Origin of the sequence: Marinobacter sp. SS21, assembly GCF_028369065.1 — a bacterium.
Taxonomy (GTDB): Bacteria; Pseudomonadota; Gammaproteobacteria; order Pseudomonadales; family Oleiphilaceae; genus Marinobacter.
This window is the reverse complement of the sequence record NZ_JAQNDA010000010.1, coordinates 1-114402: the sequence shown is the minus strand read 5'-3', so window position 1 is coordinate 114402 and position 114402 is coordinate 1. Positions and strand designations below refer to the sequence as shown.

Annotated in this window: 102 protein-coding genes (1 of these 102 only partly in view); 48 read left to right on the top strand and 54 right to left on the bottom strand. The window is 59.7% G+C overall.

What is annotated here, in order from left to right; genetic code table 11:
• Window positions 1-248: the 5' end (the start) of a LysR substrate-binding domain-containing protein gene (locus N6L25_RS14045; protein WP_271981465.1), read on the bottom strand. The gene continues 658 nt to the left of window position 1, outside the view; 248 of the gene's 906 nt are visible here — the first part of the coding sequence; it begins with the start codon at window positions 246-248; the stop codon falls past the left edge of the window.
• A gap of 192 nt (window positions 249-440) precedes the next feature.
• Between N6L25_RS14045 and N6L25_RS14040 the strand changes: the two genes are divergently transcribed.
• From N6L25_RS14040 to N6L25_RS14015, 6 genes are all read left to right on the top strand, one after another.
• Complete coding sequence (locus N6L25_RS14040) at window positions 441-1199, top strand: SDR family NAD(P)-dependent oxidoreductase (protein ID WP_271981462.1); 759 nt, start codon at window positions 441-443, stop codon at window positions 1197-1199.
• Window positions 1199-2038 carry an SDR family NAD(P)-dependent oxidoreductase gene (locus N6L25_RS14035; RefSeq protein WP_271981460.1) on the top strand — a complete coding sequence of 280 codons (840 nt, stop codon included), beginning with the start codon at window positions 1199-1201 and terminating at the stop codon, window positions 2036-2038. Before N6L25_RS14040 ends, N6L25_RS14035 begins: the two co-directional genes overlap by 1 nt.
• 38 nt (window positions 2039-2076) lie before the next feature.
• Entirely contained in the window at window positions 2077-2493 is a 417-nt protein-coding gene (locus N6L25_RS14030; protein ID WP_271981458.1) for an MAPEG family protein, read from the top strand.
• A gap of 37 nt (window positions 2494-2530) precedes the next feature.
• The gene (locus N6L25_RS14025; protein ID WP_271981456.1) at window positions 2531-2983 is read left to right on the top strand and encodes a hypothetical protein; all 453 of its coding nucleotides are present in this window, start codon (window positions 2531-2533) and stop codon (window positions 2981-2983) included.
• 19 nt (window positions 2984-3002) lie between these two features.
• Window positions 3003-3386, top strand: coding sequence for a tautomerase family protein (locus N6L25_RS14020; RefSeq protein ID WP_271981454.1), 384 nt, complete (start codon window positions 3003-3005; stop codon window positions 3384-3386).
• Between the two features lie 175 nt (window positions 3387-3561).
• Window positions 3562-3711 (top strand): hypothetical protein, encoded by a 150-nt coding sequence (locus N6L25_RS14015; protein WP_271981452.1) that lies wholly within the window; start codon window positions 3562-3564, stop codon window positions 3709-3711.
• Between the two features lie 138 nt (window positions 3712-3849).
• On the opposite strand, the gene N6L25_RS14010 is transcribed toward N6L25_RS14015, so the two are convergent.
• The 5 genes from N6L25_RS14010 to N6L25_RS13995 all read right to left on the bottom strand — a co-directional run bounded on the left by N6L25_RS14010 (window position 3850) and on the right by N6L25_RS13995 (window position 5872).
• A complete protein-coding gene (locus tag N6L25_RS14010) occupies window positions 3850-4506 on the bottom strand; it encodes a substrate binding domain-containing protein (protein ID WP_271981449.1) in 657 nt (218 codons plus the stop codon).
• A gap of 53 nt (window positions 4507-4559) precedes the next feature.
• A complete protein-coding gene (locus N6L25_RS17730; RefSeq protein WP_442915251.1) occupies window positions 4560-4826 on the bottom strand; it encodes a CcdB family protein in 267 nt (88 codons plus the stop codon).
• Window positions 4827-4877: 51 nt separating this feature from the next.
• Window positions 4878-5123 carry a type II toxin-antitoxin system CcdA family antitoxin gene (locus tag N6L25_RS14005; RefSeq protein WP_271981447.1) on the bottom strand — a complete coding sequence of 82 codons (246 nt, stop codon included), beginning with the start codon at window positions 5121-5123 and terminating at the stop codon, window positions 4878-4880.
• Window positions 5124-5220: 97 nt separating this feature from the next.
• Window positions 5221-5604 carry a transposase gene (locus tag N6L25_RS14000; protein WP_442915250.1) on the bottom strand — a complete coding sequence of 128 codons (384 nt, stop codon included), beginning with the start codon at window positions 5602-5604 and terminating at the stop codon, window positions 5221-5223.
• 112 nt (window positions 5605-5716) lie between these two features.
• A complete protein-coding gene (locus tag N6L25_RS13995; RefSeq protein WP_271981445.1) occupies window positions 5717-5872 on the bottom strand; it encodes a hypothetical protein in 156 nt (51 codons plus the stop codon).
• 166 nt (window positions 5873-6038) lie between these two features.
• Here N6L25_RS13995 and N6L25_RS13990 point away from each other — a divergent pair, with 166 nt between their 5' ends.
• Both N6L25_RS13990 and brnA read left to right on the top strand, forming a co-directional pair.
• A complete protein-coding gene (locus N6L25_RS13990; RefSeq protein WP_271981443.1) occupies window positions 6039-6302 on the top strand; it encodes a BrnT family toxin in 264 nt (87 codons plus the stop codon).
• Complete coding sequence (gene brnA / locus N6L25_RS13985) at window positions 6292-6528, top strand: type II toxin-antitoxin system BrnA family antitoxin (RefSeq protein WP_271981441.1); 237 nt, start codon at window positions 6292-6294, stop codon at window positions 6526-6528. Before N6L25_RS13990 ends, brnA begins: the two co-directional genes overlap by 11 nt.
• Window positions 6529-6626: 98 nt before the next feature.
• Here the strand turns inward: brnA and N6L25_RS13980 are convergent, their stop codons facing one another.
• The 7 genes from N6L25_RS13980 to N6L25_RS13950 form a co-directional block, all read right to left on the bottom strand.
• A complete protein-coding gene (locus tag N6L25_RS13980; protein ID WP_271981439.1) occupies window positions 6627-7520 on the bottom strand; it encodes a hydroxymethylglutaryl-CoA lyase in 894 nt (297 codons plus the stop codon).
• Complete coding sequence (locus N6L25_RS13975; RefSeq protein ID WP_271981437.1) at window positions 7517-9523, bottom strand: acetyl/propionyl/methylcrotonyl-CoA carboxylase subunit alpha; 2007 nt, start codon at window positions 9521-9523, stop codon at window positions 7517-7519. Before N6L25_RS13975 ends, N6L25_RS13980 begins: the two co-directional genes overlap by 4 nt.
• Window positions 9524-9527: 4 nt before the next feature.
• The gene (locus N6L25_RS13970; protein WP_271981435.1) at window positions 9528-10319 is read right to left on the bottom strand and encodes an enoyl-CoA hydratase/isomerase family protein; all 792 of its coding nucleotides are present in this window, start codon (window positions 10317-10319) and stop codon (window positions 9528-9530) included.
• Between the two features lie 14 nt (window positions 10320-10333).
• Complete coding sequence (locus N6L25_RS13965) at window positions 10334-11941, bottom strand: carboxyl transferase domain-containing protein (protein ID WP_271981433.1); 1608 nt, start codon at window positions 11939-11941, stop codon at window positions 10334-10336.
• 161 nt (window positions 11942-12102) lie between these two features.
• Complete coding sequence (locus N6L25_RS13960; RefSeq protein WP_271981432.1) at window positions 12103-13272, bottom strand: isovaleryl-CoA dehydrogenase; 1170 nt, start codon at window positions 13270-13272, stop codon at window positions 12103-12105.
• 53 nt (window positions 13273-13325) lie between these two features.
• Window positions 13326-15005 carry an AMP-binding protein gene (locus N6L25_RS13955; RefSeq protein WP_271981429.1) on the bottom strand — a complete coding sequence of 560 codons (1680 nt, stop codon included), beginning with the start codon at window positions 15003-15005 and terminating at the stop codon, window positions 13326-13328.
• 90 nt (window positions 15006-15095) lie between these two features.
• Window positions 15096-15491 (bottom strand): MerR family transcriptional regulator, encoded by a 396-nt coding sequence (locus tag N6L25_RS13950; protein WP_271981427.1) that lies wholly within the window; start codon window positions 15489-15491, stop codon window positions 15096-15098.
• Window positions 15492-15699: 208 nt separating this feature from the next.
• On the opposite strand from N6L25_RS13950, the gene N6L25_RS13945 reads away from it, so the two are divergent.
• Entirely contained in the window at window positions 15700-16617 is a 918-nt protein-coding gene (locus tag N6L25_RS13945; protein WP_271981425.1) for an AEC family transporter, read from the top strand.
• A gap of 24 nt (window positions 16618-16641) precedes the next feature.
• Here N6L25_RS13945 and N6L25_RS13940 read toward each other — a convergent pair whose 3' ends face one another.
• The 3 genes from N6L25_RS13940 to rrtA form a co-directional block, all read right to left on the bottom strand.
• Window positions 16642-17274, bottom strand: coding sequence for a cation transporter (locus N6L25_RS13940; protein WP_271981423.1), 633 nt, complete (start codon window positions 17272-17274; stop codon window positions 16642-16644).
• Between the two features lie 119 nt (window positions 17275-17393).
• Window positions 17394-17837: a Cd(II)/Pb(II)-responsive transcriptional regulator gene (gene cadR, locus N6L25_RS13935; protein ID WP_271981421.1), complete on the bottom strand. Its 444-nt coding sequence runs from the start codon at window positions 17835-17837 to the stop codon at window positions 17394-17396.
• 72 nt (window positions 17838-17909) lie between these two features.
• Window positions 17910-18500: a rhombosortase gene (rrtA, locus tag N6L25_RS13930; protein WP_271981419.1), complete on the bottom strand. Its 591-nt coding sequence runs from the start codon at window positions 18498-18500 to the stop codon at window positions 17910-17912.
• 93 nt (window positions 18501-18593) lie between these two features.
• On the opposite strand from rrtA, the gene N6L25_RS13925 reads away from it, so the two are divergent.
• From N6L25_RS13925 to trhA, 5 genes are all read left to right on the top strand, one after another.
• Complete coding sequence (locus N6L25_RS13925; RefSeq protein ID WP_271981417.1) at window positions 18594-20771, top strand: M12 family metallo-peptidase; 2178 nt, start codon at window positions 18594-18596, stop codon at window positions 20769-20771.
• Window positions 20768-21247: a DUF6174 domain-containing protein gene (locus N6L25_RS13920; protein ID WP_271981415.1), complete on the top strand. Its 480-nt coding sequence runs from the start codon at window positions 20768-20770 to the stop codon at window positions 21245-21247. Before N6L25_RS13925 ends, N6L25_RS13920 begins: the two co-directional genes overlap by 4 nt.
• A 480-nt stretch (window positions 21248-21727) precedes the next feature.
• Window positions 21728-22708, top strand: a complete 981-nt coding sequence (locus N6L25_RS13915; RefSeq protein ID WP_271981413.1) for a hypothetical protein — start codon at window positions 21728-21730, stop codon at window positions 22706-22708.
• A gap of 391 nt (window positions 22709-23099) precedes the next feature.
• Window positions 23100-25055, top strand: a complete 1956-nt coding sequence (locus N6L25_RS13910; protein ID WP_271981411.1) for a TonB-dependent receptor — start codon at window positions 23100-23102, stop codon at window positions 25053-25055.
• Between the two features lie 294 nt (window positions 25056-25349).
• Window positions 25350-25994 carry a PAQR family membrane homeostasis protein TrhA gene (gene trhA / locus N6L25_RS13905; protein ID WP_271981409.1) on the top strand — a complete coding sequence of 215 codons (645 nt, stop codon included), beginning with the start codon at window positions 25350-25352 and terminating at the stop codon, window positions 25992-25994.
• A gap of 6 nt (window positions 25995-26000) precedes the next feature.
• On the opposite strand, the gene N6L25_RS13900 is transcribed toward trhA, so the two are convergent.
• Both N6L25_RS13900 and N6L25_RS13895 read right to left on the bottom strand, forming a co-directional pair.
• A complete protein-coding gene (locus N6L25_RS13900; protein WP_271981407.1) occupies window positions 26001-26603 on the bottom strand; it encodes a TetR/AcrR family transcriptional regulator in 603 nt (200 codons plus the stop codon).
• Window positions 26604-26679: 76 nt separating this feature from the next.
• Window positions 26680-27870 (bottom strand): RtcB family protein, encoded by a 1191-nt coding sequence (locus tag N6L25_RS13895; RefSeq protein WP_271981405.1) that lies wholly within the window; start codon window positions 27868-27870, stop codon window positions 26680-26682.
• A gap of 275 nt (window positions 27871-28145) precedes the next feature.
• On the opposite strand from N6L25_RS13895, the gene N6L25_RS13890 reads away from it, so the two are divergent.
• Window positions 28146-28766, top strand: a complete 621-nt coding sequence (locus tag N6L25_RS13890; protein ID WP_271981403.1) for a DUF1326 domain-containing protein — start codon at window positions 28146-28148, stop codon at window positions 28764-28766.
• Here the strand turns inward: N6L25_RS13890 and N6L25_RS13885 are convergent.
• The gene (locus N6L25_RS13885) at window positions 28763-30238 is read right to left on the bottom strand and encodes a sensor histidine kinase (RefSeq protein ID WP_271981401.1); all 1476 of its coding nucleotides are present in this window, start codon (window positions 30236-30238) and stop codon (window positions 28763-28765) included. The two genes, N6L25_RS13890 and N6L25_RS13885, sit on opposite strands and share 4 nt — an antisense overlap.
• A gap of 236 nt (window positions 30239-30474) precedes the next feature.
• Between N6L25_RS13885 and N6L25_RS13880 the strand changes: the two genes are divergently transcribed.
• The 5 genes from N6L25_RS13880 to N6L25_RS13860 all read left to right on the top strand — a co-directional run bounded on the left by N6L25_RS13880 (window position 30475) and on the right by N6L25_RS13860 (window position 35512).
• On the top strand, window positions 30475-31308 hold the full coding sequence (locus tag N6L25_RS13880; protein ID WP_271981399.1) for a CPBP family intramembrane glutamic endopeptidase: 834 nt from the start codon (window positions 30475-30477) through the stop codon (window positions 31306-31308).
• Between the two features lie 52 nt (window positions 31309-31360).
• Complete coding sequence (locus N6L25_RS13875; RefSeq protein ID WP_271981396.1) at window positions 31361-31678, top strand: antibiotic biosynthesis monooxygenase family protein; 318 nt, start codon at window positions 31361-31363, stop codon at window positions 31676-31678.
• A gap of 222 nt (window positions 31679-31900) precedes the next feature.
• Window positions 31901-32926 (top strand): hypothetical protein, encoded by a 1026-nt coding sequence (locus N6L25_RS13870; protein WP_271981394.1) that lies wholly within the window; start codon window positions 31901-31903, stop codon window positions 32924-32926.
• Between the two features lie 162 nt (window positions 32927-33088).
• Window positions 33089-34780, top strand: a complete 1692-nt coding sequence (locus N6L25_RS13865; protein ID WP_271981392.1) for an HAD family hydrolase — start codon at window positions 33089-33091, stop codon at window positions 34778-34780.
• Between the two features lie 147 nt (window positions 34781-34927).
• Window positions 34928-35512, top strand: a complete 585-nt coding sequence (locus tag N6L25_RS13860; protein WP_271981390.1) for a DUF2845 domain-containing protein — start codon at window positions 34928-34930, stop codon at window positions 35510-35512.
• 104 nt (window positions 35513-35616) lie between these two features.
• Here N6L25_RS13860 and N6L25_RS13855 read toward each other — a convergent pair whose 3' ends face one another.
• The 4 genes from N6L25_RS13855 to N6L25_RS13840 form a co-directional block, all read right to left on the bottom strand.
• Complete coding sequence (locus tag N6L25_RS13855) at window positions 35617-36882, bottom strand: DUF2235 domain-containing protein (protein ID WP_271981388.1); 1266 nt, start codon at window positions 36880-36882, stop codon at window positions 35617-35619.
• 200 nt (window positions 36883-37082) lie between these two features.
• Complete coding sequence (locus N6L25_RS13850) at window positions 37083-39170, bottom strand: TonB-dependent receptor plug domain-containing protein (protein WP_271981386.1); 2088 nt, start codon at window positions 39168-39170, stop codon at window positions 37083-37085.
• Between the two features lie 164 nt (window positions 39171-39334).
• Window positions 39335-41422: a TonB-dependent receptor plug domain-containing protein gene (locus N6L25_RS13845; RefSeq protein ID WP_271981384.1), complete on the bottom strand. Its 2088-nt coding sequence runs from the start codon at window positions 41420-41422 to the stop codon at window positions 39335-39337.
• A gap of 157 nt (window positions 41423-41579) precedes the next feature.
• Window positions 41580-43691 (bottom strand): TonB-dependent receptor plug domain-containing protein, encoded by a 2112-nt coding sequence (locus tag N6L25_RS13840; RefSeq protein ID WP_271981382.1) that lies wholly within the window; start codon window positions 43689-43691, stop codon window positions 41580-41582.
• A 272-nt stretch (window positions 43692-43963) separates the two neighbouring features.
• On the opposite strand from N6L25_RS13840, the gene N6L25_RS13835 reads away from it, so the two are divergent.
• Window positions 43964-44326: a YbaN family protein gene (locus tag N6L25_RS13835; protein ID WP_271981380.1), complete on the top strand. Its 363-nt coding sequence runs from the start codon at window positions 43964-43966 to the stop codon at window positions 44324-44326.
• 43 nt (window positions 44327-44369) lie between these two features.
• Here N6L25_RS13835 and N6L25_RS13830 read toward each other — a convergent pair whose 3' ends face one another.
• The 4 genes from N6L25_RS13830 to N6L25_RS13815 form a co-directional block, all read right to left on the bottom strand.
• On the bottom strand, window positions 44370-45122 hold the full coding sequence (locus tag N6L25_RS13830) for a TenA family transcriptional regulator (RefSeq protein WP_271981378.1): 753 nt from the start codon (window positions 45120-45122) through the stop codon (window positions 44370-44372).
• 57 nt (window positions 45123-45179) lie between these two features.
• Window positions 45180-47708, bottom strand: a complete 2529-nt coding sequence (locus N6L25_RS13825) for a putative bifunctional diguanylate cyclase/phosphodiesterase (RefSeq protein ID WP_271981376.1) — start codon at window positions 47706-47708, stop codon at window positions 45180-45182.
• A 400-nt stretch (window positions 47709-48108) separates the two neighbouring features.
• Window positions 48109-49188, bottom strand: coding sequence for a fatty acid desaturase family protein (locus N6L25_RS13820; protein ID WP_271981375.1), 1080 nt, complete (start codon window positions 49186-49188; stop codon window positions 48109-48111).
• A gap of 71 nt (window positions 49189-49259) precedes the next feature.
• A complete protein-coding gene (locus N6L25_RS13815; RefSeq protein ID WP_271981373.1) occupies window positions 49260-50363 on the bottom strand; it encodes a ferredoxin reductase in 1104 nt (367 codons plus the stop codon).
• A gap of 330 nt (window positions 50364-50693) precedes the next feature.
• Here N6L25_RS13815 and N6L25_RS13810 point away from each other — a divergent pair, with 330 nt between their 5' ends.
• Complete coding sequence (locus N6L25_RS13810) at window positions 50694-51329, top strand: TetR family transcriptional regulator (protein ID WP_271981371.1); 636 nt, start codon at window positions 50694-50696, stop codon at window positions 51327-51329.
• A gap of 17 nt (window positions 51330-51346) precedes the next feature.
• On the opposite strand, the gene N6L25_RS13805 is transcribed toward N6L25_RS13810, so the two are convergent.
• The 3 genes from N6L25_RS13805 to N6L25_RS13795 form a co-directional block, all read right to left on the bottom strand.
• Entirely contained in the window at window positions 51347-52789 is a 1443-nt protein-coding gene (locus N6L25_RS13805) for a WS/DGAT/MGAT family O-acyltransferase (RefSeq protein WP_271981369.1), read from the bottom strand.
• A gap of 301 nt (window positions 52790-53090) precedes the next feature.
• A complete protein-coding gene (locus N6L25_RS13800; RefSeq protein WP_271981366.1) occupies window positions 53091-53687 on the bottom strand; it encodes an HD domain-containing protein in 597 nt (198 codons plus the stop codon).
• 13 nt (window positions 53688-53700) lie between these two features.
• Complete coding sequence (locus tag N6L25_RS13795; RefSeq protein ID WP_271981363.1) at window positions 53701-54471, bottom strand: class II aldolase/adducin family protein; 771 nt, start codon at window positions 54469-54471, stop codon at window positions 53701-53703.
• 120 nt (window positions 54472-54591) lie between these two features.
• Between N6L25_RS13795 and N6L25_RS13790 the strand changes: the two genes are divergently transcribed.
• The 4 genes from N6L25_RS13790 to N6L25_RS13775 all read left to right on the top strand — a co-directional run bounded on the left by N6L25_RS13790 (window position 54592) and on the right by N6L25_RS13775 (window position 59750).
• Window positions 54592-55284, top strand: coding sequence for a Crp/Fnr family transcriptional regulator (locus N6L25_RS13790; protein ID WP_271981362.1), 693 nt, complete (start codon window positions 54592-54594; stop codon window positions 55282-55284).
• A gap of 161 nt (window positions 55285-55445) precedes the next feature.
• Window positions 55446-56348, top strand: a complete 903-nt coding sequence (locus N6L25_RS13785) for a bile acid:sodium symporter family protein (RefSeq protein WP_271981360.1) — start codon at window positions 55446-55448, stop codon at window positions 56346-56348.
• A gap of 126 nt (window positions 56349-56474) precedes the next feature.
• The gene (locus N6L25_RS13780) at window positions 56475-57596 is read left to right on the top strand and encodes a putative solute-binding protein (RefSeq protein WP_271981358.1); all 1122 of its coding nucleotides are present in this window, start codon (window positions 56475-56477) and stop codon (window positions 57594-57596) included.
• Between the two features lie 3 nt (window positions 57597-57599).
• Complete coding sequence (locus N6L25_RS13775) at window positions 57600-59750, top strand: TRAP transporter large permease subunit (protein ID WP_271981355.1); 2151 nt, start codon at window positions 57600-57602, stop codon at window positions 59748-59750.
• An 8-nt stretch (window positions 59751-59758) separates the two neighbouring features.
• On the opposite strand, the gene N6L25_RS13770 is transcribed toward N6L25_RS13775, so the two are convergent.
• The 5 genes from N6L25_RS13770 to N6L25_RS13750 form a co-directional block, all read right to left on the bottom strand.
• Window positions 59759-60469, bottom strand: a complete 711-nt coding sequence (locus N6L25_RS13770) for a substrate-binding periplasmic protein (RefSeq protein ID WP_271981353.1) — start codon at window positions 60467-60469, stop codon at window positions 59759-59761.
• On the bottom strand, window positions 60469-62163 hold the full coding sequence (locus tag N6L25_RS13765) for an ABC transporter substrate-binding protein (protein ID WP_271981351.1): 1695 nt from the start codon (window positions 62161-62163) through the stop codon (window positions 60469-60471). Before N6L25_RS13765 ends, N6L25_RS13770 begins: the two co-directional genes overlap by 1 nt.
• 141 nt (window positions 62164-62304) lie before the next feature.
• Window positions 62305-63852 (bottom strand): SpoVR family protein, encoded by a 1548-nt coding sequence (locus tag N6L25_RS13760; protein WP_271981349.1) that lies wholly within the window; start codon window positions 63850-63852, stop codon window positions 62305-62307.
• Entirely contained in the window at window positions 63849-65135 is a 1287-nt protein-coding gene (locus N6L25_RS13755; protein ID WP_271981552.1) for a YeaH/YhbH family protein, read from the bottom strand. The genes N6L25_RS13760 and N6L25_RS13755 overlap by 4 nt, the downstream gene beginning before the upstream one ends.
• Window positions 65136-65262: 127 nt before the next feature.
• Window positions 65263-67185: a PrkA family serine protein kinase gene (locus tag N6L25_RS13750; RefSeq protein ID WP_271981347.1), complete on the bottom strand. Its 1923-nt coding sequence runs from the start codon at window positions 67183-67185 to the stop codon at window positions 65263-65265.
• Between the two features lie 451 nt (window positions 67186-67636).
• Here N6L25_RS13750 and N6L25_RS13745 point away from each other — a divergent pair, with 451 nt between their 5' ends.
• Window positions 67637-67972 (top strand): CPCC family cysteine-rich protein, encoded by a 336-nt coding sequence (locus tag N6L25_RS13745; RefSeq protein WP_271981345.1) that lies wholly within the window; start codon window positions 67637-67639, stop codon window positions 67970-67972.
• 12 nt (window positions 67973-67984) lie between these two features.
• Here N6L25_RS13745 and tmpT read toward each other — a convergent pair whose 3' ends face one another.
• Window positions 67985-68644 carry a thiopurine S-methyltransferase gene (tmpT, locus tag N6L25_RS13740; protein WP_271981343.1) on the bottom strand — a complete coding sequence of 220 codons (660 nt, stop codon included), beginning with the start codon at window positions 68642-68644 and terminating at the stop codon, window positions 67985-67987.
• A gap of 270 nt (window positions 68645-68914) precedes the next feature.
• Here tmpT and N6L25_RS13735 point away from each other — a divergent pair, with 270 nt between their 5' ends.
• Window positions 68915-69877 (top strand): D-2-hydroxyacid dehydrogenase, encoded by a 963-nt coding sequence (locus N6L25_RS13735; protein ID WP_271981340.1) that lies wholly within the window; start codon window positions 68915-68917, stop codon window positions 69875-69877.
• A gap of 143 nt (window positions 69878-70020) precedes the next feature.
• Entirely contained in the window at window positions 70021-71340 is a 1320-nt protein-coding gene (locus N6L25_RS13730) for a YihY/virulence factor BrkB family protein (protein ID WP_271981338.1), read from the top strand.
• 3 nt (window positions 71341-71343) lie between these two features.
• Here the strand turns inward: N6L25_RS13730 and N6L25_RS13725 are convergent, their stop codons facing one another.
• From N6L25_RS13725 to N6L25_RS13710, 4 genes are all read right to left on the bottom strand, one after another.
• Window positions 71344-72369: an HDOD domain-containing protein gene (locus tag N6L25_RS13725; RefSeq protein ID WP_271981336.1), complete on the bottom strand. Its 1026-nt coding sequence runs from the start codon at window positions 72367-72369 to the stop codon at window positions 71344-71346.
• 89 nt (window positions 72370-72458) lie between these two features.
• Complete coding sequence (locus N6L25_RS13720; protein WP_271981334.1) at window positions 72459-73694, bottom strand: DUF445 domain-containing protein; 1236 nt, start codon at window positions 73692-73694, stop codon at window positions 72459-72461.
• A 183-nt stretch (window positions 73695-73877) separates the two neighbouring features.
• Window positions 73878-74627: a 16S rRNA (uracil(1498)-N(3))-methyltransferase gene (locus N6L25_RS13715; RefSeq protein ID WP_271981331.1), complete on the bottom strand. Its 750-nt coding sequence runs from the start codon at window positions 74625-74627 to the stop codon at window positions 73878-73880.
• Between the two features lie 3 nt (window positions 74628-74630).
• Window positions 74631-75980: an adenosylmethionine--8-amino-7-oxononanoate transaminase gene (locus tag N6L25_RS13710; protein WP_271981329.1), complete on the bottom strand. Its 1350-nt coding sequence runs from the start codon at window positions 75978-75980 to the stop codon at window positions 74631-74633.
• A gap of 290 nt (window positions 75981-76270) precedes the next feature.
• On the opposite strand from N6L25_RS13710, the gene N6L25_RS13705 reads away from it, so the two are divergent.
• Complete coding sequence (locus tag N6L25_RS13705) at window positions 76271-76774, top strand: DUF2505 domain-containing protein (RefSeq protein ID WP_271981327.1); 504 nt, start codon at window positions 76271-76273, stop codon at window positions 76772-76774.
• A gap of 43 nt (window positions 76775-76817) precedes the next feature.
• Here the strand turns inward: N6L25_RS13705 and N6L25_RS13700 are convergent, their stop codons facing one another.
• From N6L25_RS13700 to N6L25_RS13670, 7 genes are all read right to left on the bottom strand, one after another.
• Window positions 76818-77564, bottom strand: coding sequence for an amino acid ABC transporter ATP-binding protein (locus N6L25_RS13700; protein WP_271981325.1), 747 nt, complete (start codon window positions 77562-77564; stop codon window positions 76818-76820).
• Between the two features lie 13 nt (window positions 77565-77577).
• Window positions 77578-78249, bottom strand: a complete 672-nt coding sequence (locus N6L25_RS13695) for an amino acid ABC transporter permease (RefSeq protein WP_271981323.1) — start codon at window positions 78247-78249, stop codon at window positions 77578-77580.
• A 101-nt stretch (window positions 78250-78350) separates the two neighbouring features.
• Window positions 78351-79100: a transporter substrate-binding domain-containing protein gene (locus tag N6L25_RS13690; protein ID WP_271981321.1), complete on the bottom strand. Its 750-nt coding sequence runs from the start codon at window positions 79098-79100 to the stop codon at window positions 78351-78353.
• Between the two features lie 180 nt (window positions 79101-79280).
• On the bottom strand, window positions 79281-80150 hold the full coding sequence (metF, locus tag N6L25_RS13685) for a methylenetetrahydrofolate reductase [NAD(P)H] (RefSeq protein WP_271981319.1): 870 nt from the start codon (window positions 80148-80150) through the stop codon (window positions 79281-79283).
• A 22-nt stretch (window positions 80151-80172) separates the two neighbouring features.
• The gene (gene ahcY, locus N6L25_RS13680) at window positions 80173-81567 is read right to left on the bottom strand and encodes an adenosylhomocysteinase (protein ID WP_271981317.1); all 1395 of its coding nucleotides are present in this window, start codon (window positions 81565-81567) and stop codon (window positions 80173-80175) included.
• A 477-nt stretch (window positions 81568-82044) separates the two neighbouring features.
• The gene (metK, locus tag N6L25_RS13675) at window positions 82045-83235 is read right to left on the bottom strand and encodes a methionine adenosyltransferase (RefSeq protein ID WP_271981315.1); all 1191 of its coding nucleotides are present in this window, start codon (window positions 83233-83235) and stop codon (window positions 82045-82047) included.
• 125 nt (window positions 83236-83360) lie between these two features.
• Window positions 83361-84341: an ArsR/SmtB family transcription factor gene (locus tag N6L25_RS13670; protein WP_442915248.1), complete on the bottom strand. Its 981-nt coding sequence runs from the start codon at window positions 84339-84341 to the stop codon at window positions 83361-83363.
• Between the two features lie 254 nt (window positions 84342-84595).
• Between N6L25_RS13670 and tkt the strand changes: the two genes are divergently transcribed.
• From tkt to trhO, 9 genes are all read left to right on the top strand, one after another.
• Window positions 84596-86596: a transketolase gene (gene tkt / locus N6L25_RS13665; RefSeq protein WP_271981311.1), complete on the top strand. Its 2001-nt coding sequence runs from the start codon at window positions 84596-84598 to the stop codon at window positions 86594-86596.
• Window positions 86596-87624 carry a type I glyceraldehyde-3-phosphate dehydrogenase gene (gap, locus tag N6L25_RS13660; RefSeq protein ID WP_271981309.1) on the top strand — a complete coding sequence of 343 codons (1029 nt, stop codon included), beginning with the start codon at window positions 86596-86598 and terminating at the stop codon, window positions 87622-87624. Before tkt ends, gap begins: the two co-directional genes overlap by 1 nt.
• Window positions 87625-87831: 207 nt before the next feature.
• The gene (locus N6L25_RS13655; RefSeq protein WP_271981307.1) at window positions 87832-88992 is read left to right on the top strand and encodes a phosphoglycerate kinase; all 1161 of its coding nucleotides are present in this window, start codon (window positions 87832-87834) and stop codon (window positions 88990-88992) included.
• A 92-nt stretch (window positions 88993-89084) separates the two neighbouring features.
• On the top strand, window positions 89085-90149 hold the full coding sequence (gene fba / locus N6L25_RS13650) for a class II fructose-bisphosphate aldolase (protein ID WP_271981304.1): 1065 nt from the start codon (window positions 89085-89087) through the stop codon (window positions 90147-90149).
• A gap of 367 nt (window positions 90150-90516) precedes the next feature.
• Window positions 90517-91470: a DnaJ C-terminal domain-containing protein gene (locus tag N6L25_RS13645; RefSeq protein ID WP_271981302.1), complete on the top strand. Its 954-nt coding sequence runs from the start codon at window positions 90517-90519 to the stop codon at window positions 91468-91470.
• A 10-nt stretch (window positions 91471-91480) separates the two neighbouring features.
• The gene (locus tag N6L25_RS13640) at window positions 91481-91819 is read left to right on the top strand and encodes a chaperone modulator CbpM (protein ID WP_271981300.1); all 339 of its coding nucleotides are present in this window, start codon (window positions 91481-91483) and stop codon (window positions 91817-91819) included.
• 203 nt (window positions 91820-92022) lie between these two features.
• Window positions 92023-92751, top strand: a complete 729-nt coding sequence (locus tag N6L25_RS13635) for a DsbA family protein (protein WP_271981298.1) — start codon at window positions 92023-92025, stop codon at window positions 92749-92751.
• Between the two features lie 161 nt (window positions 92752-92912).
• Window positions 92913-93476, top strand: coding sequence for a porin family protein (locus N6L25_RS13630; protein ID WP_271981296.1), 564 nt, complete (start codon window positions 92913-92915; stop codon window positions 93474-93476).
• A gap of 183 nt (window positions 93477-93659) precedes the next feature.
• Window positions 93660-94667 (top strand): oxygen-dependent tRNA uridine(34) hydroxylase TrhO, encoded by a 1008-nt coding sequence (gene trhO, locus N6L25_RS13625; protein WP_271981294.1) that lies wholly within the window; start codon window positions 93660-93662, stop codon window positions 94665-94667.
• 7 nt (window positions 94668-94674) lie between these two features.
• On the opposite strand, the gene N6L25_RS13620 is transcribed toward trhO, so the two are convergent.
• Both N6L25_RS13620 and N6L25_RS13615 read right to left on the bottom strand, forming a co-directional pair.
• Window positions 94675-95619 (bottom strand): YbgA family protein, encoded by a 945-nt coding sequence (locus N6L25_RS13620; protein ID WP_271981292.1) that lies wholly within the window; start codon window positions 95617-95619, stop codon window positions 94675-94677.
• 174 nt (window positions 95620-95793) lie between these two features.
• Window positions 95794-96468: a GntR family transcriptional regulator gene (locus N6L25_RS13615; protein WP_271981289.1), complete on the bottom strand. Its 675-nt coding sequence runs from the start codon at window positions 96466-96468 to the stop codon at window positions 95794-95796.
• A gap of 388 nt (window positions 96469-96856) precedes the next feature.
• Between N6L25_RS13615 and N6L25_RS13610 the strand changes: the two genes are divergently transcribed.
• The 6 genes from N6L25_RS13610 to N6L25_RS13585 all read left to right on the top strand — a co-directional run bounded on the left by N6L25_RS13610 (window position 96857) and on the right by N6L25_RS13585 (window position 105478).
• Window positions 96857-97906, top strand: a complete 1050-nt coding sequence (locus N6L25_RS13610) for an alkane 1-monooxygenase (protein WP_271981550.1) — start codon at window positions 96857-96859, stop codon at window positions 97904-97906.
• 230 nt (window positions 97907-98136) lie between these two features.
• Complete coding sequence (locus tag N6L25_RS13605; protein WP_271981287.1) at window positions 98137-100326, top strand: type VI secretion system Vgr family protein; 2190 nt, start codon at window positions 98137-98139, stop codon at window positions 100324-100326.
• Window positions 100323-100949, top strand: a complete 627-nt coding sequence (locus N6L25_RS13600; RefSeq protein WP_271981286.1) for a DUF4123 domain-containing protein — start codon at window positions 100323-100325, stop codon at window positions 100947-100949. The genes N6L25_RS13605 and N6L25_RS13600 overlap by 4 nt, the downstream gene beginning before the upstream one ends.
• The gene (locus N6L25_RS13595; RefSeq protein ID WP_271981284.1) at window positions 100946-103600 is read left to right on the top strand and encodes a toxin VasX; all 2655 of its coding nucleotides are present in this window, start codon (window positions 100946-100948) and stop codon (window positions 103598-103600) included. Before N6L25_RS13600 ends, N6L25_RS13595 begins: the two co-directional genes overlap by 4 nt.
• The gene (locus tag N6L25_RS13590) at window positions 103597-104589 is read left to right on the top strand and encodes a DUF6708 domain-containing protein (RefSeq protein ID WP_271981282.1); all 993 of its coding nucleotides are present in this window, start codon (window positions 103597-103599) and stop codon (window positions 104587-104589) included. The genes N6L25_RS13595 and N6L25_RS13590 overlap by 4 nt, the downstream gene beginning before the upstream one ends.
• A 190-nt stretch (window positions 104590-104779) precedes the next feature.
• Window positions 104780-105478 carry a DUF3592 domain-containing protein gene (locus N6L25_RS13585; protein ID WP_271981280.1) on the top strand — a complete coding sequence of 233 codons (699 nt, stop codon included), beginning with the start codon at window positions 104780-104782 and terminating at the stop codon, window positions 105476-105478.
• 20 nt (window positions 105479-105498) lie between these two features.
• Here the strand turns inward: N6L25_RS13585 and N6L25_RS13580 are convergent, their stop codons facing one another.
• The 5 genes from N6L25_RS13580 to N6L25_RS13560 form a co-directional block, all read right to left on the bottom strand.
• Window positions 105499-106155, bottom strand: coding sequence for a LutC/YkgG family protein (locus N6L25_RS13580; RefSeq protein WP_271981278.1), 657 nt, complete (start codon window positions 106153-106155; stop codon window positions 105499-105501).
• Window positions 106152-107594 carry a LutB/LldF family L-lactate oxidation iron-sulfur protein gene (locus N6L25_RS13575; RefSeq protein WP_271981276.1) on the bottom strand — a complete coding sequence of 481 codons (1443 nt, stop codon included), beginning with the start codon at window positions 107592-107594 and terminating at the stop codon, window positions 106152-106154. Before N6L25_RS13575 ends, N6L25_RS13580 begins: the two co-directional genes overlap by 4 nt.
• Entirely contained in the window at window positions 107591-108385 is a 795-nt protein-coding gene (locus N6L25_RS13570) for a (Fe-S)-binding protein (protein WP_271981274.1), read from the bottom strand. The genes N6L25_RS13575 and N6L25_RS13570 overlap by 4 nt, the downstream gene beginning before the upstream one ends.
• A gap of 100 nt (window positions 108386-108485) precedes the next feature.
• The gene (locus N6L25_RS13565) at window positions 108486-108767 is read right to left on the bottom strand and encodes a ComEA family DNA-binding protein (RefSeq protein WP_271981272.1); all 282 of its coding nucleotides are present in this window, start codon (window positions 108765-108767) and stop codon (window positions 108486-108488) included.
• A 419-nt stretch (window positions 108768-109186) separates the two neighbouring features.
• Window positions 109187-110206 (bottom strand): 2-dehydropantoate 2-reductase, encoded by a 1020-nt coding sequence (locus tag N6L25_RS13560; RefSeq protein ID WP_271981270.1) that lies wholly within the window; start codon window positions 110204-110206, stop codon window positions 109187-109189.
• Between the two features lie 240 nt (window positions 110207-110446).
• Here N6L25_RS13560 and N6L25_RS13555 point away from each other — a divergent pair, with 240 nt between their 5' ends.
• The 3 genes from N6L25_RS13555 (at window position 110447) to N6L25_RS13545 (ending at window position 114192) form a co-directional block, all read left to right on the top strand.
• On the top strand, window positions 110447-111229 hold the full coding sequence (locus N6L25_RS13555) for a nuclease-related domain-containing protein (protein ID WP_271981268.1): 783 nt from the start codon (window positions 110447-110449) through the stop codon (window positions 111227-111229).
• A 215-nt stretch (window positions 111230-111444) separates the two neighbouring features.
• Complete coding sequence (locus tag N6L25_RS13550) at window positions 111445-113859, top strand: AAA family ATPase (RefSeq protein ID WP_271981266.1); 2415 nt, start codon at window positions 111445-111447, stop codon at window positions 113857-113859.
• 90 nt (window positions 113860-113949) lie between these two features.
• Entirely contained in the window at window positions 113950-114192 is a 243-nt protein-coding gene (locus tag N6L25_RS13545; protein WP_271981264.1) for a hypothetical protein, read from the top strand.
• Window positions 114193-114402 lie beyond the last annotated feature (210 nt).

Genomic DNA, 114402 nt, shown 5'->3' with positions numbered 1-114402 from the left:
CCATCCCGGTAGCGCCGTATGATCTCGCTGGCCAGCTCAAAATAACGCAGACCCACGCGGGTGAGTTCCACCGCGCGGGGGTGGCGAACGAACAGCGGGTGGCCAAGCAGCTGCTCCAGCCCCTTGATTTGCTGGCTGATGGCCGAGGGGGTTACATTCAGTTCCTCCGCGGCCAGTTTGAAGCTGGATAGCCGGGCGGCAGCCTCAAAGGCCGGCAGAAACTGCATTGGAGGGGGCTGACTGCGCATGGCTTTCAGTTAGTTTTTCTATGCCAAAATTCTGATGTTTGTTGACTATAAATTACATGGATAAGCTTTGCTAATCCATGGCTAAGGATAATTCGATTGTGCGGGCCTGCAAGCTAGCCTACCGTAATCCTGACGACCACCGCATAGATTGGCGGTGGGTGGTAGGGCAACAGGAGCTCGGAAGGCAGCGTTATGGCAAAGGCAGCAGCAGTGATTGTTGGGGTGGGTGACCGCCAGGGCATTGGGGCGTCGGTGGCCTGTCTGGCGGCGCGTCATGACTTGCACGTGTTTATCGCCGGGCGGACGCCGGCAAAGCTGGACACCATCGTGGCAGAGATCGAAGACGAGGGCGGTGCGGCCACTGCGGTTGCCCTGGACAGCACCTCTGCCGATGACATCGAACGCCTGTTTGCGGCGGTGGATGAGGCCGGACAGTCGCCGTCGTTGGTGGTCTACAACACCGGTCGCAACATTCCCACACCGTTTCTGGAGAGCCAGCCAGATGATGAAGACGGTCACTGGCGCCGCTGCGTCTACGGAGCCTTTCTGGTCAGCCAGCAGGCGCTGCGCCGACAGCTGGCGCGGCCGGGGTCAGAGGGCCATCGCGGCACCATTCTGTTTACAGGCGCTAGTGCGTCCCTGCGCGGCAAGCCAATGTTTGCCGGCTTCTCCGCCGCCAAGGCGGGGCTGCGCGCGATGGCACAGTCCATGGCCCGTGAGTTCAGCCCGCAGGGTATTCATGTGGGCCATGTGGTGATCGACGGCATGGTCAATGGCGCCATTGTCAAGGGGCTCGGTGGCGGGCTCGGCAAGTTTGCCCTCGGCCGCAAGGGCCCCGATGGCGCCCTGATACCCGATGAAGTAGCGAAGCAATTTTTGATGCTTCATGAACAACCGCGCAGCGCCTGGACCCATGAGCTGGATCTGCGCCCGTACAAGGAAGTGTTCTGATGGGCAAGCAGACGGATCACGACAGCGGTCTCGCACGGCAGTTTTTTGGCCGCCTCATTCGCCAGCGGTTGAACGGCCGTCGGCGAGCTCGTCGGCAACGCGAACTGCAAGCACTGAATCGCCCACGCGCGGCGTTGATTGTCGGCGCCGGCAGCCCCAATGGCATTGGCGGCGCCGTTGCCCAGCGGGCCGCCGAAGGTGGCCTGCACGTGTTTGTGGCGGGCAGAAATGTGGAAAAGATTGCCGCTACCGCGGCGCACATTGGAAACAGTGCCACCGCTGTTGTTGTGGATGCGCGCAGTACCGAGAGCATTCAGAAGGTCTTCGAACAGATTGCCTCCGACGGTTACGCCCTTGATCTGGTGGTACATAACGTGGGTACTAACCGACCGAAGCCGTTTCTGGACATCACGCCAGAGAAGTTGGAAAGCGCCTGGCTGCAGGATACCGCTTCCGGGTTTGAGGTGGCGCGCCAGGCGTTGGCCGCCATGGTGGAACAGGGTCACGGCACCTTGCTGTTTACCGGGGCGTCGGCTTCCTTGCGCGGCAAGGCGGGTTTTGCGCTCTTCGCCCAGGCCAAGGCCGGCCTGCGCATGCTGGCGCAGTCGCTGGCCCGGGAATTCGGCCCGCAAGGTATTCATGTAGCCCATGTGGTCATCGATGGGGCCGTGGATGGGGACCGGTTGCGTGATTCCGTACCCGGCTATCTGGATGCCCAGGGTGAAGATGGCGCGTTGAGTCCCACGGCAATTGCCGAAACCTACTGGCAGCTGCATCAGCAGCATCGCAGTGTGTGGACCCACGAGCTGGACCTGCGTCCATTCAAGGAAAACTGGTGAGCGCCGCTACCGATAAACAACGGGGAGAATGAATGGTGATGGCAAGCGAGATACTAATGCCGGCCATGGCGCTGGTGCTGTGGACACTGGTCATGTGGCTGTGGATGGTGGCAGGCCGCGTACGGGCGGTATCGCGCGCGGGTCAGAAACTGGATTCCACCCTAACCAACGACGAACATGCCAAGGCGTTGCCTTTGCCTGTGCGCTGGAAGCTGGATAATTACCATAACCTGCTGGAGCAGCCGATCCTGTTCTATGCCACGCTGCTGGTGCTCGCAGTGGCCGGCATTAGCGTAATGGATCTGTGGCTGGCCTGGGCCTATGTGGGCCTGCGTGTGGCGCACAGTTTCCATCAGTCGTTGCGTAATGTGATCGAAGAGCGCTTTACGATCTTCACCACTGCCTCGCTGATTCTTATCGTTCTGGCGGTGCGAGCGTTGATGGCAGTGAGCTAATGTTGGTGACTGGAAGGGGAACGCGGAGGGCAGGCTAATGAGGAAAGGGTTAATCAGTGCTGTACGTGGGCAGTTTTCCACGGCGCAGCAGCGCGAACTGGAAGCCATGGTGCGCGCGCACTATCGCACCCATGTGGGCGATGAGCGTCTGGTGGTGTTCTGGATGGAGTTCGAGCCCGACCAGATGTTCACAAATTATGCGCCCAGCCAGAGCGCCATTGTCACTCTGGAGTGCGCCAACGACTTTCCGCAGGCCAAGCGTGTTGCCATGCTCACCGCCTGCGCCAACGACTGGTGCGCGCAAACCGGCCAACATCCGGATCACCTGATGTTGGCATTGCTGGAGCAGGATCTGTTTGGCACCTTTCTGGCCAGTAATCGCGAGCGGCTGTCGGCCGCTGGTGCCATCCAGTTCTATGGAAGCGCCGCCATGCGCGCGCTGCGGGTCCGTGTCACCCGCGGAGTTTTTGCTTTTTCGGCCAACCGCTAAACGGAGAGGAAAGCCCGCTATGCCTGTTTATACCTTGGCCTGCACCCAACCCTTGCCTGTATCTGCGCGTAAGGCTGTAGCTGACATAATCACGGATGTGCATTGCGATGTAACCGGGGCGCCGCCGGAGTTTGTAAATGTGTTGTTCCTGCACGGACAGCGCACCCGTAATGGTGAGCGTCTGGCCGTGATTGGTAATGTACGCAGTGGTGGCAATCGCAACCGGGAACTGACCGACAGCCTGCAAGCCGCCATTCATGACGGGGTGGCGCAGGCGGCCGAATTGCCGGCTTCACAGGTGTCGGTACGTTTGATCGGTTTTCCCGCCAGCTGGAGCATGGAGGGTGGGGAGATCCTGCCGGAGCCGGGTGAGGAGGATGCCTGGTTGAATCGCACATCCTGATAGGCTTCACTGCTGCTGCCTGGGGTTGCATGCTGCGTGCTCACCCCCGCCAGTGTGGATCTGGGTTGACGCGGCGTTGCGCGGGCGTCCATGACCTCTGGTTACATCGACGCTCTGGAATGCCGCAAAGTCTGAAGTCAGGAGCCAAGGCGTTAAGTTTCAATCGAGATAAGTGATGAATATTGATGTTGTCGAAAAAGCAGATCACCTCAAGCTGTTAGAAATTTGGGAGGCTTCGGTCAGAGCAACCCATGATTTTTTGGCAGAGGAAGATTTGCAAGCATTAAAGCCATTGATCCTCGAACAGTATTTTTGGCGCGGTTGATCTAAGGTTCGCCAGCAGTGAAACCAGCCATTTTTGACCTGAATTCAGGGACTCAGAACTTGTGCTCTCGATAGCATACATTCACCGTTTGTCCTGAATCGCCGAAATGCTCACTCCTTTTCCGGCCTTACGACTCCTTCAGACATCCCAGTACGGTTCGTCCCCTCCAAGATATTCCAAGGCAAACTCCAGGAACACCCGCACCTTCGCCGGTAGATACTGTCGCTCGGGGAACACCGCATAAAGGGTGTGGTCGGGGATGCGGTAGTGCGGGAACAGGTCAATCAGCTGTCCCGATTTGAGTAAGGGGCCGGCGACAAAGGTTGGCAGTCGGCCGACGCCGATGCCTTCGAGGATGGCCGCCAGGATGGCTTCGCTGTTGTTGATGCGATAGGTGCCGGTCACTTCTACGGTTTCCGATGCTCCGTCGCGCTCAAACGTCCACACGTTGCTGTCCCGGGAATAGCTGAACAGAATGCAGTTGTGTTCAGTCAGTTCTGCTGGCGTTTGAGGGAGCGGCTGCTCCTTGCCGTAATCCGGTGACGCGAAGACGGCCTGTCGCAATGGCGCCAGCTTACGGGCCACAAGCGCCGAATCCGGCAGCCCTGCGAAGCCACTTCTGATCGCAATGTCGATGCCTTCGGCAACGAGGTCCACGGGACGGTCGTCCATCAGCAGCTCGATGTCGAGTTTGGGGTAGCGCTTCAGCATTTTCGGGATCAGCGGGGCAATGTGTAGCCGGCCGAAGGACATCGGGCTGCTGATCTTCAGTTTGCCCTGTGGCTCGCCCTGCAACTCCGCGACAGGCGGTGGGAAGGGGCTCTCGGGAGCGTTTTTCTACGGCCTCGTTAAATGCCTGTAATCAAAAAGTCTATCGCATTGATAATTTCATCGCGAAAAGCTTCCAGGTTTTCGATGGGACGTCTCAAAATCGATGCGGGAGCACTGGTCAGCTGATGTGTAAGTAGCGCGTATTCATTGCTGTCAATTTGAAAAATTGGACATAGACGTTCGGGTGCTTCGCTCTCAAGATTCTGCGCAGGAATTACTGGAATCACAATTCTGGAATTCAATACAGATATGAGGTCAGTTTGAACATCCAAAAAAAAATGGATATGCCTTTTTGGTGGTTTTATCTGTGTTTTCGTAGAAGGTAAATTGGCTCACTAGAAATCCCTAAATGCGTCAGAGAAAAGGCCGTTCTTTTCCACAAAGTCATTGCATGCTTCAAGGCCCTTTTTATTGGCTCTTAGCCATTCTTCAGCCTGTCGTTTACTGACTTCGGCAGCTAAAGCCTTCTCAAGTGTAGCGGATAGGTTAATATTTAGCTGCTTTGCCTTGGTAAGTAAGTCTTTGTTTAGGCTAAGGTTTGTTGGTTTCTTGGCCGCTGAATGGTCATAAATTGACTTCATGGTCAGGGTCCTCACGTGGATCATGCGTATAGTTTATGCGCATGGAATCTGCGTGGCAAATGCATTTAACAAGTGACTGTGGTGTCAATCGATATATTTAAGCCAATTTTTCCCGCCACGGTTCCTGGTTTTTTACCATGGTATTGAGCACCACAATCAGCTTTCTCATGCAGGCGATGAGGGCCACTTTCGCCAGTTTTCCCTGGGCCTTCAGGCGTTCGTGAAAGCGTTTGAATACCGGGTTGCACTGGATCGAGGAGAGCATGGCCATGAACATGACCGTGCGTATCCGGTGACGTCCGCTGCGAATGCGGCGCTTGCCTTTTAATGCTCCACTATCGCAGTTCATGGGGGCGACACCGACCAGGGGGGGGCGATCTCCTTGCGGTTCAGTTTCCCCAGATCTGGCAAGTCGCTGAGTAACGAGTAGGCGGGTACCTTGCCGACCTGTCAACAACACCCTAGTTTGACCGCATTTCATCAACCTCGATTGTCCGGCTTTCATCAGTTTTCAGTGTCCGCTTTTCGAGTGTCGGTGTCGTCAGGGACCGGCCTTCTAGACGAATTGAAGCTGGCAGTAGGGAAGGCGGGACTCAAACTGCCGGACGCATCTTGCGGATGGCGTAATGCTGGGTGCGGATGGCACCGAGGTAAGTCACCGGTTCTGTTCGGGAATCTGTGGCGTAGGCCACAGCGATGGAGTCTTTGTGCGTATCCAGGCCAATAAACACCGTGCTATGTTTTTTCATGGTGCTGCCCCCCCAATTTTACGCATGTGAACACGTAAATTATGGCTCTGGCTGAGGCTAACCCACGAGGTGGGGGTAGCCCCCTAGTGGGGAGTCATAATGTCTAGCAGTTGCACTACAGCTTACACATTTTGCAGATTGAGTAAAAAAGGAATAATTTATACTCATGGATGAGTTTGAATTCGACGAAGCCAAAAGTCAGGCCAATCTGGAAAAACACGGTATTGATTTCGTGGCCGCTCAAGAGCTATGGAAAGATCCGTATCTGCTGGAAATCCGCGCAAAATCCGATGACGAACCAAGGTTCGCGCTTATAGGCAAGATTGGTGAAAAGCATTGGTCGGCTGTCGTCACGTATAGGGAAGGTCGTATTCGTCTGATTTCAGTCAGGCGTTCCCGCAAGAAGGAGGTTGAACTCTATGAAAGCTAAAGACTTCGATAAAAAATTCGACGAAGGCAAGGAAGATATTATTGAAGGCCTTGATCTGTCCACGGCCCGTCGCGCCAACCTGGAGCAAAAGCGAATCAACGTGGACTTTCCTGCTTGGGTCGTAGAGTCGTTGGATCGTGAGGCCGCGCGTATTGGCGTTACCCGCCAATCGATCATCAAGGTGTGGCTGGTTGAGCGCCTACAAGCAGAATCTGCTAACAAGTGACTGTGGTGCCCTGCTCCGGAAGCTAAGAGCAACAACAGCCTCAAAAGACTTGCAAACATCCCTGTTTTAGTTGCACCGCTCGGCGTTTTCAGTCGCGCCTAGACCCTAAACGTCTTCCCAACCCGCGACGGATTATCCCTTTCCAGGAAATCACAGATTTCATTGCCCACCGCCGCCAGGGCTTGCAGGTTGATGCCGGTGTCGAAGCCTTCGCCGTCCAGCAGGTACAGCACATCTTCGGTGGCGACGTTGCCGGTGGCGCCGTTGGCGTAGGGGCAGCCGCCGAGGCCGGCGACGGCGCTGTCGAAGATGCGGATGCCGCGTTCCAGGGCGGCGTAGATGTTGGCCACCGCCTGGCCACGAGTGTCGTGGCAGTGCAGGGCCAGCTTTTCTACCGGTAGCAATGGCAGTACCGCATCCAGCAGGGCGTGAATCTCTTTCGGGCGGGCAACGCCGATGGTGTCGCCGAGGGAGATCTCGTCGGCGCCCAGTGCCAGCAACTGTTCCACCACCGGGGCGACCTGGGAGGGCTTGATGGCGCCCTCGTAGGGGCAGCCCACCACGCAGGAGACGTAGGCCCGCAGGCGTTTGCCCGCGGCCTTGGCGCCTTCGGCCACCGGGCGGAAGCGTTCGATGCTCTCGGCGATGGTGCAGTTGATGTTGCGCTGGGTGAAGCTTTCCGAGGCGGCGGTGAACACCGCGCAGACATCCGCGTTGGCCGCCAGGGCACCCTCCAGCCCTTTCTGGTTGGGGGTGAGCACTTCGATGGACAGGTCAGGGCGGCGCTGGATGGCGGCAATCACCTCATCGGTGTTGGCCATCTGCGGCACCCACTTGGGGGAGACGAAGCTGCCCGCCTCGATGCGGTTCAGCCCGGTTTGGGCGAGGGCGTTGAACCAGCGGGCGCGAACGTCCGCCGGAACCGGGGTGGCCTCGTTTTGCAGGCCATCCCGCAGGCCCATCTCCACCAGGGTGACGAATTCCCGGCTCATTCTGCCCCCTCCACTTCGAACTCCACCAGCACCTGGCCGGAGCCCACGCTGTCGTCCTGGTTGCAGTGCACGGCGGCGATGGTGCCTTTGACCGGGGCCCGCAGGGTGTGTTCCATCTTCATGGCTTCCAGTGCCACCAGCGCGGTGCCGGCGTCCACGGTGTCGCCCACCTGGCAGGTAACGGCAGTGATGCGGCCATGCATGGGCGCCTTGATCTGGCCATCGCCGGCGGCATCGGCGGCCTGTTCTTCAGGGTGGTTGACCAGGGCCTCCCAGTGCACCGCGTTGGCAAACACGCCGAGCCGTTCGCCGTGGACGGCCCAGCCCAGTTTGACGGTCTTGCCGTTGAGGCGGACGATCACGCCGTCGCTGTCCGAATCACGGTGCCATTTTAGGGCGATGGACTGATCCTCGCTGTCGAGCTGGACCCGGCCGTGACCGGCGGATTCCAGCCAGTAGTGCAGGGTGTCGTCTTCGCTGCCGATGCGCAGTTCGCAGCGCTGGCCTTTGGGGCCGCCGATGCGGAAGCTGTCGCCCGTTTGCCATGGCGAACCACCCGCCGACGGTAACTCGGCGGCGGTGGCGTGGTGCCAGGCCAGCCAGCTCAGGGCCATCTGTTCCCGGTGGCTGAAGGCGGGCCGGGACAGGGTGTCGACCTGCTGCTCGATGAAGTGGGTGGTCAGCTTCGCCTCGGCGAAATCCGGGTGTTCCAGAATCCGGCAGACGTAGTCGATGTTGAGGGTGACCCCCAGCGCGCGGTAGTGGGCGAGGGCGTTGACCAGTCGCTGGCGGGCTTCGTCACGGGTGTGGCCGTGGACGATGACCTTGGCCAGCATGGGGTCGTACCAGGGAGTGATTTCCTGACCCTGGCTGACGCCGGAATCCACCCGCACACCGGGCAGTCCGTCAGGCTCGCTGAGGCTGAACAGGGTGCCGGTCACCGGCAGGAAGTCGTTGTCCGGGTCTTCTGCATAGACCCGCGCCTCCATGGCATGGCCGCTGTAGTGCAGGGTTTCCTGGGTCCAGGGCAGGGTTTCGCCCTGGGCGACTTTGAGCTGCCATTCCACCAGGTCGAGGCCGGTGATCAGCTCGGTCACCGGGTGCTCCACCTGCAGGCGGGTGTTCATTTCCATGAAGTAGAAGCCGGCGCCAGGCTCGTACAGGAACTCGACGGTGCCCGCGCCGACATAACCGATCGCCTCGCCACAACGGACCGCCGCTTCGCCCATCTCCGTGCGGACCTCGTCCGGGATGTTGGGCGCCGGGGCTTCCTCGATGATCTTCTGGTGACGGCGCTGCACCGAGCAGTCCCGGTCAAACAGGTAGCGACCGTTGCCGTGCTTGTCGAACATCACCTGGACCTCGACGTGGCGGGGATTTTCCAGGTAACGCTCGATCAGCAGGTGGGGGTCGCCAAAGCTGGAGCTGGCCTCACGCTGGGCGGCGGCGACGGCGTCGTTGACCTCGGCCAGGCTGCGGACCACCCGCATGCCCTTGCCGCCACCCCCGGCGCTGGCTTTGATCAGCAGCGGGAAGCCGGTTTTCTCGGCCTCCTGATGAAAGCGCTCGGAGTTTTGGTCGTCACCGTGGTAACCGGGCACTAACGGTACGCCGGCCTGCTCCATCAGCGCCTTGGCGGCACTCTTGGAGCCCATGGCGGCGATGGCGTTGGCGGGTGGCCCGACAAAGTGGATACCTTCGGCTTCGCAACGCTCTGCCAATTCGGTGTTCTCGGACAGGAAGCCGTAGCCGGGGTGGATGGCGTTGGCGCCGGTTTCCTTCGCGGCATCGAGAATGTGGTCCACCTTGAGGTAGCTTTCCGATGCGGCGGCGGGGCCGATGCAGATGGCTTCGTCGGCGAAATCCACGAACGGCGCCCGGGCGTCGGCCTCGGAATACACCGCCACGCAGCGGATGCCCATGGCCTGGGCGGTCTTCATGATCCGCAGCGCAATCTCGCCGCGGTTGGCCACCAGCAGGGTATGAATCGGGTTATTGCTCATGGGGTTACTCCTGAATCCAGCTGGGGGCGCGCTTTTCCAGGAAGGCCGTCAGCCCCTCCTGGCCTTCATCGCTGGTGCGCAATCGGGCGATCAGATCGGCGGTGTAGCGAATCAGTTCTTCATCCGGCTGGTCATGGCCGGTACGGGCAATCAGTTCTTTGCAGGCGCCGAGGGCCTGGGGGCTGTTCTTTAACAGCCGATCGACGAGGCCATTGAGGCTCTCGTCCAGCTGCTGCGCCGGCACGGTCTCGTGCACCAGGCCCAGGGTCTCGGCCTTGTGGGCGCTGATCTCCTCGGCGGAAAGGAAATAACGGCGGGCCTGGCGGGCGCCGATGACCCGGATCACGTAGGGGCCGATGGCGGCGGGGGCCAGTCCCAGTCTCGCCTCGCTGAGACAGAAACGGGCGTCGTCGCTGGCAATGGCCATGTCACAGGCGCTCACCAATCCCACCGCGCCACCAAAGGCCGCGCCCTGGACCCGGGCAAGGGTGGGTTTCGGCGACAGATCGATGGCCTTGAGCATGCCGGCGAGGGCGCGGGCGTCCTCGCGGTTTTCCTCAGCGCTGAGGGTGGCGGTGTGCTTCATCCAGTTGAGGTCGGCCCCGGCGGAAAAATGCTTGCCGTCGCCGGCCAGCACGATCACCCGGCAGGCCGGATCGTCCGAGGCCTGTTTCACCGCCTCGGTGAGGGCGTGGATGATGTCGGCATCAAAGGCGTTGCGTTTGTCCGGACGGTTCAGGGTAATCCGTGTGACGCCCCGGGCATCGGTTTCATAACGTACGGCGTTTGTGGTCATATCGTCAGCCTCCATCACATTCTGAAAATGCCGAAGCGGGTTTCTTCGGGCGGTGCGTTGAGGGCGGCAGACAGGCTCAGGCCCAGCACCCGGCGGGTATCGGCCGGATCGATGATGCCGTCGTCCCACAGTCGCGCGCTGGCATAGTAGGGGCTGGACTGGTGTTCGAACTGGTCGATCACCGGCTGCTTGAAGGCCTGTTCCTCGTCCTGGGACCAGCTGCCGCCCTGGCGCTCGATGCCGGCGCGCTTGACGTCGGCCAGTACCCCAGCGGCCTGCTCGCCGCCCATCACCGCGATGCGGGCGTTGGGCCACATGAACATGAAGCGGGGCTTGTAGGCGCGGCCACACATGCCGTAGTTGCCGGCACCGAAGCTGCCACCGATCACCACGGTGAGCTTGGGTACCCGGGCGCAGGCCACGGCGGTCACCATCTTGGCGCCGTGTTTGGCGATGCCCTCGTGCTCGGCGTCCTTACCCACCATGAACCCGGTGATGTTCTGCAGGAAAATCAGCGGAATGCCACGCTGGCTGCACAGCTCGATAAAGTGGGCGCCCTTCTGGGCCGACTCGGAGAACAGGATGCCGTTGTTGGCGACGATGCCCACCGGCATGCCGTAGAGGTGGCCGAAGCCGCAGATCAGTGACTTGCCGTAGTTGGCCTTGAACTCGTCGAACTCGGAGCCGTCCACCAGCCGGGCGATCACTTCCTTGACGTCATAGGGCGTACGCAGGTCGCTGGGGAGCAGCCCGTACAGGTCGTCCGCCGGGTACAGTGGCTCCACAGGCTCCCGCAGGGCCATGTGGTCCGGGCGTTTGTAGTTGAGATTGGCGATGCAGCGACGGGCCCGCTCCAGGGCCTCTGCCTCGGTGCTGGCGTAGTGGTCGGCCACCCCGGAAATGCCGGTGTGGACGTCGGCGCCCCCCAGCTCCTCGGCACTGACGGTCTCGCCGGTGGCGGCCTTCACCAGCGGCGGGCCGGCCAGGAAGATGGAGCTCTGGCCCTTCACCATGATGCTCTCGTCCGCCATCGCCGGCACGTAGGCGCCACCGGCGGTGCACAGGCCCAGCACCACCGCGATCTGGGCGATGCCCTTGGCGGACATGTTGGCCTGGCGGTAGAAGATATGGCCGAAATGCTCGGCGTCCGGGAATACCTCGTCCTGCTGGGGCAGGTTGGCACCGCCGGAATCCACCAGGTAGATGCAGGGCAGGTGGTTTTCCTCGGCGATGGTCTGGGCGCGGATGTGCTTCTTCACCGTCAGCGGGTAGTAGGTTCCGCCCTTCACGGTGGAGTCGTTGGCGACGATCATGCACTCAATGCCGTGGACCCGGCCGATACCGGCCACCACACCGGCGGCGGGAACGTGGTCGTCGTAGACGCCTTCCGCCGCAAAGGTGCCGATCTCCAGGAACGGCGAGCCGGGGTCCAGCACCCGTTGGATGCGGTCCCGGGGCAACAGCTTGCCGCGGTCGGTGTGACGCTTCTGGGCCTTCTCACCACCGCCCTGGGCGATGGCGTCGAAGCGTGTACGAAGCTCGTCCACCAGCCCCAGCATGTGCTCGCGGCGCTGGCGGAATTCTTCGGAGTTGGGTTGTACTTGGGTATGGAGAATAGCCATAACAAAAAGCCTCTGCCGTTAGCAGGGTGAAAATCAGCCGCGTAGGATGCCGGTGAGTGAAACGAACCGCATCGGTGCCAGTGTCGGCGGCCACCTTGAGTGATGCGGTTCGGCTGCGCCTCACCGCATCCTACGAACGAATCTATCCGGTTTTTAAACCCTTAGCGGGATTCCTTGAACAGTTCGCGACCGATCAGCATGCGGCGGATCTCCTGGGTGCCGGCGCCGATCTCGTAGAGCTTGGCGTCCCGCAGCAGGCGGCCAGTGGCGAATTCGTTGATGTAGCCGTTACCGCCGAGAATCTGGATCGCTTCCAGGGCCATCTTGGTGGCGCGCTCGGAGGTGTAGAGGATGGCGCCGGCAGCGTCCTTGCGGGTGGTCTCGCCACGGTCGCAGGCCTGGGCCACGCCATAGAGATAGGCGCGGCAGGCGGCCAGTTCGGTGTACATGTCCGCCAGTTTGCCCTGGATCAGCTGGAACTCGCCGATGGGCTGGTCGAACTGCTTACGCTCGTGGACGTAGGGCACCACGATGTCCATGCAGGCCTGCATGATGCCGACAGGTCCGCCGGACAGCACCACCCGCTCGTAGTCGAGGCCGGACATCAGTACCTTCACGCCCTGGTTCTCGCCGCCCAGCACGTTCTCCTCCGGAATCTCCACGTCCTGGAAGATCAGCTCGCAGGTGTTGGAACCGCGCATGCCCAGCTTGTCCAGCTTGGGTCCGCGGGAGAAGCCCTTCCAGTCGCGCTCGACGATGAAGGCGGTGATGCCGTGGGGGCCCTTGCTCACGTCGGTCTTGGCGTAGATGACGTAGGTGTTGGCGTCAGGGCCGTTGGTGATCCACATCTTGCTGCCGTTGAGGATGTAACGGTCGCCCTTCTTGTCGGCGCGCAGTTTCATGCTCACCACGTCGGAGCCGGCGTTGGGCTCACTCATGGCGAGGGCGCCGATGTGCTCACCGGTCACCAGCTTGGGCAGGTACTTGGCCTTCTGCTCGGCGGTGCCGTTGCGGTGGATCTGGTTGACGCAGAGGTTGGAGTGGGCACCGTAGCTCAAGCCGATGCTGGCGGAGGCGCGGCTGATTTCTTCCATCGCCACCACGTGGGCCAGGTAGCCCATGGCGCTGCCACCGTACTCCTCGCTCACGGTCATGCCCAGCAGGCCCATCTCGCCCAGGCGTGGCCACAGTTCGTTGGGGAACTGGTTGTCCTTGTCGGTCTTCTCGGCCAGCGGCGCGATCTGGTCGGCGGCGAACTGGTTGATCTGGTCCCGCAGCATGTCGGTGGTTTCGCCGAGATTGAAGTTCAGGGAGGTGTATTGGCTTTTCATCTTTGTGCTCCGTTTTCCACCCCAATGGGCGGGAATCTTGTTGTGATTTGGGGTTACAGGCTCAGCTCTTCGATGCTGATTTCGCGCATCTTGAATTTCTGGATCTTGCCGGTGACGGTCATCGGGAACTCGTCCACCAGCCGGAAGTACTTCGGCACCTTGAAATGGGCGATGTTGGCCTTGCAGAACGCCCGCAACTCGTCTTCGCTGATGTCCTGGCCGTCCACCAGCTTGACCCAGGCCATCACTTCCTCACCGAACTTGTCATCGGGTACGCCGATCACCTGGGCGTCGGACACCGCCGGGTGGGTGTAGAGGAATTCCTCGATCTCCCGCGGGTAGATGTTCTCGCCACCGCGAATGATCATGTCCTTGATGCGGCCAACGATGGCGACGTAGCCCTCGTCGTCCATGGTGGCGAGGTCACCGGTGTGCATCCAGCGGTTGCTGTCGATGGCCTTGGCGGTGGCCTCGTCGTTGTTCCAGTAGCCCAGCATCACGCTGTAGCCACGGGTGCAGAGTTCGCCTTTTTCGCCCTCGGGCACGACGGCGCCAGCGGCCGGGTCGACGATCTTCACTTCCAGGTGGGGGTGAATGGTGCCGACGGTGGTGACGCGCTTCTCCAGCGGTGCGGTGGGCTCGGTCTGCAGGCTCACCGGGCTGGTTTCGGTCATGCCGTAGCAGATGGTGACGTCACGCATGTGCATCTTGTCGATGACCTGCTTCATCACTTCCACCGGGCAGTTGGAGCCGGCCATGATGCCGGTACGCAGGGTGGCGAGGTCGAAGCTGGCGAACTGCGGGTGCTCCAGCTCGGCGATGAACATGGTCGGCACGCCATACAGGGCGGTGGCCTTTTCCTGTTCCACCGCCTTCAGGGTGGCTTCCGGCTCGAAGCCGGCGGACGGGTAGATCATCGCCGCGCCATGGGTGATACAACCGAGGTTACCCATCACCATGCCGAAGCAGTGATACAGCGGCACGGGAATCACCAGCCGGTCCCGTTCGGAGAAGTTCATCCGTCGTGCCACGAACAGCCCGTTGTTGAGGATGTTGTGGTGGGACAGGGTGGCGCCCTTGGGCGCACCGGTGGTGCCGGAGGTGTACTGGATGTTGATCGGGTCGTCGAACTGCAGCCCCTGCTGGCGGGCCTGGAAGTTGGCGTCGCTGGTGGAACTCGCCTGCGCCAGCAGCTCGTCCCAGTGCAGCATGCCCGGCACCTTGTGGGCGGCATCCAGGCACACGACGTTCTTCAGCTCCGGCAGCTTGTCGCTGGCCAGGGGGCCATCCAGCTCGCGGCTCAGTGCCGGGACCAGTTCCGTGGTCATGGCGACGTAGTCGGAGGTCTTGAACTGGCCCTGCAGGATCAGTGTCGAGGTGCCGGAATGCTTGAGGGCGTACTCTACCTCGTGCAGGCGATAGCTGGGGTTGATGTTGACCAGGATGGCGCCAATCTTGGCGGTGGCGAACTGGGTGATACACCACTCGGCGCAGTTGGGGGACCAGATGCCGACCCGGTCGCCTTTCTCGACGCCCAGGGCCATCAGGGCCTTGGCAGCCTGATCGACCGCGGCCTGCAACTCGCGGTAGCTGTAACGCAGATCCTGATGGTGGACGATCAGCGCATCGCTGTCCGGAACCCGGCTGACGGTCCGGTCAAAGGCCTCGCCGATGGTCATGCCCAGTAGGGGTGTTTCGCTGATGCCGCTTACGTAGCTGTTCTTCGTTGCCATAACCCACCTTGCTTGTGTTTGTTTTGGTTGGTTCGAGCACTGCGCAAATTGTTTTCGTGATCGTTATCGATATAGGTGTTTCTCGTGTCGTCAGGACTCCAGCTCCCGCAGCGCCTCCTGACACCGTTCTTCCGCTGCGTCCAGTTCGTTCTGCATGACCTGGATATCCGCCAGCTGTTGCTCCAGCGCCACCCGGCTTTGCTGAATCTTGGCCCGCAGGGCGTGCAGCTGCTTGGCGTTGTCCGAGGTTGGATCGTACATCTCGATCAATTCCCTGGACTCTGCGAGGCTGAAGCCTAGCCGCTTGCCTCGAAGGATCAGCTTGAGCTTGACCCGGTCTTCGTCGCTGTAGATTCGGGTCTGACCGTTACGCTCCGGCTCCAGCATGCCCGCTTCCTCATAGAACCGGATGGTGCGGGTGGTGATGTCAAACTCCCTGGCGAGGTCGCTGATGGAGTAGGTGCGGGCTTTGGTCATCTCATTCATGGGGATTGCTCAAGTTGACGTTAACGTAAAGGTAACTCTGGTGGCCGACCTCGTCAATGGGTTTGTGATCAGGTTTTAGCCAAAGGTCGAAGGGGAGTGGGTGGGCGTTGGTCTAGGCAATAACCCTTACCTGCGAAGCTGTGAGTTCAGCCTGTTTCCAGCCGCTGCTAGACTTGCGGGCCTTCCCGTTGCCCATTCTGGAGTTCCGATGGCCGCCGCACTGGCATTGCTGTACAAGATGCTTCCCCTCTATGTCACCGTGGCCCTGGGCTGGATTGCCGGGCGTTACCTGGACGCGAGCGGGCGCCATATCGCCGGCATTATGCTGTACATCGTCACGCCTTCGGTGGTGTTTTCGGGGGTGATGAGTGCGCCGCTGTCGGCGGAAGTGATCCTGCTGCCGTTCCTCACCTTTGGCCTCAGTACCTTGATCGCACTGGTCCATCGTGCCCTTGGCCGACGCTGGATTCATGATGACAGCATCAACATCGTGCCGCTGTCCACCGGTACCGGCAACACCGGCTATTTCGGTATTCCGGTGGCGCTGTTGCTGTTCGGTCAGGAGGGGCTGGGGCTGTACATCGTCGCGATGCTGGGCACCACCCTGTTCGAGACCTCGGTGGGCTTCTACCTGGCGGCGCGGGGGCGGGAAGGGGTGAAAGAGTGCCTTCTGCGGGTGGCCAGGCTGCCTTCGGTCTATGCCTTTGCGCTGGCGGTGGTGCTGAATCTGTCCGGGCTGAGCATTCCTCTGGTCTTTGAACCGCTGTTCGACAATCTGCGCGGCGCCTACAGCATTTTCGGCATGATGATCATCGGCATGGGCATCGTCAGCTTCCGGGGACTGGCGGGGAACTGGCGCTTCACATGGCTGTCGTTCTTCGGCAAATTCGTCAGTTGGCCGCTGGTGGCGCTGTTGTTCTGGTGGCTGGACAGTCAATGGCTGGGGCTCTATAGCTTGGACGTTCATCAGGCGCTGTTCCTGGTGTCCATCACCCCCATTGCCGCCAACACCGTGGTGATCGCCACCCTGTTGGACACCGCACCCAGGCAGGCCGCGGGGACAGCGCTGCTGAGTACGTTGTTTGCCTTGATCTACATCCCGATCATGGTGTCGATCTTTCTCTAACCTATCACTGATGTTAGATCGCGTTCAGGAGGTACAGGCCTTGGCCTCGGCGATGTCACTGCGGGCGTGGCCGACGATGCTGAGCCCCGAGTGGATGGCCAAGCTGCCCATGATGGCGGCGACCGCCAGATCCGGCCAGGCGGTGCCGGTCCCGAATACCCCCACAGCCGCCAGCATCACAGCAATATTGCCGAGGGCGTCGTTGCGGCTACACAGCCACACCGACCGCATGTTGGCATCGCCAGTGCGATGGGCGAACAGCAACAGCGCTACCGCCACGTTGGCGACCAGCGCCAGGGCGCCCACGGTGCCCATGGTCAGCGGTTCCGGCGTGATGCCGCTGTGCAGGTTCCAGCCCGCCTTGGCGAGCACGACCACACCGAATACCAGCATGGTGGTGCCTTTGATCAGCGCTGCCCGGCCCCGCCACAGCAGTCCCATCGAGAGCACGTAGAGTGACAGCGCGTAGTTGGCGGAGTCGGCGAAAAAGTCCACCGCATCGGCAAGCAGGGCCACCGAGCCAGACGCGATGCTGGCGGCGAACTCCAGCAGGAACATCCCCAGGTTGACCCAGAGCGCAATCCACAGTGCCCGCCGGAAACGGGGATCCACCGACTGCTGGCCATGGGATGCGGACGCACAGCAATGACCTGACATAAACCACTCCTTTTTTGCATGCCCCGTTTTGGGTTGGGGCTGGTATTGGTCGATGGGGTCATTTAAAAGCCTGTAGTAGCTACAGGGTCAAGCGTTGAGCTTTGCTGTTCGTTATCGCCTCAATGGGAGCCTGGAATATGGTTGTCCGGGTTCAGTGTGCGTTGGGGTTTGCCGTTCTGCTTGAGGGTATTGAGAATGCCGCACTCGCTGACCTGGCCCTCGCTGGCGCAGGCGGCGCGCAGGGCCTGCATTTCCTGCTGCAGATCCTGCAGTTCGGCAATGCGCTGCCGGACATGGTCGAGATGATGTTCCAGCAGTTGGTCGACTCCCTGGCAACCGGCTTCCGGCTGGTTCATCAGTCCGATCAGCTGGCGAATCTCGTCCTGGGCCATGTCCAGGTTGCGGCAGCGCTTGATGAACAGTAGCCGGCGGAGGTGGTCCTGGCTGTAATGGCGGTAACCGCTGGCCTCTCGCTCGGGCGCCGGCAACAGGTCAATTTTTTCGTAGTAGCGGATGGTTTCAACCGCCACCCCGGTCTGTTTCGATACCTGGCCGATTTTCATGGCTTCCGTCCTGATAATAAGAGCAGGGTTGTGATCGATTAGCTACAGGTTAACCGTTTGAGCGGGCCGAGGTCATCCCGTTGTCCGCCAGGACGGAATCGCCAGGACAGTAGCGCCGGCCAGCAGGCCGCCAACCGCGCCCAGCTGATGGGCGGTAATAATCACCGGGCCGCCGATGGCCCCGGCCACTCCGGGCATGGCATCGTCCAGTTGTTCGACGAGCAGCTTGGCCGCCACCAGCACCAGGATGACCAGGCTCCACAAAGGCGCTTGGAGGATTCGCCGAAGGGCGCCATACACCAACAGCCCGTGAAGGCAGCCGGAAAAGCCTCGGTACCAGGTCAGCTCCGGTGACAGCAAGTACAGGCCGGTGGACACCAGCAGGGCGATGGTCAGTAGCGCCAGGGAATCAATCATCCGTTGATGAAGCTGCGGATACAGCAGCGCGACCACCATCAAGCCGGCCAGGTTCAGGGCCAGGTGGGTGAGGCTCAAATGAACCCAGTGCCCGGTGACCAGGCGCCAGAGTTCACCGTCCGCCAGCGCCGGGCGGGACCACTCCAGTGCGGTTGCCGGAACGAATGCCGACAGGACCAGTGAGAGTGCCAACCCCCAGTACCAGTTGTCGACTCGTGCACAGGGTCGGTTTGAAGTGCCGCTCATAAATACACTCTTTAACACAATGCTCGTAGAGACAGGCCGTTGAATACGTTATTGGTGGTCAGTTTAAAGCAATCGGTGCTGGAGCGTTTGTTCATGAGAGGATTTGTCCTGCAGGTGTTACTGGCATGCCTGCTAACGGGTGTTGTCGCGGCGGGCTCCGCCTCCGCTGAGCCGATCTTGAACCAGGCTCTCTGGATTGATGGTCACCAATATACCGCCGAGTTGACCCTCAACACCCGACTGGATGACGTGCTGGGCGATCACGCCAAGCTGCTGCGGGCCGAACACTACCACGGGAAGCTAAGCGGGGCCCCCGACAGCTGGGTTCGGCTCACTCGATCAGCGTCCGGCTGGTCCGGCCTGGCTTACCTGTCTGGCCAGCTCCACGTGCTGGGGGGAGCTGCCGCCTCAGCCCAGCCAGCCGCCATGAGCCTAAGCCAGGACACGATGCCCACCTGTGCTTCGGAACACAGCCATGACGAGTTTGCGATCACCCCGGGAAGCCTGGCCAGCCCGATGATGGTGCAGCAGGTCAGTGCCAACTACGACACCCTGTGTGCCGATACCGTCAATGGCGATTGCCTGATGCTGGAGCTGGAGCTGGCGTTCGACCTGGAGTTTCAGACCGACTACCCCGACGATTTCCAGGACCGGGCGGTCAGTATCCTGAACATGGTGGAGGGCTTCTACCAGGCCCAGCTGGGCATCGTATTCGACGCCCTGTCGGTTGAATTCCTGGGCAGCCAGCTGTTCACCACCTCCACCAATGCCAACGAACTGTTGGGCGATGTGCAGGCCAAACTCGCCAATGATCAGGTGCCGTTCATCCAGAACGACAGCGCCATTTTTCATCTCATCAGCGGTCGCGATTTCGACGGCTCCGTGGCCGGCCTGGCCTATGTGGGTACGGTGTGTAACGCCAATGGCTATGCCTCGGGTATCACCAATGCCTTCGGCAACGACTCCATCACCGCCCTGGTAGTGGCCCACGAAATCGGTCACAACCTCGGTGCTCGACACGACGATCCTCTCGCCAACGGCTGTGGCAGCGGGTACATCATGGCGCCCTCCATTTCCGCTTCCGCCACCAGTTTCTCCTCTTGCTCGGAAGGTGACATCGAGGGCACCATCAGTGATCTGTCCGCGGTGGAACAATGCTTCAACTTCCCGGCCGACATCGGCCTGGTCGCTTCCCTGGCCAACGCCAGTGAGGTGAACCGTAACCAGGCGTTTGTGGCGCATTTCGACGTCCGCTATGAGCAGGCCTATGCCGCAGCAGACCGATTCACCCTGACGGGCTCGGTGCCTGCGGAGGAGGGCACACTCCAGGTTGTCACCGTAGATGGTCAGCCCTGCACTCTCGCACTGGATGGCGCCAGCTACGATTGCGGCGAAATGGACTCACCCAGCGATGGCCTGCAGGTCAGCGTTCAGGCGCTGGGTATCGGTGCCCAGTTCAACCTCACCCAGAATGTGGCCCTGATCAGCGATTCCGGCGATGTCATTGACATTGCCTTGGCCAACGATCAGCTGGCGACCGAATTCGCGGTGATCTCCAAGCTGCCAACGGATTTGGCGGTTACCACCGAAGGCGTCAATCTCCGCCTCACTTGGCAGGACCACGCCGACGATGAAAGCGGCTACCGGGTCGAGCGCCGGGTTGAAGGCCAGGGCAGCTATACCATCCTGACCAATGCCCTGGCGGCGAGCAGTGAAACCTACCTGGACGCTTCGGCGGAGGCGAACGTGGTCTACCAATACCGGGTGTCAGCGGTGGGCGGTGACTGGGATGCGCTGCCCAGCAACGTGGCTAGCGGAGTTTATTACACCGAGCCGGCCACACCGGCGGGGCTCAGCGTGAGGGTGGACGATGGTGCGGTACTGTTAAGCTGGGACGATCGGGCCGACAACGAAACCCATTACCTGGTGGAGCGATTGCGCAGTGGCACCGACACCTGGCTGACAATTGCCTCGCTGGCAGCGAACAGTGAAGCGTTTGTGGACACCACGGCAGTACCGGAGCTGGAATACCGCTACCGGGTGTTTGCTGCCAACAGCCAGGTTTCTGCCAGCAGCAACCTGGCCACCGCAGTGGTGCCTCAGGTGGAAGAGGAGCCGGCGGACCACGGCGGGAGCGGAGCCCAGACCCAAAGCCGCGCTTCCGATGGCGACGATTCGGGGTCATCCGGGGGCGGGGGTGCCACTGGGTGGGGCTGGTGGCTGTTTGCCCTGCTGGCACTTTGCCGTCGCTGCACCCGGAGGGCATCATGAAGACTCGATCGTTTACGATTGCGGCCCTCACCCTGCTGGCGGGTGTGTCCGGCTGTAGCGGCGCCCTGTCCTCGGCGCCGGGCATTAGTGCACAGGGCGCACCCGAGACCTTGGCAGACGCCAGGGAACGCTGGCGCGCCAGCCAGATAGGGGATTACCAGATCACCGTTCAGCAGAGCTGCTTCTGTCTGCAGGAATTTACCCAGCCCTTGCGGATCACCGTGCGTGATGCCCGCGTGGTGTCGGTCGCCGGGCTGACGCAACCCCTGACCCAGCCAGACCAGCTGGACCGGTCACGACTGACGGTGGAGGGCCTGTTCGACTTTATTGCCGACGCTCAACGCCGGCAGGTCGAACGGCTCGACGTCAGTTACCACCCGCAGTATGGGTATCCCTCCGAGATCGCCTATGACGGCCACGCCATGATTGCGGACGATGAGATCTCTTACCGATTGTCGGATTTGGTGCCAGAGTAGGCCGTGCTTGGGGTATGGATCTGTCAACTCAGTTCAGCACGCGGTTTGCCTTTGACGTTGTCAATCAGGCAGGCTCCCTTGTAACTAGGTAGTTACCCAAAGTGCATGAAGCTGGCAGCACGCTTCCGGTTCGTCATTTGGCTCGACTCGGTCCGCCACATCCCCTGTCGCTGCTGTCATCTCAAGCTCTTTTCGCCCGGCAATTTCCGAGTTGGCGGCATTCCTGAAGTTCCATCCTGAGCAAGTTTGTTTCAAATGTTTAGCCGTTTGACCATCCTGGCATCGCCTCACCGGTCCACTGGGCGGGCTTTGTCAGTGCAGGAAAGGCATATGGAAAACGGCGTTGAAGCGCCAAGGCCCAGCGCCACGCTAACGGCGATTCCACGCCGGTCAACCGGGCGAATTGGCCCTGTCGAATCTGGCATACGCCGAAAGAGCTTATACACTGTATCCAGAGTCTGGCCAAAACAGGAGATAGCGGTGAGCGACAGCGCCCCCGAAAGCACGCCGACCCGCACGCTGCAGCAGCTGGAGCAAAGCCGGAAAATACTGCAGCGGCTGATCCGGGTTGCCGGTCTGATCGAAGGGCTGAAGCACAGTCTTGAGAATATGCTGGCCCAGGATTCAGCGGCGGCAGGAGAGGCTCCAGGACTGGCCCGGCTGATTGACGGGCTGGAGAAAACCATGCGGGAATACTCGGATGACGAGGTGACGCAGCGGCTAGACCGGCTCGACGAACGTCTCCGAGTACTGTTCGGCAGATTGGCCCCTTTTATAGCACAAGTACAGGTTGACGACACACCAGAGCTGGATTTGCCCCCCAGTGATGCGCTTCAAGACGTGGGTGAGCTCAAACGCTCGGCCCGCACGGCTCTGACCATGCGGGGGCTGTTGGCCCGGCGTGGTGCGGCCGTGCCGGAGTTCCGTTTGCCGCTGAATCGCAACCTGCTTCAGTCGCAACTCCAAACCATTACCCATGAGGCGCGGTCCGCTCGTCAACAGGTGATTCAGCAAGTGCAGGAAGTGGATGGCGAGATCCGCCAAATGCTCGAACATGGACATCTGCCTGAGGCGATGCAAGAGCTATTGCAGCAAATGCTGGAGGGGTTGCAGAACAACCTGGCTCATTTGGACGCCGGGCAGAGTGTGAGCGAGCTTCCGCTGCCTATCGAGGAGGTATCGTTCGCTGAACCTCAGCAGATAGTGACCCCCTCGCCGTCGTCCCTATCGGCGTCGCCTCAATCACCGTCCGTTCAATCGTCGTCCGCTTCCCCGTCGTCACCGAGTGTCGATCCGGAACTGCCCGTCCCACAGCGTGCCGAATCGGAGCTTCAGGAGCCAGCGGAGGAGGAACCCCTTGCTCGGCCCGGCCTGTTCCGCTCGATTTGCTTGTGGGTCAAGTCGCCGTGGCATGTGAGCTGGCGGGAGATACGATCGGGGCAGTATCGCGCCTTGCGTTGACGGTGATCGGGAGGCCCGTTGGTCGACTGACCATAGTGCAGCCGGTAGTTCCCGAACGAGGAACTGGCGGTCGATGATGCTCAACGTGCGCTGAAGTAAGTGTGGGGCCGTCAGACGGTGTTCGATCTGTCCGGCGGCCGATTTGATGCGGGCGCGGATAGAACTCATGCGAATCCTCGCCCCGCTACCGCAGCCCCGCAACGGTGCCAGTCATTGTGCGGCCGTGGGCCGCCCTGGTTCGTGACCCTTGCAGCCTGCTTGGAACGGATGCCGTCAAGGAAGGCAGCCCAACGCCGCCACCTATTTTTAATTAATAGCGTTGGCACCTATACTCAAGAGCGAGTTTTTTGCGTTTTTGAGATGGCTTCATCGTCAACCGATGGAGAGCGCTGTGTCAAAAAGTATCGCGTCAGCCGTTTGCTGTTCATTATTGTCCAGTGGTTTGTTGGCTGAGACATGGTCAGAGCGAGCGAACTCTGACGACTGGCTTCAAATGCCAATTGAAGAACTGCTCAGCGTTCGAGTCGACGTTGCTTCCAGTCGGACACAAGAAATTGCCGAAGCGCCGCTCATAGTATCGCGTTTTGATAAAGACGATTTGGTAGCTATGGGCATCACTTCGCTGGAAGACATGCTCAACTTTTTCCCTGGTATATTGACGCAGGGTACCCAGTCGGGAAATTCGGCAATAATGAGCCGGGGACTTGTCGACAGTTTTAATCAAAAAGTTCTTTTCCTGCTGAATAACGTGCCATATTGGGCGCCAAGTCATTCTGCAGTGCCGCTAAACGGCGTGCCCTTTGAGTCCATCAGTCATGTCGAAATCGTTCGCGGACCAGCGGCAGTCTATTACGGTACCAATGCTTCTGCTGCCGTAATAAATGTGGTTACCCACCAAAGTTCTGACAACGTTGTTGCCGTTAACTACTTTGAAGACGCCTACAAGATCGGCATGATGGCGAATTATAGAGACGGCAATTTTTGGAGCAATCTGTCCCTCGAAAAAACAAATGACGACGGTCGAAGCGCCCAAATAATTGATATCACGCCATCTTTGGGTCTGCCTTCGTCCGGTGAATTCCTGCACTCCCTTGACAACGAAGCCTTGCTGTTTCGCTTGGGTTATAAAGACTTCAGTGCGATGTACCAGCAGTTTGAGGTCACCCATAACGGCCATAATTCGCAGGTTCCTTTCATACTCACTAATGGCTTGAAGTATCAGGGCAGGCTTTTGCATTTGGAAAATGGGATTAACCTGGGCAACCATACGGTGAATGTTTTCACCGATTACAACCAGTTCGAGCTGCGGTTTCCCATTACTAATGCCCTGGTAGCGGTTGGCGCGAGTGGGAACGGTGGCTTTAAGTTCGAAAATGGCGATGCTAACTATCGCTGGCGCTCCGGTACAAATGTTGATAGTAAGCTTAGTGAATACTGGTCATTGTTTTATGGCTTGGAATATGAACATCGTCAGTCTTCAGAATACCAACTGTTCAGTGAGGCGACAGGGCAAGCCATTGCTCCGATTATGCAGGCCGCCAGCAGTTACGAAAGGTCGCTGTTTATGCGTTCGGACTATCGGTATGAGAACTGGCGGTTCATTTTGGGCGGGCGCTATGTTGATAATAAGGACAGTGGGACCCACCTGGCGCCGGAAATATCGACGGTTTATCAGTTGGACCAACAGCAGTCGCTGAAGCTGCTCTACGCAGAAGGCTTTAACTCTCCGAATTTTGTTCAGAAGGGCATCGATCTGGGTGCCGCTTTACGGGGTAATCCAAACCTGGAAGCGGAAATCATTAATACGCTGGATCTCGCTTACACCTATTCCTCAGAAAATACCTTGTTTGTGATAAATGGCTACTTTATCGAAGCCGACAATTTGATCCAGCGTGATGTCTCGACGGGCATTATCATGTTTGAAAATACCGGGGACATTAGCCGGTACGGTATGGAGCTTGATTATCAAGTCGCATTTGATAGGTGGAAGCTGTTTTCGAATGTGGGGTATGTGAAGCAGGGAAATGACTCGAGTGAAGATGCTTCTGCCGCTGTAGCCCCCAAGCTTCTGATGGCAGCTGGTGCCAGTTATCACATCACCGCCGCTGGAACACTCGGCGGACATCTGAATCATGTCTCCAGAAGGGCTGAATCTGGCTCGTATACCGATATTACGCTGTCGTATCAGCATCGTATTCGGCAGCTTACGTTGAGTGCCGGTGTCCACAATTTACTCGATCAGGATATTACGGCTTCGGATGTGCAAAACTTCTCCCCGACTCAGCGTATAGTCTACACCGATGGCATATACGTTAACCTGGGCGCCAAATACACATTCAGTCAGTAAAGACCAGCCGACGTTTCCATCGACACGCCTCTGGATCTTTTCACGGCTACAATAGTAAACACAGAGGGACTGCTTGGGCGCCGCAGGGGGGAATCCGCCGATGCAGAGGCGGGCTGCGATCCTGAAACTGACCAATTGCACCTACCGCCATCATGAAACTGACATGGCAGCAGGGTATAACGGACGTATTTTCGGTCCCAAGCCATCGCCAGATGGGCGTCTCAGGCTTCACCGAGCCATCGACAACGGCATTCAGGGAATGTCGAAGGAGCAGCGTTCGTGTCGGAATCAGCGATGATGCAATCCGCAGCGAGGGAGCAGACGTTCGCGGAGGAACTGATCAACTCGATTACCCACGGTATCGGTGCCTTGATGGCGTTATCGGCGGCAACGCTGCTGGTGACATTGGCAAGCCTGGATGGCGACCCCTGGAAGATTGTGGGCGTGTCGATTTATGGCGGCTGCCTGTTCCTTCTTTATACCGCCTCGACGCTCTACCATGGCATCCAGCACGAAAAAGCCAAACCGGTACTGAACGTCATTGATCACTGCTCCATCTACCTGCTGATCGCCGGTACCTACACGCCGTTCCTGCTGGTCAACCTACGTGGTCCCTGGGGCTGGAGCCTGTTTGCGGTAATCTGGCTGCTGGCCATTGGCGGCATCTTGCTCAAGATCTTCAGATCCCGGCATTACGCAACCGCCCATCTGTTCAACTACCTGGTGATGGGCTGGCTCATCGTGGTAGCTGCCAGCGAGCTGGCGGCAAGCTTCTCCGAGTTTGGCCTGATCATGATCGTGGCCGGAGGGTTGTCCTACTCGGTCGGGGTGCTGTTCTTCATCCTGGATCGGTATCCGTACATGCATGCGGTCTGGCACCTGTTTGTGCTCGGAGGCAGTACCTGCCATTACATTGCGGTGTTTGTCGATGTGCTATAGGCGCGGTCACTGTTGCAGACCACGGGTCAGTAGGCTGATTCCTTCCTCCAGCCTTCGCTTGCCGGTCCGCTCGTCGTAGCCGCTGCAGATCTCGATCAGTACCGCGCCATGGATGCCGGCCCATAGGGTCCGAACGGTGGCGTCGGGATCGGCGGTAATGCGGAATTTGCGCTGGGCCATGCCGGCTTTGATGAAGTTGGCAAACATCTCGAAGGCCGTGGAGTTGGAGAGCATCCCGAACAGGTCCGCTTCGATCGCCACCGGCGTACTGGCGGCCAGGAATAGCGCTCGATCAGAGCAGGCCAGCTCGCGGTATATGTAGGCAGCTTGGCGCAGCATGGCTTCCGGCGGGGTTTCGGGAAGCGCGGCCATCAGTCTTCGCTGCCACTCTTCCACCCAACTTTCGTAGAGTGCCCGGATCAGGCCGGGGGTGTCGCCGAACAGGGGCTCGAGGGTCGCCAAGGGCAGGTGAGCCTGCTCAGCCAGGGCTTGCAGGTTCAGCGCGGCCATGCCGTGGTTGCGAACAATATCACGGGCCTGGACCACCAGTTGTCTGCGTTGTTCTTGGTGGGCTGAATCGGTTTGTACATCGGCTGACTTGTGGGTCATGCAACCAATCCTTTGCTGTTATTCATCGATAGTATCAGGGGCTTGGGGCCTGTTGCCAGACTCTGTGCCGCTTTGTTCAACCTTTAACACAAACGACCTGCTTGAGGGTGTGAACCACGTCCACCAGATCACTCTGGTTGGCCATGACCTGATCGATGTCCTTGTAGGCGGCGGGAATTTCGTCCAGTACGCCCTTGTCTTTGCGGCATTCCACGCCCCGGGTTTGCGACTCCATATCCGCCTGGGTGAACTGACGTTTGGCCTGGGTTCGGCTCATGGTGCGGCCCGCGCCGTGGGCGCAGGAACAGAACGACTCCGAATTGCCCTTGCCGCGCACGATGAAGGACTTGGCACCCATGCTGCCGGGGATGATGCCGAGCTGGTCCCTGGCGGCGGCGATCGCTCCTTTTCGGGTCAGGAACACCTGAGCGCCGAAGTGGGTCTCCCGGGCGACATAGTTATGGTGGCAGTTAATGGCTTCCTTGCTGACGGTGAAATCCGGAAGCTGGGGGCGTATGGCGTCCACCACCAGTCGCATCATTTCGCGACGATTCACCAGGGCATATTCCTGCGCCCATTCCACCGCCTGCACATAGTCGTCGAAGTGCTCCGCACCTTCGGAAAAGTAGGCCAGATCCCGGTCTGGCAGGTGCAGCTGATGGCGTTGCGCATCCTTCTTGGCCAGGCTGATAAAGTATCGGCCGATGGCGTTGCCAATGCCCCGGCTGCCGGAGTGCAGCATCAGCCACACGTCCTGGTTTTCATCGACACACAGCTCGATGAAATGGTTGCCGCCACCCAGGGTGCCCAACTGCCGGGGCCAGGTGTTGGGCTTTTGCATTTTCGCCAGCCCAGGGTGCTTGCCGAGAATCTGCGCCAGCACTGCATCCAACTGGTTCACCGACTTGCGCTGGATGCTGGCCTGAGCGTGCATATCGAAACCCACGGGCACCCGGCTCTCGATGGCCTGGCGAATTCGACGCAGGCTGTCCGGTAGTTGGTGCGCTTTGAGCGTCAGCCGCACGGCGTTCATGCCGCAGCCGATATCCACCCCCACGGCTGCCGGGATGATGGCGCCAAGGGTGGGGATGACCGAGCCCACGGTGGCGCCGATGCCAAGATGCACATCGGGCATGGCGGCAATGTGGCTGTGCACAATCGGCAGCTGGGCAATGTTGGCCAACTGGTTCAGGGCGGCGGGTTCGACGTGGTCGGTGAATATTTTTACCGGCACTCGGCCTTTATTAATCGTTGTCCGGATGGGCATGGCAGTCACCTCTGTCGTCGGAATTTGTGCCAGGGAGCCCGTCAATAAATTCGAATGGTCTCTGCGCATCTTGAAGGCTTGAGCGGTCTTCTGGTCGTTCAGAGCCAGAGATGAAGCGGAGTTGATCGGAAGCTCTTAACGTAACAGTACTCCATCCTGGCACCGATTTGGGCACCAATTTGGGCACCTATGTGGGCACTTCACCGTGTTACGGCCAGGGCGTAAGATGGAAACGTGCGCAGTAGGATCGGGACACCCTCACAGGAGGTGCCGTTATGACAGCGTGGAACTTCGAGGCGGACTATTTCACCGCCTGTAATTGCGACTGGGGTTGCCCCTGTAACTTCAATGCCCGACCCAACGAGGGGCGATGCATGGGGTGGGGGGTATGGAACATCCTCACGGGACAGTATGGGACCACCTCACTTGACGGTACCCGGCTTGCTCTCTACTACAAGTTCCCCGGCCCGATTGAGAATGGCGAAGGCACGGCCTGTGCGTATGTGGATGCGGCCGCCAGCGAGCAACAACGCCAAGCGTTAACTGCGATTGGGACCGGGCAGGCGGGCGGAGGTATATTTGGTCTGTTCGGTGCAGAACTGGTCACCACCTGGTTGCCCAGCAAGTTTGTGCCCATCCGGTTTGATGTCCATGACGGTGTTGGAACGGTCAGCATCGAAGGCATTGGTGAGGCACAGAGCGAGTTGCTCAGCTACCCGGACGGTAGTGTTATCCGGCCCGAACTCCATTTGCCCCACGGTATTGAGTACAAGCAGGGGTTGATGACCAATACCCGGCGCTGGTGGTGGCGGGACGATGATTTGCTGGCGAGCTACGCCGACCGCTACGGAGCTGTGGCCCGGGTCAGATTCACGGAACAGGGCTGTGTTGGTTAGTGGGCTTCGCCAATGGGCAGGCTGAATTCGAACAGGCTCCCATGTCCGGTGTTGCGGTGATTGATGGTGCCGTGATGTCGGTCCATGATGAGTTTGCAAATGTGCAGGCCCAAACCTGAACCTGAGATGGTATCGGTGGGCTGAAGATCGTCTTGGGAAAAACGCTCAAACAGCTTCGGCCGAAACCGTTCCGAGACGCCTGGGCCGTTGTCTTCCACGCCGACCCGGAAGTGATCGCCGTCACGGGCCAGGGTTATGGTGATCTGCCCATTCTGAGGCGAATGCTTGATGGCATTGGACAACAGGTTGGTGATGACCTGGCCGAGCCGAAAGCCGTCAGCATAGACCTGCGCGGGATGGCTGTGTTGGTGGAAGGCGAGGGTGACGGCGCGGCTGTCGGCGAAGCCCTGAATCTCGGCGACGGTGTCTTGGATGATTTGCCCCAGGTCCGTTTCGGATTTCGTGAGCGGAACGTTGGTGCTGGCCAGCTTGTCGACACTGAGGATGTCATCGACCAGTTTACGGAGTTTGTCACAGTTGCGGTTGGCCATTTGCAGTAACTTGCTGACATCTTCGGGCAGCGCGCCGTAACGCTCGCTGCTGACCAGCCCAATCGCCCCCACGATGGCGGTCAAGGGGGTGCGCAGTTCGTGATTGATCAGTGAGATCAGGTTGTCCTTGGAGGCCTCTACTTGCTTGCGCATGGTCAAATCGACGAGGGACATCAACAGCATCCACTGGCTTTCGAATTTGATGGGTTTCATGTTCACCTGCATGTCCAACCGTGCTCCCCCCAGCGTGGTCATCGTTAGGTCGGACTGGGTCTCCAGTGTCGCAGGGTCGTCCACTTCGTGAGTTTGTCTCAGCGTGTCCAATGCGCACTGGGCGCTGGCGTTGCCCATCAACTGGCGGATATCGAGGGCGGACACATCCGCGGGTAGTTGCAGGTGAACCCGTGCCTTGCCATTTACTTTGACCAGGTTTCCACGCTGGTTAATAACCAGCAAGCTGTTTGGGCTGTTCTCGAACAGTGACTCGTACTGTTCCGACAATTGCATGATCTGAGTGACGTTGCTGTGAGCGCCCAACATTCTGACGGGCTGGCCCTGGTTGTCGCGAATGGCCAGGCCCCGGCAACGCACCCATACCGTGGAGCCGTCCTTGTGCCGGTATCGGACAATCTGGTCATAGGGGTGATTGGGGTCTTCGCAGTGCTTGCTGAAATTGTCCAGCGCGAGAGCCAGGTCTTCCTGGTTGATGAGATCCTGCCATTCGCTGGCTAGGTGCAGCTTTTCTTGGGGATCGAATCCAAGGGTGGTCCAGAAGCGCTCACTCATCCACTCCTGCTCGGGATTTTCCAGATCCCAGTACCACAGGCCGTCCAGGGAACCGTGCTGAATGAACTCGAAAATTCGGTTGTCGGATTTCAGCAGGGCGTTCAGTTCCTGCTTGAGGTAGTGCTCATCGCTCATTGAGGGCCTCTGAGTGGCTCGCAGAATCAGGTCGGTTTTTTGGCATCAGTGAGTTCCCCTTTAGTTTGCTAGATTAGGACAAGATTCGCCAAAAAAGACAGCGATTAGCCAGGTTGGCACAAAAAACTGCGGCGGGATTCATAATGGCGCTAAGGTTAAAAAACGGCGCTGAGGTTGAAAACTGATATTGGATTCGCGATGTTGTGCCCAGTCACATTTTGGAACACCGGAATAATATGCTGTTCATCGGCCTGTTCTATTCAGTTTCACTGATTGCCTGTGGGCTCAGTCGCGACCCTCGCCTGCATTACGGTGGGCCGCTGGCGCTGCTGCTGGTCGCTCCGCTGGTGGGCTACACCTCCTGGGAGTTTTCCAGCTTTGGCTTTGGCTACTTGCTGCTGACCGCCTGGATGGTTTGGCAACCACTCCCTCCCTGGCTGAGAAACCTGCGCTACCTTTGCTGGTTTTTCGCCAGTGCGGTCTTGCTGCTTCACGCTGTGCCTGGTGACTCCGGTTTGCTGCTGCTCGAGCAGGAGACCCTGAAGTCGGGCAGCGTCGCCACCAACCTGTACCTGAATCACGACAAGGTCTGGGTGGCGTGGTCGTTGTTGAGCTGGTTGCCGCTGGTTCGCCTGAGCATGGCGCTGCGGCGGCCGTTTCCGCGCTGGTTGGCGCCGGTCTTGCTGGCGGCGGGCGTGGCCGCCGTCATGGCGCTGGCGGCCGCCATGGGCCTCGTGCATTGGCAACCGGCGCTGACGCCCTGGTTCTGGACGTTCGCGGTGATCAATCTCGTCAATACCTGCGTGGCCGAAGAGCTGCTGTTCCGGGGCCTGCTGCAACGCCAGCTGGCAATTCGTTTTGGCTGGATCACCGCCCTGGTCGTTGCCAGCGGTGCCTTCGGATTGGCGCACCTGGCCGGTGGTTGGAAGTACGTGGCGGTGGCCTGTCTGGCTGGGCTGGTTTACGGCCTGGCCTACTTATGGACGGGGCGTCTGGTCTGGGCGGTGCTGGTGCATTGGGGGCTGAACCTGTCGCACCTGTTGCTGTTCACCTACCCTTTAAGCAAATAGCTTGGCCGGCGGTTTCCAGAGACGTCAGCCTGGTCGGGCCAGGAGGGGGAGCATGAAATACATCTTCGAGATTCGAATTAAGGACGGCCACCGTGCCGAAGAGTATGCTGACGCCTGGGTACGTGCGTCTGAACTCATTCAGCAGGCCCCCGGCGCCCGTGGCACCGAGCTGCACCGCAAGATTGGCGACCCCAACGCGTTGATCGCCATTGCCCACTGGGACAGCAAGCATGACCGCGATGCCATGGAGTCGCGGCACGATCCACGGGTCGCCGACATCATTCGCAGCGCGGCCCCGTTCGTCGAGATTCGGCGGCTGGGGGAGTACGAAGAACCGGAGTGGGTGGTGTTGCCTCCGCAGCGGAACTGACTTTGCCACCGGGACTTGAGTGGCCATCGGCGTTGGCCCTGGGAGCCTGTGACGGTCACGAAAATTAAGGATTTTTTCGCCGGTTTTGCATTATTTTAGACTCCCAGGCGCTGATTTGGCGCTAAGATGATTTGCGTGTTACACAGACTGCTCTGTGTTCAAGGAATGGACGCGGCTTTGCGTCCTGTGATTGATCAACCTAAGGATGTTAAAGGTTACCTCATGACAAAGAATACGTTACCCCTGATCGTAGGCTCGGTGGCCACCGTTTTTCTGGCCGGCTGTCAAATGATGCCGTCAACCATGGGCGCCGGCTCCGGCGGCCAAAGTGTGACCGAGATTGCGCTGGGCGATCGCGCCCGTGGTGAACTGACCACGCAGAGCGGACTGAACCGCAAGGACGGTAGCCGCTATCAGACCTTCGCCATGGCACTGGACGCGGACACGCTGCTGGAGATTGAGCTGGATGGCAGTCTCGATGGCCTGTTGACGCTCTATAACGAGCAGGACGAGATGCTCGCGGTGGCTTCGCCGTTGCGCTACAAAATCACCGAGAGCGGTGACTACAGGGTGGTGGTCAGCGGTGTCGATGCCAGCAGCTATGGGCCGTTCAGTATTGCGTCCAGCACCATCGACCTGGAACTCTCCAGCAGCCTTACGGCGCCTGGTACCGCCACCGGTTGGTTGCAGGACGAAGCCGTTGTTTTCAACGTCACCATTCCCGAGTCCGGCGCGTATCAGATTGACCTGCGTTCCGACGACTTCGATACCCTGATGGTCATGACCGGTCCCAACGGCTACGAGGTCGAAAATGACGATGGCGGCGACGAATACAACGCCCGCATTGGCGACATTCTCGAGGCCGGCGAATACCAGATCCAGGCCGGTTCCTATGAAGAGAACAGCGGTCTGTTCACCCTTGAAATTGCCGCTCTGAACGTCGACATCGACGAGGGACGGGAGATCTCCGCTCCCGCCGACGTGGCTGGTTGGATGCGCAGTGGCCCTGACGTCTATACCCTGACCATCGAAGAGGCGGGGATGTATCAGATCGACATGCGTGCCGATGGCCTGGATCCGATGCTGACACTGGAAGGCCCGGCAGGGTACGTGGCCGAAGACGACGATGGCGGCGATAACTACAACGCCCGTCTCACCGAGCGGCTGGAGGCTGGCGTCTACACCCTGACCGCCCGTTGCTACGAAGAGAACCGTGGTCTCTATAACCTGACGGTAACACCGCTGTAAGTCACCTCGGACATACTGAGGTCTAAAAGGCAGACTGACGATCCGTTGGTCTGCTTTTTTTATGCACGGCGCTTTGGTGCCCTCATTTTGTGCAATCGCCCATCATGGGTTTAACTAGGGGATAGAAGCTGTTGCTGCAACCGGCACCTTGAGGGGGATGCTATGGCCCGATTTTCCGATGACTTGCAGCCGCCCAAGGTGTTGATGTTCGATTGGCACGGCACCCTGGTGGATACCAGTGATGCCATGTTCAGCGCCATGGAGGACATGCTGCCGCAACTGGAAGGACTGGGGCTGGTGGAGCGGCTATTGCCCGAGGAAAAGTGCCGGACCGCCGATGATGCCCGCCTGGTGCGCTTTATCCGCGTCTATCGCCGGCTGCACCCCCGCATCCTGGCGGAACGCCGGGTATCGCGCACCGACATATTCAACGCCATCTTCGGCGATGACAAAGCCGCCCGGCTGATCGCCCATGAAGCTTACAACCACTGCTATCGCAAGTACTTCGGCCAGGTTAAGCCGTTTCAGCAAGGCGTTTTCGAGTACCTCATGGCCTGCAAGCGTCTGGGCATCAAACTGGCCGTGGCCACGAACCGCAACCGGGAATTCCTCGATACCGAAATCCAGACGGTGGACGGCGGCCGTTGGCAAGACCTGTTTGATGTCACCGTGTGCGCCGATGACGTGGTGCACTACAAGCCCGATCCGGAAGTGATGCTCAAGGCATTGGAAAAACTGGGGCTACCGGCGGATGAAACCGCCTGGTACGTCGGTGACAGTTTTGTTGACATGATCACCGCGGCCCGAACCGGCATTACCCGGGTGTTCTATAACGGCGCCTGCTGGGCGCAGGACCGGGTCGAGAGCTGGTTCAGTTATCGCGATACTCCCCATGCCATTCTGGACAGTTTTGATGATCTGATGACCCTGCTTGGCGACACCGCCCACAGCAACCGGCAGGCCTTCCGGGCCACGGTCGATGGGGTGCGGCCACCGGCCTATCCGCCGCCAACACCGCCGCCCCCCAGAATCGAATCCGACTGGCACCCGGCGGTGGCGAAACTGATTCGGCCCGCGGTGGTCTTGTTCGACTGGCATGCGACCCTGGTGGATACCCTGGACGCCATGTATCACGCCGTGGATGACATGCTGCCGGAGTTCCATCAGCTGGAACTGATGGGGCGGATGGTCATGCCAGAGGACAGCAAAACCCCGGAGGATGCCCGTCTGGTGGCCTACGTTCGAGAGTTTGCCGCCCTCCACCCCAAAGTTAAGGCGGACCGGAAGATCTCCCGGACCGATATTTTCGAGGTGCTGTTCGGCGAAGATCAAGACGCCAAGCAACTCGCCCATCTGGCTTTCAACCGTCATTACCGCAATCACTTCGGCACGGTGAAACCGTTCGAACCCAAGGTCAGGGAGATGCTCGAAGCGCTGCGTCGTCTCGATATCCAGGTCGGCCTGATCACCAACCGGGACCGGGAATTTTTTGAGCACGAACTGGCGGCGGTGGAGGGCAGCGGCTGGCGCCACCTGTTTGACACTTACGTCTGCGGTGATGACACCCCGCTGCGTAAGCCTCATCCTGACCAGCTGCTGCTGGCGGCGGCGCAGCTGGAATACTCGCCCGATCCCAGCATCTGGTATGTGGGCGACAGCACCACCGACATCATCGCGGCCAAACGGGCGGGCATGACCGCCGTATTTTTCAATGGCGCGCAATGGGATCTGCCCTGGTTGAACAAAATTTTCCCCGGCACCCACAAGCACCCGGACAAGCCCGACGTGGTGGTGAATGATTTCTCCGAGTTCTGGGCGCTGGTGCTGGCCTGTGAGGTGGGGCCGGCGGGTTGAACTTTTGGTCGTCGTTCGATTCACACTCAGTGAGAGCTTGGGGATTTCCGGCTCCCCCACAAAGCGGCGGAATCGTTGTGTGTCCAGCGCCGCTGTAGCGTTTGAATGGATGTACCGTGTGAATTGGCGTAGCACCTGGGAGGCGTGATGGTGTATCCGTGTGCCATCCATAGCTTGCGACTCGCGGTTTTACTGTTAGTGATACTGCTGCCGGGAACAGCCCTGACCGCCTTTCGCTGTGGCAGCGCACTGGTGGATATCGGCGACTGGCCGGTGGAAGTGGAGGAACGGTGTGGCGCGCCGGATTACGTTGCGATCTACCCCGCCCAGAGCGTCGCCGGGCTGGGGGTCACCGACATCGTCGAACATTGGTACTACAACCCCGGTCCTCACGGCCTGATCCGGCGGCTGGAGTTCCGCAACGGCCAGCTGCGCCGGGAACGCTCTCTGGGCTACGGTTTTCACCCCAGTGCCACCGGGCGTTGCTCCAGTCGCTTTTTGCGGGAGGGACTGAGTGAATTCGAGGTGGTTGGTCGGTGCGGTGAGCCGCTGTCCCAGCGGATCTATTGGCGCAGCTATGGGCACTCCCGTTACCGTGGCCAGGGCGCCGGCATCACCGTGATTCCGGTGAAGGAATGGTTGTTCGAGTTCGGAGCCAATGAGTTCCGGCGAGTGGTGATCCTGCACAATGGACTGGTGACCGAAGTTCGTTCTGACGACAAGCCCCGCTGACGACCGCCTGCATCCGCGCCCGACACTACCCCTCCGGGGTGCGCATCACCGCGCACCCCGTGTGGTGGCCTTTCCCTTTGCCTTGAGGAGCTTGGCCGGGCTGATCAGGCTACCTTGGCAAAGGAGAGCCCGTGATCCTGCCCCTTCTTCCACACACACACCGCCTCGGTCGGTTCGAAGAAGTCGCTGGCGATCTGCACCGTCGCGCCTTCCTCAATCGGCTGGTTGGTTTGGATATGGGCGCCACCCTGGCGGCTGAAATCCAGCAGCCGGCAGGACAGCGGCTGGGCGTTCTGAGCCAGAGCCAGCTCGGCTTCGCCATGGGTTACCGTATGGCGTTCGCTGGCACGCCGCTCCTGCATGGCCTCGGTGTGGGGGAAGTCCGGATTTTGCGGCGTGTAGAGGCCACTCTTGATGCTCTCATGCACCGACTCATGGATGCTGACGTTGAGGGGGGGATTCTCTGGATCGCCAAACAGCAAGCGGACGCCCCGATTGACCCGCAGCAGTTCCAGCAGCCGATAGCCAGCATGGAAGGAGTCATGGGCCGACATGCGCGGATTGGGGTGGGTCAGTTGCTCCAGGTAGCGATTGTCCATTTCCAACCCAAGGTGTTGTGCCTTGTCGGTCATCCAGCGCAAGGCAATGTCAGACAGCCCGGTTTCCTTGTAGCCGCCGCCGATATCGGAGTGAACGCCCCGGAACCAGCATTGCTCGACGTTCTGGCTGGGGTCGACTGAGCCGGTCCAGAGGTCCGGTGCAAAGGGGGCCCGCTGTTCGTCCAGGGCCAGGGCCTGGAAGGCGTTCTCGACGATCTGGCTGAGATGGGTATTAAAGAAGCCCACCCAGGGCCGGGTCAGTTGACCGAGCAAGGGCGTCGGGGCGCCGTGGGCGCCAACGGTGTCCCAAACGCCAATCATTTTGATCTGCGGACGGATGTTCTCATCGTAGCGGGCGTTGGGCCGTTTCTCTGGCTCGGTTCGGTAGTAATGCCAGGCCTTGGGCAGTGTCTCCAGATCGCTTTTTTCCATCAGCCCGACGGCATAGACAAAGCCTGCAAACGCGCGAGCTGTGTAGGCACCGCGGCTGAATCCGAGGGCATAGATTTCGTCCCCCGTTTGATAGTTGTGTACCAGAAAGCGGTAGCAATCGAGTACGTTCTTGGCCACACCTTTACCGAAGGCGCCGCCCAGCAGGCGGTCGGTATGGCTTCCGGTGCCGACGCCCTGATCGTAGAACACGACCTGCTGGGTGCCGTCGGATGCCGTTGGTGTAATGCTGCGTACCACCTTGACGACATTGGTCGGATCAATGTCCGGTTGGTTCCAGGTACCGTCACAACAGATGACGATGCGTTTGGTGGCGTGCATGACACAGCCCCCCCTCGCGCCATAGGCGCATTCACAAGAAGGCATATCGCAACGCGATAACAGCGCCGCTTCACAAAATCGGGGATCACCCGTTGGCCCCCGCAAACCGCCCCGGACTGCCGGACCGGGTTGATTAAATTATAGACGATTTGGTGTCGTTTCGGATTTTAGCTTTTCGACCGACGTCGCAGCCGGCGCGGCTACCATCTCAGAATGGCCTGGAAGACCAGGCTGCGGCCAGGCTGGGGCAGGTCATTGGGAATGCTGGGGGCAAGCTGGCCCTGTTCCGGACCGCGACTGGCCTCGCGTACATCGGCATCGAACACATTGCGGGCTTGCAGGTTGAGGGTGACGTTGTCGCTCAGCAGTCGGCGGATATTCAGGTCCAGGGTGGTGTAACCGTCCAGCTTGGCGCGGGCATCGCCGGCGGCCCGTTCGCTGGAACCCACCCAGACCACACTGGGGGTGAGCTGCCAGGCCGGCCTGGGCTGCCAGTTCAGTCGCAGGCTGGCGTCGGAGTTGGGGGTGAGTCCCAATGGCTCGCCATCCTGGTCTCGGGTTCGCTGGTAGCTGTAGTTGAGCAGCAGCTGAGCAGTATCGGCCAGCTGATAGCGCAGCTCCGTCTCGACACCCCGACCCCGGACCCGGCCGCTGTTCTGGGCGGTAAAGGTGCCGCCGGGGTCGGCCACGAAGTCAATCAGGTCATCGATGCGGTACTGATAGAGGTTGAGATCCAGCGCCCAACTGGCCGAGGGGGTGAAAGTGAAGGCCAGTTCGGTGCTCTTGAGGGTTTCCGGCTCCAGGTCAGGGTTGCCCAGGGCCACCGGGTTGCTGCGAGCATGGAGCTCAAAAAATGCCGGCGTGCGGAAGGCTTCGCCGTACAGCAGTTTGGTGGTTAGCCAGGGCGTGGTCGTCCAGACCAGGGCGAGGCGGGGGTTCACCGTGTCGCCGAAGTCGGAGTAGTGGTCATAGCGTACGCCGGTGGTGAGCTCCCAGTTGGGTGCGAAGGTCCATTCGTCCTGCACGAAGCCATAGTAACTGGTGCGCTGGTTTTCGGGCAGGAAGGCCCCAAGGGTGTCGCTGGTATCGGTGAGTGGAATCGGGGTTGGAAAACCGGTCGCACTTAACATGAAATTTGTGGCGTCCTTGGTTTCGACGATGTCTCCCCAGAAGTAGCCAGTGCCCAGGCGCAATCGGTGTTTTTCCCACCCCCAATAGACGGCAGCCATATCCAGGCGGGCATTTTCCTCGGTCAGCTCGGGGGTCTGTAGCACGCCTTCCGGGAACGGCCCGCCGCCGCCTACCAGGGAGAAGTCGGTGCCCGGGGGGAACTGTTGGAATCGGGTGGGGTTGCGAAAATCGCTGTACAGATAGCTAAGCTGGGTATCCAGCTCCCAGTCCGGGTGAAACTCGGGCGCGTGCCAGGTCAGGTCCGCCATGCCGTGGTGGTGTTCGAAACGGCTGTCCGGGTCGAGGTTGTCGTTGATGCCCTGAGCGGTTTCCACCCGGTCCTGGCGGTAAGCCATACGCAGGCGGAACTGGCTCCAGAGCAGGTCGGTGCGCAGGTCGAAATTGCGGTAGCCCATGTTGACCGGGCCCGGCGCCAGTGAGGCGCTGGTGCCCAACAGGGCATCGAGGTTGGATTGCTGGTCGGCCTCGATGGTGGGATCGTCGCCGTTGCTCTGGTTGTAGGCGATGGAGAACACCCCTTGTACCGGACCCGCGTCCAGGGCCCGGCGCAGGAACGAATAGCCGCTGTCGAAACTGCCGTAGGCCAGGCTGGCTTCGCCGCCGTCGAGATCCTCGGGGGCCTTGGTGATGATGTTGATGACGCCGGCGAAGGCATCGGCGCCGTAAACCGCCGAGCCGGGGCCACGAATGATCTCGATGCGCTCCACCATCTTCACCGGGAAGCCGGCCCGAGCCATCATGCGTTGGCCGCGGTCGCCGAGGAACAGGCTGGATTTGGGAATGCCGTTGATCAGCACCAGGGTGTGGGGGTTGAAATTGGAGACGATGCCGCGGATGTAATAGCGGGAGGCGTAGATAAAGCTGCCGTGGGACACGTGCAGGCCTGGCACCAGTTCCAGGGCCTCGTCGATGTCCTGCACCCCCATGGCCTCCAGTTCCTCGGCGGTGATCACGCTGGCCACTGCCGGGGCACGTACCAGGGATTTTGGCGTGCCGGTGGCAATGCGGACCTGAAGGCCCATCAGCTCTTCCAGACTCAGGGTCGATATATCCTGAATGGTGGCTGTGGCCTGGCATGATAGGAGTGTCAGGAACATTCCAAATGGCCTTAAACGGCGCATTTCGTTCCCCTTGGTTCGGGTTGGCTGAACATTCCTTACAGGATCGGGAGCAATGCTTCCTTTATTGAAATTTAGGTCACCCATCGCTTTGGCGCAATTTTAGGTTGCCACGCACGGAGGGCGTAAGTCCGGTCGGGCAATCACCAGCGCACCGTGCCCTGCAGGATGACGCTGCGCCCCGGCTGGGGCAAGTCGTTGGGAATATTCGGCACGCTCTGCCCCTGTACCGGCCCGCGGCTGGCCTCGCGCACGTCGGCATCGAACACATTGCGGGCTTGCAGGTTGAGGGTGACGTTGTCGCTCAGCCGTCGGCGGATATTCAGGTCTAGGGTGGTGTAACCGTCCAGCTTGGCGCGGGCATCGCCGGCGGCCCGTTCGCTGGAACCGACCCAGACCACACTGGGGGTGACCTGCCAGGCGGGTTTGGGCTGCCAGTTCAGGCGCAGGCTGGCGTCGGCGTTGGGGGTGAGGCCCAACGGCTCGCCACCCTGGTCGCGGGTTCGCTGGTAGCTGTAGTTGAGCAGCAGCTGAGCGGTAGCGGCCAGCTGATAGCGCAGCTCCGTCTCGACACCCCGACCCCGTACCCGGCCGCTGTTCTGGGCGGTAAAGGTGCCGCCCGGGTCGCCCTCGAAGTCGATCAGGTCATCGATGCGGTAGTGGTAGAGATTGATGTCCAGGGCCCAGTTTTCAGAGGGCGTCAGGCTAAAGGCCAGTTCGGTGCTCTTGATGGTTTCCGGTTCCAGGTCCGGGTTGCCCAGGGCCACCGGGTTGTTACGGGCATAGAGCTCGAAGAAGGCCGGGGCGCGGAAGGCCTCGCCGTACAGCAGTTTGGTGGTGAGCCAGGGGGTGGTTGTCCAGACCAGCGCCGCCCGGGGATTGACGGTGTAGCCAAAGTCCGAGTAATGGTCATGGCGCACCCCAGCGGTCAGTTCCCAATCCGGGGCGAAGGCCCATTCGTCCTGCACGAAGGTGTAGTAGCTGGTGCGCTGGTTTTCTGGCTGAAAAGCGAAGTTGGTATCGCTGACATCCATCAGCGGAGCTGGCGTGGGAAAACCCGTTGGCGAGAGGGTGTAATTGACGGCGTCGGTGGTCTCAAAGATGTCGCCCCAGAAATAGCCAACACCCAGGCGTAGGCGGTGGTTCTGCCAACCTCGGTAAAGGCTGGTGACATCCAGCCGGACGTTTTCTTCGGACAGTTCCGGGGTCTGCAGCACGCCTTCCGGAAAGGGCCCCCCGCCACCCACCAGGGTGAAGTCGGCACCGGGTGGGAATAGCTGGGTCCGGGTTGGATTGCGGAAGTCGTTATAAAGGTAACTGAGCTGGGCCTGCAGTCCCCAATCCGGGTGAAGGCCGTCATTACGCCAGGTCAGATCAGCGGTACCACGACGTTGATGGTAGTGGCTGTCCGGGTCCAACACTTCGTTAATGCCCTGGGCCGTTTCCACCCGGTTCTGGCGATAGGCCATGCGCAGGCGGAACTGGTTCCAGAGCAGATCGCTACGAACATCCAGCTGGTTATAGCCGAGGTTGGCTGGCCCAGGCGCCCGAGAGGCACTGGTGCCCAGCAGGGCGTCCAGGATGGACTGCTGGTCGGCGTCGATGGTGGGGTCGTCGCCGTTGCTTTGGTCGAAGGCAATGGACACTACCCCCTGCACCGGGCCCACGTCCAGGGTTTGGCGCAGGAACGAGTAGGCGCTGTCGAAACTGCCGTAACCCAGGCTGGCTTCGCCACCGTCGAGGTCTTCCGGGGCCTTGGTGATGACGTTGATGACGCCGGCGAAGGCGTCGGCACCATAAACGGCAGATCCCGGTCCGCGAATGATCTCGATGCGTTTCACCATCTTCACCGGGAAGCCGCCCCGACCAAGGAGTTGTTCGGGACGATCGCCGGTGAACAGACTGGTTTGGGGGACGCCGTTGATCAGGAACAGGGTATGAGGATTCTGGTTGGAGGTGATTCCACGGATGAAATAACGTGAAGCATAGAAGAAGGTACCGTGGGACACGTGCAGGCCAGGCACCAGCTCCAGGGCCTCATCGATGTCCTGCACCCCCATGGCTTCCAGTTCCTCTGCGGTGATTACGCTGGCTACCGCCGGGGCGCTGGCCAGCGACTTGGGGGTGCCGGTGGCAATACTGACCTGAAGGCTCATCAGTTCCTCCAGGCTCAGGGCCGACAGGTCTTGCGCGGTGGCAGTGGTCTGGCAAGACAGGAGTGTCAGGAGCATGCCGAATGGCCTCAAACGGCGCATTTCGTTCCCCTTGATTCGGGTTAACTGACTAGTCCTTACACAAGAGCGGGAGCAACCTTTCCATTCTTGAAATTTAGGTCAGTCGCTGCGTCGACGCAATTTCAGGTTGTTAGCCAACGGCGGCGAAAGGGTGTCACCAGCGCACCGTGCCCTGCAGGATGACGCTGCGCCCTTGTTGGGGCAGGTCGTTGGGAATATTCGGCACGCTCTGCCCCTGTACCGGCCCGCGGCTGGCTTCGCGCACGTCGGCATCGAACACATTGCGGGCTTGCAGGTTGAGGGTGACGTTGTCGCTCAGCAGTCGGCGGATATTCAGGTCCAGGGTGGTGTAACCGTCCAGCTTGGCGCGGGCATCGCCGGCGGCCCGTTCGCTGGAACCGACCCAGACCACACTGGGGGTGACCTGCCAGGCGGGTTTTGGCTGCCAGTTCAGGCGCAGGCTGGCGTCGGAGTTGGGGGTGAGTCCCAATGGCTCGCCATCCTGGTCGCGGGTTCGCTGGTAACTGTAGTTGAGCAGCAGCTGAGCGGTAGCGGCCAGCTGATAGCGCAGCTCCGTTTCGATGCCGCGACCCCGTACCCGGCCGCTGTTCTGGGCGGTAAAGGTGCCGCCCGGGTCGCCCTCGAAGTCGATCAGGTCATCGATGCGGTAGTGGTAGAGGTTGATGTCCAGGGCCCAGTTTTCAGAGGGCGTCAGGCTAAAGGCCAGTTCGGTGCTCTTGATGGTTTCCGGTTCCAGGTCCGGGTTGCCCAGGGCCACCGGATTGCTGCGGGCATGGAGCTCGAAGAAGGCCGGGGCGCGGAAGGCCTCGCCGTACAGCAGTTTGGTGGTCAGCCAGGGGGAGGTGGTCCAGACCAGGGCTAATCGTGGGTTTACTGTATCGCCAAAATCCGAGTAATGGTCGTAGCGAACCCCGGCGGTCAGTTCCCAGTCCGGGGCGAAGGCCCACTCGTCCTGCACAAAGCCATAGTAACTGGTGCGCTGGTTCTCGGGCAGGAAAATGCGCTCGGTGTCGCTGATGTCGGTTGTCGGAATCGGCATTGGCGCGCCGGTTGGCGACAGTTGGTTGTTCGTAGTGTCGGTCACCCTAAAGATGTCGCCCCAGAAATACCCGGTGCCCAGGCGCAGTTGATGGTCATCCCAACCACGGTACAACGTAGTCACGTCGACTCGGGCATTTTCCTCCGAGAGCTCAGGGGTTGAGCGTGCCCCTTCGGGGAAGGCACCGCCGCCGATCAGCGTAAAATCAGCGCCTGGCGGGAATAGGTTGATCGGGTTTGGGTTGCGAAAATCGCTATATAGGTAACTGAGCTGGGTATCCAGCTCCCAGTCCGGGTGAAACTCGGGCGCCTGCCAGGTCAGGTCCGCCATGCCGTGGTGGTGTTCGAAGCGACTGTCCGGGTCGAGGTTGTCGTTGATGCCCTGAGCGGTTTCCACCCGGTCCTGGCGGTAAGCCATACGCAGGCGGAACTGGCTCCAGAGCAGATCGGTGCGCAGGTCGAAATTGCGGTAGCCCATGCTGACCGGGCCCGGCGCCAGCGAGGCGCTGGTGCCCAACAGGGCATCCAGGTTGGATTGCTGGTCGGCCTCGATGGTGGGATCGTCGCCGTTGCTCTGGTCGTAGGCGATGGAGAACACCCCCTGTACCGGACCCACGTCCAGGGCCTGGCGCAGGAACGAATAGCCGCTGTCGAAACTGCCGTAGGCCAGGCTGGCTTCGCCGCCGTCGAGGTCCTCGGGGGCCTTGGTGATGATGTTGATGACGCCGGCGAAGGCATCGGCGCCGTAAACCGCCGAGCCGGGGCCGCGAATGATCTCGATACGCTCCACCATCTTCACCGGGAAGCCGGCACGGGCCATCGGTCGCTGACCGCGGTCGCCGAGGAACAGGCTGGACTTGGGAATGCCGTTGATCAGCACCAGGGTGTGGGGGTTGAAATTGGAGACGATGCCGCGGATGTAATAGCGGGAGGCGTAGATAAAGCTGCCGTGGGACACGTGCAGGCCGGGCACCAATTCCAGGGCCTCGTCGATGTCCTGCACCCCCATGGCCTCCAGTTCCTCGGCGGTGATCACGCTGGCCACCGCCGGGGCGCGGGCCAAGGATTTGGGCGTGCCGGTGGCAATGCGAACCTGAAGGCTCATCAGCTCTTCCAGGCTCATTGACTCGACATTCTGCGCCACGGCGGGTGGCGCAGCGAACAGAGTAAACCACAAGGCTACAACCGCAAGCCTGGAACTCGGCATTATGCCCCCTTTGGCAGAGCGTTGGGTACAACACCCCTGACGTTGATGGAGACTCCCACGGTAAACTTAGGTCAGCTTATTGGCGTGCGCAAGTATTGGCGACACCCACACCACCGGCGATGGTGCGACAAACCGGGCCGATGGTTGCTACGGGCTTTTCCCGAGGCGGCCATCGGGCCTGCAGGGGCGACCTGTTCGATGATTGCAGGTACACTGAGAAAATGTGAACCGGCCCCTGCGGGCTTCATGGGATGACGGGTGAATTGGCGGCAATGTCCATCGGTAAGGGCGGTTACAGGGTAATAGCGTACCTGAGTGTCGGCTTGGCGATCGCGGGTGCCGTGCTGCCACTGTTGCCATCCACGGTCTTTATCCTGATTGCTGCCTGGGCGGCGGGCCGAAGCTCTCCGGAATTTGAAGCCTGGTTGCTGAATCATCGGCGATTTGGACCGGTGATAGCGAACTGGCGGCATCGGCAGGTGGTGCCCAGGTCGGCAAAGGTACTGGCTTGCGCCATGCTCTGTGTGAGCTGGGCGACGGTTTATGTCGTTGGCGCGCCAGCCTGGATGCTGGTACTACTGGGCGCATTCTTCTGCGCCTTGGGCGGTTATCTGCTGTCCCGGCCTTCCTGCTAATGGCGGGAAAGGGGATGGGGCGCCAGATTCACGACAACCGGCTTCAAGCCGATGCTTGCGACTCAAAGCGCGGCTCATGGCAATCGTCCAGGGCGAGCAGGTAGTACTCGAAGCCCCGTCGGGCTGCGGCCAGCGCCCGCGACTGCTGTTCCTCGGTCACCGCAATACGTTTGATCAACTCCATGGCTTCGTACGGGTGGTTGTCGTCATAGCTGGCATGGGCTCGTAACCAGGCCATGGTGTGGCGGTTGATGGTGGCCTTACCCTCGTCGGCGTAACGTTTTATTCCCTTCACTACTTGCTGGCTCCACTCCCCGGTCGCCCACTCAATGGCCAGATTGGTCGCGGCAATGCCTTCTTCCAGGGAGGCGTTGTTGGATATGTTCCACAGGAAATGGTTGATGGCGTCCATCCCTGCAGGTGGCACCACGCTCGAGAGCGCGTCCTTGTCAATGCCGAAGCCCAGTGCCCAGTCCTGATACCAGTAGGCGTGCCGCTGCTCCACGTGGATGTTGTCAATCAGCCAGAGTTTGGCCTCTTCGTGGCCGGGTGCCGCGCCGGGGCGGGTTTTGCCCAGGTTTAGCCCCATGTATTTGGGAAAGTGTTCCACCAGGGGGTAAAAGTTGAGCAGTGCCCGACGAAACCGGGTGAGCGACAATGTACCGTCGGCCATCTCGGTAAACAGGGGGTGTTGCACCACGCGATTTTTCAGCGGCACCAGGTCGTCCCAGAACCGCTGCGCCCAGGCGCAATGGTCGGTGAGTTCGAGTTTTCTTTTGTATTCAGCTGCGTACATTACTCTAAGCTCCACGTGGTGAGGTGGATGCGTTGACGCCGGTCTGGCCGTCCAGCGCTAGGCGCCGGCGCCGAACTGGCTCTCGGGCATCACACCAACCAATTGCATTCCAATCAGGCGCTTCGCCTCCTGCGCCGGTACCGGGCGAGACATCAAAAAGCCCTGTACATAGTCGCACCCGATCGCCTTCAGACAGTGGAGCTGGGCTTCGTTTTCCACGCCTTCGGCAATGACTTTCAGCCCCAGATTCTGGCCCAGCGAAGCGATCATGTTGACAACGATGGTGTCTTTGCCCTGCTCGGTAATCCGGTCCATGAACGACTTGTCGATCTTGAGTGCGCTGACCTGGTAGTTGGCCAGGTAATGGAGCGAAGAGTAGCCGGTGCCAAAATCATCGATATAAACCGGGATGTCATTCTTGGCCAGCCGTCGCAGATTACGCAGGCAGGCTTCCTCGTTATCGATCATTTTGGTCTCGGTAATCTCCAGCCGGAAGCTGCCTCTGCGCAAATCGTGCTGCTCGATGATCTGAATCATCTCGTCCGGCATACTGCCGCTGGCGAAATAGCTGGCGCACAGGTTGACACTCAGCATGGTCTCGGGGTTTATTTCCTGCCAGCTCTGTAACTGCCGGGCAGCAGCATGCACGACCCACACGGTCAGCGGCAAAATCAACTGAGTATCTTCGGCCAGCGGAATGAAGTCGTTGGGGGACACCATCCCCAGCCGGGGGTGATTCCAGCGGATCAGCGATTCAAAGCCGGAAACCTGGCCACTTTGCAGGTCAACAATGGGTTGGTAGAACAATTCCAGCTGATCGGTTTCTATGGCTTTTTTCAGGTCTTCGGTCAGCCGCAGCCGATGCTGGACCCGATGACGCATCATCTCTTCGAAAATCAGGTAGCCGACGTTGGTGTCCTTGGCCTGGCTCATGGCGGTATCGGCGTCGCTGAGTATTTCTTCGGCCACGTCGAGTCCCTGACCGCTGTAGGCCACGCCGATGGAGGTGTCGAGGTTGAGGCTCTGGCCGTCCAGCTGCACAGGCTCCACAAATTTTTCCTGGATTCGCTTAATCAGCGCCATGACGTCTTCGGGAAAATAGATGTTGTCCATCAGAATGGCGAACTCGGCGCCATTGATGCGGGCGATCACATCGGTGGGGCGGTGATGCATCTGTAGGCGGCGGGCCACCTCGCGCAGCACTTCGTCTCCCGACGCATGCCCCAGACTTTCGTTGATCGACTTGAACCTGCCCACCCCCACGCACATCACGGCAAAATGGTAGTTAGGGGTTCGCCGGTGGCGAGACAGGGCCGCGTGCAACTGGTTCAGGAAAGCCACCCGGTTGGGCAGACCCGTGAGCGGGTCTTCCAGCGACACTCTGGTGAGCATCTGCTGCTGACGATCACGCTCGTACAAGCGCCCAAGCTGATTGGTCGCCTGTTCCATCAGCGCCAGCATGTTGGGCGCCAGGCGCTCGTCGCGAGGTGAAAAGAACTCCAGCACCGCCGCCACTTCGTTATCGATCATGACCGGGAACGCCAGCCGGGTCGAGGTGGCATCTTCGCCCAGTTCAATGCCTTGTTTGGCCCAGGACGGTTTGCCCAGTTGCATGGCCTCCTGGGCCAGTTCGGAATGTCGAGCCTCGGGCCAGTTGTGTTCAATGGTCCTCAGCCACTCCAACTTGAGTCCACCGCCCATGCCGCTGGCGGCAACCGGCCCCAGGTTCTGCTGTTCCACGTTGTAGGCCCGTCCCAGGTGCCAGCCCATATGAACGCAAATGCGGTTCAGGCCATACTCAAGCACCGCCTGAACATCTTTCGCCTCGTTTCCGATGGCGATCATTTCCTGCAGCAGGTTGCTTTTCTCATGATGGTGGCAAAGCATCTGCACAAAATCGCGGCGGTAGGCATGCTCGAGCATGTAGCCGTTGAAGGCGCATATCAGCAGGGGAATCCAGAAGCAAAGTAGCATGGTCAGGGCGCTGTACTGGGTATCCACCAGCCAGGCCGCCCAACTGGCCACCGCGATGGCGGTAAGGCAGCCCACCAGTGCCAGCATGGTTCGCAACTTCAGCACCGAGAAGGCCACCATGATGATGTAGATGCTCTCCAGCGCGGCCACTTGCCCGAGGTAATGCTCCCCCAGCAGCATGACGCCCGACAAGGTGCCCGTGAGGCAGATAAACACCCCGGCTTCCAGAACCAGCTCGACGTAACGTTCGGGTTCTTTGATCAGGGTGAGGAGCCAGATGCAGAAAAGCACCACGCCGATTGGGGCTACCGCCAGCCACATCCAGATCGGTTTACTGGCATCTTCGAAAAAGAGTCCAACGGGGACAACCACGAGCAGATAGAGAATGATCAGCCCGTACACGGACTTTCTGAGCCAGTTGGCGGAGTTCAGGCAGAAATAATCGCGAAATTTCGATTCCAGCCCATGGGGGAGGTAAAGCAGCCTGAGGCTGTGCCCAGCCAGCAGCCCTTTGATTTCGCTCAATTTGATGTGCTTCAGGTCGTGTAGCCAGAGTCCCTTCTGATCATTCGCTAGGCCATCCGTGCCACCAACAAACTTGTCGTCGTTCATGGCGATGCACCAGATAATAGTGTGTCCGATCAGTCGCTCTCCGGAATCGATGGCTACATCGTCACTTCAGCCCACCGTCGCGGTAGATGTCCAGATTAATAGATATAGTCGTGATTAAATGAATTTTCTTGTATCGAATTGCTATGAGACGTTGCGCAAGTTTCGGCGAAGCCCTGGCCTTGGCCAGAAGTGAAGGTGAATCAGGGTGTTAGAACGAGCAAGAGGGGCGGAGCGAGCGGGGTAAAATCTCGTCAAACGGCTGGGCTGTGGCCAAGGCTGGCCAGGGGGGCAAGGATGGCGAAGGGGGGAGCAAGGGTGGCGAAGGGTGGAACAGATAGGGCCGAGAGGCGTGAAACTGGGCCCGGCAACAGACATCACGTCCGTCCCCGGGCCCAAAAGCTTAGGCCGGCTGGGCTTCCAGCTTCAGTCTGAGTTTATCCGGCAGCGAGAACCGGCCGATACGCTGGAGCACGGTCCAGTACTGGCGGCCAAAACTGGCGGAGTTGTAATGAATGCCATGCTTCTCGCACACCGCCTGAACCTTCGGTGAGATTTCGCGATAGCGGTGGGCCGGCAGATCGGGGAACACATGGTGTTCGATCTGGTAGCTGAGGTGGCCGCTCAGCAGGTGCACGAAGTTGTTGCCGGTGAAGTTGCTGGAGCCGGTCAACTGACGCAGATACCAGTGGCCCTTGCTCTCGTTCTCGCACTCTTGCTCGGTAAAGGTCTCGGCATCCTGGGTAAAGTGACCGCAGAAGATCACGGTAGAGGACCACAGGTTGCGGATCAGGTTGGCGCCGATGTTGCCGGCCAGCACGATGGGAGCCACCGGGAACGTCAGCAGCGGGAAAAACACATAGTCCTTGAACGCCTGACGCCCGCCCTTGCGAAAGAAATCCTTGAGGAACGGCAGCTTGGACTTCCAGGTGATCTCCCGGCGACGCAGACGCTCGGTTTCCAGCTCATGCAGCCCTACCCCCCACTGGAACAGCACCGTCAGCAGGATGTAGTTAATGAACTGCAGCAGATGGCCGGGGTGCCACTTGACGTCGTCACCGAGTCGCAACACCGCGTAGCCGTAGTCCCGGTCCTTACCGATGACGTTGGTGTATGTGTGATGCTCATAGTTGTGGGTGCGACGCCAGGACTCACTACTGCATACGGTGTCCCACTCATAGGTTTGCGAATGCAACGAGGGGTCATTCATCCAGTCGTACTGGCCATGCATGACGTTGTGGCCAATTTCCATGTTCTCGATGATCTTGGCCAAACCCAGTGACGCGGTGGCAGCAACGAACACCGGCGGAATGAAACCGAACGGCATCATCACCCGGCCGCCGATTTCCAGTGCCCGGTGCAGCCGGACCACCCGGCGAATGTATTTGGCATCACGCTCGCCCAGGTCGGCCAGCACTTCGTCGCGGATGGCGTTGAGGTCCTGTTCCAGTTCCTGAAGTTGGGCTTCGTTGAGTTTCTTCATCATTTGCTCCTCAGCGGGCCCGGTTGCGGACCCGTTCTCTTTGTTCTTGGTTTCTGGCAAGAATGGGGTGATCAGAGATCGATGTTAACCGGCCCCTGGGGAACCGAGACGCACAGTTGGATATTCTCTTCGCCAGGGCCGGAGGCTTTGCCGGTGAGCCGGTTGATGACCGTGCCGCTGGTCTTCTTGCAGCTGCACTGGTGGCAAACCCCCATGCGGCAGCCGTACTTCGGCGACAGCTTGGCGGCTTCGGCGATCTCCAGCAGCACCGCATCGCCTTCGGCACTCACTGTTACGCCGCTGCGTTCGAAAGCCACTTCGCCACCGAGGTCGTCGGAGGGCAAAGCCGCCATGGGCGCGGAGAAGAAGGTGCTGTGAATGCGGTCGGCGTTGATGGCCCGGTGGTACAGCAACTCATTGGCAAGGTCCATCAGGCCCTTGGGGCCGCACAGGTAGCAGCGGCGCGCGCTAATGCCCGGTACCGTGTCCAGGTGACCGTCGTTGAGGTATTCCGGGGTCTTGCCGGCATCGGTGGCCACCACAGTCAGGGTGAAGGCCGGCCAGTGCTGGCGCAGGGTGTGCAGTTTCTCGGCGGCGATAACGTCAGCCTGAGTGCGCACGAAGTAGAGTAGGGTCACCGGCGCGGAGTAATCGTCGTCGGCCAGGGTGTCCAGCAGGCTCAGCACCGGGGTGATGCCACTGCCGCCAGCAATGAACAGCAACGGTTCTGGCACTTCCGGGGCCAGGAAGTCGCCGAAGGCCTCCCCAAGGGCCAGGGTATCACCGGGCTGCAGGTGATCGTGCATCCAATTGGTTACCTGACCGCCGGGCAGGCGCTTGATGGTCAGCGTGACCGTGCCGTTCTGCTGCCACTGCTTGGGAGAGCTGGACAGGCTGAACGTTCGATTGAGCCGAACACCGTCAATTTCGATACAGATGTTCACATGTTGTCCTGCCTCGTATCCCGCCCAGCGGGCCGAAGGTTTCAGGACAAAGGTTTTGGTGTCGGCGGTTTCGTCAAGAATGCCGGTTACCTTGGCTGGCACGTACTGGCGTACCAGCATTGGATCAATGCTGGTGAGCAGGGGGTCAAAGAAGGCCGCCGGGTCTTCCCGATTGAAAAGCTGCTTGCCGAGCCAGCGCAGAGGGCGATTTTGTTCCAGTAAAGACAGCATGGTTTCCTCTCCATGTGTACAAGTGTTCACGAGTTGTGAACAAATGTACACAAGTGGATGCTGGGCTGTCAACAAATTCCTAGGTCAGCGCATGGAGTGTCGTAACTCATTGAAATTCTGTAGTGATTGCCTGTCTGAAGCCGGCGGAAGCTAAAACTGTGGTGGCGAAAAACAGCTTGTGGCCCTTAATGACTGGATCTGTGTCGCACGGATGATTTTTTTGTGTACACTTGTTTGCCGCTTCGTGACTGCCCTGCCTGCACCAGCTTGTCCGGCGGTGACTTATCGGGTGCATAACCGCTATCGATTGGGAAAGAGAAGTCGTTCGTTATGGCTGAACGTAAGCGTCGTAAGCCGGGAGAAACCCGGGATAAGCTGATGGAGGCCGCGCTGACCCTGGTGGGGAAGGGGCGCCATTTTGCCAGCCTGGGGATTCGTGAGGTCACTCGGCAGGCCGGTGTCGTGCCCACCGCCTTCTATCGGCACTTCCGCAATATGGATGATTTGGGGCTGCAACTGGTTGACGAGTTGGGGCTGGTACTGCGGCGCATGATGCGAGAGGCGCGGCAAAACGTCCTGCAGGCAGACAAGTTGATGGAGGAGTCCGTGGCGATTTTCATCAGCCACGTTCAGCAGAACCGCAATTTCTTCATCTTCATGGCCCAGGGATTGGCGGGCGAGAGCCGGGCCGTGCAGGAGGGGATTCGTAGCGAGCTGCGCTTTTTCTCAAGCGAATTGAGCAATGACTTGCGTCGCCTGCGGCTGGCGGAGCATCTCGGTGATGCCGATCTGGAGCTGACCTGTGATCTGGTGGTACGCACGGTGGCCTTCAGCCTGACCGACCTCATCGGTGTTGAGCCGGATGACGATTACCAGATCGAACAGATCAAAAAACGCACCACCCGGTGCCTGCAACTGATCTTTGTCGGGGCGGCTAACTGGCAGACAGGGAACCGCCCCGAGTAATCCAAAGCGGGGCCGGTTCAGGCCTCGGCAGCCTCCTCCTTGGAGGCGGCTCGCGGTTCGTCAGCGGGCGGCGTCAGCAGTTCTTCCAGTTCGTCCAGGGCCTCGCCATTATATACCGCCAGCCGTTGCATGCTGGGCAGGGTGTCGCGGCAGCCTGTGAAACCGAAGTTCAATGATCCGTCGTAGCTCAGGCAGGTGATGTTCAAGGCACCGCCGTGTGCAATCAGTGACACCGGATACATGGCTTCGAGCTTGGCCCCTTGGTAATACAGGGTGTGGTTTGGTCCCGGCACGTTGGAAATGGTGACGTTGAACACCGGACGCATGCGACCACCGAGGCCCGACATTAACTGCAGGATATACGGTGACATCAACATCATGGTGTATTGGGTCAGCGCTTTCTTGGGCAGCTTCTGCAGGTGTTCCTTGGCCCGGCGGGTGGACTCTTTGATGGCCGCTAGCCGCTGCAAGGGATCGCCTTCGTTGGTGGCCAGTGAGGCGATCATGAAGCTGATCTGGGTGCCGGTGCCCTGATCATCCGCCGGGCGGATGTTGACGGGAATGCCGGCGGTCAGCGGGGTATCCGGTAGCTGGTGCTGATCCAGCAGGAACCGGCGCAGTGCGGTACCGCACAGATACAGCACGATGTCATTCAGGGAGGCGTGGGACAGTTTGGCCAGTCGACGCAGGCGGCTCAACTGGTAATGCTGGGTGGCAAAGCGTCGCTGCGGGGTGACCCGATGGTTAAGCGGCGACACCGGCCCGGTGAACGGCGCCATCAGGCCATCTTCGGGATGGCGGGCGGAGCTGACCAGGCGGGACATGGCATCCCAGAGTCGCGGCGCGATATCGGTCTGCAGCCTGAGGGCTTCCCGGGCCTGGGACCAGGCGGCGTGGACGCTCGCCTCGTTGTCGGTCTTGCTGGCGCGGCGTTGTTCCGGGCGCACCGCCCAGGGGGGCGCCATGTCGGTGTCGTTGGGATCGGTGCTCAGTACCCGTTGCATCAGGCGCATGCCGCTGATGCCGTCGATCAGCGAATGATGCATCTTGGTATAGAGCGCAAAACGGTTGTTTTCCAGTCCTTCGATGATGTGACACTCCCACAGCGGACGGTTGAAGTCCAGGTGGTTGGAGTGCAGGCGTGACACCAGGATGCCCAGCTCCCGTTCGCCGCCTGGGCGGGGAAGGGCCGAGTGGCGGACATGGTAATCCAGGTCGATGTCGTTATCGATTTTCCAGGCGGGGGCGACCACTCGGCCCAGGTTGCCGGGGAAGGCGAGTTTGTAGCACCAAGGCTTCTCGACTTCCCGCTCGGACTTCATGTGGGTGACCAGGTCCTGAAGGAAGGTTTCCGGCGCGCCTTCCGGAAGTGAAAAAATCTGCAGATTGCCGACGTGCATGGGGGTGTTTTCGGATTCTACCGCCAGCCAGGATGCATCCAGTGTTGCCAAACGTTTCATGCTCAGTCCTCTTGCCGCTCTCGCCCATACCTGGGGATTGAGGGGATCGTTTTATTTAGTGAGCCAGCCACCGGTGCCGGGACCGAGGTCGGGCTGCGTTGCTTCCATTCTTGCGTGTCTTTGCGCACGCTCGGACGTGATTCTTAATTACATCTTAGAAGAACGGGCGTTACCGCTCATCGGTTCCATGTATTTTTTTGAGTATACGTATAACCACGTAATGGGGCGAGTGAAGCTAAAGGCGCAATTTCTGGGCGGGAAGGCCGGCCCTCGGGGGAAGGGCCGGCTCAAGGCAGGTCGGTTACTGCATTGCGTCCTCTGCCTCCTTGTACAGCGAGCGTACCGGCTTGGCGAAGAGCTGGCGCACCATCGGTTCGAAGTACTCCAGCGGCAGAATTTCGCCCTCCGGATCGAACGCCGGCGCATCGTACTTGCTGACGAATTCGATGGTCCGTTTGAAGTGAGGGTGGTCCCGGTAGTTGTCCCGCAGGTCCCGGTCCAGGCCCAGGTAGTGGAAGAAATAGTAGCCCTGGAAGATGGCGTGGTGCTTGATCATCCAGTGATTTGCCTCGCTGACGAAGGGCTCCAGCAGCACGGCGGCAACATCGGCGTGATTGTACGAGCCGAGGGTGTCGCCGATGTCGTGTAGCAGGGCGCAGACTACATATTCGTCGTCTTTGCCGTCCCGGTGCGCCAGGGTTGCGGTCTGCAGGCAGTGACTGAGACGGTCCACCGGAAAGCCGCCGAAGTCCCCCTCCAGCAAGCGCAAGTGTTCCAGGATGCGGTCTGGCAGCGATTTGGCGAACTGACCAAAGGACTGGGCAATGATGTGCCAGTCTTCCGCGGTGCCGTTTTTCATATGGTGGAAGCGCGCTCGCGGCGCTTTATCATCACTCATGGTGTTTCCCTATTCAGTTCCGAAAACCCGGATCGATGCGATCCAGCTTGCGCAGTAGCCCTGGCCAGGCCAGTTTGCCACCCATGCCTTTGGTTACCTGCGTGGCCTGCTGGCGGATGGTGTCGACAATGCCGTCGGGCACTGGTGTCATGGGGCGACTGCCGGCGAGGGCCTGGATCTGGACCTCGCAGGCGCGCTGCAGGATGTACATGCCCAGGAACGCATCGGCGATGCTGGCACCGGTGGTGAGCAGGCCGTGATTGCGCAGGATCATGAAATTGTTGTTGCCCAGATCCCGTTGCAGCCGAGCTTTCTCGTCCTCTCGCAGGGCTACGCCTTCGTAATCGTGGTACGCCAGGTTGGACAGCGGAAACAGGCTCTGCTGGGACAGCGGCAGCAGTCCTTCCTGCTGGGCCGACACCGCGACCCCGGCGGTGGTGTGGGTGTGCATGACGCAGACCGCATCGTCCCGAACCGCATGGATGGCGCTGTGGATGGTGAAGCCGGCCGGGTTGATGTCGAAATCGTCCGGATTAACCTTGTTGCCGGCCTGATCCACCCGTACCAGGCTTGATGCGGTGATTTCTTCGAACATCATGCCGTAAGGGTTGATCAGGAACTGATGCTCTTCGCCGGGGATACGGGCGGAGATGTGGGTGAAAATGAGATCGTCCCAGCCATACAGCGCGACCAGACGGTAGGCGGCGGCCAGGTCAACGCGAAGCTGCCATTCTTCGGCGCTGACTTGCCCTTGCTTGGAGGGGATCGCCAATTGATCGGACATAATCAGTGTTCTCTCGGTGTGGGTTATTGTTGGGTGTTTTTTGAGTGTAGGCAGGTGTAGAGGCGTAAAACTGTCAAATGGTTTACATTGTGCTGGATGGCAACTGGGTACACTCCATTCATGATTGAACCTAAATCCGTTCTTCAGGCCTGTCCGCTTTTGGCCGGACTGCCAGGGCAGGCACTCGACGAGGCGGCGGCGATGGCGCGGGTGAAGCATTTTGTCGCCGGTAAGCCGATATACGCCAAAGGTTCGATGCAGGCCACGCTGTGCGTGATTGCCGACGGTACGGTGCGAATCAGCTCGGTCAATGCCGCCGGACGGGAGGCCATGTTGATCATTTTCGGCGCGGGCGCCTGGTTCGGAGATACCGTGTTCTCCCCGGGCACCCCGAGAGTCTACGGGGCCACCGCCCATGAAGACGCGACGATCATCGAATTGCCCGGGGAGGGATTTCGTCAGTTGCTGGCGCGCTTCCCCCAGGCTTATCCGGTGGTTATGGACCTGATCAGCCGGCGGCTGTGGTCGGCGATGTCCATCATCGAGGACGACGCGTTGCGGGGCATCGAGGCCCGGATCGGGCGCCGCTTGCTGTTTCTGGCACAAATACAGGGCATCGGCGAGGTCAGTGCCGAGCCCGTGACGTTCTACCTGACCCGGGAACATATCGCCAATATGATGGGGATGACCCGGCAGGGCGTGCATAAGGTCATCAAGCGCTTTGAGGAGATTGGTTTGCTGCGGCTTGAATACGGCCGGGTGACGCTCACCGACCCCGGAGCACTGCTGACCCACTTGAAAACGCTGGATTGACGCGACCGTGTAAAACGACTGCGTTGCTAACGTGATAACGGCCTCTTGAACGCGCCTGCTCTGCCGCCCCCGAGGGGGGCGAGCTGACGGTAACCACAATAACATCAACATCGCCGGCAACACTAAAAGCGGCAACAACAATAACAACCCAGGAGACACTTATGGAATCCAGCCCACTCGTATCCGTTGGACTGCCGATTTCCCTGTTCATCATCATGATCGGTATCGGCATGACCCTGACCTTGCGGGATTTTCGGCAGGTGACGATCAACCCCCGCGGCATGATCGTCGGTACCTTTGCCCAAATTTTACTGATGCCGCTGGTGGCTTTCGCCCTGGCCTGGTTGTTGGGGCTGGCCCCGGCGATGGCGGTGGGTCTGGTGATCATTGCCGCCTGTCCCGGTGGCACGACCTCTAATTTGTTCGTGCTGTTGGCGCGAGGCCATGTGGCTTTGTCCATCCTGCTGACCGTTACCGCAAGCCTGCTGACCATTCTCACGCTGCCCCTCTTCACAAATTGGGCGCTGCAGCTGCAGTTCGGAACCCAGGAAGACATTGTCCTGCCGATCGGCAAGACCATTGCCATGCTGGTGGGCATTGTACTGTTCCCGGTGGCGCTTGGCATGGCGGTACGAACACGGGCGCCGGCCCTGGCACAGCGGGCCGAAGGTGCGGTCAGTGTGTTCGGCGGGCTGGTTCTGGCATTGCTGATCCTTGGCCTGCTCTACGGTATTCGCGACCGAATTGGTGAGCTACTGGTGCAGGCGGGGCCGGCGGCGATCCTGTTGAACATCGCCGGGATTGCCCTGGGCCTGTTGGTGAGTCGATGCTCGGGGCTGTCCCAGCGGGAGTCCCTGGCGGTGGCCATGGAGCTGGGTATCAAGAACGGCACCATCGCCCTGATGGTGACCCTGACCCTGCTGGAATCCAGCGATATGTCCATTCCTGCCGCGGTCTATGGCGTGTTGATGTTTCCCACCGGATTTGTCCTGGTCAGCTTCGGACGGCGTCTGATTGCCGGAACGGCGCAGTCGAAACCAGCGTCGGCACAGGCGAACCCTTGAGGTTGTGGTCCAGGCAGCTGGCGCTGGCCCAAAGAGACAGGTTGTCAGGATCTGAAAGTTGGTAGCCTTGACGACCGGGGAGGCGAGGACTCGCCTCCTGATTCTCTGATAACAGGTATAACAACAATGTCTGCCCCTATGCCCCGCTTTACCCGGCGATGCCAAGCCGCCTTGCTGTGGCTTTTTGTTCTGTTTGCCACCCCGGCACTGGCCAATGAGTCCTCATTCCGCGACCAGGTCTACGATACCACCTTGCCGCTGTCGCAGCGCATTGCCGCCATGCAGGCGTTGACCGGTCTGGAGCCTGATCCCGATCGTGTCTACCGTGTCTGTATTTGGGACATCTTCGGGCGTTCCGGACCCCTTTTTGCAGCCGCCCAGGACCAGCGCCGCAAGATCATCCAGTTCGGTATCAATGTGGAAATGGTGCCCTACACCAGTGAATCCATCATGGTGGAGGAACTCAAGTCCGGAACCTGTGATGCCGCGCTGATGAGTGGGTTGCGAGCCCGTTTGTTCAATCAGTACACCGGTACGCTCGATTCCATCGGTGGGTTTCCCGAACGGAATCAGATGCGGCTGGCACTGCAGTTGATGGCCGATCCCCGCAGCGCCGAGCGCATGGTGAGTGGCGATTATGTGGTGATGGGCATTGCCCCGGCCGGGGCGGCCCATGTGTTCGTTAATGACCGATCCGTCAACACGCTGGCCAAGGCTTCCGGCAAGCGAGTGGTGGTGCTTGACTATGACCCGACCCAGGCGCGGATGATCGCTGGGGTGGGCGCCACGCCGGTGGTGGCGGATATCGTCAACGCCCCCAACATGTTCAATACCGGCGTGGTGGATGTGTTGGCCGCACCGCTGGCGGGCTACGAGGTGCTGGAGCTGCACAAAGGCCTGTCGCCGGATGGCGGCATCATCGAGATGCCGTTGACCCACATCACCATGCAGTTGATCGGGCGTGCCGAGGTGGTACCCAATGAGCTGGCCCAGTTCGTCCGCGAGGCCTTTTATGAGGGCTTTGACGAGATCATCAGTCGGGTGGCTATGGAGGAGGCCAAGGTGCCTGAGCGCTGGTGGATCGACATTCCCGACCAGGACCGCCTCGATTACGAGCGGATGATGCAGCAAGCTCGCCTGCAATTGCGGGATGAAGGTTATTACAGTGCCGATATGCTGACCCTGCAGCGCAAGATTCGCTGCCGCGCCGACAGCGGCAGGGAAGAATGCAGCAATCCGGTTGAGTAACCCATGTCCGCACACTCCGATACCCTGAGCCGATCCGGCTCGCTGAGTCTTGCCCGCTGGCTTTCCAGCCTGCCCATGCTGGTTATTCTGGTACTCACGCTGTTAGCGTCGGTGGGAGAAACCCTGCACTCACGCTTGCTGGAGGTCGGTAGCGCCACCTGGCCCGACTACTTCAATTTGCGGGTGATTGATCGTCTGGAACAGCCGCGTTGTGAACAGCACCCGGATCTGGGGCAGGCTGTTGAGGTGGCGGTGCGCGCCAAGCAGGCGGAGCTGGCCGAGGACCCCTTTGCCGACGTCTTTGGCGGTCAGATCGACCGCGAGGCCATCCACGAATCCCTTCGGCGTCAGGCTGAGACCTGCCGCGGGGAATGGTCCAGGTGGCAACGTTTGCAGGCGCTCAATACGCCTGCGGTGACGGCCTTTGCCACCATGGAAGCGGGCTTGTCGCAAGCGGTCATCATGGTTACGGGCAACCGCCGGGTGCTGTTGGGGCTGATGCTGCTGTTCTGCGCCGCGGCCGCCACCTTACGGCGCCAGCACATCTCGTTGCGTCCGGTGGAAAGTCAGCAGGATGACCGGGTCGCCACCGTCGCCCAGTTGGTCGCCAATGCCTTATTGACCCTGTCGGCCTGGCTCTACCGCCAGCAGGAACTGGCCCAGGCAGCCGCCGGCATGCCGCTGGCGCACCTGTTCATGCACGATATCTGGGTGACCGGATTCGGCCTGCTGACGGTGATCTCTGCTTACCAGCTCAGTCAATCCCGAACCGACCTGAGCCGCACCGGCTCCTGGCCCCGGGCCTTGCTGAGTGTGCCACTGTACAGCGTCATGTGCCTCAGTGCGGCGCTGCAGTTCATGTTCCACGGCTTCTATCACGGTATTGCGGTGTACCTGAACATGATGGCGGAGCTGTCGGCGCTGTTTCTGAGCCTCGGGCTCTATGTCTGGGTGGGCATGCTGCTGGCGCGCAGTCATTTGCCCCGCAAGGTGTTCGATGTGATCCGGCCCTGGCAGTTACCACCCAAGTGGCTGGGGGTGGTGGTGCTGTTGCTGACGGCCCTGCCGACGGCCTACAGCGGTGCCTCGGGAATCTTCATCCTGGCCGCCGGCATGACCCTGTACCGGGAACTGCGGCGGGCGGGAACGTCTGAGCAGCTGGCGCTCGCCACCACGGCCATTTCCGGTTCCATGGGCACCATGCTCCGGCCCTGCCTGCTGGTGGTCATAGTGGCGACGCTGAACAACAGCGTCACCACCGATGAGCTGTTCAGCGCCGGAGCCCGGGTGCTGCTGCTGACGGCTTTGGTGTATACCCTGTTCGTACTGTTGCTGGGGGGGCGTTCCAGCCTCAAGACCGCCTCGCCGATGCAGGCGATACCGGGCATGCTGCGGGCGCTGGTACCGCTGCTGCCTTATATCGCGGCGTTTGCCGCCGTGGTCATGGTGTGGGAACTGCTGCTGGACCGTGGTCTGGATGAGTTCTCGGCACCGGCCATTCTGCCGCTGGTGATGTTGCTGATTCTGGCCATGGAGCGATGGCTGCTGAAGGAAGCCGACCCGGATCTCGGCCAACCGGAGACATCGCCCGACCAGCCCGTGCCGGTCGGTTATCGTCAGGCGGTGCTACGAGCAACGGACGATTCCACGGCGTTGATCGGCGCCTTGTTGATGCTGATGGCATTGTCGGTCAGCGTCGGCGGACTGATCGAGCGCTCCGGCCTGCTGGAGCTGTTCCCTGACAGCCTGGGCTCGGTGTGGCTGACCCTGGCGCTGCTGATGGGCATGCTGGTATTGATCGGGATGATCATGGACCCCTATGGCGCCGTGTTGCTGGTGAACGCGACCCTGGCCCCGATTGCCCTCGGCAACGGCATTGAGCCGCTGCATTTCTGGGTGATGACGGTACTGGCCTTCGAGATGGGGTATCTAACCCCGCCGGTGGCCCTCAATCACCTGCTGACCAGACAGGTGGTCGGTGTGCCCGTCGCCTGGGAGAGCCTGCACGGCACCTTCTGGCAGCGCAATTTCCGCTTCATCCTGCCGGTGCTGGTCATGGGTAGCGCGCTTTTGATCGTCACCTTCCTGCCGCAGCTGTCGGAAACCGCTCGGAGCCTGCTGCTGGCATCGGCGCCTCAAACCGTCTTGGGATAACGGCGGATTCAGGGCTCCAGGTCAAGAATGGCCTGGAGTTCGCCGCTGCTATACATCGCCAGCAGGGCGTTCTCCAGTGCCTGCAGCCTTTCCGGGCTGGTCTGGCGATTGCAGCCAAGCGATCGCAGGGTGGTGAAAAACACCAGTTCCGGTGCGTTCAGCCTGAGGTTCAGGCGCTCGGCAAGGATCGGCGCGGAGCGGGTGTCCGAGATCCACAGGTCCACCCGGCCCGCGTTCAGCATCAACAAGCCGAGGTGATTTTTGCTGGCCAGGTGCATGCGAAAATCCAGGCTCTGGAGGTATTCACCCAGGCCGCTGCCCAAGTGACTGCTGATGGTGTAGGGGCGGGCGTCGGCCAGGGTGCGGATGGTGAGGGGGCGATCCGGGTGGCTGTAAAAGCCGTGCCGGGAAATGGAAACCGGGCCAATCCAACTCAGGCTGGCTTCCCGCTCCTGGGAGCGGTCGATCGGGAAGACACAGGTGTTGGGGGCTTCGGTGGCGCTGCGTATGGCGCGTTTCTCAGGTTGGAAGTCCAGTTCGTAGTCATCCCCGGCCAATTCAAACATGCGGTGAATGACGTTGAGGGCATAGCCTGATGGCGCTTGGTGGTCGGAAATACGGACCAGCGGTGGTATCGGAAATGTAATCAGTTTAAGGGGGGCGGCCATCGCTGCCGACGTCACCATCAGGCCGGCCAACAGGCGAACTGCAAGGCGCATTACCACTGTTTGATCGCCTCCTCGTAACTCAGGGTTTGGGGGGCGACGTCAGTGTCCATCGCTGGCTTGGGCGCTCCGGGCCGTGCCAGCCAGGTCGCCCTGGGCTCTGGCGAATTCAGCCGCGGAGCACAGCGCCGGTCTGATTTGTGGGCCAACTGCGCAAGCTCGGCGTCGACCAGGCTGGCCATGTTCGACATGGCGTCGGCAACGCTGACTTCTCCTCGCACCGCCCGTCCCACCTGTTGCCACCAGATCCCGGATAATGCGGCGTAGTCCGGCACATTGGTGCCGGTGGGCGTCCAGATGTTGCGGGCATTGCTGCGATAAAATTCCACCAGTCCCCCCAGTGCCAGGGCGCGATCGCCAAAGGTTTTGGAGTGGATGTCCGACGCCCTGATGGGCGTTAGCCCTAATAACAGCTTGCGCAGAGAGACGGTTTTCGACACGGTAAACTGGGCATAGAGCCAGGCCGCCGCCAATCGGTCTGGCGGCGTGTTACGCAGCAAGGTCCAGCCTCCGGCGTCCTGATAGCCGGACTTCATGCCCGGTACCCAATAGGCGCCGCGAGGAGAGGGGGCCACCCGCCACAACGGCTCGCCCTGGTCGTTTTGCACCCGGGAATTGGGGCCGGTGAGTGCAGGCAGGAAGGCGGTGTACCAAAATACCTGCTGGGCGACCTGGCCCTGGGCGACCCATTCGCCGGAAGTGGTGAAGGTCATGTCGTAGGCGGCCGGCGGCGCAAAGCGCTGCAGCCATTCGATGTAGGTCTCCACCGCGTAGATGGCGGCGGGGCTGTCCATGGCGCCCCCCCGCACCACCGATGCGCCCACCGGGTGGCAGCCTTCCACCCGGATTCCCCAGTCATCCACCGGCAAACCGTTGGGCAATCCAGGGTCGCCAGCACCAGCCAGGCTGAGCCAGGCATCGGAAATGCGCCAGCCCAGGGAGGGGTCGGTGCGACCATAGTCCATGTGCCCCCACACCCGCTGGCCGTCGATTTCGCGGACCTGGTGGCTGAAGAAATCGGCAATGTCCTCATAGGCCGCCCAATTCTGTGGCACCCCCAGCGCGTAACCATAGCGGTCTTCGAACTGTTGCTGCAGGTCCGGGCGGCTGAACCAGTCGTGCCGGTACCAGTAGAGATTGGCAAACTGCTGGCTCGGCAGCTGGTACAGCTTACCGTCGGGCGCCGTGCCGAAGGCCAGGCCGATAAAGTCGTCCAGATCGAGGCTGGGCAGGGTGACATCGGCGCCGGCCCCGCTCATGTAGTCGGTCAACGCCAGGGTCTTACCGCGACGGTAATGGGTGCCGATGAAATCGGTATCGTTGATGTAGGCGTCGTAGATGTTGAGCCCGGTATCCATCTGGGCCTGGATTTTCTTGACCAGGTCATCTTCGCCGGTGACTTCATGGATAACCTGAATGCCGGTGATGTCGGTGAAAGCACGGGCCAGCACGTTGGCCTCATAGGCGTGGGTGTCAATGCGCTCGGACACCACCCGAATGGTCATGCCCCGATACGGCGCCGCTGCCTGGGCAAACCAGTTCAACTCAGCCCGCTGTTGGTCGCGACTGAGGCTGGATGGCTGAAACTCCTCGGATAGCCAATGTTCAATGGCGTCATCGGCGGGCTCGGCAAGACCCACCAGGGGAAGGGTTGCCAGCAAAGCAAAGCTGACCGGGCTGAACTTCATCGATGCTCCTGCGCGATGAATACGAAGAACTGACGATCAATTTAGCCAAAGTGTACGTCATTGCCAGGAATTTGCCGATGCTTTGGTGGCCCGTTCTCCCTTTTCCTTCGGAAACGGCAAACGGGTCCCGGGGCCTGCTCCTTAATTGTCGTCCAGATCCCGGGGGGGGCAGTGGAACTCCTGGACCACGGTGTCGTCGTCGATACTCTCCAGGTGAACATCGAACCCCCACAGCCGATGGGTATGTCGCAACACCTCGCTGGTATCGTCGTCCAGCGGGACCCGGTCTGTGGGAACGTGACGCAGGGTCAGGGAGCGGTCGCCCCGCAGGTCCACATTCCATACCTGAATGTTGGGTTCGCGGTAACTCAGGTTGTACTGTCTGGCGAGTTTCTCGCGCAGCAGCCGGTAGCCGGATTCGTTATGAATGGCGGTCACCCGGTAGAAGTCTTCCTGATCGTCGTCCTCGATGGCAAAGAGCTTCAAATCCCGCATCACCTTGGGTGACAGAAATTGCAGGATAAAGCTTTCGTCCTTGAAGTTCTTCATCGCGAAGTGCAGGGTTTCCACCCAATCGGTTCCGGCGATGTCCGGGAACCAGTGCCGGTCTTCGTCGGTGGGGTTCTCGCAAATCCTGCGTAGATCGGAATAGATGGAGAAGCCCAGGGTGTAGGGGTTGATGCCGGAATACCAGGGGCTGTTGAACGGTGGCTGGTAAATCACCGCGGTGTGGCTCTGCAGGAATTCCATCATGAAGCCATCGGTCACCAGGCCTTTTTCGTACAAACGGTTGAGTAGGGTGTAATGCCAGAACGAGGCCCAGCCTTCGTTCATCACCTGGGTCTGGCGCTGGGGATAGAAGTACTGCGCGATCTTGCGCACGATCCGGATGATTTCCCGTTGCCAGGTTTCCAGCAGCGGCGCGTTCTTCTCAATGAAATACAGCAGGTTCTCCTGGGGTTCCTCCGGGTAGCGTTGCTTGCGGCGGCTCTTCTCGTCCTCGTCGTCCGCACTCTTGGGAATGGTGCGCCAGAGGTCGTTGATCTGCCGCTGCAGGTATTCCTCCCGCTCCTTTTGCCGTCGCTGCTCTTCCGAGGCCGAGATGGGGGCGGGGCGCTTGTAGCGGTCGACGCCGTAGTTCATCAGGGCGTGGCAGGAGTCGAGGATTTCCTCCACCGCTTCGACCCCGTAGCGCTCCTCGCACTCAGAGACGTAATTACGGGCAAATACCAGATAGTCAATGATGGCGCTGGCGTCGGTCCAGGTGCGGAACAGGTAGTTGTTTCTAAAAAACGAGTTGTGGCCGTAACAGGCGTGAGCAATCACCAAGGCCTGCATGGGCAGGGTGTTCTCTTCCATCAGGTATGCGATGCAGGGGTCCGAGTTGATGACGATCTCATAGGCCAGACCCATCTGCCCCCGCTGGTAACTTTTGGCGGTATTGAGGAACTGTTTGCCGAATGACCAGTGGTGATAACCCACCGGCATGCCCACCGAACTGTAGGCGTCCATCATCTGCTCCGCACTGATGACTTCGATCTGATTGGGATAGGTTTCCAGACCGAATTCCTCGGCGCACTTGGCAATTTCTTCGTTGTATCGCCCGATCAGCTCGAAGGTCCACTCGGACCCGGTCGATATCGGGTTGCGGTCGGTCGCCTTGCGGGCCTGATCGACAGTATCGCTCATGCAGCCTTCCTCTCGAACAAGTGGCGGAATACAGGGTAGATTTCACCGGCATCGGCAATCTGTTGCATGGCAAAGCTGTGGGGGCGCTCTTCCATGATTTTCTCGTATTCATACCACAGCATCTGGTGATCTTGGGGCGTGATCTCGACATAAGCGAAGTATTGCACCAGGGGCAGGATGCCGTCTTTTAGTAGCTTGCCGCAGACCGGGGAGTCGTCGTTCCAGTTGTCGCCGTCCGAAGCCTGGGCCGCATAGATATTCCACTCCGCTGGTGAGTAGCGGGCCTCGACGATTTTCTTCATCAGCTTCAATGCGCTGGACACGATGGTGCCACCGGTTTCACGGGAGTAGAAAAACTCTTCTTCGTCCACCTCCTTGGCGCTGGTGTGGTGGCGTATGAACACCACATCGATTTTCTTGTAGTTCTTCTTGAGAAACAGGTAGAGCAGGATGAAGAAGCGTTTGGCAATGTCCTTGTGCATTTGCGTCATGGAGCCTGAAACGTCCATCAGGCAGAACATGACGGCACTGGTGGCTGGCTGAGGTTCCTTGCGATGCTGACGATAACGCAGGTCAATTTCGTCGATGAACGGGATGCGCTTCAGGTTGCCTTTGAGGCGGGCGATCTCATCCTCCAGTACCTGAATCTGGTCTTCTTTGCTGAAGGCAGCGTCCGGTTCCGCCCGTGCGGCCAGCAATTCGGCCAATTGCTCCTCCAGCTCCTTCAGCTTACGACGCCGGGCGCCGCCCAGGCTCAGGCGTCGGGCATGGGCGCCACGCAGGGATCGCACCACGTCCAGCCGCGCCGGCACCCCCTGGGTGGAGTAACCGGCCCGCACGTACTTGAAGGTTTCCGTGTCCTTGAGCCGCTTGCGGGCCAGGTTGGGCAATTCCAGATCGTCGAACAGAAAGTCGAGGAACTCCTCCTGGGTAATCTGGAAGGCGAACTCGTCCATCCCCTCACCGTCGGGGCTGGCCTGGCCGCCTCCCTGGCCGGCACCGCCGCCTTGGGGCTTTGGCAGGGTATCGCCGGTGACATACTCACGGTTGCCGGGGTGGACGATTTCCCGTCGGCCGCCCTGGCCGTGACGGAAAATGGGCTCCTGGATGTCCCGGGACGGAATGCTGACGCTTTCGCCCCGTTCAATATCGGTGATCGAGCGGCGCTGTACCGCGTCCGCTACGGCTTTCTTGATGTGTTGCCGGTAACGGCGCAGGAACCGCTCCCGGTTCACCGCGCTCTTGTTCTTGCCGTTCAGGCGCCGGTCGACAATGTGGGTCATCCCCATAACTGCACCTCTTCGTTAACCCGAAAACCAAGGAGTGGCGGAGCAAGGCCCCGAAGCCGTCGCCGACCGGGCCTTGTGCGACCCGGCCGCTGACGGTTTCGGTGCCCCCATCGGCGGCTCCTTATTGGGACTTCCGAACCCGCAGGTACCATTCCGCCAATAGGCGAACCTGCTTCTCGGTGTAGCCCCGGTCGACCATCCGTTCGACAAACTGCTTGTGTTTCTTCTGATCTTCCTGACTTGCTTTTGGATTGAAGGAAATTACCGGCAGCAGATCTTCGGTGTTGGAGAACATTTTCTTCTCGATCACGCTGCGCAGCTTCTCGTAACTGAGCCAGGAGGGGTTCTGGCCCTGGTTGTTGGCCCGGGCCCGCAGCACGAAGTTGACCACCTCGTTGCGGAAGTCCTTCGGGTTGCTGATGCCCGCCGGTTTTTCGATCTTCTCCAGCTCGTCGTTGATGGCGGAGCGGTCGAGGATCTCGCCGGTTTCCGGGTCACGGTATTCCTGGTCCTGAATCCAGAAGTCGGCGTAAGTGACGTAGCGATCGAACAGGTTCTGGCCGTATTCGCTGTAGCTCTCCAGGTACGCGGTCTGGATTTCCTTGCCGATAAACTCGACATAGTGCGGCGCCAGGAACTCCTTGATGAAGCGCAGGTAGCGTTCCTGGGTGTCGGCCGGGAACTGTTCCTGTTCAATCTGCTTCTCCAGCACATACAGCAGATGCACCGGGTTGGCGGCCACTTCGGTGGTGTCGAAATTGAACACCTTGGACAGGATCTTGAAGGCAAAGCGGGTGGACAGGCCTTCCATGCCTTCGTTCACCCCGGCCGCATCCCGGTACTCCTGGATCGACTTGGCCTTGGGGTCGGTGTCCTTGATGTTCTGGCCGTCATAGACCCGCATTTTCGAGAACACGCTGGAATTCTCCGGCTCCTTGACCCGTGACAGCACGGAGAACTGGGCCAGCATGTTGAGGGTGTCCGGGGCACAGGGCGAGCCAGACAGCGAGCTGTTCTTCAGCAGCTTCTGGTAGATCTCGATCTCTTCGGTCACCCGCACGCAGTAGGGCACCTTGACGATGTAGACCCGATCCAGAAACGCCTCGTTGTGCTTGTTGTTGCGGAAGGTCTGCCACTCGGACTCGTTGGAATGGGCCAGGATGATGCCGTCAAAGGGCACCGAGCCCATGCCTTCGGTGGTGTTGTAGTTGCCTTCCTGGGTGGCGGTGAGTAACGGATGCAGCACCTTGATCGGCGCCTTGAACATCTCCACGAACTCCATCAGGCCCTGGTTGGAGCGGCACAGACCGCCGCTGAAACTGTAGGCGTCGGGATCGTCCTGGGAATAATCCTCCAGCATGCGAATGTTGACCTTGCCCACCAAAGCGGAAATATCCTGGTTGTTGTCGTCCCCGGGCTCGGTCTTGGAGACCGCCACCTGATCGAGGATCGAGGGGTAGCGTTTCACCACTCGGAACTTGCCAATGTCGCCGCCAAACTCGTGCAGCCGCTTAACCGCCCAGGGCGACATGATGTTCGTGAGGTAACGGGTGGGAATGCCAAACTCGTCGAGCAGGATCGGGCCGTCCTCGTCTGGATCGAACAGGCCCAAAGGGGTTTCGTTAACCGGCGAATCCTTGATGGCGTAGAAGGGCACCTTCTGCATCAGCTGCTTCAGCTTTTCGGCGAGGGAGCTCTTGCCGCCGCCAACCGGTCCCAGCAGATAGAGAATCTGTTTCTTTTCTTCCAGGCCCTGGGCGGCATGACGGAAGAACGAGACAATGTTCTCCACGGCTTCTTCCATGCCGTAGAACTCGGAGAATTCCGGATACCGCTTGATGACCTTGTTGGAAAAGATGCGTGACAGCCGGGTATCCCGCGAGGTATCCACCAGTTCCGGCTCGCCAATGGCGAGCAACATGCGCTCAGCGCCGGTGGCGTACGCGGATTTGTCCTGTTTGCAGATCTCCAGGTATTCCTCCAGGGAATACTCTTCCTCCTGGGTAGCGTCATACCGTGTCTTGAAGTGCTGCACTATACTCATGGTTCACCCTCGCTATGGCGACGGGACCACTGAACTTGGAATTGTGATGGGGCCTGACAGCCTCGCCGTCAGCGTTCAGTAGCCCTGTCTGTTATTCGTGATTCACGTATAAATCCCCGTTTCGGTTGGCAACGCCAGTGGCGTTTGGTGTCATGTGTTGGATAGTGAAGAATGGTGTCGACGGACTCGTTACCCCATCGGCAGGTGCCGCCGCCGATATGTTCAGCTTAGTTCAGTCCTTGGCTGTTGGACAGTGTCACCGATGCTTTTGTTTCCCGACCAGGCCCGAGATTAATGGCGCGCGGTCGGGGCTGGGATTGGGTGGATGGACCGGTGGATCCGGCCCGATCTACCGGTGGCGATTTGCCCCTAAATCAGTACACTGCACGCTTCGTGCCACCAAGACCCGGTCAGGGGGTGGCGATGGTGAATCGACGGACAAACGATGGTCATGCTCAATTGGCTCAAGCGTATTCTTGGCAAGGACGACTCTCTCCAGTGGGAAGGGCCCTTGGGGCCCGAACCCCGGGCCCAGTGCCCCTGTTGCGATTACATTACGCTCGCCGAGCGTGGCAGCTACCAGATCTGCCCGGTGTGTTTCTGGGAGGATGACGGCCAGGATATCGACGAACTGGACGCGACTTCCGGGCCAAATCGGGGCATGACCCTGCGTCACGGACGGCAGAATTTCGCCGTGTTTGGCGCCAGTGAGCAAGCCGTGGTCAAGTATGTTCTGGCCCCGGAGCAGCGGCGCCGTTACCGTCATGAGCCTCGCGTTTCGCACTGATGTGGTGCAAGTCTACAGTTTGCTGAGCCGAAAAACGCTTTCCGTGGCCCGGTGCAGTCCCTTGCGCTTGGCAAAGGGGCTATCCGGCGGCATGTCCTGCTTCAGCAGCAACTCCACATCGTAGTCCTCCCCATACAGCGCTCGTACCTCTTCATCGCTGACGTTGAACGGGGGGCCTTTGACGTCCTCGTTCTGGTAGTCCAGGGTGAGCAGCAAAATGTGGGTACTGTCCGGGAGCACCGCGGTCAGGTGCTCGACATAGCGCTTGCGCATCGGGGCCGGCAAGGCGATCAGAGCGGCGCGGTCGTACACCAGGCGCACGTTCTTCACGTCCTCGGGAACCAGTTGGAAGAAATCGCCGCACCACAACTCCAGGGTGTCGTGTCGGAACTTAATAAACGGTTCACCGGGGTGAACGGAGGCTTTCTCCTCGGCCTCGGTGAAGAAGTCTTTGCAGGCAATCTCGCTCAACTCAATGCCGATCACCGGATGCCCAAGGTCGTTCAACCACCACATGTCGTGGGCCTTGCCGCACAGGGGCACCAGCACGGTGTCATCGTTGCTGCCGTCGACCACAATGGACCAGTGGTCATGGAGGAATTGGTTGACGCTGCCCTCATGAAAACCGATTTCGCTGTTGGCCCATCGGTTATGCCAGAATTCGTGTTCCATGGCCGTTCTCTTCGCTGGGGGTGAAACGCGCCGCTGAACCCGGCCGGACCCATGGGGTATCACCTCGCGTCCTGGCCAACCGCAGGCAGGCGTCAGCGGAAAGCCCGGGCGTCGACTGCCGGTGTGTTCAGCGCCTGTCTCAATGAGTGTAATCTACTGACAGAAAGTTGAAACCCTGGATTGTCCTGGCGCCTGTTCAGTCAGCTGAGCAGTCAGCTGTTCGGGCACTAAAGCAACATGCTGCGTAACAATGCGAGATAAGGAAGCTCTATGAAAGCGGTTTTCCTGGATGCCAAGACGTTGGGGGCCGATGTGAGCCTGGAGCCGATCGAACGGGTGGTCGATCAGCTGATGATCCACGAGCGAACCCATGCGGATCAGGTGTTAGCCCGGCTCAAAGGGTACGACACCGTACTCACCAACAAGGTTGTTCTCACTCGGGCTCATTTTGAGGCCTGTCCGGAGCTCAAGTTGGTGGCGGTGGTGGCCACCGGCGTCAATAATGTGGACCTGGAGGCCGCCCGCGACCACGGCGTTCGCGTGGTGAATGTGGTGAACTACGGCCGCTCCACCGTGGCTCAGCACACCATGACGCTGATGCTGGCGCTTGCCACCCGGCTCCTGGACTACCATCGCGATGTGCGGGACGGAAGGTGGGCGGCCAGCGATATGTTCTGCCTGATGGGACACCCGATTATGGAGCTGGAGGGCCGTACCCTGGGGATCGTCGGTTACGGCGATCTGGGGCAGGGCGTGGCGGCCCGGGCACGGGCCTTCGGTATGAACGTCCTGTTGGGATGTCGGCCCGGCCAGCCGCGGGGCGAAGTGGACGGCTATCCGCGATTGCCGCTGGCCGAGCTGTTGCCCAAGGTGGACGTGCTGTCCCTGCATTGCCTGCTGACCGAGGACACTCGGCACCTGATTGGCGCCGAGCAGCTGAAGCAGATGCAGCCCCATGCGCTGCTCATCAATACCAGTCGCGGTGGTCTGGTGGACGAGCAGGCGCTGGCGGAGGCGCTGCGATCCGGCACCATCGGCGGCGCCGGCTTCGACGTTTTGAGCGAGGAGCCGCCTCGCAACGGTAACCCCTTGCTGGCCGACGATATCCCCAATCTGATCCTGACGCCGCATTCGGCCTGGGCCAGCCAGGAGGCGCGGCAGCGTATCGTCTGGATCACCGCCGGTAACCTGGAGGGCTTCCGGGCCGGCACCAATGCCCACTATGTGGTGTAAGAGGGCCGCAGCGGTTAAAGAGGACTGCATGTGGTTTGAGAGGACTGCCTGTGGTTTGAGTCGACGACAGGTGGCGTGAGTCGACTATCCTAGAGGCCAGACAGTAAGCATTACACCCCATTTGCGCGTGAACAGGACAAATCGTGACCTCCAGTCAATTCAAAGACCGGCTCAACGCCGTTGAACAATGGATTCTTGCCAACCCCAACCCGCCCCAGCATCGCCCTTGGACCTGGCTCTACACCTTGGGCCGCACCGTCTATGCGCTGGGGCGGGATCTGCTGCTGGGTAATCTGACCCTGCATGCCATGAGCCTGGTGTACACCACGTTGCTCAGCATTGTCCCGCTGCTGGCGCTGAGCTTCTCCGTGCTCAAGGCCATGGATGTCCACCAGAAGATGGAGCCGTTCCTGTTCCAGTTCTTTGAGCCGATGGGACCGCAGGGCATTGAATTGGGCAACCGGATACTCGAGTTCGTCGACAACATGAAGGTGGGGGTGCTCGGGTCGGTGGGGCTGGGTCTGTTGGTCTATACGGTCATCTCGCTGGTACAGAAGATCGAGCGGTCGTTCAATGTGATTTGGCGCGTGCCAGACATGCGCTCCATGGCGCAGCGCTTCAGTAACTACCTCAGTGTGATCATGATCGGGCCGCTGTTGATGGTGTCCGCGGTGGGAATGACCGCCACCATTTTGTCCTCCACCTTCGTCCAGGGCCTGATGGCCATCGAGCCGTTCGGCTCGCTGATCCTGGCGGTGAGCCGACTGATGCCGTTTTTCCTGGTGGTGGGGGCGTTCACCTTTGTCTATGTCTTCATGCCCAATACCCGGGTCAAACTCAGGTATGCTTTCGTCGGGGGCTTGCTGGCAGGAATAACCTGGCAGGCCGGCAGCATGCTGTTTGCGTCCTTTGTGGCGGGTTCCGCGAAATACGCCGCCATCTATTCCAGCTTCGCCATCGGTATCATTCTGCTGATCTGGGTGTATGTGAACTGGATGATCCTGTTGCTGGGTTCCAGCATAGCGTTCTATCTGCAAAACCCGGGGGCAATTGCCAAGCGATACCGGGTCCGTTCCTCCGCCGAGCTGCAGGAGAACGTGGCTCTGGTAATGATGTGGCTGGTTTGTAAGCCCTTCAGTGAGGGACGTCCAGCGCCCCAGCAGGAGGCGCTGGAGTCCCGGTTGCGGGTGCCGGCGGAGGTGACCCGGCAGGTGAGCGACAAACTGATCCGGGCCGGGTTGCTGTCATTGGCGGGGGGCACTGGCGACTTGCTGGTGCCGGCGCGTTCTTTGGATCTGATTACCGTTGAGGACGTGTTGCGCACGGTGCGACGGGATGACGATGGCGTCACCGACCGGCTTCCCCGGGTGTTACCGGCGTCACTGTTGAATCGCCCCATCGTCAGCGGCTCGATCACCTTCGATCGGTTGTTGAAAGAAGACCAGCAGGCACCGACGGAGTGAGCCTTAGTTGCCTTCTCGAAGGGATTTTAGCAAGGTCTGGTGAACCGACTGGAACTGCGCTTCGGTCAACGCCAGTAACCCCAGCAGTTCGGTTTCGCCCATGTTGCGCTGGTGGGAATGGCGCAATATCTCTCGGGTTCCGAGGATGATGCCGTCGTTCAGCGGGGCGTCCGGTTTGCGGGGAACCGGGCGTTCGGCTTCCAGCAGATAGGCAGAATAACGGGGTGGCAGGTTCCAGTGGTTGGCGATGTGTTGGCTGATGTCCCAGGCGTGGAGCTGCAGTGCCTGCTGAATCACCGACGGGCGGATGTCAGGGCTTGCCTGTGCGCTGCGGTAGATGCGCAGCGTTTCCCGGTGCAAGGTGAGATAGGAGAGCGCGGGTAACAGTCCGACGAGGAAGTAGGCGCTGCCGTCCTTGTTCTGGATCTGGGCGATCAGCTCCGCGGCACGCCCACAGCAGAGCCCCCAGTGCCAGGCACGTTGCGCGAACAACGCTTCGCCGCTGTTTCGAGCCGCCATCATTCGGCGCAGTAGGGTCGCCGAAATGATGTTGCGAATACCGTTGATGCCAAGCATAAAGACCGCTTTGTCCACCGAGTCGATGGCGTCCTCCCCGGGGCGGAAAAAGGGGCTGTTAGCCATGATCAGGAGCTGATCGGATAGCTCAGAGTCCTGTAGCAGGATGTCCGATATTTCCTGGCGGCTGACGTTGGGGTCTGCCAAGGCCCGCAGTAGCATTGGTAAGGTCTCGGGTTGCTGCGGCAGTTCATCCAGCGTGCCCTGCTGTACCCGATTGGCGAGCTTCGTCAGCACCGCGTGAGCATCGCCGTTGTTAGGCGTCAGTGCCGACGGTGGGGAGTCCAGCAGCCAGCAGAACAGGTGTTGTTCCAGCTTGTGCAGTGTGGCAGTGCCGGTAACCGGGTTGATGGTGCTGGACGCGGCCGGGTTGAGCAAACGCGAGCCGGTGGGTGGCGGAGCCCCCTGTTTACTGCCGAACAGTTCTGAAATCCAGGATAGTAAACCTGGCATGAAACGCCCTCCCCGAACTGGTAACCCGCCCAGCTATGGCTGGGCGGGGCAGTGGTTCCAGATTGACTTTGGGGAAGTATAGATGTCGTTCAGAATAAATTCAGAGACTGGCCGAAGACAAAGATGAACTGACCGGCACCGGCGACAAATCCCAGGAAAGCGCCGACCATGATCAGCTTGATCTCATCTTCCTGGAAGCAGGGTCGCAGCAAGTCCTGGAATTCCTCGGAAGACAGCGCCACCATCCGCTCCACCATAATGGATTCCACCGCCCGGGCGCGGTCCTGCTCGAACACTGGGTTGTTGAACGAGGTGCGGGAGATTTCCAGGGCCTTCTCGCCAACCTGGTTTTTCAGGGTGGCAAAGCCGGTGGCACCGAAGGCCATCTGGGTCAGGGCCTTGCCCATGCCGGCGGTTTCGTCCACCAGTGGCTTGATGTGTTTCCTCACCATGTTCTGGGCGCGCTCACCGTTAGGGCCATTGAGGACGGCATTGATGATGTTGCCGACGGTGAGGATTTCGTGGGTGACGATGTGGCAAAACGAGTGGGCGACCTCGGTCTGGCGTCGCAGGAACAGGCCCTGGATTTTGACGGGTCCCACTTTTTTGGGGTGTAGCGGCCGGAAAATCACGTTAAGCGCGATCCAGTTGGTAGCCCAGCCCACCAGCAAACCGAAAATCGGCAGTACCCACCAGCTCTGGTAAAAGTACCAGACGCCCATCTGAATGAGCCCGAACAGGAATCCAAAGTAGAGCCCGGAGTTGACGATGAAGCGGAACTCCACCTCGCCACACTCCAGGAAAATGCGGTTGAGCAGGCGCTTGTCGCTCGCCAGCCGCTCGATGACCATGCCCTTGATGTCCAGCAGGCCTTCGATGTTATCGGTCAGATCGTCCACCAGGTTGTCCACCAGCTGCGGCGTGGCCTTGCGAACCCGGTCATAGACCATGCGCCGGGCGGACATGGGCAGGTTCTCCCAGAAGGTGGGATACTCGGTCAGCATCATCTCATCGACGTATTCTTCAACGCGGGGAAGAACCGAAGACACCGTATGCGCCGCCAGCACCTTGGGGTCGATTTGCTCGAAAATCTCCTGCACGGTGCCGATCTTGGAGATGGTGGCGTCAACGCTGATGGCGGCCATCTTTCTGGCCTTGGAGGGGATGATGCCTTGCCAGCCCCAGATGGGGCGCTTGCCGATGAATTCGAGGGGGTAGAACGTCATCTTGATGGCCAGCCAGTTGGTGGACCAGCCGATCAACGCGGCAATGACCGGAATACTGAGGTACTGCCAGAATTCAGCTTGATAAAAAATATTCGTCATCCGGAACTCGCGTGTCGTTTTATCGTTTTGATTTTATTGGAGCTAAAGACCGAGCCGGTCCGGTCAAAAGCGCGCCTCGCCAAGTATGGGTTCCTGAAGCAACCGCTGGATAATGTTGCCGACTGTTAATATTGTCAATGACTGGGGTGCCGATAAAGACTGGCGTTACTGCCTGGCAACGTCTCAGTCGCATGCTGGCGGCGGGCCAAAATCCCCCCACAGCCATTGGCATACCGCCATGGCCGCCACCGGCGCGGTTTCGGTGCGCAGTACCCGTGAGCCCAGGGTGGTCGGCAGGAAGCCCGCCCGTTCCGCCGCGTCGATTTCAGCCTCGGACAAGCCGCCTTCGGGGCCGATTAATAGCGCCACTTCGTCCGGTCTGGCCAGGCTGGCCAGGGACTGGCTGGCGCGATGGTGAAGCACCAGCCGCACGGCCAGCGCCCGGGTGTGCTCAAACCATTGCTCCAGGGTCATCACCGGCAGGATCTCCGGCACCCGGGCGCGGCCACACTGCTCAGCGGCACTGATTGCCACCGCCTGCCAGTGGCGCACGCGCTTCTCTTCCCGGTCGCCTTTTAGGCGAACGTCGCAACGCTCAGTGACCAAGGGGGCGATGGCAGATACGCCCATTTCCACGCTTTTTTGAATGGCGTAGTCCATGCGGTCGCCCTTGGACAGGGTCTGGCCCAGAACCAGGCGTAGCGGTGATTCGCTGTGGTTCGGTTGGGGCTCTGCCACGGTGACGCTGACTCGGCGTTTGCCGACCTCAGTGATGGTGGTCGGGTAATCGTAACCGTCACCGTTGAACAGCAGCAGGGCCTGGCCCACCTGCATGCGCAGAACCCGGCCAACGTGCTGGGATGCCTGTTCGTCCAGATCGACGCTGGCGCCGGCGGCCAGTGCCACCGGAGTGTGGATGCGGGGCGTCCTCATCGCTCAGTCCCTGATGGCAATTTCGATGCCCTCGGTGGCGACCTGGGCCAGATGGCGGATCTGCTCCTCGGTGATGACATAGGGCGGCATAAAGTAGACGACGTTGCCCAATGGCCGCAGCAGAGCCTGGCGGGTCAGGGCGTGCTGGTACACCCGGATGCCCCGGCGCTCCTGCCAGGGGAAGGGGGTCTTGCTGGCCTTGTCCTTGACCATCTCGACGGCCAGCGTCATGCCGTGCTGACGGATGTCGCCAACATGGGGGTGGTCGGCCAGATGGGCCACCGATTCCGCCATGCAGGCGGACAGCCGGCGATTGTTTTCGATCACCTGGTCGTCGCGGAATATATCCAGCGTGGCCAGCGCCACCGCGCAGCCAATGGGATTGCCGGTGTAACTGTGGGAGTGCAGGAAGGCGCGCAGGGTTTCGTAGTCGTCGTAGAAGGCGTTGTACACGGTGTCGGTGGTCAGCACCACCGAAAGCGGCAGGTAACCGGCGGTCAGTCCCTTGGACAGGCACATGAAGTCGGGGGTAATGCCGGACTGCTCGCAGGCGAACAGGGTGCCGGTGCGGCCGAAGCCCACCGCGATTTCATCGGCAATCAGGTGAACGTCATAGCGGTCACAGGCTTCCCGCAATTTGGTGTGGTAAATCGGGTGGTGCATGCGCATGCCGCCGGCGCACTGGATCAGCGGCTCTACCACCACCGCGCAGATCTCTTCGTGCTGCTCGGCAAGGATTTTCTCCATCGCCTCAAATTGGCGCAGGGCATACTGCTCGTCGGTTTCACCCGGCTCCTTGTTGAAGGCGTCCGGCGACGGTGCGGTGATGACTTCCATCAGCAGCGGCTGGTAGGTGTCCTTGTACAGCGCAACGTCCCCCAGCGCCAGTGCGCCGAGGGTCTCACCGTGGTAGCTGTTACTCAGGTTGACGAAGTTCTTCTTACCCGGTTTGTCGTGGTTCTTCCAGTAGTGATAGCTCATTTTCAGCGCCGCTTCGATGGCGGAAGAACCATTGTCGGCGTAGAAGCACTTGTTCAGTCCCGGCGGGGTGATCTCCACCAGCCGCTCGGACAGGTTGACCACCGGCTCATGACTGAAGCCGGCGAGGATTACGTGCTCCAGCTTGCCAATCTGTTCCTGGATGGCGGCATTGATCCGGGGGTTGGCGTGTCCAAACAAGTTGACCCACCAGGAGCTGACGGCGTCGATGTAGCGGTTGTCCTCAAAATCTTCCAGCCAGACGCCTTCGCCACGCTTGATGGGAATCAGTGGCAGGCTTTCGTGGTCTTTCATTTGTGTGCATGGGTGCCAGACAAACTTGAGGTCTCTCGCGACCAAGTCGGCATTGCGCATGGTGATCTCTCCTGTCGGCTTCTTTACTCAAGAGTGCGACCGATCTTACTACGCCGCCACCGGATAGCCCGGTTCGTGGCATTAGACATTGGTGGCGGTCGGTCGCAACCGGTCTCAGGCTGTGGTCTGATAGCGAGCCCCAATCATACTGAGGTGATCCCGACTTTTACACCTTGACGGAACGCGGGGGGAAATGCTGGCTACAATGCCAGCGTTACCTGACCTAGCGGCCAATGTCCGGATTTGCTCAGCGCAGGAAAATCATTCAATAAGAAGATTCGGAGGCCGCTATGGAGCTGGAAGTAACACACGCCTATGACTCGAGCCTTGATCGAGTGCTGGGTGCCTTTTTCAATGAGCAGCACATTCTGCAGAAGAATGCGGATGTGGGGGCTCGTAATGTGCATGTCGACGAGTGCAATCGTTCCGATCAGACCGGAAAGCTGGTGATTTCCAGAGAGGTGCGCAGCGCCCGGGAAGTGCCAGGCATTCTCGCCAGCTTCCACAAAGAGTGGAATCGGGTCCGGCAGGAGGAACACTGGTTCCGTAAAGATGATAACGAGTGGCACTGTGAATTTCGCGTCCACATCGAAGGCGTGCCCGCCAAAATCAAGGGCAACATGCGCCTGCAGGGTCACCAGAATAACTGTATCAACTACGTGACGCTCAGCGTCCGCTGCGATCTGCCGCTGATCGGCAAGAAAGTGGCCAAATTCCTGCTGGAGGACTCCCGGCTCAAGATTGAGCGGGAACACGCCGCCAGCTGCGCCCTGCTGTACGCGGCACAGGCCTGACGGGGCTTTATAAGGGGCGGTCAGCCAAAGCTGGCTGGCCCGCTCAGTGGCTAAGTACCCGGGACAGGAACGCCTGGGTGCGCTCGTTCTGCGGATTGTCGAACACCGCGTCTGGCTGGCCCTGTTCCACAATCTGGCCTTCATGGATGTAGATCACCCGGTCGGCCACTTCCCGGGCGAAGCCCATCTCATGGGTGACCACCATCATGGTCATACCCTCCTTGGCCAGTTCCCGCATCACGTCCAGAACTTCCCCGATCATTTCCGGATCCAGCGCCGATGTAGGCTCATCAAACAGCATCAGTCGTGGTTCCATGGCCAGGGCCCGGGCAATGGCCACCCGTTGCTGCTGGCCCCCGGAGAGCTGGGATGGGTACTTCTCCGCCTGGTTGCCGATGCCGACCCGGTCCAGCAAGCGCAGGGCGGTCTTTTCCGCATCCGCCTCACGGGTGCTCTTGACCTTGATCGGTGCCAGCATAATGTTGCGTTTTACCGTGAGATGCGGGAACAGGTTGAACTGCTGGAAAACCATGCCTACCTCTTTGCGGATCGCGGACAGCGACCTCTGATTGCCGCCCCTGGGCGCAAGCGAGCGGTTGTCCACGGTAAGCTGACCTGACTCGAACTCTTCGAGGCCATTCACGCAGCGAATCAGGGTGGACTTGCCGGAGCCGCTGGCGCCGATGATGACCACCACCTCGCCGGATTCCACCGTCAGTTCAATATCCTTGAGGACATGGAGGCTGCCAAAGTACTTGTTCATGCCCTGCATTTTTACGATGTGTGCCATGGTGACGGTTTCCTCACGCAGAGCCCAGGCCGCGGCGTTCGAAGAAGCGCAGCACCAGCGACAGCGACAGGGTGATGATCAGATACAGCACCGCCACCGCAAAATAGACCTCAAAGGCGGTAAAGGTATTGGCGATGTAGACCTGGCCCTGGCGCACCAGTTCGCCTACGCCAATCACCGAAAACAGCGACGTGTCCTTGATGCTGACGATGGCCTGGTTGCCCAGGGGGGGAATCATCCGTCGAAACGCCTGAGGCCAGATAATTGCCCAGAAGGTCTGGCTGCGGGACAGACCCAGCGACAGTCCGGCTTCGGTCTGCCCCCGGTCGATGGACTGCACGCCGCCCCGGACCACTTCGGAAATGTAGGCGCCAGAGTTCAGTGCAATCGCGGCAATGCCGGCCACCAGTGGATGGATGGGGGCGCCGATAATGTCAGGTAGACCGTAAAAGATAAACAGTACCTGCACCAGGATCGGTGTGCCGCGGAAGACCTCGATGTAGGCCGTGGCCGGCCATTTCAGGGCGCGGTGCTTATTGAGGCTGAGCAGGCCGAAAAGAATGCCCAGGACAAACCCGATGGCCAGACCGCCGAATGAGATCAGCAGGGTGTAGGGGATGCCTTTCAGCAGAAAGGGAAGGGAATTGATGGCCGCCTGCCAGTCAAATTCGAACTGGAACTCCACGAGTGGTCTCTCCCAGGGCCGATGGTGTGGTGGCGCCGGCTTGGCGAGTGGTTGGGTGACCTGGCCCGCCGCTTGTGCCTCCGGCGCTCAAGCGCTGGCCGTTATTCCGGCATCGGGCCGAACCACTTCTCATAGATGGCTTTGTAGGTACCATCTGCCTTGATGCTGGCGAGTGCCTCATTGACCTTGTCCAGCCACTCGCTGCCCTGTTTGAGGGCAATGCCATACTGCTGGCCTTCGTAGAGGGGGCCGATGGTTTTGACCCGGCCTTCGCCCCGGGTTCGAGCAAAGTAGCCGACGTTGGGGGCGTCGTAGAACACCGCATCCACTGCACGGGACATCAGCGCCATGTACATGTCGGAGCTGCCGGGATACGGCGTGACGCCGTCGTTGTCTGCCAGGTTGGATACCAGAAAGTCGTAGCTGGTGCTGCCGATCTTGGTGCCGATCTTGGCGCCTTCCAGATCTTTCAGTTCATTTACATCATCGTTGCTTTCCCGCACCAGAATACGCAGGCCGGAGTCGTAATAAGGGTCGGAGAAGTCGACGATCTGTTCCCGTTCCTCAGTGATGGTAATGCCTGCGATGGCAATGTCCACGTTGCCGGTTTGCAGGGCCGGGATGATGCCGTTGAAATCCATGGTTTGCAGCGCGTAATCAAAACCGGCGCGTTTGGCGACCTCCGCGAGGATCTCCATATCGAACCCGATCATCTCGCCGGTATCCTGATCCATCATTTCGAACGGCACGAAACTCGGGTCGGTAACCACTCGCAGGGTCTCCGCCTGGGTGTTGCCCGCTGCCACGATTAGGGCAGACGCGGTGAGTGCTTTCAGCCAATTGTTCATCATGGGGGCTCCTCGTCTTACTCGTCTGGACCCTGAGGGGTCTACAGAATAGGTGCGTCGTTTTCAGTCTAGACTACGGGAGCAAGGGTGACGGGAAACCAAGGTCTTGGTGAGCGGGCACAGCGGCTGTGTCGGGAGAGAGAGGGACCGGCTGTCCCGGGGTGGCCAGCCGGTGGAAGGTGATCAGAAGGCGATTTTTTCGCCTTGATCAATGCCCAGGTTCTGCCAGATGTTGATGCTGGGTTCGGCCTGGTTGAGGGTGTAGAAGTGCAAGCCGGGAGCGCCGGCAGCCAGCAGTTTCTGGCACATCTCGGTCACCACTTCTTCGCCGAATTTGCGAATGCTGGCGGAGTCGTCACCGTACGCTTCCAGCTGTTTGCGAATCCAGCGGGGAATTTCAGCGCCGCACATCTCGGAGAAACGCACCAGATTGGAGAAGTTGACGATGGGCATGATGCCCGGAACCACCGGAATGGTGACCCCCAGCTGCTCCAGCCGGTCGATGAAGTAGAAATAGCTGTCCGCATTGAAGAAGTACTGGGTAATGGCACTGTTGGCCCCAGCCTCAACCTTGCGGGCGAAGTTCTTCAGGTCTTCCTCGGCGTTGCGGGCCTGGGGATGGAATTCCGGATAGGCCGCCACCTCAATGTTGAAGGCATCGCCACTGTGCTCACGGATGAAGCTGACCAGCTCGTTGGCGTAGCGCAGCTCGCCGGCCGCGCCCATGCCTGAGGGCAGGTCGCCTCGTAACGCGACAATGCGGTTGATACCGTTATCGCGGTACAGGTCCAGCAGCTCGGCAACGCTCTCCCGGGTGCCACCCACGCAGGACAGGTGCGGCGCGGTGGAGATGCCCTGCTGGTGCAGGTTGACGACGGTTTCCAGGGTGCGGTCGCGGGTGGAACCGCCGGCACCGAAGGTGACCGAGAAAAAGTCCGGGTTCACGGCGGCCAGGCGGTCACGGACCGCCTGAAGTTTTTCCTTGCCCTGCTCGGTCTTCGGCGGGAAGAACTCGAAACTGAATCGGCGTTTGAACTGTTTTTGGGACTGCATGTTACGTCTCCGGGGTCAGCAATCAGTACTTGTAGCTTTCCGGCTTGTACGGGCCTTCAACCGGTACACCGATGTATTTGGCTTGCTCCGGGGTCAGTTTGGTGATCACGCCACCAAAGCCTTCCACCATCGCCCGGGCCACTTCTTCATCCAGCTGCTTGGGCAGTACTTGAACATAGACGCCCTTGGCCTTGGCGTCCTCCGGCAGGTCGGCAAACTTGCGCTCGAACAGGTACATCTGCGCCAGCACCTGGTTGGCGAAGGAGCCATCCATGATCCGTGACGGGTGACCGGTGGCGTTGCCCAGGTTCACCAGGCGACCTTCGGACAGCAGGATCAGATGGTCGTTGCTGGCCTTGTCGCGGTAGACGATGTGTACCTGCGGTTTGACCTCTTCCCACTCCCAGTTCTTGCGCATGAAGGCGGTGTCGATTTCGTTGTCGAAGTGGCCGATGTTGCACACCACGGCGCCGGACTTCAGGGCCTTGAGCATGTTGTCGTCACAGACGTTGAAGTTGCCGGTGGTGGTGACCAGCAGGTCGGTGGTGCCCAGCAAGTCCCTGTTCACCCCGGTTTCGGTGCCGGTGTTGACGCCGTCAATGTACGGTGACACCACTTCGAAGCCGTCCATGCACGCCTGCATGGCGCAGATCGGGTCGGCCTCCGTGACCTTAACAATCATGCCTTCCTGACGCAGGGAGGCAGCGGAGCCCTTGCCCACATCACCATAGCCGATCACCAGTGCCTTCTTGCCGGCCATCAGGTGGTCGGTGCCGCGCTTGATGGCGTCGTTGAGGCTGTGACGGCAGCCGTACTTGTTGTCGTTCTTGGACTTGGTAACGGCGTCGTTGACGTTGATCGCCGGCACTTTCAGTGTGCCCTCGCGGAGCATCTCCTGCAGGCGGTGAACGCCGGTGGTGGTTTCTTCGGTAACACCGTGGCAGTTGGCCAGGATGGTCTGGTATTTGTCGTGGAGCAGGGCGGTGAGGTCGCCGCCGTCGTCCAGGATCATGTTGGGTTCCCAGCCGTCAACGTCGGCGCCGACGGTACGTTCCAGACACCATTCGTATTCTTCCTCGGTTTCGCCCTTCCAGGCGAAGACCGGAATGCCCTGGGCCGCGATCGCGGCGGCGGCGTGGTCTTGGGTGGAGAAGATGTTGCAGGAGGACCAGCGCACGTTGGCGCCCAGTTCCACCAGGGTTTCGATCAGTACGGCGGTCTGGATGGTCATGTGGATGCAGCCCAGGATGTTGGCGCCTTTCAGCGGCTGCTCACTTTTGTATTTGTTGCGCAGGGCCATTAGAGCCGGCATCTCGCCTTCGGCAATCTGGATTTCCTTGCGGCCGTAGTCGGCGAGGGAAATGTCGCGGACTTTGTAATCCTGGTTGGCGTTCAGTTGTTCTGCCGGAGTGCTCATGGTGTTCTCCTGTCAGTGTCTTTGGCGTTGGAGTGCGTTCTCCATTGCCTCAAGTCTGGGTGTTTCGGTGGTGGGGGATACCTGCCCCGGAACCGCTACAAGCACCCCTGCGGGGTCCAGTCGGCAATCATAGATTGCCGCCGTTCGGCTGCGCACAAAGCGATGCTTTGTAAGCGCTTGCCTCACCCATGTGCGCTTGACTCCGGCCATCCCTGGCCTCCGACATTCCGGGGCAGGTATCCCCCACCACCTCGATCGAACTTTTGGTGATGGCTGTCTAACAGCATTCCAAACGTAAAAATGAGTTTGGAGAAGCTGTCTCCGCTGTGGAAAGCGGTGGTGAGGTAAGGCCTTTGCGGACTATTGGAGGCCATGGATGGCCGGAAATAAGCGTACAGGGATGTACCCGCAGCGTGTCCGCAAAGGCCTTACCTCAGCGCCGCCACCCCAATAAGGTGGCGGGCTGGGTAATCGTTTTTAAATCCCGGCAGCGTCCTTCAGGGCCGCAACCTTGTCGGTCTTCTCCCACGGGAAGGCCGTGAAGGTATCGCCGTTCACAGTCATCTCGTAAGGATCGCGACCGAAGTGGCCGTAAGCCGCGGTGGCCCGGTACATCGGGTGCAGCAGGTCCAGCATGCGGGTGATGGCGTACGGACGCAGGTCGAAGTGGTCGCGGACCAAAGCGATGATCTGGTCGTCGCCGATTTTGCCGGTGCCGAAGGTGTTGATGGAGATGGAGGTGGGCTCCGCCACACCGATGGCGTAGGACACCTGGATCTCACACCGGTCCGCCAGACCAGCGGCAACGATGTTCTTGGCCACGTAGCGACCGGCGTAGGCGGCGGAACGGTCCACCTTGGAGGGGTCCTTGCCGGAGAACGCACCACCACCGTGACGGGCCATGCCGCCGTAAGTGTCAACAATGATCTTGCGGCCGGTCAAACCGCAGTCACCCACCGGACCACCGATCACGAACTTGCCGGTTGGGTTGATGTGGAATTTGGTGTCTGCGTGCAGCAGCTCGGCCGGGATCACGTGCTTGACGATCAGCTCCATCACCGCTTCTTGCAGGTCCGCCTGGCTTACTTCTTCGTCGTGCTGGGTGGACAGTACAACGGCGTCGATGCCGGTAACGATACCGTTCTCGTAGCGGCAGGTGACCTGGCTCTTGGCGTCCGGGCGCAGCCAGGGCAACAGACCGCTCTTGCGGGCTTCGGCCTGGCGCTCTACCAGACGGTGGGCGTAGCAGATGGGGGCCGGCATCAGCACGTCGGTCTCGTTGCTGGCGTAGCCGAACATCAGGCCCTGATCGCCTGCACCCTGGTCTTCCGGCTTCTGCCGGTCAACGCCCTGGGCGATGTCGACAGACTGCTTGCCGATGATGTTGATAACGCCGCAGGTGTCGCCGTCAAATCCAACCCGGGAAGAGGTGTAGCCGATGTCCTTGATGACGGAGCGTACCAGCTCTTCCAGGTCGACCCAGGCGGAGGTGGTGATCTCGCCGCCAACGATTGCCACACCGGTTTTAACCAGCGTTTCGCAGGCAACACGGGCGTGGGGGTCTTCCTGCAGGATGGCATCCAGTACCGCGTCGGAAATCTGGTCGGCCAGCTTGTCCGGGTGGCCTTCAGAGACCGATTCAGATGTAAAGATGCTGTAGTCAGACATAGTTTTGGCTCCTGTATGAGCGGTTACGCGTCGGTCGGCTGTCGTTGCCACCGGAATCCAATGGGTTATGGGTTGGTGATTGTATATCAAAAAAAATTGATATGGTTAAAAAAGGTTCGGTTTTTTTAACTGGAGCCGGTCGATTTCCAGAACTCCCGTACTTGAATCTGGAAGCCATTGCGCAACCCGATAAACAGGGACTCTCCGCAAGTCAGTCCGGCGTCTTCGGCCCAGGCAGTGAGCTCTTCCGGCTCAAAGCCCAGCCACAGATCGCCACAGTTGTGCTTGGCCCAGTCCTGGTCGTGGCTGCACAGGTCACTGATCACAAAGCAGCCGTCCGCATTCATCAGCGCCGCCGCATCGAGAAAGATGTCCGCTGGGCTCGGCACATGGTGCAGAACCATGTTGGCCACCACCAGATCGAACGCATCGCCTCTGGCCAGCAGGGTGTCGGTGACACCTTCAATCAGGTCCACATTGTTGAGGTGCTCGTCGATGCAGGTTCGCGTTGCCTTGGCGAGCATGTCCCGGGAGTTGTCCAAGGCCACCACGTGCTCGAAAGTTTCCGACAGCATCGGGAGAAAGCCGCCTTCTCCGGGGCCAATTTCCAGGGCAATGCGCCAGTTCTGTCGCGCCGCCCGCTGGCGCACCAGTTCCGCGGTGGGCTCGGCGTACAGTTCAAAGGCCGCAATCAGCTCTTGTTGTTCACGGAACTGTTCGGCGTGCCGGGAAAAAAAGGCCTGGGATTGCTCGGCACGTTGGTCCCGGATTGCCTCAATCCTGTCCTGCAGGGGCTGAGGTAGGGGGACCAGATCCACCGTCTCGAAGATCTGGCGGATGGTCCGGTCAGTCAGGGTGTCGCTGTCCAGGTGCAAGGGGCGACGGTAGAAGATTGCATTGCCTTCCCGCTGGGGCTCCAGCAGTCCGGCCTTGTTCATGACCTTGAGGTGATGGCTCATGCCGGACTGGCGCATATCGAACAGCTGGCTCAGCTCCAGTACCCCAAAGGTGTCCCGGCGCAGCACTCGCAAAATTTCCAGGCGCAGCGCATCGCCGCAGGCCTTGTAAATGGGCGCAAGAGTGTCGATGGTGGCCGGTGTCGCCATGTTTGGGATTGTCGCTATTGAGGTCATGGGAGAGGAGTGTAGACCGGCAGAAGCGGTCAGGCAATGGCCATATCAAAAAATATTGATATAGATTTCCTGTGTGCGCGAAGATGTGCGCGAATCGGTCGAATTGACAACCGCAAGGGCCTGGCCTGGCGTCTCTCGGTTTTCCGATTTGCCCCCGCGCCTAGTAATCGGCGAAAATACGCGCCTATTTTTTTCTTACTCATTTTAAAGTCAGTGGAGAACAGTCAATGCCGTCTCGCAAAGATCTCGCCAACGCCATTCGCGCGCTGAGCATGGATGCGGTGCAGAAAGCCAAATCCGGCCACCCGGGCGCGCCCATGGGTATGGCGGATATCGCCGAGGTGCTGTGGAATGAGTACCTGAGCCACAACCCGGCCAACCCGGAGTGGATCAACCGTGACCGCTTTGTCATGTCCAACGGCCATGGCTCCATGCTGGTCTATTCCCTGCTGCACCTGAGCGGTTACGACGTTTCCATCGACGACTTGCAGAACTTCCGTCAGCTGCACTCCAAAACCCCGGGCCACCCGGAGTTCGGATATACGCCTGGCGTTGAAACCACCACTGGCCCACTCGGCCAGGGCATCGCCAACGCGGTTGGTTTTGCCCTGGCGGAAAAGGCGTTGGCGGCTCAGTTCAACCGTCCTGGCCACAACATCGTGGATCATTACACTTACGCCTTCCTGGGTGATGGCTGTCTGATGGAAGGCATCTCCCATGAGGTGTGCTCCCTGGCCGGTACCCTGGGCTTGGGCAAGCTGGTGTTCTTCTACGACGACAACGGCATCTCCATCGACGGTGAAGTGGACGGCTGGTTCACCGATAACACCCCGCAGCGGTTTGAGTCCTACGGCTGGCAAGTCATTCCGGCGGTGGACGGCCACGACGCCGAGGCGGTTCGGCAGGCCATCGAGCAGGCCCGCGCCAATACCGATCAGCCGACCCTGATCTGCTGCAAGACCATCATCGGATTCGGCTCGCCCAACAAGCAGGGCACGGAAAGCTGCCACGGCGCGCCGTTGGGGGATGACGAGATCGCCCTGGCCCGGGAGAACCTGGGCTGGCATCACGGCCCGTTCGAAGTGCCGGACGACATCTATGCTGGCTGGGACGGCCGTGAGAAAGGCGGGGCAGCCGAGCAGGCCTGGAACGAGACCTTTGCCGCCTATGAAAAGGCCGAGCCGGAACTGGCCGCTGAGTTCAAACGTCGCATGGCCGGAGACCTGCCGGCGGATTTCGCCGACAAGGCCGACGCCTACATTCGCCAATGTCAGGACAAGGGCGACACCATCGCCAGCCGCAAGGCGTCCCAGAACGCCCTCAACGCCTACGGTCCGTTGCTGCCGGAATTCATGGGCGGTTCCGCCGACCTGGCCGGTTCCAACCTGACCATCTGGGAAGGCAGCAAGGGCCTGACCCGGGACGACGCCAGCGGTAACTACATTTATTACGGTGTGCGCGAATTCGGCATGTCCGCCATCATGAACGGCATCGCCCTGCATGGCGGCTTCGTGCCTTACGGTGCCACTTTCCTGATCTTCATGGAATACGCGCGCAACGCGGTGCGCATGGCGGCGCTGATGAAGCAGCGTTCCATCTTTGTGTTCACCCACGATTCCATCGGTCTGGGCGAAGACGGTCCGACCCACCAGCCCATCGAACAGCTGGCCAGCCTGCGGACCACCCCGAACATGAGCACCTGGCGTCCGGCGGATGCGGTTGAGTCAGCGGTGGCCTGGAAGACGGCGATCGAGCGCAAAGACGGTCCGACGGCGATGGTGTTCTCCCGCCAGGGACTGCCGCATCAGGCTCGGGACGATCAGCAGCTGGCGAATGTGGCCAAGGGCGGTTATGTGTTGTCTGACAGCGACGGCACGCCGGAACTGATCCTGATTGCCACCGGTTCCGAAGTGGGCCTGGCCCAGGACGCGGCGGCGGTTCTGCGAGAGGACGGCCGCCAGGTGCGGGTGGTCTCCATGCCGTCCACCGACGTGTTTGACGCCCAAAGCGCCGACTACAAGCAGCAGGTGCTGCCGTTGGAGGTGTCCAACCGCATCGCCATCGAAGCCGCCATCGAAGACTACTGGTACAAGTACGTGGGCCTCGATGGCCGTGTCGTGGGCATGAGCACCTTTGGTGAGTCGGCGCCGGCCGGTGAACTGTTCAAGGAATTCGGCTTCACCGTGGACAACGTATTGGCGGTGGCCCGGGAGCTGCTGGAAGACTGATGTCCGCCAAGGCGCCCTATCGAGTTGCCATTAATGGCTACGGCCGCATCGGCCAGTGCGTGTTGCGCGCACTGTACGAGGGCGGCTTTCGTGACCGCTTGCGGGTGGTTGCCATCAATGAGCTCTCGGACCTCGACACCATCGCCCATCTGACCCGCTACGATTCCACCCACGGCCGGTTCCGGGGCGAGGTGGCGGTGGCTCAGGACCGGCTTCTGGTCAACGGTGACCCGATTGCTGTCGTCAGCTGCCGCGAGCCCGCCGAGCTGCCCTGGCGGGAGCTGGGCATTGATCTGGTGCTGGAATGCTCCGGCGCGTTCTCGGATCGCGCCACCGCTCAGGCCCACCTCGATGCGGGCGCCAGGCGCCTGCTGTTTTCCCAGCCTGCGGAGGCGGATGTCGATAGAACGGTGGTGTTCGGGGTTAACGAGGACTCACTGACCTCCGCCGATCAGATTGTTTCCAATGCCTCCTGTACCACCAATTGCATTGTCCCGGTGATTCGGGTGCTGGATGAGGCCCTGGGCGTGGAGCAGGGGGTGACCACCACGATCCATGCGGCCATGAACGACCAGCCGGTCATCGACGCCTACCACCACCACGATCTGCGCCGCACCCGCAGTGCCTTGCAGAACATTGTGCCGGTGGATACCGGGCTGGCGCGGGGTATCGAGCGGTTGCTGCCTAACATGAAGGATCGCTTCAGCGCCGTGGCGATGCGGGTGCCAACGACCAATGTATCCGCCATCGATATGACGTTGAATGTGCGCCGGGAAACCTCCGTGGCTGAGGTAAACGAATTGCTCCAGCAGGTGGCGCAGGGGAGTTTGAAAGGCATCCTTGGCTACACCGATGAGTTGCTGGCCAGTTCCGATTTCAACCACGACGCCCATTCCGGCGTGGTGGATGGTGGCCAGACCCGGGTGACCGGCGGCCGCATGGTGAAGGTGCTGTGCTGGTTTGATAATGAGTGGGGCTTTGCCAATCGGATGCTGGATGTCAGCCGAAGCTGGCTGGAATTGAGTTAGATATAGCCCTCAATCTTGGGTGGTTAGCGCGGTCAGGGAGCCTCTTCCCCAGACACGCTACGAGTACATTCATGTACGCTCGTCCGTGGCCATCCATGGCCACAGACGGTCTGGGAAAGGGGCTCCCTGCCCACGCTGTTAGGCGTTGCGGCATGCTTTTCCAAGAAATTTGACGTAAACACTGAACATAGTTGAAGAGACGACCTTATGGCCATCAAGAAAATGACCGATCTGGACCTCGCCGGTAAGCGCGTACTGATCCGGGAAGACCTGAACGTACCCGTCAAAGACGGCAAAGTGACCAGTGACGCCCGCATTCGCGCCTCGCTGCCGACCATCAAGGCCGCCCAGGAAGCCGGGGCCAAGGTTATGCTGATGTCCCATCTGGGCCGTCCGGAAGAGGGCGTCTACGACGAAGCTTCCTCCATGAAGCCGGTGGCCGAGCATCTGTCCGGTCTGCTGGGGCAGGACGTGCGCCTGGTGCAGGACTACCTGGACGGCGTGGACGTGGCCGATGGTGAGGTGGTGCTGTTCGAGAACGTCCGTTTCAACGAGGGCGAGAAGAAGGACGACGAAACCCTGTCCAAGCAATACGCCGCCCTCTGCGATGTCTACGTGATGGATGCCTTCGGCACCGCTCACCGTGCCCAGGCCTCTACCCATGGTGTCGCCCGTTTCGCTCCGCAAGCCTGTGCCGGTCCGCTGCTGGCGGCGGAGCTGGACGCTCTCGGCAAGGCCCTGGACAATCCGGCCAAGCCGGTGGTGGCCATCGTTGGCGGCTCCAAGGTGTCCACCAAGCTCGACGTCCTCAATGCCCTGTCCCAGATCTGTGACCAGCTGATCGTCGGTGGCGGCATCGCCAACACCTTCCTGGCGGCGGCAGATCACCCAGTGGGCAAATCCCTGTGTGAGCACGATCTGCTCGACACCGCCAAGGCCATAGCTGCCAAGGTGAACATCCCACTACCGAGCGACGTAGTGGTTGCCAGCGAATTCGCCGAGACAGCCGAAGCCACCACCAAGACCATCGCCGAGGTCGCCGAGGGCGATATGATTTTGGACGTAGGCCCGCAGACCGCTGCCCAGTTCGCCGAACTGCTGAAGTCCGCCAAGACCATTCTGTGGAACGGTCCGGTTGGCGTTTTCGAGTTCGACCAGTTTGGCAACGGCACCAAGGCGCTGGCGGATGCCATCGCCCAGAGTGATGCCTTCTCCCTGGCCGGTGGTGGCGACACCGTTGCGGCGGTGGATAAGTACGGTGTGAATGACAAGATTTCCTATATTTCCACGGGCGGCGGCGCCTTCCTCGAGTTTGTCGAAGGCAAAGTACTGCCCGCCGTTGCTGTATTGGAAGAGCGCGGCGCCTAAAGTCGTTAGGTGCCAGGCCGTTAGGTGCCCAGCGCAGACTGGGCTCCACAAAAGCTTCGAACCGATTGAGTTTCATTTAAGGAGAGTGCCCCATGGCCCTGATTTCGATGCGCCAGATGCTGGACCACGCCGCTGAGCGTGGGTACGGAGTCCCCGCGTTTAACGTGAACAACCTTGAGCAGATGCGTGCCATCATGGAAGCGGCGGACAGAACCGACTCGCCAGTGATCGTGCAGGCCTCTGCCGGTGCCCGCAATTACGCCGGTGCGCCGTTCCTGCGCCACCTGATCCTGGCGGCGATTGAGGAATTCCCCCATATCCCGGTGGTCATGCACCAGGACCACGGCACCAGCCCTGCGGTCTGCCAGCGCTCCATCCAGCTGGGCTTCAGCTCGGTGATGATGGACGGCTCCCTGGGCGAGGACGGCAAGACCCCGACCTCCTATGAGTACAACGTCGATGTCACCCGCCGCACCGTGGAAATGGCGCACGCCTGTGGCGTGTCCGTGGAAGGTGAGCTGGGTTGCCTGGGCTCATTGGAGACCGGCATGGCCGGTGAAGAAGACGGTATCGGCGCCGAAGGCAAGCTGGATCACAGCCAGATGCTGACAGATCCGGAAGAAGCGGCCGACTTCGTCAAGAAGACCAAGGTGGACGCCCTGGCCATCGCCATCGGCACCAGCCACGGCGCTTACAAGTTTACCCGTCCGCCCACCGGCGACATCCTGGCTATCGATCAGATCAAGGCCATTCACAAGCGCATTCCGGATACCCACCTGGTGATGCACGGTTCCAGCTCTGTGCCCCAGGACTGGCTGGCGGTGATCAACGAGTTCGGTGGTGAAATTCCGGAAACCTACGGTGTACCGGTTGAGGAAATCGTCGAAGGCATCAAGCACGGCGTGCGCAAGGTCAACATCGACACCGATCTGCGTCTGGCCAGCACCGGTGCCATCCGTCGTTTCCTGGCGCAGAACACCGCCGAGTTCGATCCCCGTAAATACCTGAAGGAATCCGTCAAGGCGATGACCGAGATCTGTATCGCCCGTTACGAGGCCTTCGGTACCGCCGGTAATGCCAGCAAGATCAAGGCGGTGAACCTGGAAACCATGTTCGAGCGTTACGCCTCCGGTGAGCTTGACCCGAAGGTGAACTGATCCCTCTCTGGGATCAGCGTTGTCCGGGGACAGACGGTGAGTCTGTCCCTTCCGTCAGAGGGGGACAGGTTTGCACACCTGTCCCCCTCTGACGTATCTGCCCCACCGGTGGTATTCCCGCCTTGTAAATTTCCTCCCGCCTACAATAGTTACTACAGAGCCCCAGCTAAAATAGCGCCCCAGTTAAAACAGGGTCCGAGTTAACAAGGAGTCTGAGTTAACAAAGAGTCCGAGTTAACAAAGAGTCTGAGTTAACAAAGAGTCCGAGTTAACAAAGAGTCTGAGTTAACAAAGAGCCTGATGAACGACCGGCTTCAGTTCTTCTCCTCAATAGTGCGCAAGTAAAACGGTGGCTGCGGGAGGCATCATGGAGTTCAAGGACTATTACGCGGCCTTAGGCGTGAGCGAATCCGCGACGCCGGAGGATATCAAGAAGGCCTACCGCAAACTGGCCCGGAAATACCACCCGGACGTCAGTAAGGAGGCCAATGCCGACGAGAAGTTCAAGGACGTGGGCGAGGCCTACGAGGTGCTCAAGGACCCAGAGAAACGGGCGGAGTACGACCATCTGCGTCAGTACGGCAGTCGGGGTGGCCAATTCGAGCCGCCGCCAGGTTGGCACAGTGCGTCCAATTTTGGTGCTGGCGGTTACACCGAAGCCGACGCGCGTCAATTCAGCGATTTTTTTGAGTCCATCTTCGGTAGTGGTGCCAGTCGCCACGGCGGCTTTGGCTTTCGGCCCAAAGGGCCGATGCGGGGAGAAGACGTTCATGCTCGCCTGGCGTTGTTCCTGGAAGAAGCCTTTCATGGTTGCGAAAAACAGGTGAGCTTTACCGTTCACGATTCGGTGGATTACTCCCACCTGAAAGCCCGCGCCAAGGCCCTGAAAGTCAAGATTCCGCCGGGCATGCGAGAAGGTCAGCATATCCGCCTCAAGGGTCAGGGCTCTCCCGGCGTGAACGGCGGTGAGTCTGGCGATCTGTTTATAGAAGTGGAACTGGCGCCCCATCCGCTGTTCACCGTGGAGGGCCGGGATATTGTGGTCACGGTGCCCGTGAGCCCCTGGGAGGCGGCGCTTGGAGCCACGGTGACCGTGCCCACCTTGGGGGGCAAGGTAAACCTGAAGTTGCCCAAGGGGGCCTCCACCGGTCGCAAGCTGCGGCTCAAGGGCAAGGGCCTGCCGGGCAAGCATCCCGGTGACCAGATGGTGCTGCTGCAGGTGGTCATGCCGCAGCAGCACAGCGAGCAGGCCGAGGCGCTGTATCAGCAACTGGCGCAGCTGGAGGGTACCTTCAATCCGCGCAGCAAACTGGGTGTGTGAGGGGGCGGCGATGAATCAGGAGGAACGGACACTGACGGTGGAGTTGGGTGATACCCAGGCCACTTTTACCCTTCGGGAGCTGTGTGAGCGGGGAGACATCCATGCGGAGTTCGTCATCAAACTGGTGAGCTACGGCGTGATCAGCCCGCTGACCGAAGGGGAGGTGCAGGAGTGGCTGTTTGATCTGCCGGCGCTGACCCGGTTGCAGAAGGCCCAGCGCCTGCAGCGGGACCTGAAACTCAACCTGCCTGGCCTGGCCATGTCTCTGGATCTGCTCGACGATGTCCAGAACCTGCGCAGGGAGGTGGATCGTCTCAATCGCCTGGTGCGCCAGTTGATGGACGAGTAGTGATGCCTATCACGACTAGGCCAGCGGCGAAACGGGGAATGGCATTTGTGTCTTTTGTTATTATCATGGCGGAACTTTTTACGGTCTGACATGATCTTAGCGTCAATTTAACAAAGGGAGCCTCTGCAGAACTCCGGACTCGCTCTGGCGTTCTGAGGTGATTCGGAGTGATTCAATGGTTCCCAAGACACAAAGGAGCGGTTATGGGTGAGGCAAATCGGCGAAAGACCACGGGACAGCCAGGCTATGATCGAGCCGGGCGGCGAAGGCTGGGGTGGCTGGCCATTGCAGTGGCGGTGGTGATCGCCATCGTCGCAGGTCTGGTGCTGATGACCCAGCCGCCGGAGAAAACCTCTGAGGCCCTGCCGGTGGCTGCGACCGAGGCGGAGCCATTTCCCGTCCATCTAGATCGTTTTGGTGTGAGCGTTGGGGCCGAGGACGCCCCGGTGGTGGTGCGCGAGTTCGCCGATTACCAGTGTCCGGCGTGTGGTCGTTTTGCCGACGCCAGTCGCCGGCTGAAGGAGGAGTACGTCGCCGCGGGCAAGGTGCGTTTCGTGTTCTTCGATCTGCCACTGCGTCAGCACCAGAACGCGATGCCCGCAGCCATGGCGGCCCGCTGCGCCGGTGATCAGGATGGCTACTGGGCGATGCACGATGCGCTGTTCGCCAAGCAGGGTGAGTGGAGCGGCACCAGCAAGCCGGTCGACATGTTTTCCCGCTACGCCTCCGAGCAGGGCCTGGACGAGCGCCGTTTCCGCCGCTGCATGACCACCGAGCTGCACCGGGAGGACATCGAAGCCAGTGTCCAGGTGGCCCAGCAGATGCGGGTGCTGAGCACCCCCACCGTACTGGTCGACAATATCCAGCTGACACGGCCGGGTTGGGGACAGCTGTCGGCGGTGGTGGAGCGGGAGTTGGCCGCGGCAGAATGAGCTTGATGGTGTAGCGGGGAATGTCCGCAAGGGCGACGCCTTGTTCGCATTATTAATGAGAAATGCTTTAACATGCAGGCCGCTCCATCCGGTGGAGGGGGCGGCTTTTTGTATGTGAGCGTCCGACTGGACGGACAGCATTTCGAATTAAGGATGTGATGATGAAATACAAGTGGTTGGCGGCTTCCCTTGCAGCGATGATGGCGGTGGGTGTTCAGGCCGAAGAGAGTGCTTCACCAAAAGGCTATCTCGGAGTAAACCTGTCCCGAATCCATGTTGATGTCGATGAGGAAGGTATCCCGAATGATTTCAAATATGGCCATCTGTCATTTCGGATTGGTGGTCGACTTAACGACTACATCGCTGTTGAGGGCCGGGGCGGCTTTGGGCTGACGGATGACTCCAGCAGCCTGGGCGGCGCGGAACTGACAGTGGAAACCAAGCGCTCCATTGGCGCCTATGTATTGGCGGGCATTCCAAACCCGACCCCAATCTATCCGTACATCATCCTGGGGTACACCGGTATCAAATCCGAGGTTAGCGTCAGCGTAGACGGCGATGAAGTGTTCAACGATGCCGGTAATGACGATGATGTGTCCTATGGCTTGGGCGCCAACATCGCGATCAACGACAAGTCCGATGTCAGCTTGGAGTACCTGACGCTCTTCAAGGACAGTGAAACGGAAGTCTCGGCCGCAACCTTGGGGCTGATGTACCGGTTTTAAGTCTGTCGAATCGCCCCGCGTCAGCCGGGGCGTTTTCCAACCTTTCTTCGATCGGTTAAAATTCGTCCGCCTTTTCACGCGGCTATTCTTTGATTAGTCCATTAACCAGTTAATCAACTAGCCGATTTATCAATTCAATGAATCGATGCTCCGGATTTACGATCCGGCTCGCAGGAGAATCCGATGACCGATGTTGTTGTGGTCTGCGCACTCTACAAGTTCGCAGTTGTTGAAGATTATGAATCCCTGCGCCAGCCCCTGCTGACGCTGATGGAACAGCAGGGCGTACGCGGCACGTTGCTGCTGGCCCGGGAAGGCATTAACGGCACCATCGCCGGCAGTCGTGAGGGCATTGACGCAATCAAGGCCTGGATTGATACCGATGCTCGTTTCGATGGCATCGACTACAAAGAATCCTTCGTGGACGATCAGCCCTTCAAGCGCACCAAGGTCAAGCTGAAAAAAGAAATCGTCACCATGGGTGTGGAGGATATTGATCCCAAACGGATTGTGGGTAGCTATGTGGAGCCGGCACAGTGGAACGCGCTGATTTCCGATCCAGAGGTGTTGTTGATTGACACCCGTAACCAGTACGAGGTGGAAATCGGTACCTTCAAGAACGCGGTCAACCCCGCTACCGATACGTTCCGCGAGTTTCCTGGCTACGTCCAACAGAACCTCGATCCGACTCGGCACAAGAAAGTGGCCATGTTCTGTACCGGTGGTATCCGTTGTGAGAAATCCACCGCCTACCTTAAAGAACAGGGCTTCGAGGAGGTCTACCACCTCAAGGGCGGAATTCTCAAGTACCTGGAAGAAGTGCCCGAGGAACAGTCGCTATGGCGCGGGGAATGCTTTGTCTTCGATGACCGGGTGACGGTCAACCATCAGCTGGAACGGGGTGCCTTTGACCAGTGTCACGCTTGCCGCCGGCCCATCACCGAGGATGACAAGCAGCGTCCTGAGTATGAGCAGGGGGTGAGCTGCCACCAGTGCATCGACTCCCTCAGCGATGCGCAGAAGGCCCGGTTTGCCGAGCGTGAGCGCCAGATCCGGTTGGCCGAACAGCGTGGCGAAACCCACGTCGGTGGCGAGGCGGCCAAGGTCATTGCCGAGCGAAAATCCCGCAAGCAGGCCGAGCGGGCGCGTCAGGCCGCCAAGAGCGCGGCAGGAGAGAAAACGCGGGTCTGATTGGTTGTCAGACCCGATTCCTCAGTCCCAGCTCGTCCGGGTAGGGGCTGAGGTATTGCTGAAGTGCCACATAGTCCACCGGCTCCCGCCGCTGGGCCATGCGCAGTAACGTCATTGGGACAATCAAGGGCAGCTCGCCCCGGTGATAGGCCTCAATCTGCTCCGTCAGCACCTGGCGGTCAGCGTCGCCCATGGAATCCCGCAGGTAGCCCATCAAATGCTGCATGGCGTTGACATGGGCCCCCCGGCTGACCTTGCAGGCCATGGCCGCCATGAACCCGCTGATATACTGCTTGGCAATCTGCTCAAGCGGCGTGCATTTCAGGTCAGCCAGCAATGGCCCCAGAGTTCGGTAGATCGCTTCGTTGTGGGCCAGCAGCTGGAATTTGTGGCGGGTGTGGAATTGGATCAGCGCCTCTGGGCTTAGGTCAGCGACGACGTTCTGCAACCAGTCGTCATAGGCGAACACCCGTTCGACGAAATTTTCCCGCAGCTGGTCATCGTGCAGACGGCCTTCTTCTTCAACCGGTAGTAGGGGGTAAGCCTGCATCAGGGCCTCGGCGAACAGACCCCTTCCGTCCCGGTGGATCAACTGCCCCTCTTCGTTATGCACTTTGATGCGTTCCATGCCGCAACTGGGGGATTTGGCCATCAGGATATAGCCCCGCAGATGGCCCAGTGACGGGACAACCTGGTCGATGACGGCCTGCATCGACTCGGTGTGATCGGCGTTGCCTTTGGCGTCGATCAGACGGAGGTTGTTGTCGATCTCGCGCAAGTGAACCGCCGGACGAGGTGTGCCCAGGCCCGCGGCCACTTCCGGGCAGGTGGGGTGAAAATCGAAATGGCGCGCCAGTACCTCGGTGCAGAATCGGGAGTGCTTGTGACCACCGTCATAGCGTACCTGTTCGCCAAGAAGGCAGGTGCTGATGCCTACGGGGATTTTGCTCACAGTGGGGGCCCTCTTCGGAGACGGTGTAAAAACGAGTGCGCCTATGACGTTTTTGCTCGTCCTCCTTCGCTCGGGTTGTGTTTTGCCTAGCTGTCTATCTGTCTATCTGTCTATCTACGTTGTGTTCGTCTAAACCGGTTTTTCAGGCCGGATAAGATGCCGTGGTCGTTCCGCCTAGGGGGCCGCGGCCGGCTCAGGAGAAAGCGCCTGCAAGATCAGCTGTCGTTGGTGCTGGAAGAACGCCTGGATGTGCTCCGCCGCAGTGGCCTTGTCCCGTTCCAGCACGGCCCGGGTGAGTCCGCTGAAGAACTGGGCGGTGCGTTTCAAGTCTTGGCGGTAGCGATCGGCACTCAGGTAATAGGTGCGGCTCACCGCTGGCTTGAAGTTGGCCAGCGCCTCGGTGAGGTAGGGATTGCCCACCACCTGACAACAGGTGTCCATCACATCAAAGCTTGCCTCCACCACCGCCAGTACATCGGCGTCGGTGGTGAGGCGGCGGGTCACCTGTTCAATCTTGGCGAGCAACAAATCCCGGTCCGATGCCTGCCAACGGTCGATCAATCGCTCCACGAGCATCTGCAGCAGGTGCATATAGACATCGTAGAGTTCTGAGGCATGTTCCGCATCGAGCCTGGTTGCGGAGGCACCCTTGCGCGGGGTGATGTCCACCAGGTGCCAGCGTTCCAGCGTGTAGAGCGCCTCTTTGACCGAGGCCCGACTGACTTTCAGCTCGCTGGCCACCTTGGCTTCATGAACCCGCTGCCCGGGGTGTATGTGGCCGGTCATGATCTGCTCGGCCAGGTAGTTGGCGATCTGTTCGGCCAACGTGTTGGGAACCTGAAATTCCATAACTGCTCTCTGAAGCGGGCCACGGTGACCCGAGTATGCGTGCTTAGGTGAGTGTAACACAGCTGGTTTTCCCCTCTTAAGGCCTTGATTTGGCGGTCCTGATGATTCCGAGTTCGATCATCTCCCGAATATTCGGTGATGTCATGGTTGACGATTGCTATATTGTAGGACAATAATGCAAATAGGGGTGACGATAAACTCACGTCACCCCCAATACCTATGAAAAGGTGGGAGTGAAGGCCGGACATGCGCCGAGCAGAACCGCCTCCCACGCCTTACTAGCAAGAAAGAGGGATGTACTGTGAGCACGAGCAACACAACCGCAAGTCAGAATCCGGCCCGCCGCCGGTTACTGCTGATCCTCAAGAAATACGCCTTTGTGATATCCATGCTGCCGTTGGCGATTCCCGCTCTGTTATTGGTCGCGGGTCAAGCGCTGGATTTGGTGAATCTGTTTGCCTGGGGGGCGCCGGTGGTGGTGTTTGTGATCATTCCGGTGCTGGATTTGTTGCTGGGACAGGACGCCCTGAATCCGGACGAGGTTGAGGAAGTCCCGGAGATGAACAAGGAGCGTTTCTACAAATTTCTCACCCTGAGCTGGGTGGTCCTGTTTGCCGCACTGCTGGTGTGGTCAATGACGTTGCTGGGCTCGGGCATGTTCAGCACCCTGGGGGCGATTGGCTGGATTTTTTCCATTGGCATTGTGGGAGGTCTGGGTATCAATGTAGCCCACGAGCTGATCCATAAGGACGAGCGCCTGGAAACCTGGGCCGGTGGCTTCCTGTTGTCCCTGGTCTGTTACGCGGGATTCAAGGTGGAGCATCTGCGTGGTCACCATGTCCATGTGTCTACGCCAGAAGATGCGTCCTCTTCCCGGTACGATCAGTCTCTCTATAATTTTCTGCCACGGGCCTATGTTCGTAATTTCCTCAATGCCTGGAAACTGGAAGCTCAACGTCTGGAGCGTAAGGGCCTCAAGCCGTTGAGCTGGCGTAACGAGCTGATCTGGTGGTATGGCATCAGTGCCCTGGCCCTGGTGGCCTTCACCGCCGCGTTCGGCTGGCTGGGCGCCGCGTTCTTCCTGGGCCAGAGCTTCGTCGCCTTCACCCTTCTGGAAATCGTCAATTACCTGGAACACTATGGCCTGCACCGTCGCAAGCTGGAGAACGGACGTTACGAGCGCACCACCCCGGAACACAGCTGGAACTCCAATTACTTCCTGACCAACGTATTCCTGTTCCATCTGCAACGCCACAGCGACCATCACGCTTACGCCAAGCGTCGCTATCAGGTGCTGCGCCATCATGACGTAGCCCCTCAGCTGCCGGCAGGTTACGCCGCCATGGTGGTACTGGCCTGTATCCCGCCCCTATGGAAGAAGGTAATGAACCCGAGGGTTAAAGCCTACTACAAGGGCGAGGAACATCAGCTGGCCTGATCCGATTTGTGGCCCCTGGTGAGAGTCTCTTCCCGGGGGGCTTGCTCCTTGATGTTTCGTTCCAAACTGTTATCGGGTTCCGGTGGGGTGGGTTTCAATCATTTCCACGGCCGTTATAATCGGGGCTTGCTCAGGATGAGCAATTCAGTCCCAGTCATAGGGACAAATCCGGAATTAGTCCCCGGGACCCTGGGTGATTAATTGGACGACGTACTTCAAGGATTGAAGACATGCCCGAGGCCAATCTCCCGACTGCGAAGGGCCTGCAGTTTACTGCCCGTGTAGGCAGCCTCCCCGCCGACCTGTTTGTGGTGGTCGCGTTCGAATTCTCTGAAGCTCTCTCTGAGCTGTTCCATGGCACCCTGGAACTGGCCAGCAGCGATCCCGGTATCGGTGCCAGCTCAAGCGCGTCCGGGGGACACACTTCAAGTCTGTCCCCCTCCCTGGACCAGATCCTCGAACAATCCGTGGAACTGGCCGTCTGGCAGGATGGCCAGCTGCTGCGCCGCTTCACCGGCGTGGTCTCCGAATTCGCCCGCGGCGACAGCGGCCACCGCCGCACCCGCTACCAGCTGGTGGTGAAGCCGCCGTTGTGGCGGCTGGGGCTGATGCACAACAGCCGTATCTTCCAGGCCCAGACCCCGGACAGCATCCTCAAGACGCTGCTGGACGAGCGCGGCATCGCCGACACGGTGTTCGACCTCAAGCGCGCCCCGCAGGAACGGGAGTACTGCGTTCAGCACTGGGAGAGCGACCTCGACTTCCTGCAGCGGTTGGCGGCGGAAGAGGGCTGGCACTTTCGCTTCGATGGAACGCAGGACAACCAACCGCTGGTGATCGCCGATCACCACGGCGACACCGTCACCTTGCCGGAGGCTAGCTACAACGCCAGCGCCGGTGGCAGCAGCCGTCAGCCGGCGGTGTTCAGGTTCAGCTACCGCGAACGGGTTCGCGCCGCCTCGGTGGCGATGAAGGACTACACTTTCCGCAATCCCGCTTACGCCCTGATGCACGAGCAGGCGGCGGCCGGCATCGATCACCAGCGCGACGACTATCAGTATTACGACTACCCCGGCCGCTTCAAGAGCGATGCCAGCGGCAGCGCCTTTAGCCAGGCCAGACTGGACGCCCTGCGCAGTGACGCCAGCGTTGCCCGTGGCAGCAGCAACCGTCCCGACCTTGCCGCAGGCGCCAAGCTGCCCCTGACCGGCCACGGCCAAGTCGACCTCAACCGGGACTGGCTGCTGACCGGCATCGTCCATACTGGCAAGCAGCCCCAGGCCCTGGAAGAGGAGGGCGGTAGCGATCCCACCACCTACCACAACAGCTTCGAGGCCATCCCGGCGGATAGGCGCTGGCGACCACAGGTGACCAACCGCCCGCTGATGGACGGCCCGCAGATCGCCATCGTCACCGGCCCGGCTGGCGAGGAGATCCACTGTGACGAGCACGGTCGCGTGAAAGTGCGTTTCCCCTGGGACCGCTACTCAATCAATGACGAGCACAGCAGCGCCTGGCTCAGAGTCAGCCAGGGTTGGGCCGGCGGCCAGTACGGCTTCATGGCGCTGCCCCGTATCGGCCATGAGGTCATCGTCAGCTTCCTCGACGGCGACCCGGATCAGCCCATCATCACCGGCCGTACCTACCACGCCACCAACACGCCGCCCTATGCACTGCCGGAGCACAAGACAAGAACGGTGCTGAAAACCCAGAGTCACAAGGGCGAGGGTAGCAACGAACTGCGCTTCGAGGACGAAGCTGAGCAGGAACAGATCTACCTCCACGCCCAGAAGGACCTGGATCTGCTCACCGAGCATGACCGCACCGAGGTCATCAAGCACGACAGCCACCTGACCGTGGCGAACGACCGCATCGGCCATATCAAAGCCAACGACCACCTCACCGTGGACGGCGAACAGCGCACCAAGATTGGCGGCGACTACAGCCTCACCGTCAACGGTAGCCACCACAGCCGACAAGGCCAGGCCCAGCTCATCGAGGCCGGCAACGAAATCCACCATAAGGCCGGCATGAAAGTCGTTATCGAGGCTGGGGCTGAAGTTACTCTCAAAGCCGGCGGCAGCTTCGTCAAAGTTGATCCCAGCGGCGTCACCGTGTCCGGGCCGATGGTGAAAATGAACTCGGGAGGATCGCCGGGGAGTGGGACGGGGGTTTCGGCACAGGTACCCAAGCAACCGGGCGTGCTTGTCGACCAGGTACAGCCGGACAATGCGTCGTCGCCGTTGGCGACAGCCGGAGTGCGCGACAATGCCAGGCCGGATGCTGCGCTGGCACCGTTGCAAACACCCTCCGGCGCGATTGCCAAACAGGCCGCCAATTTCCGTAAGGCCGCCAGGGACCAGGACACCTTCGCGGAGATCTGTTCGGCCCTTGGCGGTGAAGGGGAGGCCACAATATGAGTCAGGAATGGGCTACGGGGGCACCGCTGGCTCCGGGCGAACACCGTTACCTGGCCATAGATGGTGCCAGCCTCCCTGCGGGGATACGCGGGCTCTATGATCTGGGTATCAGCGACCCGCCTGTGCAGGTACTGGCCGATGGTGTTCACGACGCCCTGGCGCCGTTGGGACCTCTGTTACTTTCCCTGGACGACAACCCGGAGCTGACGGGCCACTGGTACCAACGTCACCCGGCCCTGGCACGGGCTGTGGTGTTCCATACCGGGATGATGCTGGAGGAATTTGCCGGGTATTTCCGGGCCCGGGTGCAGGTGCGGCTGGCGGATGGCCGTGTGGTCTGGCTAAGGCTGGCGGACGCCAACGTGGTGGCGCGCCTGGTAAACGCCGAAACGCTGTTGCCAACCGCTTTCTGGAGCCGGGTGACCGGCCTGTCCTATGGTGCGGGCCAGGCGGAGGTCCGGCATCACCAGCTCACGGTGGCACGCCTGGACTGCCAGGGTGTTGCAGGCTTTGACGGCACGGCGGCTATCCAGCCCTGCTTCCGCTTTAGCGAAGCGCTGGTCCAAGCCCTGTCCGATACCCAGGAGCAGATCACGAACGACCAACACACGGAGGTGTTATGACCGGCTGCGCCACCTGCCCACTGATGACCGCTCTGCTGCCCCTGCGCTACGCCATCGCCCCGTTGGCGTACGAAGGGCCGCTGCTTGAAAGTCTTGAACTGCCGCGATTACCGGGTCGGTTCCCGGTGCTCGAGCGCTACACTAACCTGCGCGAGCGGAACATGCACTACGTGCCCCGGCTGTTGAGGGATGGCTGGCTCTATGTCTGGATCGACTTGGAGGGCCGTCTGGCCGAGTTCCAGGTCAGCAACGGGTTGCTCGGCGAGACCGACCGGGGCGGGCCAGTCATCGACGCCCGCCGGCTTGCCTACCTGCAAGTGCCGGCGGGGGACCCGGTGTACCTGGCCTGGACCCCCAACCGCTGGTCCGATCGCCACTTCGAGACCCTGGCCAACGATGCCGGGCAGCGCCCCCGGCACATGCGCAAGGTCATCCCGGGGGCGGCTCCTCATAGTCAGGTGCTTGATGAGTCGGTATTCAACGGTTTGCCGGAAGTGATCGCCGCACCGGATTTTGACTGGTCAGGCCTGACCCCGGTGGTGCCCCATTGGCCCAACCTGGCCCGCCAGACCCAGCGGCTGGAGCAGCGGTCCGTGGCGCTGGTGGACGACCCCTGGGGCATCACCGAAGACCTGGCCGCGCTGGTCCGCCTGACCCACGACAACCAGGAGCTGTTGCGATCCCGATTTGGCGGCGAGTGGGGCCTTGCCGGCATCATCCGCGAGCTGTCCAACGGCGACCAGCAACTCAACCAGAAACTCGTCGAACTCACCGACCAGGGGCGGTTGCAACAGGCGTGGCGGGAGTCCGACACCTCCCAGGAACAGTTCGAGACCGTGATCATCGGCCTGCTGGACGCCTGGATCGAGTGGATGGGCACCCTGGACTGCGACGACGCCCCCGGCACCCTGGCCAGCGCCTGCGAAAGCCTGGACCTGGCCCGGGAAGACCATCGCACCATCTTGGCGGAAAAGTTCAGCATCAGCCTGCTGGGGCCATCCTACATGAGCCGGGGCGCGGCGGCCATCGGACGCATGATGGAACTCGATACCAGCCGCGCCCTGTGGCTGTGGCATGCCCTGCTGGGGCTGAGGGAAGTCGTGGCGCTGGGGGATCTCAAGAAGCTCGTCGAAATCACAGACCTCACCGCAGAAGCCCTGGAAGGCCTGCCCCAGGCCACCGCCGCCTTCGCCACTGCCATTAACGCCCGCCTCCACCGGCTTAGCTTCCACGCCCCGGTACCAGCCCACGAGGCCCTGTTCACCGCCCTGAGTCCGGTGGCTGCGGCGGAGCTGCAACGGGTGCCCGCCCAGATATCGGCCCTGGGCAGCGGTTTCCTGCTTGCGGCCCTGGCCCGCTCCGGCCAGCAACTGGCGGTGGAAGACGTCGACCGCGTGCAGGCCAACCAGTGGCTCAGTGAGGCTGCCAACGGCAAGCCCGCCCGCTACACCCCGGCCACCGACGCCCCGGTGCAACGTCTGTCGTTGCTACGGCTCCAGCCTGCCAATGCGGCCCATTTTACCCGCGACAATCCCTACACCTGGCGGGACGGGGCGTTGGAGAAGGCGCCGGTGCGGTCGTTGTTGGTGTTGGTGACGGGGATAAACCTAGTGCTGATGGGCAGCGAGCTTTATAAAGAAGGTAATGTTGAGTCGGGAGCGAAGTTTGGAGAAGCAATGGCTGCCGTCGCCACCGCGTATACTTCGGTCCAACACAAACTGGCGGAACTTAATTGGAGGGAGGGCTTGTCGAAAGCGGACAATCCAGCCGCCTATAGCCATGGCATTGGGGCACTTTCAGCGCTCTTCGCGTCGATAACTGCCGCCTTCGATATTATCGTCTTCGGACTCCAGGCCTTCGAATCCTGGCGCAGCGGCGACTACGATACCGCTGCCCTGGAGGTGGGGCTGGCGGGGGTGTCGGCAGGGCAACTGGCTCTGGGGGTACAGGCCTTCCGCGCCTACCGTGAGGCCCGCGCCGTGGCCCTGGGGCTGAAAGCCGCCTCCGCCGTGCGCGGCCTGTCCCGGCTGGGAGGCTGGGTGACCGCCCTGTCCATTGGCCTGACCGCCACACTGATCGGTGGGTTGGTGACCCGCTTCTATATCCAGAACACGCCCCTGGAACGCTGGCTTGCCAAGACCCGCTTCGGCATCCAACCAGCAGACTGGGCCGGGGAGTACCGCACCGAGATGGAGCGGCTCTATCAGGTGGTGTTCCCAGTGAAACTGACTTTGGAACGTTACCCCAGCCTGAACCCGCGCACCGGGGACCATGTCCAGGAATGCCTGCTGTTGTTGGAGTTGCCGGGCCAGCCGGGGTTGACCCGTAGTATGATCCACTTCGAAGGCCACGAGCGGAAACGCGTCCGCAGCTTCAGTTCCCTGGCCTGGGCCGAGGACGAGTTCCGGCGCTGGTTCACCGAGGAGGACAGGCAGAGTATGCAGGACAGCGAGTTCGAGAATTTTCCGGTGGTCTGGACCGGCAGCGACTTCGACCGCCACCAGGGCACCCGCATCGAGCCGCCCGTGGGCACCGCCGTCTACCGCCGGGTCTACCACAACAGCGATAAACCGGAGAGCATCGAAGGCGAGCTGACCTACCAGCCCCAGCCCGGCCTGGAGCTGCCACCCGTGAAGGTGAACCTGTCATGATCAAGAGTGCCAAGCAATTGTTCGACGCGGTGGGGGAAAAACTGGCGGGGCAGTTCCCCCGGCAGTTGCTCAAGGGCGACCAGCCCAGCGGTTATCGACCATCCCAGCCCGGCAGTGTCGAACTCCACACCGAGGATTACCTCACGCTGAAGACAGCCACTGCGGAGACCAAGGGGCTTCCCTCGGGAGCGGGCGCGTTTTTCTTCTCCGGCTGTGCGGCGGCTGCAGCTGTATACCTATTCGCTGGATCGCCCATCCTTGCCTTGCAAGTTCTGGCATTTGGTGCAGCGTTTTTTGCCGTCTTTTTTATTTGGGAACTCTACCGCCCCTTTCCCCTACCCATCGTGTTCAACCGCCGTACTCGGGAGATCTATTACGACCTTAACGGCAAGCTCTACCACACTCCCTGGGAGGGCATCGAGGCGGTGGCCTACGAGTATCGCAATGTCAATCAATACGCCGGCTCGATGGTGCATGGCAACCTGGAGATCATTTTGCAGCGCTTCGGTCACCCGGAAGACCGAATCGCCCTGAACATCGGCGGCCACACCTCCGGCAAGCGCCTTCAGACCCTGGTCAGCCTGTGGGAATACCTGCGGGCATACATGAACGAGGGGCCCTGGTTTGACGACCTTGGTCATCAACTTCCAGAGAAGGGGGACTTCATTGCCAAGCAGCTGGAGCGCTCGCAATTTTCCATGCGCGGCCTACTAAAGAAGGCGCAAGACGAGTTTGCACAGGAAAAGGCCGAGGGCCAAGGAATTTCGGGCAATGTGTTTTTTGGATTGGTGTCGGCCTACGCGTTTCATCCCGTATGGTTTACTGCCGATGTCACCTACAAGATTTGCCGAAGCCGCTCCCACAATCAATGGCCGGAGGTGGTGCAGGAGCGTATGCGGCCCGATGGCCCCACCACCCAATTGGCGGATATCGAGGAAGGCTACGCCGAGGCCGAGAAAGAACGCTGGGCCCACCTGCCTAGAAATTGAAGCAGCCCATGCTGGCGGGTAGAGGATGACCTGGCCGCTGACGCCGGTCGCCCTGTCCGTTAGCGAAGGCAGACCGAATTTCGTAAGATGCGGTTTCCGTTAGCCAGGCCAAGGATTCAGCAGGGCGGCGCAAACCTGGCCATACTTTCGGTTATCGGCTCACCCTCAACGTCTGAAAAGGACTGACTCGTTGAAAACCCTAAACATCATCAAATACGTTTTCTCCCTCATTGGCCTCGGCATGCTGGTGGGTGCCTATTTTCTCTACAGCAACACCGCGTCATTTCTTGAGCAGGCCGTCACCGCCGAAGGGGAAGTGGTGGAACTGGTCCGGTCCCGATCCAGCGATTCGGTTTCCTACTACCCCGTGGTGGTGTTCCAGGATGACGATGGCCGGCAGGTGGAGTTCAAATCCAACACCGGCTCCAATCCGCCATCGTACAACCGGGGTGAGCGAGTGTCGGTGTTGTACGAGACCTCAAACCCGGAGGGGGCCCGCATCAATGGCTTCTTTTCGCTGTGGGGTGGGGCGGTGATTGTGGGTGTGCTGGGGTTGGTATTCGCAACCGTTGGCGGTGGCATGGTGCTGGCGGGCGTATTGAAACGGCGCTCCCGGGACTATCTCAAGCACAAAGGGGTGCAGATTCACGCGACGTTGCAGGGCGTGGAGCGCAACACCGGGCTCAAGGTCAACGGCCGCAGCCCCTATCGCATCGTGTGCCAATGGCAACATCCGCAGACTTCGGAAATTCACGTGTTCCACAGCGACAACCTGTGGTTTGATCCAACCGATCATATCCAGGGTGACACCGTGCCGGTGCTGGTGGATGAGACCAACCTGAAGCGGTATTGGGTAGACACCTCGTTCCTGCCGCAGCTGGCCAGCTGATCGCCCGCGCTTTTTGCTCTCTAATCTTCCAGCACCAGAACGATCAGTTCCTTGGGGCCATGGACCCCGTAGGCCAGGGTCTGCTCGATGTCCGCGGTCTTGGACGGCCCTGAAATGAGCAAGGCGTTGGTGGGCATGCCCTTGGCCCAGCCCTGGGCGCGAAGGGCTTCCAGAAAGGTGCCGTAGAGTTCGGCGGCCTCTAGCACGGCAATGTGCACCGGCGGCACCAGGCTCATCAGCCGGGGTTCGTCGGTGGTGGGCCAGAGGATCAGCGAGCCGGTTTCGGCAATGCCGCCGCGGGTGGAGGTCAGGCTGGCGTCCACCTCAGTGAACAGCTCCCGCTGCCAGTTTTCCACCGGGCGGTCGTAGTACAGCAACTCCGGCAAGCCCGGCTGGCGGGCATCGCGAACCGCCTGACCAATCGGGTGCACCCCGGGAATCAGCAGGTTGCGTGCCCTGCGGGCCTGCAGCACTTCGGCCAGGCGCTCCAGCCAGTCGTTGCGGTGCACCCGGTGAACCTCCCCGTGTACGGACTCCAGGGTCTGTTCAAACTGCTGCAGCCGTTCCGCTTGCGACGCCTTGCCCCGATCCAGTACGGAATAATCGCACTCTGGCATCGCCAGGGTGTGACCGCGGCGGTGTTTGAGCCGCTGCAGAATCTGTTCGCGAGCGCTCATGGCCGTTCATCCCTCATTCGTTCATGGAGACTGCGGCGAGCCAGCCGGGGTGCCGTGCGGTAATCGGTCCAGGCCCCGAGTTTGCGGGGCTGCAGAATGCGCAACCGCACCGCCATCCCCGTGGCCCAGCGGTACATCGCCGGGCGGGTATGGAGCCAGCGCCAGAGTTTCCAGGCCAGGGCTTCGGATTTGCTGCGCTTGCTGCCATGGCCGCGCACCCGGCCAGGGTGCAAATGGTCGCCATCCACCGACTCCTGGCGTAACCGAACCAGCAGGTCCGGGATGGGAATGCGCACCGGGCAGACTTCGGCGCAGGCCCCGCACAGGCTGGAGGCGCTGGGCAGGTGTCGGGTTTCGTCCAGCCCCAGCAGATGGGGCATGAGGATCTTGCCAATCGGGCCGGGGTAGGTGGTGCCGTAGGCATGCCCGCCCACCCGGGTGTACACCGGACAATGGTTCATGCAGGCGCCGCAGCGGATGCAACGCAGGGTATCCAGCAATTCGTCGTCCTGGTAAATCGTGGAGCGGCCGTTGTCCACCAGCACCACGTGCACCTCCTCCGGGCCGTCCAGTTCATCTGGCTGGCGGGGAGCGGAGATCAGGTTGAAGTAGGTGGTGATGTGCTGGCCGGTGGCCGAGCGGGTGAGCAGGGCAAGCAGGGCGGCGACGTCGTCCATGCTGGCCACCACCTTCTCGATCCCGGTCACTGCGATGTGGCAGGCCGGAACCGTGGTGGTCATGCGGCCATTGCCTTCGTTCTCCACCAGACACAGGGTGCCGGTCTCGGCGACCGCGAAATTTACGCCCGACACACCCACATCCGCCAGCATGAACTTTTCCCGCAACTGGGCCCGGGCGCTGGCGGTCAGGTATTCCACGTCGTCGGAGCGGTCAGTGCCGGTCTTGTGGTGCAGCAGTTCGGAGATTTCGCCGGTGTTCTTGTGAATGGCCGGCATGATGATGTGGGAGGGCGTTTCTTCGGCCAACTGGACGATGTACTCCCCCAGGTCCGATTCCAACGCCTCGATGCCATGCTCCGCCAGGTAGTCGTTCAGCTCCATCTCCTCGGACACCATGGATTTGCCCTTGATGACCCGTCGGACGTGGCGTGCCGCGCAGATGTTGCCCACTATGTGGCAGGCCTCGTCGGCGTCGTTGGCCCAGTGTACCTGGATGCCATTGGCAATCAGCTGCTGCTCAAGCTGCACCAGCAGTTCCGGCAGCTGGGCAAGGGCGCGTTGACGAACGTTGGCGCCGAGGGTTCTCAGGGCCTCCACATCCCAGCCCTCAAAGGCGGCCCGCCGTTTGCTCATCAACCCATCCATCGCCCTGCGGAAGTTTCGGCGGATCTGGGGGTTGTGAATCGCCGCCCGGGCCCGGGGGTGGAACTCCCGCACGGCATCACGGTGGGTGTGTTGGGAGGCGGGACCGAGGCTCATGGCTCTTGCTCCCCGGCGTGGTGTGGTGGCGGCCCTTGGGTGCGCTCCCAGAGAAAACTGAGAATGTGCTTGCCGCTGAGTGGTTGTTGGGCCTTGTCGGCGTAGCCGACCATGTTCATCAGGCAGCCGCAGTCGGTGGTGACGAATTCCCGCGCCCCGGTATCGACGATGGCCTCCACCTTCTCGCTGACCATGGCCCCGGAAATGGCCGGGTGCCGAACCGCGAAGGTGCCACCAAAACCGCAGCATTCCTCAGCCCGCACTTGCTCGGCCAGGGTGACATTCTGCAGTTGCCCCAGCAAGGTCGGGCCAACGTCGGCCAGCCCCAGTTCACGGCGGGCCGAACAGGAGGTATGCAGGGCCACTGTGGTGGGCTTGCCAAGGTCCTCCAGTTTGATGTTGCACACATTGAGCAGGAAATCGGTCAGCTCCCAGACTCTGGCAGCCACCGACAGGGCCTGCTGTAGTTGCGGCGTATCGCGAAACAGTTGGGGGTAGTGCTTGCGCATCATGCCGCCGCAGGACCCAGAGGGCACGACAATGGGCCAGTCCTCTGGAAACAGCTTCAGTTGCGCTGCCGCGACGGCGCGGGCCTCGTCGTGATAGCCCGAGGTGTAGGCGGGCTGGCCGCAGCAAGTCTGCCCCTGGGGGAACTGCACCTCAATGCCTTCCCGTTGCAACAGTTTGATCCCCGCCAGCCCGGCTTCGGGGTAAAACAGGTCGACCAGGCAGGTGCCGAAAAAATACACCCTGGCGGGTTTCGGTGGATACATTTTGATCGGATCAGCCATGGCAAGATCCTGCTGCGCGTGGTTGTTCAGGCTTCTTACACAACCTTATGCAGCGGAAGTTGGGCTGTCCAGCCCAACTTTAGTGCAGCGACAGTAGAAATTACTCGAGGGTAATACGCGGGGTGTTTTTGCTGAGGATCTGCTCGCCGATGCCACGCACATTGGTCAGTTCGGCCTCGCTCTGGAACGGGCCATGGTTTTCACGGTAAGCAACGATGGCGCGGGCCTTGCTCTCGCCGATGCCCTCCAGCGCACGCAGCTCCTCCACCGTGGCGGTATTGATATTGATCGGATGGTCGGTCATCTCCGGCTCGGCGTGAGCAAGGCCGGTGAATAGGCACAATACCAGGCACAAAGTGGCCAACAGCGAATTACGGGTCATACAAAGTCTCCTGAATAGAATTGGTACGGGCGTCAGCGCGACCCAAGTCTGAGGAGGGCTGTATCCTTCAGTGGAGGGGGATCTGGGAGAAATGCTCGGCGAATAGAACCACCAGAAAGGGGGCTCGGACAGGATCACTGTCCCTGTGTTCCTTATCCGTAGCCAACCAAACGCCTGTTCCTTCAGGCCTAGCCAATCCTTGGCCATCATCCCTGTTGACCCACATCCTGTGAGTCAGTCCTTTCATCCTTGAACCTGCGTCCTTGCAGGCATGTCATCCCTGACAATTGCTATTCTACGGATACGGGGCTTGGGGCAAACAGGACATTGCTGATTGGCCGTGTGCGATTTGGCTTACAACGCTGTAATCCTATCGCCTGCAAATGAGAGTGATTTGCCTTTAATTGGTCGATGCGGCTTTAGTGGGTCAATGCCCGCAGCAGGTCGGCACCGCTCCAGCTGCGCCGTTGCTGCTCACACTCACGCACCAGCTCGGTCAGGCGCGCGTTGATCGGGGCCTGTTGCCCCAGCGAACCGGCCAGGCGTACCACTTCACCATTGATCCAGTCCACCTCGGTCGGGCGGCCAGCTTCCAGGTCTTCCCACATGGAGGAACGGGCCAGGGGGTCGATGGCCAGCATCGTTCGCGCCAACCGGGTAAACAGCCAGTCTGGTAGCCGCATGACCTTGGGAATCAGTGCCATCGGCACACCGGTCAGCTTGACCAACGGCATCTTGGCGTCCTTCAGTAACGCCAGGGTTTCTTCCTGCGCCAGCGCCAGACAGCGCCGGTAATCCCGCTGCGACAGCTCCTTCAGCAGCGGCACTCCGCTCAGGGCATTGATAGGGTTATTCAGGTTGAGCAGCAGCTTGGACCACATCACCGACAGCATGTCGTCGCGCAGCTCCAGCGGCAGTCCAGCCTGAATGAATCGGGGTAGCAGGGCGGTCAGTGCCGAGTGGCGCGCGGTCATCAGGTGCCCCTCGGTGCCGTGGTGAAAATGACCGGGGCTCTTCTGCAGCACATTGAACGGCACCATGCCCGCCAGCACATCGGCACCAGGCATCACCGACCGCAACCGTTCGGCGTTGGAAATGCCGTTCTGCAGGCTGATCACCGGCGTACCGGGCCGCACATGCTCGGCCAAGGCCCGCCCCGCCTCCTCGGTGGCGGCCGACTTCACCGTCACCAACACCAGATCGGCCTGGGCGGCTGCCTCCGGGGTGGTCACGTATTGGCCCTCGCTGAGGTAGGCCTCGTACTGGAAGCCCTCGTAATCCGTGGCCCGCAGTGGATGCGCTTTGAGCACCTGTTGCATCCGTGGCCGCCCGACGAAGGTGACGTCAACATCCGCCGACATCAGTCGGGCACCCAGGTAGCAGCCCACGCTACCGGCACCGAAGATGACCACGCGGGGTGGTTTGGGGGAGGTTTCCATAGGCCTGTGTCTCCGTTTTTTTACCGACTCTACCGGGGTTTAGGGGGTTGTCAATGTTGTGGCGTGGAGCCTGTGGCTGGGTCCGCTCTGGCGGCAGCCCGATGGGTGACACGGCACGCCCATTGCCGTGCAACGGTTCGTTTACGAATTTTTTCAATGACCTAGGGGGCGAGGTAAAGACTTTGCGCTAATGTGTAGCTAAACAAGATGGAACGAATTGCTGTCAGTTAAGGATGACGGATGGACTACTCCCCGGTTCTTCAGCCTGTTTTTAACGCCCTCTGGTATCTGATTCCCCTTGCCATCCTAGCAGGCGTGATCAAGTCGCCCTGGTTCAAGGGCAAGATGGGTGAATTCCTCGTCAATGCTTCCGCTCGCCTGTTTCTCGACAAGAACCGCTACCACCTGATCAAGAACGTCACCCTGCCCACCGAAGGCGGCACCACCCAGATCGACCACATCATCGTTTCCCAATACGGGGTGTTTGTGGTGGAAACCAAGAACATGAAGGGGTGGATCTTTGGCAGTGCCAATCAGCGGTATTGGACGCAGAAGATCTATAAGTACTCGCAGAAGTTTCAGAATCCGCTGCATCAGAACTACAAGCATGTGAAGACGTTGCAGAGCTTGTTGGGGTTGGGGGATCAGCAGGTGCATTCGTTGGTGGTGTTTGTGGGGGATTCGACGTTTAAGACGGAGATGCCGGGGAATGTGACGCAGGGTGGGGGATATATTCGGTTTATTAAGTCGCATTCGGAGGTGGTGCTTTCTGAGGGTGAGGTTAGGGAGGTTGTTGAGAGGGTTGAGTCTGGGCGATTGGCTGCTTCATTTCGGACTAATCGGGAGCATGTGGCGCATGTTAGGGAGATTGTGGCGAGGAAGGAGAGGGAGCCTCGGTGTCCTAAGTGCGAGGGGGAGATGGTGAAGCGGGTTGTTAAGCGTGGGGAGAATGTTGGGGAGGAGTTTTGGGGGTGTAAGGGGTTTCCTGGGTGTCGAGGGGTGGTTGATTCGGCGTTTTTGTGATGATGACGAATCGTCGTTATTACAGTTCAGGGTGTTGTTGGGTCTGTAGGTATTTGTTTTTATTTAATGATTTTCATGGAGTGCTTCGGGGGATGAGCATTATGCCGCGTTCGGTATTTTTGCAATAACGAAGCGTTCCATCTAATACGCTTTAAAGGTCGTGCTGCGCACGACCATTAAATGCTTAGGTGTTAGGCATCTTCAAAAGGACGTGCATGAGCGGACATATTAAAAAAATAGACTCGATAAAAGGTATGGCTGTCTATGATGATTTTCAGTGGTCATCATCCGTGCGAGATACTGGGAATAATATCGCAGAATTTAAAAGCCTAAATATTCTGTATGGACGCAACTATTCTGGAAAAACAACTCTTTCTCGAATCCTTCGAGCTTTAGAAACCGGTTGTATCTCAGAGAAATATAGTTCACCCGAGTTTCGGGTGTCTTTTGATGGTGGCAGCACTGCGACGCAGAATTCACTAAGAAATCATGGTCAAGTTGTTCGGGTTTTCAATGAAGACTTTGTCCGGGACAATCTACGTTTCATTGTTGATGATGAACATTCCATCAATTCTTTCGCTATATTAGGGGAAGACAATACAAAGCTTGAGGAAGAAATTGAGAAGCTTGAAGCCGAACTTGGCAACGAAGAGGATAAGTCTGGTCTGCTGGGGGAGTTCCTCGGTGCTGAGGAGAGTTTCAAAAAAGCCCGAAAATACCATGACGACAAGTCGTCAGAATTGGAACGAAAGTTACGTGATAAAGCCAATAAGTCAGGCACCGGAATCAAACATAATAAAGCGTTTGGTGATGCCAACTACAATGTTTCTAAAATAAAGGCAGACATCTCGGATGTTACCAAAGACACTTACTCTCCGATTTCTGATGAGCAAGTAGGCAATTTTCATGACCTCCTCAGAGAAGAACCCAAATCAGAAATCCCTGAATCAACGACTTTCAATCTCCAATGCTCTGTAATAGCTTCAAAGGCTAAAGATTTAATCGGAAAAAAGATTCAGGCATCTGAACCAATTCAGGAGTTGCTAAACGATGCGGCTCTGGCAACGTGGGTAAGGACTGGTCGGGGCCACCATCAAGAGAAGAGAGATAAGTGCGCATTTTGTGGCAGCGACCTTCCTGAAGATTTGTGGGAGAAGCTGGACAAGCATTTTAATCAGGAGTCTGAAGACCTTCGTCAAGAGCTGGAAGCCCTGCTTGGATCGATTGAAAGTGAGCGATCCAGAGTCCCTAATCTAATGAAAGTCAAAAACTCGGATTTCTACACTAACTACACGGCCGACTTAGATTCGCTGACAGAACAGTTGTCGACCCTATCAACGTCTTACATTGAGAGCCTGGATTCCATAAGAAAACAGATCAAAAAACGAAGAGATGACATCTTTAAACCTCTTGAATTCAATGAACCTCAGTCGGTTGAAAAAGATTTGAATGCGGTCAGGGATTTGTATGAGCAACTCAGAAACGAATCCAACCAGCTTACAGCTTCACTAAGCTCTGACCAATCTGAAGCTCGTGCGGCTCTCCGCCTCCATGAAGTTTTTACATTCATAACAGACATAAAGTATGAAGAAGAGAATAAGTCCATTGAATCACTGAATGAGGCCATGGGCTTAGCGGAGAAGACTAGAAACTTCGCAAAAGAAAATGTTAATAAAAAACGAGAGAAAATAGCTGAATTGAAGGCTCATCTAAAAGATGAAAGCAAGGGAGCTGACCGTGTAAATGATTATTTGAATAATTTCTTCGGTCATCAAAATCTTTCACTCAAAGCCATTGAAGCAAATCCCGGGAACGCATCATCTGGATACCGATTTGAGGTAACCAGAAATGATAAAAAAGCATTCCACCTCAGTGAGGGCGAATGTAGTTTGATAGCCTTCTGTTACTTCATGGCTAAACTTGAAGACATAGAAACTAAAGGCAATCAGCCGATTATCTGGGTTGATGATCCTATCTCCAGCTTGGATGCAAATCATATCTTTTTTGTCTACAGCCTTATTAATTCCGAGATCGTAACGCCGGAGAAATATGAAGATAGCGGTGAGATAAAAGAGCGTGATCGTTTCAAACAGCTTTTTATTTCAACTCACAACTTGGATTTTTTAAAGTATTTGAAGCGACTTCCCGGTGCTTTGAATAAAAACAAATCTCAATATTTTATCATCACACGAACAGATCAAGTCAGTGATATCAAGTTGATGCCTCGATACCTGAAAGACTACGTCACAGAGTTCAACTTCCTGTTTCACCAAATTTATAGGTGTGCCCATGCCCAGATAGATGGTGATGAAAATCATGATTGCTACTACAACTTCGGGAACAATACTCGGAAGTTCCTAGAGGCGTTTTTGTACTACAAGTATCCAAATGCAGTGGAAAAAGATGACAAATTGGCGCGCTTTTTTGGAGATGATGCATTGGCTGCGTCATTAACGGATCGCATCAATAATGAATTCTCACATTTGGCGGGTGTCTTTGAGAGAAGTGTTTTGCCAATTGATGTTCCTGAGATGAAGACAACGGCGAATTTTATATTACGGAAAATTAAAGAAAAAGATCCAGACCAGTATTCAGCGTTACTTCAAAGTATTGGGGTAGAACATGCCTAACAAAAGCATGTTGTCGAACTGGTTTACCGCTGCGCTCCAAGCCAGCCGAAAATGCGAGCGTTAAATGTCTTGGGTCAGGGAGGGGCTCTCTTGGCGAATCGTGAAGACATGATGAAATGGATTGTTGAGTGTTTAAAAGCACGCGGGGGCTCTGGCTGGCCAAAAGAAATTGCTAAAGATCTTTGGGATCACTATGAATCAGAAATAAGAGCTTCCGGAGACTTAGTCTATTCCTGGCAGTACGATGCCAGGTGGGCCGCACAGAAATTGCGAGATACTGGTGTCTTAAAGCCCGTTTATGGCCGAACGGATCGACCATGGGAATTGGCTTAACCATTACAGTGATGAAAAGTAAGAAAATCGGAAAAGATCTGCTTTCTCCGGAATCACCTGGAAAACCGGGACAGATTTATTTTTCGGTTAGGGAAGCTCTGAATAACCGCTGATTTTTGCCGATCTTGGTTTTAGCCGGCAAAAATCGAAGATTCAGACGCTATTCTCCCGTTATTTGTGTGTTTTTTTGCCCCTCTCCCGCCATCTTGA

Excerpts from the sequence above, each read along its gene's own strand:
- N6L25_RS13670 (WP_442915248.1), bottom strand. The coding sequence starts at position 84,341 with ATGGCGACACCGGCCACCATCGACACTCTTGCGCCCATTTACAAGGCC.
- N6L25_RS14025 (WP_271981456.1), top strand. The coding sequence starts at position 2,531 with ATGAGGAAAGGGTTAATCAGTGCTGTACGTGGGCAGTTTTCCACGGCG.
- N6L25_RS13940 (WP_271981423.1), bottom strand. The coding sequence starts at position 17,274 with ATGTCAGGTCATTGCTGTGCGTCCGCATCCCATGGCCAGCAGTCGGTG.
- N6L25_RS13765 (WP_271981351.1), bottom strand. The coding sequence starts at position 62,163 with ATGAAGTTCAGCCCGGTCAGCTTTGCTTTGCTGGCAACCCTTCCCCTG.
- N6L25_RS13690 (WP_271981321.1), bottom strand. The coding sequence starts at position 79,100 with ATGATGAACAATTGGCTGAAAGCACTCACCGCGTCTGCCCTAATCGTG.
- N6L25_RS13970 (WP_271981435.1), bottom strand. The coding sequence starts at position 10,319 with ATGACCACAAACGCCGTACGTTATGAAACCGATGCCCGGGGCGTCACA.
- N6L25_RS13895 (WP_271981405.1), bottom strand. The coding sequence starts at position 27,870 with ATGCCCATCCGGACAACGATTAATAAAGGCCGAGTGCCGGTAAAAATA.
- metF (WP_271981319.1), bottom strand. The coding sequence starts at position 80,150 with ATGCAGTCCCAAAAACAGTTCAAACGCCGATTCAGTTTCGAGTTCTTC.
- tkt (WP_271981311.1), top strand. The coding sequence starts at position 84,596 with ATGCCGTCTCGCAAAGATCTCGCCAACGCCATTCGCGCGCTGAGCATG.
- ahcY (WP_271981317.1), bottom strand. The coding sequence starts at position 81,567 with ATGAGCACTCCGGCAGAACAACTGAACGCCAACCAGGATTACAAAGTC.
- N6L25_RS13785 (WP_271981360.1), top strand. The coding sequence starts at position 55,446 with ATGGAATCCAGCCCACTCGTATCCGTTGGACTGCCGATTTCCCTGTTC.
- N6L25_RS14015 (WP_271981452.1), top strand. The coding sequence starts at position 3,562 with ATGAATATTGATGTTGTCGAAAAAGCAGATCACCTCAAGCTGTTAGAA.
- N6L25_RS13900 (WP_271981407.1), bottom strand. The coding sequence starts at position 26,603 with ATGACCCACAAGTCAGCCGATGTACAAACCGATTCAGCCCACCAAGAA.
- N6L25_RS13800 (WP_271981366.1), bottom strand. The coding sequence starts at position 53,687 with ATGAGTGATGATAAAGCGCCGCGAGCGCGCTTCCACCATATGAAAAAC.
- N6L25_RS14035 (WP_271981460.1), top strand. The coding sequence starts at position 1,199 with ATGGGCAAGCAGACGGATCACGACAGCGGTCTCGCACGGCAGTTTTTT.
- N6L25_RS13795 (WP_271981363.1), bottom strand. The coding sequence starts at position 54,471 with ATGTCCGATCAATTGGCGATCCCCTCCAAGCAAGGGCAAGTCAGCGCC.
- N6L25_RS13865 (WP_271981392.1), top strand. The coding sequence starts at position 33,089 with ATGGCCCGATTTTCCGATGACTTGCAGCCGCCCAAGGTGTTGATGTTC.
- tmpT (WP_271981343.1), bottom strand. The coding sequence starts at position 68,644 with ATGGAACACGAATTCTGGCATAACCGATGGGCCAACAGCGAAATCGGT.
- N6L25_RS13775 (WP_271981355.1), top strand. The coding sequence starts at position 57,600 with ATGTCCGCACACTCCGATACCCTGAGCCGATCCGGCTCGCTGAGTCTT.
- N6L25_RS13550 (WP_271981266.1), top strand. The coding sequence starts at position 111,445 with ATGAGCGGACATATTAAAAAAATAGACTCGATAAAAGGTATGGCTGTC.
- N6L25_RS13965 (WP_271981433.1), bottom strand. The coding sequence starts at position 11,941 with ATGGCTATTCTCCATACCCAAGTACAACCCAACTCCGAAGAATTCCGC.
- N6L25_RS14005 (WP_271981447.1), bottom strand. The coding sequence starts at position 5,123 with ATGAAGTCAATTTATGACCATTCAGCGGCCAAGAAACCAACAAACCTT.
- N6L25_RS13760 (WP_271981349.1), bottom strand. The coding sequence starts at position 63,852 with ATGAGCGATACTGTCGATCAGGCCCGCAAGGCGACCGACCGCAACCCG.
- N6L25_RS13990 (WP_271981443.1), top strand. The coding sequence starts at position 6,039 with ATGGATGAGTTTGAATTCGACGAAGCCAAAAGTCAGGCCAATCTGGAA.
- N6L25_RS13925 (WP_271981417.1), top strand. The coding sequence starts at position 18,594 with ATGAGAGGATTTGTCCTGCAGGTGTTACTGGCATGCCTGCTAACGGGT.
- N6L25_RS13945 (WP_271981425.1), top strand. The coding sequence starts at position 15,700 with ATGGCCGCCGCACTGGCATTGCTGTACAAGATGCTTCCCCTCTATGTC.
- N6L25_RS13955 (WP_271981429.1), bottom strand. The coding sequence starts at position 15,005 with ATGGCAACGAAGAACAGCTACGTAAGCGGCATCAGCGAAACACCCCTA.
- N6L25_RS13640 (WP_271981300.1), top strand. The coding sequence starts at position 91,481 with ATGAATCAGGAGGAACGGACACTGACGGTGGAGTTGGGTGATACCCAG.
- N6L25_RS13770 (WP_271981353.1), bottom strand. The coding sequence starts at position 60,469 with ATGCGCCTTGCAGTTCGCCTGTTGGCCGGCCTGATGGTGACGTCGGCA.
- trhA (WP_271981409.1), top strand. The coding sequence starts at position 25,350 with ATGATGCAATCCGCAGCGAGGGAGCAGACGTTCGCGGAGGAACTGATC.
- N6L25_RS13850 (WP_271981386.1), bottom strand. The coding sequence starts at position 39,170 with ATGTTCCTGACACTCCTATCATGCCAGGCCACAGCCACCATTCAGGAT.
- N6L25_RS13855 (WP_271981388.1), bottom strand. The coding sequence starts at position 36,882 with ATGCACGCCACCAAACGCATCGTCATCTGTTGTGACGGTACCTGGAAC.
- N6L25_RS13890 (WP_271981403.1), top strand. The coding sequence starts at position 28,146 with ATGACAGCGTGGAACTTCGAGGCGGACTATTTCACCGCCTGTAATTGC.
- N6L25_RS13885 (WP_271981401.1), bottom strand. The coding sequence starts at position 30,238 with ATGAGCGATGAGCACTACCTCAAGCAGGAACTGAACGCCCTGCTGAAA.
- N6L25_RS13555 (WP_271981268.1), top strand. The coding sequence starts at position 110,447 with ATGGACTACTCCCCGGTTCTTCAGCCTGTTTTTAACGCCCTCTGGTAT.
- brnA (WP_271981441.1), top strand. The coding sequence starts at position 6,292 with ATGAAAGCTAAAGACTTCGATAAAAAATTCGACGAAGGCAAGGAAGAT.
- N6L25_RS13840 (WP_271981382.1), bottom strand. The coding sequence starts at position 43,691 with ATGCCGAGTTCCAGGCTTGCGGTTGTAGCCTTGTGGTTTACTCTGTTC.
- N6L25_RS13615 (WP_271981289.1), bottom strand. The coding sequence starts at position 96,468 with ATGGAATTTCAGGTTCCCAACACGTTGGCCGAACAGATCGCCAACTAC.
- N6L25_RS14020 (WP_271981454.1), top strand. The coding sequence starts at position 3,003 with ATGCCTGTTTATACCTTGGCCTGCACCCAACCCTTGCCTGTATCTGCG.
- N6L25_RS13980 (WP_271981439.1), bottom strand. The coding sequence starts at position 7,520 with ATGAGCCGGGAATTCGTCACCCTGGTGGAGATGGGCCTGCGGGATGGC.
- N6L25_RS13880 (WP_271981399.1), top strand. The coding sequence starts at position 30,475 with ATGCTGTTCATCGGCCTGTTCTATTCAGTTTCACTGATTGCCTGTGGG.
- N6L25_RS13790 (WP_271981362.1), top strand. The coding sequence starts at position 54,592 with ATGATTGAACCTAAATCCGTTCTTCAGGCCTGTCCGCTTTTGGCCGGA.
- N6L25_RS13870 (WP_271981394.1), top strand. The coding sequence starts at position 31,901 with ATGACAAAGAATACGTTACCCCTGATCGTAGGCTCGGTGGCCACCGTT.
- N6L25_RS13750 (WP_271981347.1), bottom strand. The coding sequence starts at position 67,185 with ATGAGTATAGTGCAGCACTTCAAGACACGGTATGACGCTACCCAGGAG.
- N6L25_RS13580 (WP_271981278.1), bottom strand. The coding sequence starts at position 106,155 with ATGAGCGCTCGCGAACAGATTCTGCAGCGGCTCAAACACCGCCGCGGT.
- N6L25_RS13560 (WP_271981270.1), bottom strand. The coding sequence starts at position 110,206 with ATGGAAACCTCCCCCAAACCACCCCGCGTGGTCATCTTCGGTGCCGGT.
- metK (WP_271981315.1), bottom strand. The coding sequence starts at position 83,235 with ATGTCTGACTACAGCATCTTTACATCTGAATCGGTCTCTGAAGGCCAC.
- N6L25_RS13820 (WP_271981375.1), bottom strand. The coding sequence starts at position 49,188 with ATGAAGAAACTCAACGAAGCCCAACTTCAGGAACTGGAACAGGACCTC.
- N6L25_RS13960 (WP_271981432.1), bottom strand. The coding sequence starts at position 13,272 with ATGAAAAGCCAATACACCTCCCTGAACTTCAATCTCGGCGAAACCACC.
- N6L25_RS13610 (WP_271981550.1), top strand. The coding sequence starts at position 96,857 with ATGCTGCCGTTGGCGATTCCCGCTCTGTTATTGGTCGCGGGTCAAGCG.
- N6L25_RS13745 (WP_271981345.1), top strand. The coding sequence starts at position 67,637 with ATGCTCAATTGGCTCAAGCGTATTCTTGGCAAGGACGACTCTCTCCAG.
- N6L25_RS13825 (WP_271981376.1), bottom strand. The coding sequence starts at position 47,708 with ATGAACGACGACAAGTTTGTTGGTGGCACGGATGGCCTAGCGAATGAT.
- N6L25_RS13735 (WP_271981340.1), top strand. The coding sequence starts at position 68,915 with ATGAAAGCGGTTTTCCTGGATGCCAAGACGTTGGGGGCCGATGTGAGC.
- N6L25_RS13630 (WP_271981296.1), top strand. The coding sequence starts at position 92,913 with ATGAAATACAAGTGGTTGGCGGCTTCCCTTGCAGCGATGATGGCGGTG.
- N6L25_RS14040 (WP_271981462.1), top strand. The coding sequence starts at position 441 with ATGGCAAAGGCAGCAGCAGTGATTGTTGGGGTGGGTGACCGCCAGGGC.
- N6L25_RS13705 (WP_271981327.1), top strand. The coding sequence starts at position 76,271 with ATGGAGCTGGAAGTAACACACGCCTATGACTCGAGCCTTGATCGAGTG.
- N6L25_RS13950 (WP_271981427.1), bottom strand. The coding sequence starts at position 15,491 with ATGAATGAGATGACCAAAGCCCGCACCTACTCCATCAGCGACCTCGCC.
- N6L25_RS13830 (WP_271981378.1), bottom strand. The coding sequence starts at position 45,122 with ATGTACGCAGCTGAATACAAAAGAAAACTCGAACTCACCGACCATTGC.
- N6L25_RS13565 (WP_271981272.1), bottom strand. The coding sequence starts at position 108,767 with ATGACCCGTAATTCGCTGTTGGCCACTTTGTGCCTGGTATTGTGCCTA.
- N6L25_RS13920 (WP_271981415.1), top strand. The coding sequence starts at position 20,768 with ATGAAGACTCGATCGTTTACGATTGCGGCCCTCACCCTGCTGGCGGGT.
- N6L25_RS13995 (WP_271981445.1), bottom strand. The coding sequence starts at position 5,872 with ATGAAAAAACATAGCACGGTGTTTATTGGCCTGGATACGCACAAAGAC.
- rrtA (WP_271981419.1), bottom strand. The coding sequence starts at position 18,500 with ATGAGCGGCACTTCAAACCGACCCTGTGCACGAGTCGACAACTGGTAC.
- fba (WP_271981304.1), top strand. The coding sequence starts at position 89,085 with ATGGCCCTGATTTCGATGCGCCAGATGCTGGACCACGCCGCTGAGCGT.
- N6L25_RS13575 (WP_271981276.1), bottom strand. The coding sequence starts at position 107,594 with ATGAGCCTCGGTCCCGCCTCCCAACACACCCACCGTGATGCCGTGCGG.
- cadR (WP_271981421.1), bottom strand. The coding sequence starts at position 17,837 with ATGAAAATCGGCCAGGTATCGAAACAGACCGGGGTGGCGGTTGAAACC.
- N6L25_RS13860 (WP_271981390.1), top strand. The coding sequence starts at position 34,928 with ATGGTGTATCCGTGTGCCATCCATAGCTTGCGACTCGCGGTTTTACTG.
- N6L25_RS13755 (WP_271981552.1), bottom strand. The coding sequence starts at position 65,135 with ATGACCCACATTGTCGACCGGCGCCTGAACGGCAAGAACAAGAGCGCG.
- N6L25_RS13605 (WP_271981287.1), top strand. The coding sequence starts at position 98,137 with ATGCCCGAGGCCAATCTCCCGACTGCGAAGGGCCTGCAGTTTACTGCC.
- N6L25_RS13815 (WP_271981373.1), bottom strand. The coding sequence starts at position 50,363 with ATGCTGTCTTTACTGGAACAAAATCGCCCTCTGCGCTGGCTCGGCAAG.
- trhO (WP_271981294.1), top strand. The coding sequence starts at position 93,660 with ATGACCGATGTTGTTGTGGTCTGCGCACTCTACAAGTTCGCAGTTGTT.
- N6L25_RS13835 (WP_271981380.1), top strand. The coding sequence starts at position 43,964 with ATGTCCATCGGTAAGGGCGGTTACAGGGTAATAGCGTACCTGAGTGTC.
- gap (WP_271981309.1), top strand. The coding sequence starts at position 86,596 with ATGTCCGCCAAGGCGCCCTATCGAGTTGCCATTAATGGCTACGGCCGC.
- N6L25_RS13715 (WP_271981331.1), bottom strand. The coding sequence starts at position 74,627 with ATGAGGACGCCCCGCATCCACACTCCGGTGGCACTGGCCGCCGGCGCC.
- N6L25_RS13780 (WP_271981358.1), top strand. The coding sequence starts at position 56,475 with ATGTCTGCCCCTATGCCCCGCTTTACCCGGCGATGCCAAGCCGCCTTG.
- N6L25_RS13845 (WP_271981384.1), bottom strand. The coding sequence starts at position 41,422 with ATGCTCCTGACACTCCTGTCTTGCCAGACCACTGCCACCGCGCAAGAC.
- N6L25_RS13570 (WP_271981274.1), bottom strand. The coding sequence starts at position 108,385 with ATGGCTGATCCGATCAAAATGTATCCACCGAAACCCGCCAGGGTGTAT.
- N6L25_RS14000 (WP_442915250.1), bottom strand. The coding sequence starts at position 5,604 with ATGAAATGCGGTCAAACTAGGGTGTTGTTGACAGGTCGGCAAGGTACC.
- N6L25_RS13975 (WP_271981437.1), bottom strand. The coding sequence starts at position 9,523 with ATGAGCAATAACCCGATTCATACCCTGCTGGTGGCCAACCGCGGCGAG.
- N6L25_RS13805 (WP_271981369.1), bottom strand. The coding sequence starts at position 52,789 with ATGAAACGTTTGGCAACACTGGATGCATCCTGGCTGGCGGTAGAATCC.
- N6L25_RS13725 (WP_271981336.1), bottom strand. The coding sequence starts at position 72,369 with ATGCCAGGTTTACTATCCTGGATTTCAGAACTGTTCGGCAGTAAACAG.
- N6L25_RS13810 (WP_271981371.1), top strand. The coding sequence starts at position 50,694 with ATGGCTGAACGTAAGCGTCGTAAGCCGGGAGAAACCCGGGATAAGCTG.
- N6L25_RS13710 (WP_271981329.1), bottom strand. The coding sequence starts at position 75,980 with ATGCGCAATGCCGACTTGGTCGCGAGAGACCTCAAGTTTGTCTGGCAC.
- N6L25_RS13635 (WP_271981298.1), top strand. The coding sequence starts at position 92,023 with ATGGGTGAGGCAAATCGGCGAAAGACCACGGGACAGCCAGGCTATGAT.
- N6L25_RS13595 (WP_271981284.1), top strand. The coding sequence starts at position 100,946 with ATGACCGGCTGCGCCACCTGCCCACTGATGACCGCTCTGCTGCCCCTG.
- N6L25_RS13590 (WP_271981282.1), top strand. The coding sequence starts at position 103,597 with ATGATCAAGAGTGCCAAGCAATTGTTCGACGCGGTGGGGGAAAAACTG.
- N6L25_RS13600 (WP_271981286.1), top strand. The coding sequence starts at position 100,323 with ATGAGTCAGGAATGGGCTACGGGGGCACCGCTGGCTCCGGGCGAACAC.
- N6L25_RS13720 (WP_271981334.1), bottom strand. The coding sequence starts at position 73,694 with ATGACGAATATTTTTTATCAAGCTGAATTCTGGCAGTACCTCAGTATT.
- N6L25_RS14030 (WP_271981458.1), top strand. The coding sequence starts at position 2,077 with ATGGCAAGCGAGATACTAATGCCGGCCATGGCGCTGGTGCTGTGGACA.
- N6L25_RS13655 (WP_271981307.1), top strand. The coding sequence starts at position 87,832 with ATGGCCATCAAGAAAATGACCGATCTGGACCTCGCCGGTAAGCGCGTA.
- N6L25_RS13875 (WP_271981396.1), top strand. The coding sequence starts at position 31,361 with ATGAAATACATCTTCGAGATTCGAATTAAGGACGGCCACCGTGCCGAA.
- N6L25_RS13645 (WP_271981302.1), top strand. The coding sequence starts at position 90,517 with ATGGAGTTCAAGGACTATTACGCGGCCTTAGGCGTGAGCGAATCCGCG.
- N6L25_RS13700 (WP_271981325.1), bottom strand. The coding sequence starts at position 77,564 with ATGGCACACATCGTAAAAATGCAGGGCATGAACAAGTACTTTGGCAGC.